The 112,572-nt window shown below is 54.2% G+C and carries 118 protein-coding genes, 3 pseudogenes and 1 riboswitch; of the genes and pseudogenes, 31 read left to right on the forward strand and 90 right to left on the reverse strand.

What is annotated here, in order from left to right:
* Positions 1–212 precede the first annotated feature (212 nt).
* The 7 genes from DI44_RS05260 (at position 213) to DI44_RS05240 (ending at position 7,753) form a co-directional block, all read left to right on the forward strand.
* On the forward strand, positions 213–2,264 hold the full coding sequence (locus DI44_RS05260; protein ID WP_033025824.1) for an ABC transporter permease: 2,052 nt from the start codon (positions 213–215) through the stop codon (positions 2,262–2,264).
* Positions 2,261–3,130 (forward strand): ABC transporter ATP-binding protein, encoded by an 870-nt coding sequence (locus DI44_RS05255; protein ID WP_033025825.1) that lies wholly within the window; start codon positions 2,261–2,263, stop codon positions 3,128–3,130. The genes DI44_RS05260 and DI44_RS05255 overlap by 4 nt, the downstream gene beginning before the upstream one ends.
* Positions 3,127–3,786: a hypothetical protein gene (locus DI44_RS05250; RefSeq protein WP_033009445.1), complete on the forward strand. Its 660-nt coding sequence runs from the start codon at positions 3,127–3,129 to the stop codon at positions 3,784–3,786. Before DI44_RS05255 ends, DI44_RS05250 begins: the two co-directional genes overlap by 4 nt.
* A 353-nt stretch (positions 3,787–4,139) precedes the next feature.
* On the forward strand, positions 4,140–5,840 hold the full coding sequence (locus DI44_RS0117235) for an ABC transporter permease (RefSeq protein WP_241766394.1): 1,701 nt from the start codon (positions 4,140–4,142) through the stop codon (positions 5,838–5,840).
* A 162-nt stretch (positions 5,841–6,002) separates the two neighbouring features.
* Positions 6,003–6,278: a hypothetical protein gene (locus tag DI44_RS18190; RefSeq protein ID WP_235048666.1), complete on the forward strand. Its 276-nt coding sequence runs from the start codon at positions 6,003–6,005 to the stop codon at positions 6,276–6,278.
* Positions 6,262–7,128, forward strand: coding sequence for an ATP-binding cassette domain-containing protein (locus DI44_RS05245; RefSeq protein ID WP_011231846.1), 867 nt, complete (start codon positions 6,262–6,264; stop codon positions 7,126–7,128). Before DI44_RS18190 ends, DI44_RS05245 begins: the two co-directional genes overlap by 17 nt.
* Entirely contained in the window at positions 7,121–7,753 is a 633-nt protein-coding gene (locus DI44_RS05240; RefSeq protein ID WP_011231847.1) for a hypothetical protein, read from the forward strand. The genes DI44_RS05245 and DI44_RS05240 overlap by 8 nt, the downstream gene beginning before the upstream one ends.
* Positions 7,754–7,878: 125 nt before the next feature.
* On the opposite strand, the pseudogene DI44_RS0117245 reads toward DI44_RS05240, so the two are convergent.
* From DI44_RS0117245 to DI44_RS05210, 6 genes and pseudogenes are all read right to left on the reverse strand, one after another.
* Positions 7,879–8,175: pseudogene (locus tag DI44_RS0117245) on the reverse strand (nucleotidyltransferase domain-containing protein).
* A gap of 107 nt (positions 8,176–8,282) precedes the next feature.
* Entirely contained in the window at positions 8,283–9,029 is a 747-nt protein-coding gene (locus DI44_RS05235) for an HIRAN domain-containing protein (protein ID WP_033025828.1), read from the reverse strand.
* Positions 9,030–9,269: 240 nt separating this feature from the next.
* The gene (locus DI44_RS05225; RefSeq protein ID WP_020756259.1) at positions 9,270–9,707 is read right to left on the reverse strand and encodes a BrxA/BrxB family bacilliredoxin; all 438 of its coding nucleotides are present in this window, start codon (positions 9,705–9,707) and stop codon (positions 9,270–9,272) included.
* 32 nt (positions 9,708–9,739) lie between these two features.
* Entirely contained in the window at positions 9,740–10,888 is a 1,149-nt protein-coding gene (meaB, locus tag DI44_RS05220) for a methylmalonyl Co-A mutase-associated GTPase MeaB (RefSeq protein ID WP_033025829.1), read from the reverse strand.
* Positions 10,885–13,080 carry a methylmalonyl-CoA mutase gene (gene scpA / locus DI44_RS05215; protein ID WP_033025830.1) on the reverse strand — a complete coding sequence of 732 codons (2,196 nt, stop codon included), beginning with the start codon at positions 13,078–13,080 and terminating at the stop codon, positions 10,885–10,887. The genes meaB and scpA overlap by 4 nt, the downstream gene beginning before the upstream one ends.
* Positions 13,064–15,112: a methylmalonyl-CoA mutase family protein gene (locus DI44_RS05210; protein WP_033025832.1), complete on the reverse strand. Its 2,049-nt coding sequence runs from the start codon at positions 15,110–15,112 to the stop codon at positions 13,064–13,066. The genes scpA and DI44_RS05210 overlap by 17 nt, the downstream gene beginning before the upstream one ends.
* Before the next feature lie 186 nt (positions 15,113–15,298).
* Here DI44_RS05210 and DI44_RS19485 point away from each other — a divergent pair.
* Positions 15,299–15,433, forward strand: a pseudogene (locus DI44_RS19485) (type II toxin-antitoxin system HicB family antitoxin); the annotation flags it as partial.
* Positions 15,434–15,527: 94 nt separating this feature from the next.
* Here DI44_RS19485 and DI44_RS05205 read toward each other — a convergent pair.
* The 12 genes from DI44_RS05205 to DI44_RS05150 all read right to left on the reverse strand — a co-directional run bounded on the left by DI44_RS05205 (position 15,528) and on the right by DI44_RS05150 (position 29,737).
* Positions 15,528–16,112, reverse strand: a complete 585-nt coding sequence (locus tag DI44_RS05205; RefSeq protein WP_011231854.1) for a Uma2 family endonuclease — start codon at positions 16,110–16,112, stop codon at positions 15,528–15,530.
* Positions 16,113–16,178: 66 nt separating this feature from the next.
* Positions 16,179–17,585 (reverse strand): ATP-binding protein, encoded by a 1,407-nt coding sequence (locus tag DI44_RS05200; RefSeq protein ID WP_031206535.1) that lies wholly within the window; start codon positions 17,583–17,585, stop codon positions 16,179–16,181.
* Between the two features lie 2 nt (positions 17,586–17,587).
* Positions 17,588–18,262, reverse strand: coding sequence for a response regulator transcription factor (locus DI44_RS05195; protein WP_011231856.1), 675 nt, complete (start codon positions 18,260–18,262; stop codon positions 17,588–17,590).
* Positions 18,259–19,236: a hypothetical protein gene (locus tag DI44_RS05190; RefSeq protein WP_021322380.1), complete on the reverse strand. Its 978-nt coding sequence runs from the start codon at positions 19,234–19,236 to the stop codon at positions 18,259–18,261. Before DI44_RS05190 ends, DI44_RS05195 begins: the two co-directional genes overlap by 4 nt.
* A gap of 119 nt (positions 19,237–19,355) precedes the next feature.
* Positions 19,356–20,699 carry a dihydrolipoamide acetyltransferase family protein gene (locus tag DI44_RS05185; protein ID WP_021322379.1) on the reverse strand — a complete coding sequence of 448 codons (1,344 nt, stop codon included), beginning with the start codon at positions 20,697–20,699 and terminating at the stop codon, positions 19,356–19,358.
* 124 nt (positions 20,700–20,823) lie between these two features.
* Positions 20,824–21,807 carry an alpha-ketoacid dehydrogenase subunit beta gene (locus DI44_RS05180; protein ID WP_021322378.1) on the reverse strand — a complete coding sequence of 328 codons (984 nt, stop codon included), beginning with the start codon at positions 21,805–21,807 and terminating at the stop codon, positions 20,824–20,826.
* A gap of 13 nt (positions 21,808–21,820) precedes the next feature.
* Positions 21,821–22,816 (reverse strand): thiamine pyrophosphate-dependent dehydrogenase E1 component subunit alpha, encoded by a 996-nt coding sequence (locus DI44_RS05175; RefSeq protein WP_011231860.1) that lies wholly within the window; start codon positions 22,814–22,816, stop codon positions 21,821–21,823.
* Positions 22,817–22,885: 69 nt separating this feature from the next.
* Positions 22,886–24,307 carry a dihydrolipoyl dehydrogenase gene (gene lpdA, locus DI44_RS05170; protein WP_033025833.1) on the reverse strand — a complete coding sequence of 474 codons (1,422 nt, stop codon included), beginning with the start codon at positions 24,305–24,307 and terminating at the stop codon, positions 22,886–22,888.
* Between the two features lie 30 nt (positions 24,308–24,337).
* Positions 24,338–25,450 carry a butyrate kinase gene (buk, locus tag DI44_RS05165; RefSeq protein ID WP_011231862.1) on the reverse strand — a complete coding sequence of 371 codons (1,113 nt, stop codon included), beginning with the start codon at positions 25,448–25,450 and terminating at the stop codon, positions 24,338–24,340.
* A gap of 55 nt (positions 25,451–25,505) precedes the next feature.
* On the reverse strand, positions 25,506–26,609 hold the full coding sequence (locus DI44_RS05160; protein WP_011231863.1) for a leucine dehydrogenase: 1,104 nt from the start codon (positions 26,607–26,609) through the stop codon (positions 25,506–25,508).
* Between the two features lie 24 nt (positions 26,610–26,633).
* A complete protein-coding gene (gene yqiS, locus DI44_RS05155) occupies positions 26,634–27,536 on the reverse strand; it encodes a phosphate butyryltransferase (RefSeq protein ID WP_023633906.1) in 903 nt (300 codons plus the stop codon).
* 137 nt (positions 27,537–27,673) lie between these two features.
* The gene (locus tag DI44_RS05150; RefSeq protein ID WP_033025864.1) at positions 27,674–29,737 is read right to left on the reverse strand and encodes a sigma-54-dependent Fis family transcriptional regulator; all 2,064 of its coding nucleotides are present in this window, start codon (positions 29,735–29,737) and stop codon (positions 27,674–27,676) included.
* A gap of 139 nt (positions 29,738–29,876) precedes the next feature.
* Here DI44_RS05150 and DI44_RS05145 point away from each other — a divergent pair, with 139 nt between their 5' ends.
* A complete protein-coding gene (locus tag DI44_RS05145) occupies positions 29,877–30,125 on the forward strand; it encodes a DUF2627 domain-containing protein (protein WP_011231866.1) in 249 nt (82 codons plus the stop codon).
* Between the two features lie 75 nt (positions 30,126–30,200).
* Here DI44_RS05145 and DI44_RS05140 read toward each other — a convergent pair whose 3' ends face one another.
* Positions 30,201–30,929, reverse strand: coding sequence for a glycerophosphodiester phosphodiesterase (locus DI44_RS05140; protein ID WP_011231867.1), 729 nt, complete (start codon positions 30,927–30,929; stop codon positions 30,201–30,203).
* A 109-nt stretch (positions 30,930–31,038) separates the two neighbouring features.
* Between DI44_RS05140 and DI44_RS18205 the strand changes: the two genes are divergently transcribed.
* Positions 31,039–31,191 (forward strand): YycC family protein, encoded by a 153-nt coding sequence (locus tag DI44_RS18205; protein ID WP_011231868.1) that lies wholly within the window; start codon positions 31,039–31,041, stop codon positions 31,189–31,191.
* A 151-nt stretch (positions 31,192–31,342) separates the two neighbouring features.
* Here DI44_RS18205 and spo0A read toward each other — a convergent pair whose 3' ends face one another.
* From spo0A to DI44_RS05010, 26 genes are all read right to left on the reverse strand, one after another.
* Positions 31,343–32,161: a sporulation transcription factor Spo0A gene (gene spo0A, locus DI44_RS05135; protein WP_171011203.1), complete on the reverse strand. Its 819-nt coding sequence runs from the start codon at positions 32,159–32,161 to the stop codon at positions 31,343–31,345.
* Positions 32,162–32,545: 384 nt separating this feature from the next.
* Positions 32,546–33,841: a SpoIVB peptidase gene (spoIVB, locus tag DI44_RS05130; protein WP_011231870.1), complete on the reverse strand. Its 1,296-nt coding sequence runs from the start codon at positions 33,839–33,841 to the stop codon at positions 32,546–32,548.
* Positions 33,842–34,114: 273 nt separating this feature from the next.
* Positions 34,115–35,836, reverse strand: a complete 1,722-nt coding sequence (gene recN, locus DI44_RS05125) for a DNA repair protein RecN (protein WP_033025834.1) — start codon at positions 35,834–35,836, stop codon at positions 34,115–34,117.
* A 126-nt stretch (positions 35,837–35,962) separates the two neighbouring features.
* Entirely contained in the window at positions 35,963–36,412 is a 450-nt protein-coding gene (gene argR / locus DI44_RS05120; RefSeq protein ID WP_011231872.1) for a transcriptional regulator ArgR, read from the reverse strand.
* A gap of 56 nt (positions 36,413–36,468) precedes the next feature.
* A complete protein-coding gene (locus DI44_RS05115; protein ID WP_011231873.1) occupies positions 36,469–37,317 on the reverse strand; it encodes a TlyA family RNA methyltransferase in 849 nt (282 codons plus the stop codon).
* A 3-nt stretch (positions 37,318–37,320) separates the two neighbouring features.
* Complete coding sequence (dxs, locus tag DI44_RS05110) at positions 37,321–39,213, reverse strand: 1-deoxy-D-xylulose-5-phosphate synthase (RefSeq protein ID WP_014196321.1); 1,893 nt, start codon at positions 39,211–39,213, stop codon at positions 37,321–37,323.
* Between the two features lie 247 nt (positions 39,214–39,460).
* On the reverse strand, positions 39,461–40,354 hold the full coding sequence (locus DI44_RS05105) for a polyprenyl synthetase family protein (RefSeq protein WP_011231875.1): 894 nt from the start codon (positions 40,352–40,354) through the stop codon (positions 39,461–39,463).
* 3 nt (positions 40,355–40,357) lie between these two features.
* Positions 40,358–40,588: an exodeoxyribonuclease VII small subunit gene (locus DI44_RS05100; protein ID WP_012820585.1), complete on the reverse strand. Its 231-nt coding sequence runs from the start codon at positions 40,586–40,588 to the stop codon at positions 40,358–40,360.
* Entirely contained in the window at positions 40,585–41,931 is a 1,347-nt protein-coding gene (xseA, locus tag DI44_RS05095; protein WP_011231877.1) for an exodeoxyribonuclease VII large subunit, read from the reverse strand. Before xseA ends, DI44_RS05100 begins: the two co-directional genes overlap by 4 nt.
* Before the next feature lie 11 nt (positions 41,932–41,942).
* Positions 41,943–42,797: a bifunctional methylenetetrahydrofolate dehydrogenase/methenyltetrahydrofolate cyclohydrolase FolD gene (gene folD / locus DI44_RS05090; RefSeq protein ID WP_033025835.1), complete on the reverse strand. Its 855-nt coding sequence runs from the start codon at positions 42,795–42,797 to the stop codon at positions 41,943–41,945.
* A gap of 59 nt (positions 42,798–42,856) precedes the next feature.
* A complete protein-coding gene (gene nusB, locus DI44_RS05085; RefSeq protein WP_011231879.1) occupies positions 42,857–43,249 on the reverse strand; it encodes a transcription antitermination factor NusB in 393 nt (130 codons plus the stop codon).
* Positions 43,250–43,441: 192 nt separating this feature from the next.
* Positions 43,442–43,843, reverse strand: a complete 402-nt coding sequence (locus DI44_RS05080; protein ID WP_011231880.1) for an Asp23/Gls24 family envelope stress response protein — start codon at positions 43,841–43,843, stop codon at positions 43,442–43,444.
* Positions 43,844–43,853: 10 nt separating this feature from the next.
* Complete coding sequence (accC, locus tag DI44_RS05075; RefSeq protein ID WP_011231881.1) at positions 43,854–45,209, reverse strand: acetyl-CoA carboxylase biotin carboxylase subunit; 1,356 nt, start codon at positions 45,207–45,209, stop codon at positions 43,854–43,856.
* A gap of 15 nt (positions 45,210–45,224) precedes the next feature.
* Complete coding sequence (gene accB / locus DI44_RS05070; protein ID WP_011231882.1) at positions 45,225–45,758, reverse strand: acetyl-CoA carboxylase biotin carboxyl carrier protein; 534 nt, start codon at positions 45,756–45,758, stop codon at positions 45,225–45,227.
* A 144-nt stretch (positions 45,759–45,902) separates the two neighbouring features.
* A complete protein-coding gene (locus DI44_RS05065; RefSeq protein ID WP_011231883.1) occupies positions 45,903–46,454 on the reverse strand; it encodes a SpoIIIAH-like family protein in 552 nt (183 codons plus the stop codon).
* Positions 46,455–46,477: 23 nt separating this feature from the next.
* Positions 46,478–47,110 (reverse strand): stage III sporulation protein AG, encoded by a 633-nt coding sequence (gene spoIIIAG / locus DI44_RS05060; protein WP_011231884.1) that lies wholly within the window; start codon positions 47,108–47,110, stop codon positions 46,478–46,480.
* Between the two features lie 7 nt (positions 47,111–47,117).
* The gene (spoIIIAF, locus tag DI44_RS05055; protein ID WP_015375379.1) at positions 47,118–47,729 is read right to left on the reverse strand and encodes a stage III sporulation protein AF; all 612 of its coding nucleotides are present in this window, start codon (positions 47,727–47,729) and stop codon (positions 47,118–47,120) included.
* A gap of 10 nt (positions 47,730–47,739) precedes the next feature.
* The gene (gene spoIIIAE, locus DI44_RS05050) at positions 47,740–48,903 is read right to left on the reverse strand and encodes a stage III sporulation protein AE (RefSeq protein ID WP_011231886.1); all 1,164 of its coding nucleotides are present in this window, start codon (positions 48,901–48,903) and stop codon (positions 47,740–47,742) included.
* A gap of 13 nt (positions 48,904–48,916) precedes the next feature.
* Positions 48,917–49,303, reverse strand: a complete 387-nt coding sequence (gene spoIIIAD, locus DI44_RS05045; protein WP_011231887.1) for a stage III sporulation protein AD — start codon at positions 49,301–49,303, stop codon at positions 48,917–48,919.
* Between the two features lie 21 nt (positions 49,304–49,324).
* Positions 49,325–49,531: a stage III sporulation protein AC gene (gene spoIIIAC / locus DI44_RS05040; RefSeq protein WP_011231888.1), complete on the reverse strand. Its 207-nt coding sequence runs from the start codon at positions 49,529–49,531 to the stop codon at positions 49,325–49,327.
* A 15-nt stretch (positions 49,532–49,546) separates the two neighbouring features.
* The gene (spoIIIAB, locus tag DI44_RS05035) at positions 49,547–50,059 is read right to left on the reverse strand and encodes a stage III sporulation protein SpoIIIAB (RefSeq protein ID WP_033025836.1); all 513 of its coding nucleotides are present in this window, start codon (positions 50,057–50,059) and stop codon (positions 49,547–49,549) included.
* Complete coding sequence (gene spoIIIAA, locus DI44_RS05030; protein ID WP_011231890.1) at positions 50,056–50,976, reverse strand: stage III sporulation protein AA; 921 nt, start codon at positions 50,974–50,976, stop codon at positions 50,056–50,058. Before spoIIIAA ends, spoIIIAB begins: the two co-directional genes overlap by 4 nt.
* A gap of 61 nt (positions 50,977–51,037) precedes the next feature.
* On the reverse strand, positions 51,038–51,319 hold the full coding sequence (locus DI44_RS05025; RefSeq protein WP_011231891.1) for a YqhV family protein: 282 nt from the start codon (positions 51,317–51,319) through the stop codon (positions 51,038–51,040).
* 176 nt (positions 51,320–51,495) lie between these two features.
* Positions 51,496–52,053, reverse strand: coding sequence for an elongation factor P (gene efp / locus DI44_RS05020; protein WP_011231892.1), 558 nt, complete (start codon positions 52,051–52,053; stop codon positions 51,496–51,498).
* A 27-nt stretch (positions 52,054–52,080) separates the two neighbouring features.
* On the reverse strand, positions 52,081–53,142 hold the full coding sequence (locus DI44_RS05015) for a Xaa-Pro peptidase family protein (protein WP_031206532.1): 1,062 nt from the start codon (positions 53,140–53,142) through the stop codon (positions 52,081–52,083).
* A 260-nt stretch (positions 53,143–53,402) separates the two neighbouring features.
* Positions 53,403–53,933 (reverse strand): YqhR family membrane protein, encoded by a 531-nt coding sequence (locus DI44_RS05010; protein WP_011231894.1) that lies wholly within the window; start codon positions 53,931–53,933, stop codon positions 53,403–53,405.
* Positions 53,934–54,119: 186 nt separating this feature from the next.
* On the opposite strand from DI44_RS05010, the gene DI44_RS05005 reads away from it, so the two are divergent.
* A complete protein-coding gene (locus DI44_RS05005) occupies positions 54,120–55,055 on the forward strand; it encodes a DUF1385 domain-containing protein (RefSeq protein WP_011231895.1) in 936 nt (311 codons plus the stop codon).
* A gap of 22 nt (positions 55,056–55,077) precedes the next feature.
* The gene (locus tag DI44_RS05000; RefSeq protein WP_021322363.1) at positions 55,078–55,434 is read left to right on the forward strand and encodes an SA1362 family protein; all 357 of its coding nucleotides are present in this window, start codon (positions 55,078–55,080) and stop codon (positions 55,432–55,434) included.
* A 78-nt stretch (positions 55,435–55,512) separates the two neighbouring features.
* Here the strand turns inward: DI44_RS05000 and DI44_RS04995 are convergent, their stop codons facing one another.
* The 3 genes and pseudogenes from DI44_RS04995 to DI44_RS04985 form a co-directional block, all read right to left on the reverse strand.
* On the reverse strand, positions 55,513–56,394 hold the full coding sequence (locus tag DI44_RS04995; RefSeq protein WP_033025837.1) for a patatin-like phospholipase family protein: 882 nt from the start codon (positions 56,392–56,394) through the stop codon (positions 55,513–55,515).
* An 87-nt stretch (positions 56,395–56,481) separates the two neighbouring features.
* Entirely contained in the window at positions 56,482–56,907 is a 426-nt protein-coding gene (gene mntR / locus DI44_RS04990; protein ID WP_011231898.1) for a transcriptional regulator MntR, read from the reverse strand.
* A gap of 383 nt (positions 56,908–57,290) precedes the next feature.
* Positions 57,291–57,473, reverse strand: a pseudogene (locus DI44_RS04985) (DUF2332 family protein); the annotation flags it as partial.
* A 64-nt stretch (positions 57,474–57,537) separates the two neighbouring features.
* On the opposite strand from DI44_RS04985, the gene DI44_RS04980 reads away from it, so the two are divergent.
* Positions 57,538–57,936: a hypothetical protein gene (locus tag DI44_RS04980; RefSeq protein WP_011231899.1), complete on the forward strand. Its 399-nt coding sequence runs from the start codon at positions 57,538–57,540 to the stop codon at positions 57,934–57,936.
* 44 nt (positions 57,937–57,980) lie between these two features.
* Here the strand turns inward: DI44_RS04980 and DI44_RS04975 are convergent, their stop codons facing one another.
* From DI44_RS04975 to DI44_RS04965, 3 genes are all read right to left on the reverse strand, one after another.
* Positions 57,981–59,393, reverse strand: coding sequence for a LysM peptidoglycan-binding domain-containing protein (locus tag DI44_RS04975; protein ID WP_023633914.1), 1,413 nt, complete (start codon positions 59,391–59,393; stop codon positions 57,981–57,983).
* A gap of 125 nt (positions 59,394–59,518) precedes the next feature.
* Positions 59,519–62,092 carry a vitamin B12-dependent ribonucleotide reductase gene (locus DI44_RS04970; RefSeq protein ID WP_011231901.1) on the reverse strand — a complete coding sequence of 858 codons (2,574 nt, stop codon included), beginning with the start codon at positions 62,090–62,092 and terminating at the stop codon, positions 59,519–59,521.
* Between the two features lie 254 nt (positions 62,093–62,346).
* Entirely contained in the window at positions 62,347–63,183 is an 837-nt protein-coding gene (locus DI44_RS04965) for a biotin/lipoate A/B protein ligase family protein (RefSeq protein ID WP_020278531.1), read from the reverse strand.
* A 209-nt stretch (positions 63,184–63,392) separates the two neighbouring features.
* Between DI44_RS04965 and DI44_RS04960 the strand changes: the two genes are divergently transcribed.
* Positions 63,393–63,767 (forward strand): rhodanese-like domain-containing protein, encoded by a 375-nt coding sequence (locus DI44_RS04960; protein ID WP_011231903.1) that lies wholly within the window; start codon positions 63,393–63,395, stop codon positions 63,765–63,767.
* Positions 63,768–63,823: 56 nt separating this feature from the next.
* Here the strand turns inward: DI44_RS04960 and DI44_RS04955 are convergent, their stop codons facing one another.
* The 4 genes from DI44_RS04955 to gcvT all read right to left on the reverse strand — a co-directional run bounded on the left by DI44_RS04955 (position 63,824) and on the right by gcvT (position 69,266).
* Positions 63,824–65,011, reverse strand: a complete 1,188-nt coding sequence (locus tag DI44_RS04955) for an ROK family protein (protein WP_014196334.1) — start codon at positions 65,009–65,011, stop codon at positions 63,824–63,826.
* Positions 65,012–65,324: 313 nt separating this feature from the next.
* A complete protein-coding gene (gene gcvPB, locus DI44_RS04950) occupies positions 65,325–66,797 on the reverse strand; it encodes an aminomethyl-transferring glycine dehydrogenase subunit GcvPB (RefSeq protein ID WP_015375390.1) in 1,473 nt (490 codons plus the stop codon).
* Positions 66,790–68,136 (reverse strand): aminomethyl-transferring glycine dehydrogenase subunit GcvPA, encoded by a 1,347-nt coding sequence (gcvPA, locus tag DI44_RS04945; protein ID WP_011231906.1) that lies wholly within the window; start codon positions 68,134–68,136, stop codon positions 66,790–66,792. Before gcvPA ends, gcvPB begins: the two co-directional genes overlap by 8 nt.
* Positions 68,137–68,171: 35 nt before the next feature.
* Positions 68,172–69,266, reverse strand: coding sequence for a glycine cleavage system aminomethyltransferase GcvT (gcvT, locus tag DI44_RS04940; RefSeq protein ID WP_011231907.1), 1,095 nt, complete (start codon positions 69,264–69,266; stop codon positions 68,172–68,174).
* 186 nt (positions 69,267–69,452) lie between these two features.
* A riboswitch (glycine riboswitch) is annotated at positions 69,453–69,541 on the reverse strand.
* Between the two features lie 219 nt (positions 69,542–69,760).
* Here gcvT and DI44_RS04935 point away from each other — a divergent pair.
* Positions 69,761–71,425, forward strand: coding sequence for an SNF2-related protein (locus DI44_RS04935; protein WP_014196337.1), 1,665 nt, complete (start codon positions 69,761–69,763; stop codon positions 71,423–71,425).
* Complete coding sequence (locus DI44_RS04930) at positions 71,412–72,206, forward strand: YqhG family protein (RefSeq protein ID WP_011231909.1); 795 nt, start codon at positions 71,412–71,414, stop codon at positions 72,204–72,206. Before DI44_RS04935 ends, DI44_RS04930 begins: the two co-directional genes overlap by 14 nt.
* A gap of 115 nt (positions 72,207–72,321) precedes the next feature.
* Here DI44_RS04930 and DI44_RS04925 read toward each other — a convergent pair whose 3' ends face one another.
* From DI44_RS04925 to comGA, 8 genes are all read right to left on the reverse strand, one after another.
* Positions 72,322–72,501 (reverse strand): YqzE family protein, encoded by a 180-nt coding sequence (locus DI44_RS04925; RefSeq protein WP_011231910.1) that lies wholly within the window; start codon positions 72,499–72,501, stop codon positions 72,322–72,324.
* A gap of 45 nt (positions 72,502–72,546) precedes the next feature.
* Positions 72,547–72,936, reverse strand: coding sequence for a competence type IV pilus minor pilin ComGG (gene comGG, locus DI44_RS04920; protein ID WP_011231911.1), 390 nt, complete (start codon positions 72,934–72,936; stop codon positions 72,547–72,549).
* Positions 72,937–73,010: 74 nt separating this feature from the next.
* Positions 73,011–73,457, reverse strand: coding sequence for a competence type IV pilus minor pilin ComGF (gene comGF / locus DI44_RS04915; protein WP_021322351.1), 447 nt, complete (start codon positions 73,455–73,457; stop codon positions 73,011–73,013).
* Positions 73,436–73,762 (reverse strand): type II secretion system protein, encoded by a 327-nt coding sequence (locus DI44_RS04910; RefSeq protein ID WP_011231913.1) that lies wholly within the window; start codon positions 73,760–73,762, stop codon positions 73,436–73,438. The genes comGF and DI44_RS04910 overlap by 22 nt, the downstream gene beginning before the upstream one ends.
* On the reverse strand, positions 73,746–74,183 hold the full coding sequence (gene comGD, locus DI44_RS04905; protein ID WP_011231914.1) for a competence type IV pilus minor pilin ComGD: 438 nt from the start codon (positions 74,181–74,183) through the stop codon (positions 73,746–73,748). Before comGD ends, DI44_RS04910 begins: the two co-directional genes overlap by 17 nt.
* Positions 74,173–74,469 (reverse strand): competence type IV pilus major pilin ComGC, encoded by a 297-nt coding sequence (gene comGC, locus DI44_RS04900; RefSeq protein ID WP_011231915.1) that lies wholly within the window; start codon positions 74,467–74,469, stop codon positions 74,173–74,175. The genes comGD and comGC overlap by 11 nt, the downstream gene beginning before the upstream one ends.
* A gap of 202 nt (positions 74,470–74,671) precedes the next feature.
* On the reverse strand, positions 74,672–75,700 hold the full coding sequence (comGB, locus tag DI44_RS04895; RefSeq protein ID WP_021322349.1) for a competence type IV pilus assembly protein ComGB: 1,029 nt from the start codon (positions 75,698–75,700) through the stop codon (positions 74,672–74,674).
* Positions 75,697–76,770, reverse strand: coding sequence for a competence type IV pilus ATPase ComGA (gene comGA, locus DI44_RS04890; protein WP_021322348.1), 1,074 nt, complete (start codon positions 76,768–76,770; stop codon positions 75,697–75,699). Before comGA ends, comGB begins: the two co-directional genes overlap by 4 nt.
* A gap of 192 nt (positions 76,771–76,962) precedes the next feature.
* Here comGA and DI44_RS04885 point away from each other — a divergent pair, with 192 nt between their 5' ends.
* Entirely contained in the window at positions 76,963–77,661 is a 699-nt protein-coding gene (locus tag DI44_RS04885) for a helix-turn-helix domain-containing protein (protein WP_011231918.1), read from the forward strand.
* A 158-nt stretch (positions 77,662–77,819) separates the two neighbouring features.
* Positions 77,820–78,062, forward strand: coding sequence for a DUF2626 family protein (locus DI44_RS04880; protein ID WP_008879854.1), 243 nt, complete (start codon positions 77,820–77,822; stop codon positions 78,060–78,062).
* 83 nt (positions 78,063–78,145) lie between these two features.
* On the opposite strand, the gene DI44_RS04875 is transcribed toward DI44_RS04880, so the two are convergent.
* Together DI44_RS04875 and DI44_RS04870 are read right to left on the reverse strand one after the other, a co-directional pair.
* On the reverse strand, positions 78,146–79,279 hold the full coding sequence (locus DI44_RS04875; protein ID WP_020278526.1) for an SAM-dependent methyltransferase: 1,134 nt from the start codon (positions 79,277–79,279) through the stop codon (positions 78,146–78,148).
* 321 nt (positions 79,280–79,600) lie between these two features.
* Positions 79,601–80,233: an MBL fold metallo-hydrolase gene (locus tag DI44_RS04870; protein WP_021322347.1), complete on the reverse strand. Its 633-nt coding sequence runs from the start codon at positions 80,231–80,233 to the stop codon at positions 79,601–79,603.
* 169 nt (positions 80,234–80,402) lie between these two features.
* On the opposite strand from DI44_RS04870, the gene DI44_RS18215 reads away from it, so the two are divergent.
* The gene (locus DI44_RS18215; RefSeq protein ID WP_011231921.1) at positions 80,403–80,579 is read left to right on the forward strand and encodes a DUF2759 domain-containing protein; all 177 of its coding nucleotides are present in this window, start codon (positions 80,403–80,405) and stop codon (positions 80,577–80,579) included.
* A 35-nt stretch (positions 80,580–80,614) separates the two neighbouring features.
* Here the strand turns inward: DI44_RS18215 and DI44_RS04860 are convergent, their stop codons facing one another.
* The 4 genes from DI44_RS04860 to DI44_RS04845 form a co-directional block, all read right to left on the reverse strand.
* Complete coding sequence (locus DI44_RS04860) at positions 80,615–81,775, reverse strand: M14 family metallocarboxypeptidase (RefSeq protein WP_011231922.1); 1,161 nt, start codon at positions 81,773–81,775, stop codon at positions 80,615–80,617.
* Positions 81,776–81,958: 183 nt separating this feature from the next.
* On the reverse strand, positions 81,959–82,912 hold the full coding sequence (locus tag DI44_RS04855; RefSeq protein ID WP_011231923.1) for an ROK family glucokinase: 954 nt from the start codon (positions 82,910–82,912) through the stop codon (positions 81,959–81,961).
* Positions 82,913–82,919: 7 nt separating this feature from the next.
* A complete protein-coding gene (locus DI44_RS04850) occupies positions 82,920–83,132 on the reverse strand; it encodes a YqgQ family protein (protein ID WP_011231924.1) in 213 nt (70 codons plus the stop codon).
* Between the two features lie 95 nt (positions 83,133–83,227).
* Positions 83,228–84,691: a spore germination protein gene (locus DI44_RS04845; RefSeq protein ID WP_021322345.1), complete on the reverse strand. Its 1,464-nt coding sequence runs from the start codon at positions 84,689–84,691 to the stop codon at positions 83,228–83,230.
* A gap of 125 nt (positions 84,692–84,816) precedes the next feature.
* Here DI44_RS04845 and DI44_RS04840 point away from each other — a divergent pair, with 125 nt between their 5' ends.
* Positions 84,817–85,680 (forward strand): hypothetical protein, encoded by an 864-nt coding sequence (locus DI44_RS04840; RefSeq protein WP_031206529.1) that lies wholly within the window; start codon positions 84,817–84,819, stop codon positions 85,678–85,680.
* 50 nt (positions 85,681–85,730) lie between these two features.
* On the opposite strand, the gene DI44_RS04835 is transcribed toward DI44_RS04840, so the two are convergent.
* From DI44_RS04835 to rpmG, 5 genes are all read right to left on the reverse strand, one after another.
* On the reverse strand, positions 85,731–86,900 hold the full coding sequence (locus DI44_RS04835) for a rhomboid family intramembrane serine protease (RefSeq protein WP_014196348.1): 1,170 nt from the start codon (positions 86,898–86,900) through the stop codon (positions 85,731–85,733).
* A 165-nt stretch (positions 86,901–87,065) separates the two neighbouring features.
* Positions 87,066–87,245, reverse strand: coding sequence for a hypothetical protein (locus DI44_RS04830; RefSeq protein WP_011231928.1), 180 nt, complete (start codon positions 87,243–87,245; stop codon positions 87,066–87,068).
* A 77-nt stretch (positions 87,246–87,322) separates the two neighbouring features.
* Positions 87,323–88,096 (reverse strand): DUF92 domain-containing protein, encoded by a 774-nt coding sequence (locus DI44_RS04825; RefSeq protein ID WP_033025839.1) that lies wholly within the window; start codon positions 88,094–88,096, stop codon positions 87,323–87,325.
* Positions 88,086–88,658 (reverse strand): 5-formyltetrahydrofolate cyclo-ligase, encoded by a 573-nt coding sequence (locus tag DI44_RS04820; RefSeq protein ID WP_033007314.1) that lies wholly within the window; start codon positions 88,656–88,658, stop codon positions 88,086–88,088. Before DI44_RS04820 ends, DI44_RS04825 begins: the two co-directional genes overlap by 11 nt.
* A 53-nt stretch (positions 88,659–88,711) precedes the next feature.
* Positions 88,712–88,861 carry a 50S ribosomal protein L33 gene (rpmG, locus tag DI44_RS04815; protein ID WP_011231931.1) on the reverse strand — a complete coding sequence of 50 codons (150 nt, stop codon included), beginning with the start codon at positions 88,859–88,861 and terminating at the stop codon, positions 88,712–88,714.
* A gap of 159 nt (positions 88,862–89,020) precedes the next feature.
* Here rpmG and DI44_RS04810 point away from each other — a divergent pair, with 159 nt between their 5' ends.
* Both DI44_RS04810 and DI44_RS04805 read left to right on the forward strand, forming a co-directional pair.
* A complete protein-coding gene (locus DI44_RS04810) occupies positions 89,021–89,371 on the forward strand; it encodes a sigma factor-like helix-turn-helix DNA-binding protein (RefSeq protein ID WP_012820534.1) in 351 nt (116 codons plus the stop codon).
* Entirely contained in the window at positions 89,368–89,817 is a 450-nt protein-coding gene (locus tag DI44_RS04805) for an endolytic transglycosylase MltG (protein WP_015375407.1), read from the forward strand. The genes DI44_RS04810 and DI44_RS04805 overlap by 4 nt, the downstream gene beginning before the upstream one ends.
* A gap of 144 nt (positions 89,818–89,961) precedes the next feature.
* Here DI44_RS04805 and pstB read toward each other — a convergent pair whose 3' ends face one another.
* From pstB to sodA, 4 genes are all read right to left on the reverse strand, one after another.
* The gene (gene pstB, locus DI44_RS04800) at positions 89,962–90,780 is read right to left on the reverse strand and encodes a phosphate ABC transporter ATP-binding protein PstB (protein ID WP_011231934.1); all 819 of its coding nucleotides are present in this window, start codon (positions 90,778–90,780) and stop codon (positions 89,962–89,964) included.
* 321 nt (positions 90,781–91,101) lie between these two features.
* On the reverse strand, positions 91,102–93,216 hold the full coding sequence (locus DI44_RS04795) for a penicillin-binding protein 2 (RefSeq protein ID WP_021322337.1): 2,115 nt from the start codon (positions 93,214–93,216) through the stop codon (positions 91,102–91,104).
* A 72-nt stretch (positions 93,217–93,288) separates the two neighbouring features.
* A complete protein-coding gene (locus DI44_RS04790; RefSeq protein ID WP_011231936.1) occupies positions 93,289–94,581 on the reverse strand; it encodes an MFS transporter in 1,293 nt (430 codons plus the stop codon).
* A gap of 142 nt (positions 94,582–94,723) precedes the next feature.
* Positions 94,724–95,338, reverse strand: coding sequence for a superoxide dismutase SodA (gene sodA / locus DI44_RS04785; RefSeq protein WP_011231937.1), 615 nt, complete (start codon positions 95,336–95,338; stop codon positions 94,724–94,726).
* A gap of 202 nt (positions 95,339–95,540) precedes the next feature.
* Between sodA and DI44_RS19495 the strand changes: the two genes are divergently transcribed.
* From DI44_RS19495 to DI44_RS04770, 3 genes are all read left to right on the forward strand, one after another.
* Complete coding sequence (locus DI44_RS19495) at positions 95,541–96,050, forward strand: hypothetical protein (protein WP_011231938.1); 510 nt, start codon at positions 95,541–95,543, stop codon at positions 96,048–96,050.
* Positions 96,014–96,391, forward strand: coding sequence for a methyl-accepting chemotaxis protein (locus tag DI44_RS19500; protein ID WP_033025841.1), 378 nt, complete (start codon positions 96,014–96,016; stop codon positions 96,389–96,391). Before DI44_RS19495 ends, DI44_RS19500 begins: the two co-directional genes overlap by 37 nt.
* Before the next feature lie 94 nt (positions 96,392–96,485).
* Positions 96,486–97,259, forward strand: a complete 774-nt coding sequence (locus DI44_RS04770; RefSeq protein ID WP_021322335.1) for a DUF1189 domain-containing protein — start codon at positions 96,486–96,488, stop codon at positions 97,257–97,259.
* Positions 97,260–97,297: 38 nt separating this feature from the next.
* Here DI44_RS04770 and pstA read toward each other — a convergent pair whose 3' ends face one another.
* From pstA to DI44_RS04755, 3 genes are all read right to left on the reverse strand, one after another.
* The gene (gene pstA, locus DI44_RS04765) at positions 97,298–98,221 is read right to left on the reverse strand and encodes a phosphate ABC transporter permease PstA (protein WP_011231941.1); all 924 of its coding nucleotides are present in this window, start codon (positions 98,219–98,221) and stop codon (positions 97,298–97,300) included.
* Between the two features lies 1 nt (position 98,222).
* Positions 98,223–99,110 carry a phosphate ABC transporter permease subunit PstC gene (pstC, locus tag DI44_RS04760; RefSeq protein ID WP_020278347.1) on the reverse strand — a complete coding sequence of 296 codons (888 nt, stop codon included), beginning with the start codon at positions 99,108–99,110 and terminating at the stop codon, positions 98,223–98,225.
* A 65-nt stretch (positions 99,111–99,175) separates the two neighbouring features.
* Positions 99,176–100,066 carry a phosphate ABC transporter substrate-binding protein PstS family protein gene (locus DI44_RS04755; protein ID WP_020756545.1) on the reverse strand — a complete coding sequence of 297 codons (891 nt, stop codon included), beginning with the start codon at positions 100,064–100,066 and terminating at the stop codon, positions 99,176–99,178.
* Between the two features lie 299 nt (positions 100,067–100,365).
* Here DI44_RS04755 and DI44_RS04745 point away from each other — a divergent pair, with 299 nt between their 5' ends.
* Both DI44_RS04745 and ispG read left to right on the forward strand, forming a co-directional pair.
* Positions 100,366–100,680, forward strand: a complete 315-nt coding sequence (locus tag DI44_RS04745) for a LysM peptidoglycan-binding domain-containing protein (RefSeq protein ID WP_020756543.1) — start codon at positions 100,366–100,368, stop codon at positions 100,678–100,680.
* Positions 100,681–100,762: 82 nt separating this feature from the next.
* Positions 100,763–101,887, forward strand: coding sequence for a flavodoxin-dependent (E)-4-hydroxy-3-methylbut-2-enyl-diphosphate synthase (ispG, locus tag DI44_RS04740; protein ID WP_021322333.1), 1,125 nt, complete (start codon positions 100,763–100,765; stop codon positions 101,885–101,887).
* A gap of 57 nt (positions 101,888–101,944) precedes the next feature.
* On the opposite strand, the gene DI44_RS04735 is transcribed toward ispG, so the two are convergent.
* Positions 101,945–102,292 carry a hypothetical protein gene (locus DI44_RS04735; protein WP_011231947.1) on the reverse strand — a complete coding sequence of 116 codons (348 nt, stop codon included), beginning with the start codon at positions 102,290–102,292 and terminating at the stop codon, positions 101,945–101,947.
* A gap of 97 nt (positions 102,293–102,389) precedes the next feature.
* Here DI44_RS04735 and DI44_RS04730 point away from each other — a divergent pair, with 97 nt between their 5' ends.
* Entirely contained in the window at positions 102,390–102,956 is a 567-nt protein-coding gene (locus tag DI44_RS04730) for a haloacid dehalogenase (protein WP_020756540.1), read from the forward strand.
* A 37-nt stretch (positions 102,957–102,993) separates the two neighbouring features.
* On the opposite strand, the gene DI44_RS04725 is transcribed toward DI44_RS04730, so the two are convergent.
* The 4 genes from DI44_RS04725 to DI44_RS04710 form a co-directional block, all read right to left on the reverse strand.
* The gene (locus tag DI44_RS04725; RefSeq protein ID WP_021322332.1) at positions 102,994–103,413 is read right to left on the reverse strand and encodes a Fur family transcriptional regulator; all 420 of its coding nucleotides are present in this window, start codon (positions 103,411–103,413) and stop codon (positions 102,994–102,996) included.
* Complete coding sequence (locus tag DI44_RS04720) at positions 103,410–104,243, reverse strand: metal ABC transporter permease (protein ID WP_021322331.1); 834 nt, start codon at positions 104,241–104,243, stop codon at positions 103,410–103,412. The genes DI44_RS04725 and DI44_RS04720 overlap by 4 nt, the downstream gene beginning before the upstream one ends.
* Before the next feature lie 25 nt (positions 104,244–104,268).
* Positions 104,269–105,036: an ABC transporter ATP-binding protein gene (locus tag DI44_RS04715; protein WP_011231951.1), complete on the reverse strand. Its 768-nt coding sequence runs from the start codon at positions 105,034–105,036 to the stop codon at positions 104,269–104,271.
* An 82-nt stretch (positions 105,037–105,118) separates the two neighbouring features.
* Positions 105,119–106,000 (reverse strand): YitT family protein, encoded by an 882-nt coding sequence (locus tag DI44_RS04710; protein WP_021322330.1) that lies wholly within the window; start codon positions 105,998–106,000, stop codon positions 105,119–105,121.
* Positions 106,001–106,095: 95 nt separating this feature from the next.
* On the opposite strand from DI44_RS04710, the gene DI44_RS04705 reads away from it, so the two are divergent.
* Positions 106,096–106,356, forward strand: coding sequence for a DUF2624 domain-containing protein (locus tag DI44_RS04705; RefSeq protein WP_011231953.1), 261 nt, complete (start codon positions 106,096–106,098; stop codon positions 106,354–106,356).
* Positions 106,357–106,376: 20 nt separating this feature from the next.
* Here the strand turns inward: DI44_RS04705 and DI44_RS04700 are convergent, their stop codons facing one another.
* Together DI44_RS04700 and DI44_RS04695 are read right to left on the reverse strand one after the other, a co-directional pair.
* On the reverse strand, positions 106,377–107,276 hold the full coding sequence (locus DI44_RS04700) for a deoxyribonuclease IV (protein ID WP_014196359.1): 900 nt from the start codon (positions 107,274–107,276) through the stop codon (positions 106,377–106,379).
* 41 nt (positions 107,277–107,317) lie between these two features.
* Positions 107,318–108,628 (reverse strand): DEAD/DEAH box helicase, encoded by a 1,311-nt coding sequence (locus DI44_RS04695; RefSeq protein WP_021322329.1) that lies wholly within the window; start codon positions 108,626–108,628, stop codon positions 107,318–107,320.
* Between the two features lie 397 nt (positions 108,629–109,025).
* Here DI44_RS04695 and vrrA point away from each other — a divergent pair, with 397 nt between their 5' ends.
* Together vrrA and DI44_RS04685 are read left to right on the forward strand one after the other, a co-directional pair.
* Entirely contained in the window at positions 109,026–109,556 is a 531-nt protein-coding gene (gene vrrA, locus DI44_RS04690) for a VrrA/YqfQ family protein (RefSeq protein WP_011231956.1), read from the forward strand.
* Between the two features lie 121 nt (positions 109,557–109,677).
* Positions 109,678–110,628, forward strand: coding sequence for a 4-hydroxy-3-methylbut-2-enyl diphosphate reductase (locus DI44_RS04685; protein WP_011231957.1), 951 nt, complete (start codon positions 109,678–109,680; stop codon positions 110,626–110,628).
* An 81-nt stretch (positions 110,629–110,709) separates the two neighbouring features.
* On the opposite strand, the gene DI44_RS04680 is transcribed toward DI44_RS04685, so the two are convergent.
* A complete protein-coding gene (locus DI44_RS04680; protein ID WP_033025843.1) occupies positions 110,710–111,831 on the reverse strand; it encodes a Nif3-like dinuclear metal center hexameric protein in 1,122 nt (373 codons plus the stop codon).
* Positions 111,828–112,532 carry a tRNA (adenine(22)-N(1))-methyltransferase TrmK gene (locus DI44_RS04675; protein WP_033025845.1) on the reverse strand — a complete coding sequence of 235 codons (705 nt, stop codon included), beginning with the start codon at positions 112,530–112,532 and terminating at the stop codon, positions 111,828–111,830. The genes DI44_RS04680 and DI44_RS04675 overlap by 4 nt, the downstream gene beginning before the upstream one ends.
* Positions 112,533–112,572 lie beyond the last annotated feature (40 nt).

Genomic DNA, 112,572 nt, shown 5'->3' on the forward strand with positions numbered 1-112,572 from the left:
GCAGTCAAACTTCTTTGGAAACCCCCACTTCAAATTTTCGCTAGAAAATTAAGTGGGGGTAGTTCACGGCGAAGCAAAAGTGACCGTGAATTAAGTTTGCACGCTTCATTCAACAAGCAAGCGAATGTCAACACGGCTCCATCACACCGGCATTCGCTTGCTTTCCTTTATCGTTGATGGATACGACCATGCTGAAAATGGAGTGACCCCTTATGGCTTTGTTTACTCGCCTATCGTGGTTTTACGCCAAACAGATGGGAAAAAGCATTCTCTATATGGGAACATACACATTTTTGTTAATCATGCTGATGATGCGCTTTCTCATTCGCCAGTACGATTCCTTTGGTAAGACGGATTATGGAAATTTTGTCGGGGAAATGACGTTAATCGTCCAAGCGGCAATGCTGCTGTTTATGGTGTTTTTTTACAAGTTGTTCTCTGATGAATACCGATTTGGCGCCAATCTTTTGTTTGCCGGTTCACTTCGCATCACAGCGTTGAAAATCGCCGCCTTGTTCGCCAATCACCTGTTGTTTCTTGCATTCTTCACCGGTCTGCAAGTTGTGCTCGTATGGCAGTTTTATCGGACATGGAGCCTTCCCTTTTCTTCGTTGTATACCGAAACGGCATCGTATATTGCCGTATATTGGCTATTGCCGTTCGTATTTGCCTTTTTTCTTGGTATTTTCACTGCTCTATTGTTTGGGAAAAACCGATTAAGCTTTGCCTGGATGATGGTCATTTGGCTGGCAATCGGCCCGATGAATACACAATTGTTTTCCCGTTATTTCCATCGCATCCCCTTTTCCGACATCCGTAGTTTGTTCTACATCGGTCCGTTGAATATGGACGATGTATTTCGTGACGTCATTGGATACAGCGTCAGCCTTCCGACGTATATGAAAATATTGTTTTGGATTCTAGCGTCGATGATGGCGGTATGGGCCATTCTTTGGAAAACGGCCCGCACTACAAAGGAGAAAGCGGCCATTATCATGGGCGTTGCTTTGCTTTTGTCGGGTGATGCTTGGTTGTTTCCGCATATTTTCACAGGAAGCAAACTGGTGTTTAGCTACGCTGATTTGGCTCAAGAAAATGTTTACTATCAAACTCATGATCCAACAATCAAACCGAGCACATTGCACTATTCGATTGAACGGTACGACATTCAGCTGGAGGCCAAAAACGGTGTACATGCGAAAGTGAAAGTGACCTTGCGACAAATTCGGGGCGACACGCTGTCGTTCGTGCTTTATCATCATTTTTCTCTGAAGCAAATCACCGATCAAACCGGAAAACAGCTGCCGTTTATTCAACAGGGGGATGTCATCACGGTCAAACGGTCATCCAATCGCTTGACCGACGAATGGACGTTTGAGTATCAAATGAACGATTCCGCGCAAATTCCCATTTCACCGCACTATTTGTTTTTGCCGAGCGATTTCAGCTGGGTGCCGACAAAAGCCGACCATGCGCCGTTTGCCTTTGTGAACGTTCATTCCAGTCCGGTGCCTGTATCGATGCAACCGAGCCATCCGATCCGCTATACGTTGTCGTTTCACGGAACGGCGCCGTTTTATACGAATTTGCCGCGCCGAAGCGACGGAACGTACGAAGGAGTTGTGTCCGGCGGCATTACAGCCGTAGCGGGAATGTTTTTGAAGGAAAAAATCGGGCCGTGGCAGATCGTGTACCCCGCCGATTGGCCGAATCTTAAGCGGAATTGGCCGGTTTTCGAACGTCATGTACGGCGCATCCACCATGACATCGTGCAGATGTTCGATTTAAAAGAGGCAAAGTTGCCGACGAACATCGTGTTGCTCGCTCCCCATGGTGAACAACGGAGCGTATATAGCAGCGATCATTTGCTTCTTCAAATTGATACGCCATATTCCCTTCGCTCCCAAGAAGGAACATTGATGTATTTGCCGGAAATCATAACAGAAGGACTTCTTTGGAGGGGAGCACATTCATCGATGCAAAAAGAAGTGTTTCAAGCGTTGCTGGCAAGATGGTTCCAACAACAATTAGCCCTTCCCTATTCCGGAGGAGATTTGACGTTTGATTTGGCTTTGTCAGTCGACTCTCCTGACGGGAAAACAGAGGAAGTGCTGAGACAGCTGTCTGGGGAGTATGAACGCTTATCCGATGAGAAAAAACAAAAATTTTTGGCTTTATGGTACAAACAAATGAGGGAAGGAGCAGATGGCAGCTGGGAGAAAGCGATACAACTTATCCTCATGGTTCAGGAGGGACAGACATGATCCATGTATCCAGCGTCACGAAACGAATCAAAAAACAACTCATTTTATCGAACGTATCGCTTTGCATGGAAGGGATTTACGGGTTAGTCGGACCGAACGGAGCCGGCAAGACGACATTGATGAAAATATTGGCCGGCTTGACACCCATGGATGAAGGGCAGGTGGCGATCGACGAACGAAGCTGCACCAAAGGAAAATATGTGAAAGCTCATGAACGGATCGGTTATTTGCCGCAAGATTTCATGGTCTATCCGAACATTACGGTCGAAGAAGCGCTTGACCATCTCGCTTTATTGCAAGGAATGATGGACAAACGCGAACGGCACGCGACCGTTGCCGAAGCAATTCAAAAAGTGAACTTGAACGGCCATGAGACGAAAAAGATGTCCGAGCTGTCCGGCGGAATGCGGCGACGGGTGGGAATTGCCCATTTATTGACGCGAAAGCCGTCCATCTTGCTGTTTGACGAGCCGACTGCCGGCTTGGATATTGAAGAGCGAATCCGCTTTCGCCATCTGCTCAAGCAGCTTGGTTCCGAGCATACTATTGTCATTTCTTCGCACATTGTGGAAGACATTGAGTTTTTGTGCACCAAAATTGGGGTTTTAAAACAAGGGCAAGTGTTGTTTGAAGGCACGCCGTCTGAGCTGAAGTCCCGCGCAGAAGGCTGCGTATGGGAATATTGCATACACCCCGAAGAATTGGATGACTTGATCGCAACGAGAGAAGTGGTGCAGCTTCTCGAAGAAGAGGATGGCATTCACGCGCGAGTGTTCTCCAAAAATGGGGGAACAGGGGGGAGACGGGTGGCGCCGCGATTGATCGATGGCTATTTGGCTGTTGTCAGGAGAGGGGAACCAAGATGAAAGCTTACATCGAATGGATGCGAACCGCATTCGTGTTTGACCGCAAGACAATGGGCGGAGCATTTTTTGTTCCACCGGCGATGTTCATCCTATCGCTGTTGCTTATTTTGTTTGTTCCCCGCAAATCGCCAAGTATTTACGACAATGTGATTATCATCCAAGGGCTGTTCATCCCGTTTTCCGGCTGGTGCCTCATCTATCGGTTCGGCGAACTGTATGAAGATGGAGCGCAAGAAACGCTTGTCCCTTACTATAGGCAATGGGTTTGGATCGATATCGTACGTTATTCTTTCATCCATTTGTTTGGGGTTGTCGTGCTAAGCGGGGCATTCATGTGGAAATATGGAGTTTCTTCTTTGTCTTTTTTGAATCTCATTCATTTCATTCTATTGACGTTCTTTTACCTATTTTTCAGCACTGCAGCCCTTGTTCTTACAAAAAACACCAATATCGCACTGACAGTCATTTTTATTTATACGGTGCTTGAAGTGGCCACATTAGGAACGTTCATGCCTTGGCCACATATCTTTTTGTTCGAGCCGCCGGTTTGGGAACCGATGCTCATCAGCAAATTCATCATGTTAACGCTGTCCATCTTTCTAGCAGCATTCATCACCATTGTATGGATGAGCAAAGGAGATCGGAAACCTCAATAAAAGCAGATAGGGGATCATTGACGTTTGGCGGCAAATAACGGCTTACCATCCAAACGAAAGGCTATGCTTACAAATTGATCAATTGGTGGCCCGACAGCGTCGTCGCCTCCACCAACTGGCTCAATCCTGGTCAAGAAGAAACGCGCAGTTTTCCACAAACCAAAGACGATAAGTATTATGGCCAAATTGTTGGCCAAACGGTTGGTTCAAGAGGATACGTGACCATTACGGTCAAATAACGATGCCGAATCCGGATGATGAGGAAGTCAGGGATACGCCTAAAAAAGAATGCGGAGATCCCTGACCGCATTTTTCATTTGTCAACTTCTCAGAAAGAAAGCGGTTGATCGGTGATGAGGTGGAAATGGCTGTTTGTTTTTTATTGGAAACGATTGTTGAAAAGCAAGTTATACGTTGGCGCCAGCATCCTATTTTTTGTTTTGCTGCTTGTCAGGTTCGTTTTATTCTTTTCAGACGATATGAATGCAGGCATGGAATACTCTGGAGATTTGCCTTCTGAAGTGTTCATGCTTGTCCAAATCGTTTCGCTCTTTTACATCGTATGGTTCTACTTTCTCTACTCCAACGAGCTTCGTTACGGCGTTTCGTCATGGTTCGCCGACGGCTACCGGATTTTGCTGGAGAAAATGAGCGCCTTGCTGGCGGTTCATGCGCTGTGCCAAGGGATCATGCTGATGATGAGCTACGGCGTTTTTTCACTCGTGTATCTCTTCGTTGGGGTGGAGCCTTCGGATCTGTATTGGTCGCTGCTTCGGTTTCTCGCCGTCTACCAGTTTGGACCGCTCGTGCTCACCGTTCTGTACGGCGTCATCATCGCGCTGCTGTTGGAAACGAAAAAGGTCAGTTTTTTCGCTATGTTGCTTGTATGGATCCTGACCGGCCCGATGACGACTGAGCTGTTCATCGATTTGTCCCAAACCGTTCATGCCCGCGACTGGACGTCGCTGCTGTTTATCGGAAAACACGCCATTCAACAGGCGTATGATTCCTACATCGGGTTTGAGGTCGACCGCGGCGGGGAATGGAAATGGGCCGCATGGTTTCTTTCCCTTGTCGGATTGGCGTTGTTGTCGTCGATCCGCTTTACGCAGACGAGAAAGGAGCGAAACGCCGTCCTGAAAGCGCTGCTCATCTTCCCGTTTCTGATCGTCCTAACCGCCTGCCACTCCTTGCAAACAAACACCAAGGCGTTCACCCGGGCCGATCAGACGACCGAACTTGAGGAGTACCGTCGAATGCCGCAAACCATCAAGGCCGATTTGCGCTACCGTATCCAGTCGTATGACATTTCTTTGCATGGATCGCGCGCGGTCGTGCGCGTGGCCTTGTCCCAGTTGGACACAAACCGGCCCACGTTTCAACTGTACCATTTGTATCCGCTCCACTCGATTGAAGCGGACCACCAGCCCGTCACGTTTACGAGAAACGGCGATCTCGTGACCGTGCGGCTGCCGAAACGCACCTCGACGCTCACCTTTTCCTATGAGATCGTCGATACGGCGCTCATTCCGTACACGAACGGCCGCATCGTCCTGTTGGCGGATCGGGCGTGGTATCCGAAAAGGAGGGCTTCGCACATGTATCGGGCTTATGAATATCGGGTGGCGGGAACGAGAGCTTGGGATGGGGCGTTCACCGATCAATTCGTTCCGAATGAAACGTACACCTTTACCTTGAACGTGGACGGCGATGTGCTGTTTTGCAATGTGCCAAAGCGGGGGACGGGTTACCGAGGGAAAGCGCAGGCGGTCACCTTGATCAAAGGGCAAGGGCATCAACTCGTCGATCAAGGATATGAGATCACCTACCCGGCTGACTGGCCGCACATGGCGGAACGGGCGCCGACGGTCATCCGCCAGTTGAAAAAAACGTTTCATCATGTACAACAAATCGCATCCACGGCGGTTTCATCGCTGCCGAACAAGATTGTGTTCTCCAGCTCGGGGCTATCCTCGTTTATGGCCCATGACCATCTTGTCTATATAAGTTGCAATAAAGATTTTCCGATTGTTCGATTCTGTTTTCCTTCATAACAAGTCATTTTGATAGAATGCAGCGGGCGCTCTACTGGATGTAAAACAAAGTTTCAACTTATATATAACACGAATTTTTTTTCGATTGGCACCTATCATATGGAACGAGATTATTATGAAAAAATGCTCCGTCTTTCGGTTCCGCCGAAAGGATCGCGGATCATGTACAACGAGTGGATTTCGCTGGCCACCCGCTGGCTGATGCAAAAACAAGGCCTTTCGGTGATCGACTGGAGCTCCAAAAGCGAGTGGTTCGAGTCGCAGCCGTCATCCGTAAAGAAGCAAATTGAAGCCATTTATCAGGCGTTTCAGCCGCTGGATGTCGACCAAAAGCAACAATGTTTGCGGACATGGTATGCGAACATGGACGACGGTTGGACATGGGACCGCATCTTGGAGATGATGCAGGAGGTGAACGGCGTTGGCGGTCGTCATTGAAGGATTGACGAAAATCGTGAAAAAGAAGCCGATTTTATCCGATGTATCCCTCACCCTCTCCGGCGTGTACGGCTTGCTGGGGCCAAACGGCGCCGGCAAGACGACGTTGATGCGCATTGTGGCCGGACTGTTGGAGTTCAATGCCGGACGGGTGTCGCTCGGAGACGAGCCGATCAGCACGGGCGCGAGAGTGAAGCGGGTGAACGAGATCGGCTATTTGCCGCAAGAGTTTATGATGTATCCGGAGCTGACGATGTATGAAGTGCTTGAGCATCTCGCCGTCTTGCAAGGGGAACATCCCGCCGCCTGCCGCTCCAAAATCGAGAAGGTCATCGAACAAGTCAACTTGTCTTCGCACCTCAACAAAAAAATGCGCGAGCTGTCCGGCGGCATGCGGCGGCGGGTGGGCATTGCCATGCTGCTGCTTCGGGAGCCGTCCATCCTCCTGTTTGATGAGCCGACGGCCGGGCTTGACATCCGCGAGCGCGTGCGGTTTCGCAATTTGTTGAAGCGGCTGGGGCACGATCATACGATCGTCATCTCTTCGCACCTTGTCGAGGACATTGAATTTTTGTGCACGAAAATTGGGGTGTTGGACCGCGGCGTGGTGCTGTTTGAAGGCAGTCCCGATGAGCTCAAGCAAAAAGCCGCCCCTTATACGTATGAGTTGGACGTGCCATTGGAGGAGCTTGACTCGGTTATGGCCGCCAACGAAGTCGTTCAAATGAGCGAAGAGCCTTCCCACGTCGTCGTGCGCGTCTTGTCCGAACAACCCATCGGCCGGCCTGTCGCCCCGCGGCTGATGGACGGATATTTGGCGTTGTTGAAAGAGGCGGAAGCGCATGGATAAAAAAACGATCGCCCATCATTTTTCTTTTGACCGCCGCTTGCTCGGCCGATTGTACTGGTTTCCGTTTCTCGTGTATGGGCTGTGCGTCGGGTTGATGGCGGTCTTGTCCGCCCGCTCCGACGAACCGTTTTTGCCGTACACCGTCATCCAAGGCATTGCCGTGCCGATCGCCGGATGGCATCTCGTCTTTTTGTACCGCCATTTGTACGACGAAGGGGCGAAAGACGCGTTGGTATGGCATTACCGGAAAGCGGTCGTCTTCGACTTGGTCCGCTATGCCGTTTTGCATGGGGGATGCATCGCTCTTCTTGTCGCGGCGGTCATAGGGATTCAAGGAACGATGTTTCTCACCGCTCCCGTGTTGGGGCACCTGTTTCTGTTGTTTTTGTTTTACCAGTTGATTGGGCTTGCCTTGTTAGGCGTCTTTGGCAGCCTGGATGTCGCCTTGTCCGTCATCGCGGTCTATACGTTTATGGAAGTCGCGACGCAAGGGACGTTCATGCCGTGGCCGCATCTGTTTTTGTTTCAAGCGCCGGCGGATTCGCTGTCCCTCCTTCTCCCCATGATGTGGCTGGGGGCGGGCATTGTCCTTTCGGTGTGGTGGATTGGACGGGAGTTTTGGTAAACGAGGGCGGAACCCAACAGAGGAATGTGGGGGCTTGCTGGTGTGGTCTCCGTTCGTTGGACACACCCGTACAGCCCCCACCTCATCTCCCCGATACGGGACAGACCATCCTAAACAAAAATAGTTTATGAGCGGGCTTTGTCATCAATCGTCTTCCCGTCGCGCTCGATTTCGCGCCGGATCGCTTCGTTCAGCGCGTCAAAAAAGAGCACATCACATGAGTAAATGCCGACAATCTCGTCAAGATCCTCTTTGATTTTCCACTTCTGTTTTCCGGTCTAGTCAATGCACAAGTCAATGTCCGAGTTGTAGCGGGCCGTGCCGCGCGCCCGCGAGCCGAACAAAACGACTTTTTGTATATCTTCTTCGCCCGCGAAATACGCCATCAGCCGTTCAAACACGGTCGGGCTCATTCCATACATCACGGTCGATCACTTCTTCTTTGATGTTTTGCAGTAGCGTTTCGATTTCGTGGACATATTCATTCATCTGAAATCAAACATGCCTACTTCAGAAAACAGTGAACAGACTAAATCACTTCTAACGATATTTCATGTAGCATATCGAGATCTTGCGTCTGGCAAGATGGAAGGAGCTCACCGTAGACACTTATATTTACTTTCCGCTGTGGAAAAGCCTCAACATGAATTGATTCAATTCTCGCCATATAACGCCCGTTATTTTGAATAAGGTTAAACATAAACTCGCTATAGAAAGCAGGAATATACCCTAGCTTACCCCCTTCATCTGTTAACACTTCTACTGCTTTAGAATCTTGCCTATTCTCCGGCTCTAACCGAAAATGCACCTCATCTCCCACTTTAAGATGTTGAACCACTTGATCTCCCTCATAATACCTCCAACCGGCGACATAAAAATCAAAATCGAAATGATTTCCCGATACATAAATGGGCGCTACAAATTCATAAGAATCTGTCGCAAGTTTACCACCAGTCGCTCGCAGCATATCCATATCTGTACAATCGCGCGGCAAGCCGTATGTCCGCAAAATTTCTAAAAAATCCGGACGGCGCCGGTCAGGCAAACGCCGCTCAAAAGGCCCGAACAATCTGTTAGAAACGTATTTTTTTCCTATATCCGGAAACGACAAATGAGGTTGATAACCGTTTTCTAGTGCTTCGAACAGTCCTCTTCTCTTCCTGCTACGTTCATAATAAAATACATACTTATCCCCATCGTGTAATAAGTTTCCAATATGATATCGCTGCCGAGTACATTCATTTTGCCAAATTAACCAAAGCACAAAAGGGCGCATCGCTTATTTCACCTCCATATACCAATTTACGAGCCATTCTTTTCGATACTGTAATAATTTTAATACCCATTCTTTGTAAATTTTACTCATGACATTTTCTGAAACACCATCTAAAACAGTTGTGACTTGTTGCTCATTTATTTGACTGATACGATCAATTTCCTTCTTCATTTCTATTATCACAAACAATAATGGTCATGCAAAAACCCGAAGTCCCTTTTCGAACTTCGGGTTCTCCTTTCACACTTCCTCGCAATATTCGTCAAACAGCGCCTGCAGCTTTTGCACGACGGCGACCGGTTCGTGCCCTTCGATGTCGTGTCGGTGCAGCATGGCGCACAATTTCCCGTCTTTTAACAAGGCGAACGACGGCGAGGATGGCGGCTCGCCGACAAAATATTCGCGCGCGCGGGCGGTTGCTTCTTTGTCTTGGCCGGCAAAGACGGTCACCAAATGGTCCGGGCGCTTGTCGTAATGAACCGCGTGGGCCGCTGCCGGACGGGCGATGCCGCCGGCGCAGCCGCACACCGAGTTGATGAGGACAAGCGTTGTGCCCGGACGGCGGAATGCCGCATCGACGTCTTCCGGCGTGCGCAGTTCTTCAAATCCGGCTTCGACCGCTTCACGCCGCGCTTGTTCGACGATGTCGTGATAGAGCGGAAATTGAAATTGGAACATCGTGACACCTCCTTCGATTTGCCTTTATCATATCACAGTTCACCGCCTCGCTTCCGTTCATACGCCTCGATCAGCTCGCGGACGGCGGCGGTGACCGGCTTGGCGCCGGAAATGACGCTGTTCTCGAGCATCGGGAGCTTTTCTTTCACGACCGGATCGGCAAAAAAGCGCGTTTCCACATATTCTTTGATCATGGCGTGCATCCAGTCTTTTTGCTGCTGGCGGCGGCGGTCGAAAAAGACGCCGGATTGCTTCGTCGTCTCGACAAACGTTTGAATGACGCGCCACATGTCGGCGATCCCTTCGCCCAACAGCGCCGAGCATGTGTATGCTTTCGTCTCCCAGCCGGGCGTGGCCGGGCGGAGGTAATGGAGAAACTGGTTGTATTCGTTTTGCGCCATCCGCGCTTTTTCTTTATTATCGCCGTCCGCCTTGTTGATGACGATGGCGTCCACCAGCTCCATGATGCCGCGCTTCATGCCTTGCAGCTCATCGCCGGCGCCGGTTAAGGCGAGCAGCAGGAAAAAGTCAACCATCCCGCGGACGACAAACTCGCTTTGCCCGACGCCGACCGTCTCGACGAGGATGATGTCATAGCCGGCCGCTTCGCACAGCATCATCGTCTCGCGCGTTTTTCGGTGTACGCCGCCAAGCGCCCCGCCCGATGGGGACGGACGGATGAAAGCAAGCGGATTGCGGGCAAGCGCCTCCATCCGCGTTTTGTCGCCAAGGATGCTGCCGCCGGTCAATGAGCTTGTCGGGTCGACGGCTAACACCGCGACGCGGTGCCCTTGCTCGCATAAAAACGTGCCAAACGCTTCAATGAACGTGCTTTTTCCCGCCCCCGGCACGCCGGTGACGCCGATGCGAATCGAGCGGCCGACGTGCGGAAGCAGTTCATTGAGCACTTGCTGGGCAAGATCCATATGCCTAGACGCATTGCTTTCGACAAGCGTAATCGCCTGCGCCAAAATGGTGCGGTCGCCGGCGAGCACTCCTTGGACGTATTCTTTAACCGATCGTTCTTTTCGCCGCACGAGCCGCTTCGGCGCAGGTGGGCGCTCGGCTTGCACGTACGACGACAGACCATTGCCGTCCGCCCATTCCGGGCGCCGCGGCTGCCCGTCCGAAGCTGCGCTCTGGCCACTTTCCTGTTCCCGCCGTTTCTCTTCCCCGCTCATGGGTTCACTTCCTCATAGCCAAGCCGGGCATAAATTTCATCCAACACCTTTTCCGCTGACTCCGGAATCACGGTTCCCGGCCCGAAGATGGCGGCGGCGCCGTGCTCATACAAAAACGCGTAGTCTTGCGGCGGGATGACGCCGCCGACAAAAACGAGAATGTCGCCGCGGCCGAGTTTTTCAAGCTCCGCCACAAGCTGCGGCACGAGCGTTTTATGTCCGCCGGCCAGTGAGCTGATGCCGACAGCGTGCACATCGTTTTCGACCGCCTGGCGCGCCGTTTCTTCCGGCGTTTGAAAGAGCGGGCCGATGTCGACGTCAAACCCTAAATCGGCAAACGCTGTGGCGACGACTTTCGCCCCGCGGTCATGCCCATCCTGTCCCATTTTCGCAATCAAGATGCGCGGACGCCGCCCTTCCAGTTCGGCGAACTGCTCCACCCGCCGCTTCACCCGTTCGAGCTGGGTTTCGTTTTTGTATTCCGAGCTGTAAACGCCGCTAATCGAGCGGATCACCGCTTTATGGCGCTTCGCCACTTTTTCAATCGCATACGAAATTTCGCCCAATGTCGCACGGACGCGCGCCGCTTGGACGGCAAGCTCAAGCAAGTTCCCTTCGCCCGTTTCCGCCGCTTTTGTAATGGCGGCAAGCGCCGCTTCGACCTGCTCGCTATCGCGCGTCGCCTTGAGCTCGTTCAGCCGCTCGATTTGCCGCTTTCGCACGGCGGTGTTGTCGACTTCCAAAATGTCGATCGGTTCTTCTTTGTCCGGGCGGTATTTGTTCACGCCGATGATCGTTTCCGCTCCTGAATCGATGCGCGCTTGGCGGCGGGCCGCCGCTTCTTCGATGCGCATTTTCGGGATGCCCGTTTCAATGGCTTTCGCCATCCCGCCCAAGCTTTCGATTTCTTCGATATGCGCCCACGCCCGTTTCATCAATTCGTTCGTCAACGCTTCGACGTAATACGAACCGGCCCACGGGTCGATCGTCCGGCAAATGCCCGTTTCTTCCTGCAAGTACAGCTGTGTATTGCGGGCGATGCGCGCCGAGAAATCCGTCGGCAAGGCGATCGCTTCATCCAAGGCGTTCGTATGGAGCGACTGCGTATGCCCCATCGCCGCCGCGTGCGCCTCGATGAGCGTGCGCACGACGTTGTTGAACGGATCTTGCTCGGTCAAGCTCCAGCCCGACGTTTGCGAATGCGTCCTGAGAGCGAGCGATTTCGGGTTTTTCGGGTTGAACGTTTTCATCATTTTCGCCCACATGAGGCGCGCCGCCCGCAGTTTCGCCACTTCCATAAAGTAGTTCATGCCGATCGCCCAGAAAAACGACAGCCTCGGCGCGAACGAGTCGATGTCAATGCCCGCTTTCAAGCCGGTGCGCACGTACTCAAGCCCGTCGGCGAGCGTGTACGCCAGCTCCAGATCAGCCGGCGCCCCGGCTTCCTGCATATGGTAGCCGGAGATGCTGATGCTGTTGAACTTCGGCATGTATTTGGCCGTATAGGCGAAAATGTCGGCGATGATGCGCATCGACATCTCCGGCGGATAAATGTACGTGTTGCGCACCATATATTCTTTCAAAATATCGTTTTGAATCGTGCCGGACAGTTTGTCTTGCGTCACTCCCTGCTCTTCGGCGGTGACGATGTAAAACGCCATGATCGGGAGCACCGCCCCGTTCATCGTCATCGACACCGACATTTGGTCGAGCGGGATGCCGTCAAACAAAATTTTCATATCGAGCACCGAATCGATGGCCACCCCTGCTTTGCCGACGTCGCCGACGACGCGCGGATGGTCGGAGTCATAGCCGCGATGGGTGGCCAGGTCAAAGGCGACCGACAACCCTTTTTGCCCCATCGCCAAGTTGCGCCGGTAAAAGGCGTTGCTCTCCTCGGCGGTCGAAAAGCCGGCGTATTGGCGGATCGTCCACGGCCGCACGACGTACATCGTCGGGTACGGCCCGCGCAAGTACGGCGGCAAGCCGGGCATATAATCAAGAAAATCAAGCCCATCGATGTCTTCCTTTGTATACAGCGGCTTCACCGCAATGTGCTCATTCGTCTGAACCAACAGCTCATCGATCGACGCTTGCACGCGCCGCTCGATGGCGTCTTTCCACTGTTTCTCCTCCACATCGGCCGCCGCCGTGGAAAGCGGCATGGTGGTAAAATCAACGTACTTCGCCATCCAACGCCACCCCTCTTTCCGTGAAAAACGCCACGATCACCTCGTACGCGTTCGAACCGAGATGAATCGATCCGTCCACGCCCGCGGCCCCGTACGTGTTCTCGAGCTCTTCCGGCGGCTTTCCGGCGACATACAGCTTCGCGTTCGGCTTGGCCTGCTTGAACGCCCGAGCCAACGCCGGAACAAACGCCGGGTAATCGTCGTCGGCGCCGCACACGATATAATGCGTCCCGCTCGTGCTTTGCACCCATTCAACCGCTTCCGCGACCGAGGCAAAGCCGTCGCTCCGCTCAGCCGCCACCCCGCCGGCCGCAAACAGCCCGGCGATGAAATCGGCGCGCGCTTGATGGCGGACAAGCGGCCCGATATTGATCAAGTGAACGGAAAGCCGGCTTCCCGTACGCTCCGCATGCTTCTCGGCCGCCTTGCGCAGCCGCTCAAACGGCTCGGCCAAGCGCCATGCGCGAATCGGCGCAATGCGGATGGACGTGTTTCCGTCAGCGAGAGCCGCCGCGATTTCCCGAGCGGTTGCTCGACGGCGGGCCGCGCCAATTGCGGCTTCCACCCAATTCCCACTGACGAGCGTACTGCGAATGTCGGCCATCCGCTTTTCATCCAGCGGCGGCAACTCGTTCGCCGCGGCTTGCGTCGGCTTTTCGATCGGCGTTTCTTCTAAGTTCGCATACACGTTCGTGCCGACGATTTTTTCCTTCCGCATCTTGACCCGATCAAGCCGCCGCTTGGCGACCGCTTCCACTTCCGCCTGCACGAAGCCGGCTTCGAGCGCCTTCGCCATGCCGCCTTGTTCTTCGACGCGTTGGAACAGCTTCCACGCTTCTTCAGCGAGCTTGGCGGTCAACGTTTCCACATAATACGAGCCGCCCGCCGGGTCGATGACGTTTGCCATATGCGCCTCTTCAAGCAAAATGAGCTGCGTGTTGCGGGCGATGCGCCGTGAAAACTCATCAGCGAGTCCGATCGCTTCGTCAAACGGCGACACGTGCACGCCATCGGCGCCGCCGACAACGGCCGCAAACGCTTCCGCCGCCGCCCGCAGCATGTTCACATACGGGTCGTACACCGTTTTCGTAAACGGCGACGTGCGCACATATAGCTCGATCCGCTTTGCGGATTCACCGCCGCCAAACGCCTCCATCACTTGAGCAAACAAGCGCCGCGCCGCCCGCAGTTTTGCGATTTCCATAAAAAAATCCGCTCCAACCGCAAACGACGCTTGCATCCGCACCGCGATGTCGTCGACCGCCAAGCCTCGATCGAGCCCGGCGCGGATGTACTCGACCGCTGTCGCCATCGCAAACGCCAGCTCCTGTACGGCGTTCGCCCCGCCGTTATGGTACGGCTCGCCGCGCACGAACATCGTGCGGACAGCAGGCATCTCGTCCTTCGCCCACATCGTTGCTTCCGCCATTTCATCATACAGCCGCTCAAGCGAACACGGAAGCGTCCCCTGTTCCGCCCACGCTCCGAGCGGATCCATGCCGATCGCGCCCCGTACGCTCGATAGCGGCACTCCCTGTTCCTTGAAATAAGCGACAAGCAGCGCCAAAAACGAAAGCGACCGCGCCCCGGCGTTCACCCGGAGCGAATAGCGATCGAGCGGCACGCCAGCAAACATCGCCGCCACATCCTCAACCGACTCGACGGCAAACGGCAGCCGGCCGAGAGCGAAATGGATTTCCGTCTGTCCCCGCTCCAAGTCGTGCTTGACCGCTTCGTTCCATTCCGACGGGCTCGCCGCCGAAATCTCCTGGCTCACCTTCCACGGCCCGCCCCGATACCCTTCCGGCCGCGCTCCGCGCACGTACTGGCCAAAGCCCGGGTACTGCTCCAGCGGGCCGAGCGCCTCCACATCGCGGCGCGTATAGAGCGGTTTGACCGCAATGTTTTCGTACGTCATCGATACAAGCCGCTCGAGCGGCTTGCCTTTCAGCGACTTTTCCGCTTCCCGCTCCCACTCCTCCACCGTCGGAGCCGGAAACGCCGCTTCCTTCATCTTTGCGACATCGCTCATTCCGATCCCCCTTTGCCTTCCAGACATAAGAAACCGCTTTCTTTTCAAGCCGCACCTTTCCCTCTCGAACCCGTCTGCTCAGAACGAAGCGCTGATGACGCTTCGTGTGGGAAAAAACGGTTTCTATGTTTATTGTAGTACATCGGCCGCGTTTGGGCAATGAACAAAAAGGCAAACAACTTGCTGATGCCACCATTTCGCCATGAAATGGAAAACAAAGCGGTCAAAAAAACATGAACGATCCCGAAATGGCTCGATGACTTGGCGAAACAACACCATCTCAACGATTCACAAATCCTCCAAGAAGCCCTGAAAAAACATGAAAGGAAGAGGGCGTTGTTGCATGCTCTCTTGGACGATGCTCCCTCGTCCCCCTCCAAATCACCGCTTAGCGAAAATCTCAACTGCCATTTATTCATTGGAAAATGTTTCGCAAATCGATCACGAAATCCTTCAATACATGAACCAAAACGGCGTCATCCCGGTTGTACACTCCATGAAGTTCCAATCTTCCTGTTTTTCCGCGCAAATACACTTCCACCACTTGATTCGCCGGGTCAACGATCCAATATTCCTTCACCCCGGCCCGCTCGTACGCGATCCGTTTGTCCATCCGGTCGATTTTGGCCGTGGCGGGGGACAAGATCTCGACGACCAAATCCGGAGCCCCGACAATGCGGTTTTTTTGAATTTTGTTTTTGTCGCAGATGACGACAAGATCGGGGCATACCCAGTTTCGGACGTTTTCATCCATCCATCCCTTTCGATGATCTTCGAAAAGATACACATCGATCGGGGCGGCCAACACGCGGCAATCCTTCCCACGAAGATGCATCCCGAATTCAATGGAAAGTTGGAGCGAAACTGATTGATGTTCCGGTGTCGGCGACGGCGCCATGCTGATGATGTTCCCATCCAACACCTCGCACCGTTTTCCTTCCGGCCATGTCGCATACTCTTTGTAGGTCATAGGGGCCTGTTCCTTTTCTGGTGAACCCATATCCTCCACCTGCCTCCTAATTTTATATTGATTATACACCATCTATTCCTGTGTCTTGAACGATGTTTATTCCTCTTCCCGAACGAGCGGCAGGCGGACGAATACGGTCATCCCGCGTCCAAGGTCGCTGTCGAACCAAATCGCGCCGTCATGAAGAGAGACGATTTGTTTGACGATGGCAAGCCCCAAGCCGGTGCCGCCTTCTTTGCGGGTGCGGGCGCGGTCGACGCGGAAAAAGCGCTGGCCGAGAAGCGGGAGCTGGTCTTTCGGAATTCCTTTTCCCGTGTCTTGGATGACAAGCTCGCCTTCCGCTTCCGACAAGCGGGAAAGCCGCACCGTCACCGCGCCGCCTTCCGGGGTGTAGCGGATGGCGTTGTCGAGCAAGTTGCGCACGACTTGTTCGAGCCGGTCGGCGTCGCCGTTGACGATGATGTCATAGTCCAACTCGCACGCCAACTCGATCCGCTTTTGCGCGGCGATCGGTTCGTACGTGGCGATGACATCTTCGATCACTTGGGCAAACGCCACCGGCGCGCGCTCGAGCGGCACGCTTTGCCCTTCAAGGCGCGCCAGGTCAAGAAGATCGCGCACCAGCCGCTCCATCCGCTCCGTTTCGCGGTGGATAAGGCGAAGGTACGCCTTTTCTTCTTCCTTCGTTTTCGCGAGGCCAGCAAGGAGTGCTTCGCTGTATCCTTTCATATAGCTGAGCGGCGTGCGCAGCTCATGCGAGACGTTCGCTAAGAACTCGCGTTTCCGCTCGTCTTCTTTAGCAATGGCGTCCGCCATTTGGTTGAACGCCTCCGCCAGGCGGCCGATTTCATCATCGCTCCGCACGGGGATGTCCGCTTCGTAGCGTCCTTCCGCCATGCGTTCTGCCGCTTGTTCCATCGCTTGGAGCGGCTCGGTCATCTGCCGCACCATCCGTCGGCCGACAACTAAAAGCGCGGCGGCGAATATGGCGGCCAACGGCCAAAACGCGGCGGCCGCCCGCTTCGTTGCTTCCTGAACGTCGGCTAACGGCAAATACAAGTAAATCGCTCCTTCAAGCCGCTTGCCGTCCAAAAGCGGAACGACGACCGCCATCACGCGGCGGCCGAACCGCTTTTCGTATCCCGTTTTGACAACAGGCTTCCCGGCTAACAGCGTTTCCCGGTCGCGGCCGCTGACTAACGCGTCATAGTGGACCGGAAACGGAAAGCAGGCGCTCAGTTCGCGCGGGTTGTCAATCAACAAGATCGTGGCCGTTGATTTTTCGTCATACCATTCGATTTGACGGCGATATGCCTCCGTCACCGCCCCGCCGCGATAGTCGCGGGCGAGGCTCGTCCCTTCCGCGATCAACGTTCGCTCAACTTCTTTCATGTACACCGTCCGGTAAAAATAATTCAGAAGGCCAAAGGAAAACGCCAGCGTCGCCACGACCGCGGCCCCGATCGCCAGCCATAGTTTTTGTCCTAACCGAAGCCGTTTCATGTTCATCCCTCAAACTTGTAGCCGATGCCCCATACGGTTTGGATGTGGCGGGCGGCGTCTTTCAGCTTCATGCGCAGCGTTTTCACATGCGTATCGACCGTGCGGGCGTTTCCTGTATAATCATATCCCCACACTTTGACGAGCAAATCGTCGCGGCTGAACACCTGACCGCGGTGTTTTGCCAAAAACAGCAGCAGCTCAAACTCCTTCAACGTCAGCTTCACCGCCTCGCCGCCAACGGTCACGGTTCGTCCTTTTTCGTCGATGGCAAGGTCGCCAAATTGCAGCCGGCCGTCATTCTCGCGGACGCGCTGCACCCGGCGCAACACCGCCTCAAGGCGGGCGATGAGCTCTCCTGGGCTGAACGGTTTGACGATGTAATCGTCGCCGCCAAGCTTCAATCCTTTCACTTTATCCCATTCTTCGCCAAGCGCGGTCAAAAACAAAATCGGCACGTCCGACTGCTCGCGGATGCGGGCGCAGACGGCGAATCCGTCCTGTTTTGGCATCATGACGTCCAACAGCACGGCATCAACCGGATGTTGCGAAAGCAGCACCAGCGCTTCTTCCCCGTCCCCTGCTTCGAGGCAGCGAAAGCCGGCGTTTTCCAAATACATGCCAACGAGCAGGCGCATTTCTTCTTCATCATCGACGATTAAAACGGTTCGTTCGCTCATGTTCGTCCCTCCCGAATGAATAGCTGCAGCGGGCCGTCTCCCGTCTTCCAACGGGCGAGCGGACGCAGCGTCGCCTCATCGACCACGATGATTTCATCGCTGTCATAACTCGCAATATACAAACGGCTTCCTGCCGCTTCCATGGCAAACGGATTGGCGCCGACCAAAACGGAGTTGAGCCGCTTCCCGCTTGGCAAAAACTGATAGACCGTGTTCGAACCGTGGCTTAGCACAAACACGCCGCGGCCTGTTTCGACAAAATCAACCGGCATGACCGGGGCGGCAATCGTCCGGAGCAAGCGGCCGTCTCGAAGCGAATAGACGTGAATATTCTTCTCCACCTTGTTCCCGCTTCCATGTCCGCCGACCCACAGCTCCCCTTGCCGCTCGCGCATCAATCCGCCTAACGCCATCTTCGGCACAGAAAATGAGCGAATGACACGGAGGCGGCTCGTATCAATGACAAAGGCGCGGCCGTCTTGAAAGTCGATGGCATACAGCTCCGTTTCCTGGCGATTGACAAGCAGCGTCATCGGGGAGCGTCCGACCGAAAGGCGGGCGATCTCTTTCCCGTCCCGGCTCACAACGCGCACCGCGTGATGGGTGCTGTCGCCAAAAAACCACGTGCGGCCATCCGGAGATGGAGCAGCGCTCACAATGCCGCTTCCTATTTTCCATTCGCCAAGCAGCTTCCCACCTGCGAGATCGTACCGATACACGCGGTCAAGATCCCGCCCGTACAAAAGAAGCGTCCGGCCGTCTGGGCTCAACGCCCCGCCTTGAAACGGTTCGTTGATGTTCCAGCGGGCGATTTTGCCGCCATTTTCCGCGTTCAAAAAGGTGACCGTTTCCGCTTTGACATCGAGGCTGATGACGACGGAAAGCGAATCGACCACCGGGGGAAACGACGGATTGGCGCAGCCGCTTAGCAGAAAGAAGCAACACAACAGCATCCATACCCTCGCTCGTTTCATCTCGTTTTTCTCCTTCGCACGTTCTTTTCTGCCCTCATTATACCTCACATTTGTGAAAGAAGTTTGAAATCGCGCCACGCAAAAACCCCCACCGCCAACCGATGGCGATGGGGGAATCGTTAATAAATCGGCGTGTTGTCTTTGTTCATGTTTTCCAAAATCGCTTTGACGCGGGCGAGGAAGCGGCCGCAAATGAGGCCGTCCAAGACGCGGTGGTCGAGCGACAAACATAAGTTGACCATGTCGCGGATGGCGATCATGCCGTTTTTGACGACCGGACGTTTGACGATCGTTTCCACTTGCAAAATGGCCGCTTGCGGGTAGTTGATAATGCCCATGGACTGCACCGAGCCGAACGCGCCGGTGTTGTTGACGGTGAACGTGCCGCCCTGCATGTCTTCCGGGCGCAGTTTGCCGGCGCGCGTTTTTGCCGCCAGTTCAGCGATTTCGCGGGCGATGCCTTTGATCGTTTTTTCATCGGCGTGCTTGATGACGGGCACGAACAAGGCGTCATCCGTCGCGACGGCGATCGAGATGTTGATGTCTTTGCGTTGAATGATCTTATCGCCCGCCCACGTCGAGTTCAGCTGCGGGAATTCTTTCAGCGCTTGGGCGACCGCCTTGACGAAGAAGGCGAAATACGTCAAATTGAAGCCTTCACGCCGCTTGAACTCGTCTTTGATCGCATCGCGGTAGGCGACAAGATCGGTGACGTCGACTTCGACCATCGTCCAAGCGTGCGGCGCTTCGTGTTTGCTGCGGAGCATGTTCGCCGCAATCGCCTTGCGCACCGGGGTGACCGGAATTTCGATGTCGCCCGCTCCGGCTTCGACGTTCGGGGCCGCTGGTTTGATCGGCGCTGCCTGCGGCGCGGTTGGCGCGGCAGCGGCAGACGGTTGAGCCGCCGCGGCGGCCGGGGCCGGTTGCTCCGCTCTCGGTTCCGCTTTTGGCGCCGCTTGTTCCGCCGCCGGTGCCGCTCCCGCTTTCGGAATTTGTCCAGACTCAATGAGCTTCAGCAAATCTTTGCGCGTCACCCGCCCGCCAAGGCCGGTGCCTTTCACTTGTTCAAGGTCAATGCCATGTTCTTGGGCAAGGCGGAGCACGGCCGGCGAATAGCGGCCGTTGTTTGCCCGGCCGGCCTGTTTCGGAGCGGCTGGTTCCGCGTTGTCTTCTGCTTTCGGCGCTTCATCCGCCGGCTTCGCTTCCGGAGCCGGTGCAGCGCCTTCGACTTCGATCGTGCAAATCGGCGCGCCGACTGGGAGCGTCTCCCCTTCTTTGGCGATCAGCTCGCGAATGACGCCGGCAAACGACGACGGAATTTCCGCGCTCACTTTATCGGTGATGACTTCAGCGATCGGATCGTATTTGTTCACTTTGTCGCCCGGGGAAACGAGCCATTTGCTGATCGTGCCTTCCGTGACGCTCTCCCCAAGCTGAGGCATCGTCAATTGTTCGATGGCCACATCGATACCCTCCTATCTTCGCTGCAATGTCTTCGCCGCGGCGCCCCGGCCGCCTGCGGTTCGCCTCAAAACTTGAGAAGCTCCGCTGCGGACCGGGGTTCTCCGCTCCTCCACTGCTCCTACATTAAAACGCCGCGAGTTCACGCATCGCTTTTTCGACTTTTTCCGGGTTGACCATAAAGAACTTCTCCATCGTCGGCGCATACGGCATGGCCGGAACGTCTGGACCGGCAAGGCGCATAATCGGCGCGTCGAGATCAAACAAACAATGCTCCGCGATAATGGCGGCGACTTCGCTCATGACGCTGCCTTCTTTATTGTCTTCCGTAATGAGCAGCACTTTCCCCGTTTTGCTCGCCGCTTCGATGATCGCTTCTTTGTCAAGCGGGTAGACGGTGCGCAAATCGAGCAGATGGACGGAAATGCCGTCTTGTGCGACGCGTTCGGCCGCCTGCAAGGCAAAATGGACGCACAGCCCGTACGTGATGACCGTGATGTCCTCTCCTTCACGCTTGACATCAGCTTTGCCGATCGGCAATACGTAGTCGTCTTCCGGCACCTCTCCTTTAATGAGGCGGTAGGCGCGTTTATGCTCGAAAAAGAGCACCGGATCTTCATCGCGAATCGCCGCTTTCAATAATCCTTTTACATCATACGGCGTCGACGGCATGACGATTTTCAGCCCCGGCTGGTTGGCGAAAATCGCTTCCACCGATTGAGAATGGTACAGAGCACCGTGAACACCGCCGCCGTATGGAGCGCGGATGACGATCGGGCAGTTCCAGTCGTTGTTCGAGCGGTAGCGAATGCGCGCCGCCTCCGAAATGATTTGGTTGACCGCCGGCATGATGAAGTCGGCAAACTGAATTTCCGCGATCGGGCGCAGGCCGTACATCGCCGCGCCGATGCCGACGCCGACGATCGCCGATTCGGCAAGCGGCGTATCAATCACGCGCTCTTCGCCAAACTGCTCGTACAATCCTTGCGTCGCTTTGAACACTCCGCCTTTTCGGCCGACGTCTTCTCCTAACACAAACACGCGCGGGTCGCGCTCCATCTCTTCGCGAATTGCCATCGTAACCGCATCAATATAGGAAATAACAGGCATCGTCGATTCCCCCTTACTCCTCGGCATACACGTAGCGAAGCGCATGCTCCGGCTCGGCGTACGGAGCCTTCTCCGCGTAGTCGGTCGCTTCGTTCACTTCTTTCATGACGCGCGCTTGAATGTCCTCGTCAAGCTGGTCGGTCAAAACACCGGTTTCTTTCAAATAGTTGGCAAACGACACGATCGGGTCTTTGGCGCGCGCTTCGGCGAGCTCTTCTTCCGTCCGATAGACGCGGTGGTCATCGTCCGACGAGTGCGACGTCAGCCGGTATGTCACGGCCTCGATGAGCGTCGGCCCTTCGCCGCGGCGGGCGCGGTCGGCCGCTTCTTTCACGACTCGGTACACTTCAAGCGGATCGGTGCCGTCGACCGTATAGCCCGGCATGCCATAGCCGATGGCGCGGTCGGACACCTTTTCGCACGCGAGTTGTTTCGAAATGGGCACGGAAATGGCGTACTTGTTGTTTTCGCACATAAAGATGACTGGGAGTTTATGAACGCCGGCGAAGTTCGCCCCTTCATGGAAGTCGCCTTGGTTCGACGACCCTTCGCCGAACGTGACGAAGGCGACAAAATCTTTCTTTTCCATTTTCGCCGCCAGCGCAAAGCCAACCGCATGCGGCACTTGCGTCGTCACGGGCGATGAACCGGTGACGATCCGGTTTTTCTTTTTCCCGAAATGCCCTGGCATTTGCCGGCCGCCGGAGTTCGGGTCTTCCGCCTTGGCAAACGCCGCCAACATCAATTCTCTCGGCGTCATGCCAAACGTCAGGACAACGCCCACATCGCGGTAATACGGCAAGACATAGTCTTTCGTCCGGTCGAGGGCGAATGCCGCGCCGACTTGCGCCGCCTCCTGCCCTTGGCATGAGATGACGAACGGAATTTTCCCCGCGCGGTTTAACAGCCACATCCGCTCATCGAGCTTGCGGGCCAAGAGCATCGTTTCATACATTTCCAACACCGTGTCATCGCTTAATCCAAGCGCCTGATGACGGTTTTGCGCCATCGCAACAACCTCCCTTAGATTCACATAGTCAACCAATGATCACGCGCCGCGCGCATACGGCGAAATCGGTTAAAAATGAATAGCTTTGCCATCGACCGCCAGCGCCGCTTCCGCCATGGCCTCTGACAGCGTCGGATGCGGGTGGATCGCATGGGCCACTTCCCACGGAGCCGCATCAAGCACGCGGGCGAGCCCGGCTTCGGAAATCAAATCGGTCACGTGCGGCCCGACCATATGGACGCCAAGCAGATCGTCCGTGTTCCGGTCGGCGATGAGTTTCACAAACCCTTCCGCCTCACCGAACACAAGCGCCTTGCCAATGGCTTTAAACGGAAATTTGCCGATCTTGACATCATAGCCTTTCGCTTTCGCCTCTTGTTCGGTTAAGCCGACCGCCGCCGCTTCCGGACGGGTGTAAATGCAGCGGGGCACCATCGTATAGTCAATCGGCGCTGGGTTGTGCCCGGCCAAATGCTCAATGGCGACAATCCCTTCATGGGCAGCGACATGGGCCAGCTGCAGGCCGCCGATGACATCACCGATTGCGTAAATGTGCGATTCTTTCGTTTGGCCGAACTCGTTTGTTTGAATATATCCCTTCTCCACAACAATTTCGGTGTTTTCAAGACCAATTCCTTCAATGTTCGCCTGACGCCCGACGGAAACGAGCATCTTGTCGGCCGCAAACGTTTTCCGCTCGCCTTGATGCTCCGCTTGGATCGTGACGCCGTTTCCTTTCTCGAGCGTTTCCGCGAGCACCCGCGCTCCTGTGACGATGTTGACGCCGCGGCGGCGGAGCAGTTTTTCCATTTCTTTTGAGACATCTTCATCTTCTGTCGGCAAAATGCGATCGGCATACTCAAGCACGGTGACCTCCACACCGAAATCGTTGAGCATCGACGCCCATTCCATGCCGATGACGCCGCCCCCGACGATCAAGATAGACGACGGAAGCACCTCCATTTGCAACGCCTCATCGGACGTCATCACGAATTCGCCGTCCGGCTCGAGCCCCGGCAGCGTGCGCGGGCGCGAACCGGTGGCGATGACGACGAATTTCGGGACGAGCATTTCGTTTTCGCTGCCGTCGTTCATTTCGACCGACACCGTCCCCGGCAGCGGGGAAAAGATCGACGGGCCGAGCAGGCGGCCGGTGCCGGCGTACACATCGATTTTCCCTTTTTTCATCAAATGCTGCACGCCTTTGTGGAGCTGCTCAACAATCGCCGCTTTGCGCGCCTGCACTTTGGCAAAATCAAGGCGCACGCCGTCGGCGATGACGCCAAACGCCTCGCCGTTTTTCGTTTGTGCGTACACTTCGGCACTGCGAAGCAGCGCTTTGGACGGAATGCAGCCAGCGTGCAGGCACGTGCCGCCGAGCTTCCCTTTTTCCACAACGGCCGTTTTCAACCCGAGCTGCGAGGCGCGAATGGCGGCCACATAGCCACCCGTTCCTCCGCCGAGAATGACGACATCGTATTCTTTTGCCATCTTGCCTTCTCCTTTCTGTCCGTTGCCGCATCAGCGCCGGGCTGGAACCGGCGAAACGGCCTTGCCTGGATACACTTTTTCCTCTTCTTCGCCGCGCAGGACGCGAAGCGCGCCTTCCGCGAGCGCCTGCAGTTCGTTTTCGCCCGGATGGACGATGACATCGGCGATCCATTGCACGCGGCGAGTGATCTGTTCGACAAACGATTTGCCATACGCCAGTCCGCCGGTCAAAATGATGGCGTCGACTTTGCCGGAAAGCACGGCGCTTGCCGCACCGATTTCTTTCGCCACTTGGTACGCCATCGCCTCATACACGAGCTTGGCCTTTTCATCGCCGGCTTCGATCATTTTCTCGACTTTCACCGCATCATTCGTGCCAAGATAACCGACAAGGCCGCCGCCGCCGACGAGCATGTTCATGATCTCTTCGCGGTAATATTCACCAGAGAAGCATAAAGCAACCAAATCGCCCGCTGGCACCGTCCCGGCGCGCTCCGGGCTGAACGGGCCTTCGCCATCAAGCCCGTTGTTGACATCGACGACCCTTCCTTGCTTGTGGGCGCCGACCGTAATGCCGCCGCCCATATGGGCGACGATCAAGTTCAGTTCGTCATACCGTTTGCCGAGCTGCTTGGCGACGCGGCGCGCGACCGCTTTTTGGTTTAAGGCGTGGAAAATGCTGCGCCGCTCAATGAGCGGAAATCCGCTGATCCGGGCGATTGGATCAAGTTCATCGACGACGACCGGGTCGACGATAAACGCCGGGATGTTTAAGGCCGAGGCGATCTCATGCGCCAAAATGCCGCCGAGATTGGAGGCGTGCTGTCCCGAATAACCGCGGCGCAAATCTTCAAGCATCGCCTCATTGACGCGGTACGTACCGCCTTCGATCGGACGAAGAAGCCCGCCGCGGCCGCAGACGGCGCTCAACTTCGATAAATTGATCCCTTCTTCATCCAGTGCTTGCAAAATCGTTTGCTTGCGAAACTCATACTGGTCCGCAATCGTTTTATATTGCCGAAGCACGTCCGCCTCGTGGCGGATCGTTTTTTCGAGCAATGGCCGTTCGTTTTCAAAGACGCCGATCTTCGTTGAAGTCGAGCCTGGATTGATCGTTAAAATGCGAAACTTCTGCTCTTCCATCGTTGCTGTCCCTCCATCATCCGCCGGCGGGGCGGAAGGCCGCCCCTCGCCACTATTAGCGGGCGCGGCGGCGGCTTAAAATATGATGGCCGTTTTGCAAAAATTGGCTGCGCGCTTTGCGCATCGTTTCAATTCGTTCTTCGGCCATCCGGTCAGCGGCCACATACGTTGGAATGTTGTCACGCTTGGCGATGGCAAACACTTTTTCGATGTTGTCATAAATTTGCTCGATTTTTTTCATCGCCCGTTCACGGTTGTAGCCGTACAGCTCATCGGCGACGTTGATGACGCCGCCGGCGTTGATCACATAATCTGGTGCATAGACGATGCCCATTTCATGGATCATGTCGCCATGGCGCGGCTCTTTCAGCTGGTTGTTCGCCGAGCCGGCGATCACTTTCGCTTTCAGCTGCGGAATCGTTTGGTCGTTGATGATGCCGCCGAGCGCGCATGGAGCAAAAATGTCGCACTCCACGCCGTAAATGTCGTTCGGGTCGACCGCTTTCGCCCCAAATTCCTCGACCGCGCGCGCCACCGCTTCCTTGTTGATGTCGGTAACGATGAGTTTCGCTCCTTCTTCGTGCAAATGGCGGCATAAATGGTAGGCGACATTGCCAACCCCTTGGACGGCGACAACTTTTCCTTCAAGCGAATCGCTGCCAAACGCTTCCTTCGCCGCCGCTTTCATCCCGCGATATACGCCGTAAGCCGTGGCCGGCGACGGGTTGCCGGATGAGCCGAATTCCGGCGAAATCCCGGTGACATAGTCCGTTTCCTGATAGATGATGTCCATATCGGCAACGGTCGTGCCGACGTCTTCCGCCGTGATGTAGCGGCCGTTCAGCCCTTGAATGAACCGGCCGAACGCGCGGAACATCGCCTCGTTTTTATCTTTGCGCGGATCGCCGATGATGACCGTCTTGCCCCCGCCTAAATTAAGGCCGGCGGCCGCGTTTTTGTACGTCATGCCGCGGGCGAGGCGCAGGGCGTCTTCAAGCGCCTCTTCTTCCGAATTGTACATCCACATGCGCGTCCCGCCGAGCGCCGGGCCGAGCGTCGTGTCATGAATGACAATGATCGCCTTCAATCCGGATTCTTTGTCTTGGCAAAACAACACTTGCTCATAATCATATTTTTCCATATATTGAAACAGTTCCATCACTGATGGCCTCCTTCATCTATTTCATTTTGCTGCCGAACAAATAGCAAGCGCCAACGAATACAGTTTGCTTTCCGCCGAGTCGGCGCGCGACGTCAACACGATCGGCGCCTTCGCCCCAGCGATGACCGCGCCGACGCGTGCGTTCGCAAAATAGACGAGCGACTTATACAGCATGTTGCCGGATTCAATGTCCGGCACAAGCAAAATATCAGCCTGTCCAGCCACTTCGCTTTCAATCCGCTTATGCTTCGCCGCCGCCAGCGACACCGCGTTGTCCAACGCAAGCGGTCCGTCAACGAGGCAATGTTCGATTTGCCCCCGCTTTTGCATCATTGCGAGCGCCGCTGCATCAAGTGTTGCCGGCATGGCCGGATTGACCGTCTCCACCGCCGCCAGCGCCGCGACTTTCGGGCGCTCGATGCCGATGGAGCGCGCGATGCTGACGGCGTTGTTGACAATTTGCACCTTTTGCTCCAAATCCGGAGCGATGTTCATCGCCGCGTCGGTGACGATGACAAATCGTTCAAACTCCGGCACCTCAAAAACAGCGACATGGGACAACACCTTCCCAGCGCGCAACCCATACTCCTTGTTCAAGACCGCTTTCAGCAGCGTTGCCGTCGGCACATGCCCTTTCATCAACGCATCCGCCTCGTTCAAATGGACGGCGCGCACGGCAAGCTCTGCGGCTTGCCCGATCGAATTCGCATGAACGACATCGACGTCGGAAAAGCGGGCGCATCCTTTTTCCTTCAACAGCCGTCCGAGCCGCTCCCGATCGCCATAAAGCACAAAGCGTCCGAGACGGTGTTCGAGCGCCATCGCCACCGCTTCAATCACTTCTTCATCTTCCGCCGCCGCCACGGCCACCGTCCGGTCCTGGCATTGTCTTGCTTCTTGCACTAACGATTCAAGCTTCATCATCTGCACCAACCTTTTCTGCAAATCGTGCGGCACAGTCTTTTTATGCAAAAACTGTGCCAACCAAAAATGACTGAAAGCGCTTTAAAACACACTACCTTCGCAAACAGATATGTGCAATATTCTTCACTCCGCGCAAATTATTGCATGATATTTTTGTCAAGCCCGTATTTCTCCAGCTTGTAATATAAATTGCGCACCGAAATGCCAAGCGCCCGGGCCGCCGCTGTTTTATTGCCGCGATGGCGGCGAAGCGCCTGCTCAATCAAGCTCGCTTCGTATCGGCTCACCATTTCCTCAAGCGGCCGAATCTCCTCTTCCGTTTCCACTCGATGAGCCGGCACTGACGAAGGCGAAGCGAGCGGCGGCAAATGCGTCGCATCGATCATCACTTCATGAAATTTCATGAAAATCATCGCCCGCCCGAGCACATTTTCGAGCTCGCGGACATTTCCCGGCCAATCATAGGCAAGAAGCTTCGCCATCGCTTCATCCGTGACACCTTCGACGTTGCGCCCGTAATCTTGGTTCAGTTTCTGGATCAAACGCCGGCAAAGAGCTGGAATGTCTTCCTTGCGGGCACGCAGCGGTGGAATATAAATCGGCATCCGATTGAGCCGATAGTATAAGTCTTCGCGAAAGGCGCCTTCGGCAATCGCTTTTTCAAGGTTGACGTTCGTGGCGGCGATGACGCGGACGTTGATCGGGATCGGCTTCGTCCCGCCGACGCGGACGATCTCCCGCTCCTGCAAGACGCGGAGCAGCTTCGCCTGCGTGCTGGCCGACAGTTCGCCGATTTCGTCAAGGAAAATGCTTCCGTTGTTTGCTTCTTCAAACAGCCCTCGCTTGCCTCCGCGCCGCGCGCCGGAAAACGCTCCTTCCTCATAGCCAAACAGTTCGCTTTCCAATAATGTTTCCGGAATGGCCGCGCAGTTGACGCGGATAAACTTGTTATACTTTCGGTCGCTCGCGTTGTGAATGGCGTGGGCGAACAGCTCCTTGCCCGTCCCTGATTCCCCCCGCAGCAAAATCGTCGCCGGTGTTTTCGCCGCCAGCTTCGCCTGCTCGATGGCAACCTTCATCTCTTCCGACTCGCCGACGATGTCGGCAAACGAATATTTCGCCTCGAGCGTGCGGATGATTTGCCGCGCCCGATTGAGCTCAGTCGTCAGCCGCTGAATTTCTGACACATCATGAATGACGCCGACGCTCCCTTTCAATACGCCATCAACAATAATCGGCGCAACATTGACGATGACATCCCGGTTTTTCGGGCCGACTTTCATGCGCGCTCCGCGCACCGGGCGGCGCGTTTTCAATACTTGCATATGCATGCTTTCCCCTTCGGCGATGTCGGCGGTCGCCGGTTTGCCGATGACGTCTTCCTCTGTCAAACCGGTGAGCCGTGTATACGCCGGGTTGATCAAAATACCGTTCCCATTTTCATCGACGACGGAAATCGCCTCTTCCGACGAATAGATGATCGCTTCGAGCATCATGCGGACTTCTTTTAAGTCGGTGATTTCTTCCGCCAAAGCGACAAGCTCGGTGATGTCCTTGAATACCGCGAGCGCCCCAAACAGTTTGCCATTGTCATCGATGATCGGGATGCGGGTGGTGATCAATTTTTTTCCATTGGCCAGCTCCACTTCTTGATGAAACTCCGTCTGCCTCGTTTCGAGCACGCGCGGCAAGCCGCTTGACGGCAGAACGGTCAAAATATGCTTGCCGATCACTTTGTCTTTATCGACTTCAAGCAGCTCCGCCGCGCTTTGATTCATATCGGTAATGTAACCATATTCATCAACGACAATCATGCCATCGTGGGACGAATGAAAGATGAGCGCGCGCCGAGCCACTTCGCTTTTCAATTTGGCGATGAGCGCTTCTTTTTCTTCAACGAGCTCGGCCATCATCTGCGCGACTGCACTTGGGACAATATTGGCTCCCTCTGGCGCCAATCGACGGATTTCCTCAAGGACATCCGCCCTGCCCGTCGTTTCAATGATCAAATCAAGCGGCTCGGCCATCCATGGACGCCAGTCGCTCGCAGCAGCGATGCCCCATTTTTGCGCCAGTTGCACCCCCGGAGCTTGTTCATCGACGTCAACAACCGCCACAACGTCAAATCCCGACGCCCCGTGAAGCAGCTTCAAAAGCGACATTCCGCGCGAGTCAGCCCCAATGATCATCACTTTTTTCATGTCCATTCACCACACTTTATAGTATGCCAATTTTTGCAGACACTTTTATCATACTTGATTTGCTCTTTCCTTGACAAACGCCCAATAACCGCTATGATAGTCGATAAGGCTACTCTTTTCGGAAAGGAACGCGATCGCGATGGGGCGAATGATTGCGCTGTTGATTTTAGTCATTCCCGGGCTTGGAGCGGCGCTTGGCATCAAATGGATGCGCGATGCGTTGTTTGGCATCAACGGGCCGCTGTTTTCTGCCTTATGGCTGCAATTTCTCGCCGGGCTCGCGCTGTTTGCCGCTGGGCTGGCGTTTCTCGGCGGTTTTTTGCTGCACCGCGACCGGAAACGCAACAAAGTGCAGGCGCGTTTTCAACGAAAACGAAAAACGCCTTGACCCGGAACGTTGATGCCTATTACACTGGGAAAACATCCATTTCAAGGCAAACAAAAAATGCCTTAACGTCTCTCGTTAAGGCGTTTTCTCTTTCCATTGCTTCGCTTGGCGCGGGTAGTCGGTGAAGACGGCGTCAACGCCATAAGCAAACATCGTTTTCATCACATTTCGCTTATTTACCGTAAACGGGCGGACCGCCACCCCGCGCCGCCGCGCTTCGGCGGCAAATTCCGCCGTCACCGTCCGATAGTGCGGATGCACCCCGTCGGCGTTCATGGCACGCACATACGTCCATGGGGCATACAGCGGCTCAATGTACAAGAGCGCCGTCTCGATTTCCGGTGCAAGCGTTCGGCAAAGGCGCATGCTATGGTGATTGAACGATGACAAAATCGTCCGCTTCTCAAGCCCATAGCGGCGCACGAGGGAGATCGTTTTTTGCTCAAGCGTTTCGTAGGCGATGAGGCTATTTTTCAGCTCGATGTTGACCGCCATCCGTGTTGATGACAGCCAAGCAAGCACTTCCTCAAGATGCGGAATCGGACAATGGCCGTGTTTGCCGTCCCACATGGCCGCCGCGTTCAATCGGCGCAGTTCGCGGTACGTGATGTCTTTCACCCAGCCGCTGCCGTCCGTCGTCCGGTCGACCGTTTCGTCATGAATGACGACCACTTCGCCGTCTTTTGTGAGCTGCACATCCAATTCAATGCCGTCCGCTCCCGCTTTTTCCGCCTCGATAAACGCCGCCATCGTATTTTCCGGGTGCGTCCCCGCCGCCCCGCGGTGGGCAAAAATCAATGTCATTCTGCCTTCTTCCTTTCGCATTTATTCGCCGTTCAGCCAACGAGCTGGCCGAAACCGGCGGTCGTTCGTTATACTAAAAATAATACTATGAACAAACGAGGTGGAGATGATGCAGCCGTTGAAAATTTCGCTGGAAACAGCGCAAAAGCTGGCCAAAGCGCTCGGCGTGCCGATCGAGCAGATCATGCATATGCCGCCGCACATTTTGGTGAACAAGCTGCTGGAATTGGAGAAAAAAGAAAAAGAAAACGACCCATCTTAACCGTCTGGCCCTTGGCGGTAAAGCCGCCTCTGTGCACCACACCGGCGCAAGCCACGTTCCCCCTTTTTTCGTTCCAGCAAGCCGCCAAACGGCAAAAAAGACGCCCCCGATTGCGGAGCGTCTTGCCGCTTTGGCTATCATTCGTTTTCCGTTACGATGCTTTATGCTCAAGCCGGAGCTTATCGGCCACCATGGCGATGAATTCCGAGTTTGTCGGCTTTGCCTTCGAGACGCTCACCGTATAGCCGAACAGCGAGGAAATCGATTCGAGGTTGCCGCGGCTCCAAGCGACTTCGATCGCATGGCGAATGGCGCGCTCGACGCGGCTGGCCGTCGTGTTGTATTTTTTCGCGATGTCCGGATAGAGCACTTTCGTGATGGAGCCGAGCAGTTCGATGTCGTGGTACACCATCGCGATCGCTTCGCGCAAGTACAGATAGCCTTTAATATGCGCCGGGACGCCGATTTCATGGATGATGCTCGTAATGCTCGCATCCAAATTTTTCGGTTTGTTGTCGCGCGCCTGGTAGGCAGAGCCGGTTTTTCTGACCATCGGCGCCGTTTTGCCATGAATCTGCCGAATGTGATGGACCAAATTCTCCATGTCGAACGGTTTTAAAATGAAGTAGGAAGCGCCGAGTTCCACTGCCTTTTTCGTGACATCCTCCTGGCCGAACGCCGTCAGCATAATGACGCTCGGCTGATGCTCACAACCTGCGCGGACTTTCTCAAGCACAGCCAACCCATCCAAGTGCGGCATAATGATGTCCAGAAGCAAAATATCCGGCCGCTTTTCCTCGAGCATATGAAGGCAATCTTGGCCGTTATACGCCGTGCCAATCACTTCCATGTCCGGCTGACTCGAGATATATTCGTCAAGCAATGTCACCAATTCGCGGTTATCATCGGCAATGCACACCTTAATGCTCAAAACGATCGTCCTCCTCCACTTTTTCTTGCTATGTAACATTCCATTAACGTACATTCGACAACAGCGGCAAAAAATCCTTTTATTTTTCAAAAAATAAAAATTATAACAAAAAACGAGCTCATTAGACAATATTCGTTTTCACCAGCGATGCGTTTGTCGAAAAATCTTTACACATTTCATTTTAATGGATGTTTCACCAAATATCTATGCCAAACCGGCAAAATTTTTGCCGCCTTTTTTGAAAAATTTTTAGTGGCAGCCTAACCAATATGGCGGAATCAATCAAGCCGCTCACAGCATTTCGAAACATTGACCTTGGGATGATCAGGAAGAGATGAATGGTGACCAAATCATCACTCGTCATTTCACCAAATATACGCAAGAATCGAATGTTGGCTGCCGGGAAAAAGCGAGCCGACTTTGTCAGCTCGCTTTCTTTTGTTTGCCGTATAGATCGATGCCTGCCTCTTGCAGCATCCACTCAATGTGGACGCCATAGCCGGATGTCGGATCGTTCACGAAAACGTGCGTCACTGCGCCGACAAGTTTTCCATCCTGAATGATCGGACTGCCGCTCATCCCTTGGACGATGCCCCCTGTTTTCTTTAACAAGCGCGGGTCCGTGACGCGAATCACGAGGCCTTTGGTCGCCGGAAATTTCTGCGGAATGGTGCTGACAATTTCCACGTCAAACTGCTCGACTTTGTCGTTTTCCACCACTGTCAATATTTTTGCCGGTCCTTCTTTCACTTGGTTCGCCAAGGCAACCGGGATCGGTTTTGTGAACGGACCGTTCGGCAGTGGTTTGATCAGCTTGCCGAAAATGCCAAACGGGCTGTTGGTGGTGATCGTGCCGATCACTTCTTCGCCGTCGGAAAAGCGGGCTAATTTTTCACCTGGATTGCCGCTCGTCCCTTTTTCGATCGATGTGACGGTCGAGCGCATAATTTGCCCGTTTTGCACGACAATCGGCTTTTTCGTATCCATGTCAGAGATGACATGGCCAAGTGCGCCATATGTTTTTGATTTGGGGTCGTAAAATGTCATCGTCCCGATGCCGGCGGCCGAATCGCGAATGTACAGGCCGATGCGGTACACATCGTCATGCTTGTCTCTCAGCGGAACGAGCTTCACCGTCATGGAGTGCTGATCGCGCAGAATTTTTAGATGAAGCGGTTTTCCCGTTTTGCCGGCCTCCTCGATGAAAGGGGAAAGGTCGCTCATGTTTTCGATTTTTTGGCCGTTAATGCCGATAATGATGTCGCCGACTTGAATGCCGGCTGCCTCTCCCGGCGATTTTTTCCCGTTTTCGGTTTCGACAAGGTGGTAACCGACGACAAGAACGCCGACGGTATTGAGCTTGACGCCGATCGATTGTCCGCCGGGAATGACTTTGAGCGTCGGCAGCACGTTGACATCCACTTGCTTGATCGGCATTCCGGCAACCTGCAACATCATCGTTTCATGTCCGCGGCGTTTCGCCTTTACAGACAGAGAACCGTTTTTTCGCTCAATATTGAGCGTTTCGGGAGCGTTTCGGTCATTGACGGCCGCTTGCACGGGAAGGGAAGCGGCAGGAAATTCAACCGCATCGCCTTCAAACAGGACAAGCTGCTTCGGAATTTGCCAATATTCCTTCATCGGTTTGGAAAAGGCGATGGCCGTCAATATACCAAGGAGAAGCACTCCTGCGATTTTTCGCGCCGTTTCTTTATTCAATGTCGTCCACTCTCCTCGCTCCCGCCTACACCATGCAAAAACGGTTACAGTTTTAATTTTGCCTGAACCGGGGAAAATATAATCGCCCTGTCGATAAAAAAGCTGCCCGGAATTGGATGGACTTGCATCCGGACAGCCGCGCGGCTTTTTGCTTATCTTTATGAAACACCGTAGTTCTCTTAAGGAAAGCGGGCGCCAAGGCAGAACAGGCAGGCGGAATCGGCCCGCTTTGAGAGGGATGCGCCTCCCCTCGACGAACAGGGGAAACAGGAATCAATGTTTCATTTTCGCCGCCAGTTCCAACAGCTCTTTGGCATGCCGTTTCGTCAATTCCGTCATCTCGACGCCGGAAATCATCCGCCCGATTTCTTTCACTTTCTCCTCCTCATTGAGCTTCCTCACGACTGTTTTCGTCCGTTCCCCATCCGTCTCTTTGGCGATCAACAAGTGCGTGTCCGCCATCGCAGCGACTTGCGGCAGATGGGAAATGCAAAGCACTTGCGACTGGCTGGCGATGCGGTAAATTTTTTCCGCCATTGCCTGGGCGACGCGTCCGCTGACACCGGTGTCGACCTCATCAAAAACAATCGACGTCACTCCTTGATGTTTGGAAAAAATCGTTTTCAACGCCAGCATAATGCGCGACAGCTCGCCGCCGGAAGCGACTTTGACGAGCGGTTTTAACGGCTCGCCGACGTTCGTCGAAATGTAAAACTCGACGACATCGATGCCATCTTCTTGGAACCTAACCGGCACGCCGTCGACCAAGGGAGCGTCAAGCGATCCTTCGCGCTTGGCAAATACGATGTCAAATTTCGTTTTGTCCATGTACAAGTCTTTCAGTTCTTGATGAATGCGCTCAATCAGGCGCCGGGCATATGTTTGCCGAACAGCGGTGACGTTTTTCGCCTCCGTGAGCAACTCGTCCGTCACCAGAGCGAGCTGCTGCGTAAGCTCATGCACATGCGTTTCGCGATTTTCGATTGTCTCGATTTCCTCGGCGATCGTCTCGGCATAGTGCAAAATATCGGCGATCGTCGCCCCGTATTTTCGTTTGAGCTGCCCGATTTCCGCGAGACGGCTTTCAATGGCATCGAGCCGCTCTGGGTCGTATTCCATCTCCTCAATTTGATCGCGCAGCTTGTACATGACTTCCTCGAGCAAATAGTAGCAGTTCGCCGTCGTTTCATGCGCATCTTTGAGCGCTGCATCCATGCCTGCGACGTCATCGAGATGGCGCATCGCCTCCCCGATGGAATCAAGCCCGCGTCCCTCTCCGGAGAGGGCCTCATAGCTTTTCTGCAGCGCGGTATAAATTTTTTGAAAATTGACGATGCGAACTTTTTCCTCCATCAGCCGCTCGTCCTCGCCCGGCTCGAGCGCCGCCTGCTCGATTTCACGCAGCTGAAACGTCAGCAAATCAAGCCGGTGCGCCATTTGCTGTTCATTTTCGCTCAGCTTTTTCAATTTGTTTCCGAGCTCCTCATACCGCTCGTAGACGGCGCGGTAGCGAGCAAGCGCCTCTGCCGCCTCTAGGCCGCCGAACTCGTCTAAAAGCGGCAGATGGCGGGACGGATCCATCAGTTCTTGATGTTCATGCTGGCCGTGAATATCAACAAGCGTCGCCCCGATGTCGCGCAGCACCGCCGTCGTGACGAGCTTGCCGTTAATGCGGCAGACGCTTTTGCCGTTGGCGAAAATATCGCGGCGCAACACGATCATGCCGTCGCTGGCGTCGATGCCAACGTCTGCGCATTTTTGCCAGCACGGATGGCGGTCATCATCAAGCAAAAACAGCCCTTCGATTTCCGCCTTTTCCGCTCCAAAGCGGACAAATTCAGCGGAGCCGCGTCCGCCGATCAACAAATGAATCGCGTCGATGATGATCGATTTGCCGGCTCCCGTTTCGCCGGTTAACACCGTCAGCCCTTTGTCAAACGACAACGAGAGCGACTCGATAATGGCGAAATTTTTAATCGACAGCTCGGCGAGCATTTCACCACTCCTTGCCTGTCCGATTAATTCCACTTTTGATTATAGCACGTATGTTCGGATTTGCAAACGAGGACCGCCCTGTCGTTCCGTCCTTGAACGTGGAACGGAAGCTGGGCCGGTCCTCGCCTAGAGCATGGACAACAGCTGGTCGGACACTTTTTCCGCATCTTTCGGAGTACGGCAGATGATCAGGCACGTATCGTCGCCGCAAATCGTACCGACGATTTCGTTCCAATCCAAATTGTCGAGCAAGACGCCGACGGCATGGGCGTTGCCCGGCAGCGTCCGCAACACAAGCAAGTTGCCCGTTCCGTCAAGCTTCACAAACACATCAACAAGCGCCCGCTTCAGCTTTTGCAACGGATTGAAGCGCTGGTCGGACGGAAGGCTGTACTTGTAGCGGCCGTTGGCCATCGGCACTTTGACGAGCTGCATTTCTTTAATGTCGCGCGAGACGGTCGCCTGGGTGACGTTAAAGCCAGCTTCTCTCAGCCGGTCGACAAGCTCGTCTTGCGTTTCAATGTCATGGTTCATAATGATTTCGCGAATTTTAATATGCCTTTGCCCTTTGTTCACATTGCGCCACCTCCCCGCTTTTCAAAGTGCAGAGCAGATTGTCCGTCCCGCCGACGCTATTTGCCGCTTGGCTCCACGCTCCCCGCCCGCAATCGGGCATGCGCCTCGCTCACCACGTCGGCGACGGATGCTGGCAGTCGGTTTTCTCCCTCCCGGTTTCCTCCAGGATAGGCAGCATGAAGCAAAAATTCAATATTGCCGTCGCCGCCGGTAATCGGTGAATACGTTAAATGAAGAACATCGAACCCTTCCGCGCAGGCGAATTGAATGATCGATTCGAGCACTTCCTCGTGAATGTTCGGATCGCGGATGATCCCTTTTTTGCCGACCTTTTCCTTGCCGGCTTCAAACTGCGGCTTGACGAGAGCAATCACATCGCCGCCCGGCACCATGACCGTCTTGACGACCGGCAAAATGAGCCGCAGCGAAATAAACGAGACATCGATGACAGCTACTTCCGGCAGCCCTTTCGTAAACTGATCCGGCGTCACGTAGCGGAAGTTCGTCCGCTCCATTACAACGACGCGCTCGTCTTGACGCAGCTTCCAGGCAAGCTGGTTGTAGCCGACATCGACGGCATACGTCAGCTTCGCCCCATGCTGCAAGGCGCAGTCGGTGAAACCGCCGGTCGACGCGCCGATGTCAAGAACAATTTTATTTTCCACGCGAATATGAAACTCGCGCAACGCTTTTTCCAGTTTCAACCCACCGCGGCTGACGTACGGAAGCGGGTTGCCTTTCACCTCAAGCGGAATGTCAACCGGCACTTTTTCCCCGGGCTTATCGAGTCGAACGTCGTTTGAATAGACAAGCCCGGCCATGATCGCTCGCTTCGCCTTTTCCCGCGTTTCCGCCAGCCCTCGTTCGACAAGCAGCACATCGAGCCGTTCTTTTTTTCCTTTCATGTCTCAAGCCCTTTTCTGTTTTCTTGGCACCATCGTTTTGATGCGGTCGATGATATGGGTCGACGTCAGCCCGATTTCATTGAGCAGCTCGCTGACGCTTCCATGTTCGATAAAGCGGTCCGGGATGCCCATCCGTTCGATGACCGCTCCGTGATAACCATGATCATGAGCAAACTCCAACACAGCACTGCCAAAGCCGCCTTGCAGCACCGCCTCTTCGACCGTTAAGATCGGCAGGCGGCTCTCAAGCAGTTCGTGAAGCATCGCCACGTCCATCGGCTTCAAAAAGCGAGCGTTGACGACTTTCACCGATATGCCGTCTTTCGCCAGCTCGTCGGCCGCCTTAAGCGCCATCGAAATCGTCGTGCCAAACGTCAAAATCGCCGCATCGCAGCCGTCGCGCAACACTTCCCACGTGCCGATTGGGATTTCTTTCAGCTCCTCATCAAGCGGTACGCCAAGCCCGTTGCCGCGCGGGAAACGCATGGCGATTGGCCCGTCGTCGTAGCGGATGGCGGTGTACACCATGTGCTGTCCTTCGTTTTCGTCTTTTGGCATCATCAACACCAAATTCGGCACATGGCGCAAAAAGGCGATGTCAAACACCCCTTGGTGCGTTTCGCCGTCCGCCCCGACCAACCCAGCACGGTCAATGGCGAAAAAGACATTTAAGTTTTGCCGGCATACATCATGGACGACTTGGTCATAGGCGCGCTGCAAAAATGTCGAATAAATGGCCAAAAACGGTTTCATCCCTTGCGTCGCCAATCCAGCCGCGAGCGTTGTCGCGTGCTGCTCGGCGATGCCAACATCAAACATCCGATCTGGAAACTCGCTTGCGAACCCTTCCAGCTTCGAGCCGACCGGCATCGCCGGCGTAATCGCGACGATGCGCGGGTCGGTGCGAGCGAGCCGGCGCACGGTTTCGCTGACAAGCGCGCTCCATGACGGACCGGCCTCTTTCGTTTTGACAAAAGCGCCGGTTTCGATTTTGTACGGCCCTGTGCCGTGCCATGTGCCGACTTTGTCGTTTTCCGCCGGACTGTATCCTTTCCCTTTCTTCGTGATGACATGCACAAGCACCGGACCTTTCATCTTCTTCGCATAGCGCAAGTTCTCAAACAAATCCTCAAAATCGTGGCCGTCGACCGGGCCTAAATACGTAAACCCGAGCTCTTCGAAAAACACGCCGGAGACAAGCAAATATTTCAAGCTGTCTTTCAGCCGCTCGGCCGTCGCCGCCAGCTTGCCGCCGACCGCTGGGATGCGCTTGAGCAGCAGCTCCAGTTCATCTTTCACCCACTGGTATTTGCCGGCGGTGCGCAACCGACCGAGGATGTTGTGCAACGCGCCGACGTTCGGGGCGATCGACATTTCATTGTCGTTTAAGATGACAATCATATCCGTTTTCTCATGCCCGATATGGTTGAGCGCCTCAAGCGCCATGCCGCCGGTGAGCGCCCCGTCGCCGATGATCGGCACGATGTATTCATCCGTCCCTTTCAAATCACGGGCGATCGCCATTCCCATCGCCGCCGACAGCGACGTCGAGCTATGGCCCGTTTCCCACACGTCATGCTCGCTTTCGCTCCGTTTCGGGAACCCGGACAGCCCCTTGTATTGGCGGAGCGTGTCAAACGCGGCGGCGCGTCCGGTCAAAATTTTATGCACGTATGACTGGTGTCCGACATCCCAAATGAGCTTGTCTTTTGGGCTGTCGAATTCGCGGTGGAGGGCGATCGTCAGCTCGACGACCCCTAAGTTCGGGCCGATATGTCCGCCCGTTTTCGACAACTTCTCAATTAAAAACCGCCGAATCTCGGCGCTTAACCGTTTCAGCTCAGGAATGGACATGTTTTTGACAACGCGCGGATGGTCAATTTTTGTCAAGTCCAACAAAGATCACTCGCTTTCATTCTGTCGTTCTCCGAGCCGTTTCTCCTCGTACAGGTAGTATTATTATACATGATCCGGCGCGAAAAATCGACTTTTCCCGCCAACGCAGCCCGTCATCACTAGGACGCGTTTTGTGGTGTATCTATAGAACTTGCGGCGGCCGCCCGGCGGAAAACAACCAAAAAAACAAGGCCGCCTCCGCCCCGAAGGAAAGCGAACAACGGGAACAAGAGGCCGCCGCCCCGCATCAGTGGTCGCGGACCGCGACAAGCTCGCAAATGTAGACCAGCACCGCGTCATCGATTTTGGCTTGTTGCAAATGGCGCTTCGCGGCGTCGATGTGAAACGCCAGTTTCTCTTTGGCACCGCCTAGCGAAAGAAGCGCCGGATATGTCGCCTTCTTGTTGTCGCGGTCGCTGCCGACTCGCTTGCCGATTTTTTCTTCCATTCCTTCAATGTCCAAAATATCGTCGCGAATTTGAAAGGCGAGGCCTAAATGTGCGGCGAACTCGTTGAGTTCGCGCGTCTGCCGACCATCGGCGCCGCCAAGCAGGGCGCCGGCGTGCACGCTGTATTGCAACATTTTCCCCGTCTTATGGCGGTGGATGTATTCCAGTTCCGCAAGCGCCAGCGTTTTTCCTTCCGCCTCCATATCAGCCGCCTGTCCAGCGACCATGCCTTCCGGGCCGGCCGCCTTCGCGAGCTGCTCGATGAGCTGCAGCCGGACGGAAGGCGGAACGCGGTCGTCATCAACCTCGGCGATCAATTGAAACGCATACGTAAGCAAGGCGTCCCCGGCCAAAATGGCCATCGCCTCGCCGAACACTTTATGGTTCGTCGGTTTGCCGCGCCGCAAATCATCGTTGTCCATGCTTGGCAAATCATCATGAATGAGCGAGTACGTATGGATCATTTCAATGGCGCAAGCGACTGGCAGACCGATCGCCGGGTCTTTGCCAAGCGCTTGGATGGTCGCCAGCAACAAAAGCGGGCGGATTCGTTTGCCGCCGGCCTCAAGCGAGTAGGCCATCGCCTTTTTCAGCGTCTCCGGCCCACGAAGCCGCGCCATATAGGAGGAAAGCGCCGCCTCGACGGCCCGTTTTTGTTCGTTGAGAAACTGTTCAACCGAAAGCTGCGCCACCCGTCACTCCTCCTCCGGCGAAAAAGGGACAAGCTCGCCGTCTTCACGCAGCATGTACTCCAACTGTTTCTCCACATGCTGCAATTTATCATGGCAAAGCTTGGACAGTTTCATGCCTTCTTGAAAAAAGGCGATCGCCTCCTCAAGCGGCACGTTCCCTTCCTCGAGCTTTTCGACGATTTCCTCCAGTTTTTTCATCGCTTCTTCAAACGTCATCTCTTTTTCTTCGCTCATACGTGTTTTTCCTCCACTCCCGTCACTTGACAATCGACTCGTCCGTCTTGAACTTGAATGGAAAGATGCTCGCCGATTCGAAGCTGGTTCGTTCGTTTCACGAGCTCGCCCTGCTCATTGTACACCAAGCTGTAGCCGCGCTCCATGATGCGAAGCGGACTGAGCGCCTCAAGCCGGGCGAGGTTGGAGCGAAAGCGGAACCGATGGCGCTCCACCGCGGTGCGCATCGCTTTTTCCAGCGCATTGGCGGCCGCCTTTTGCCGTTCTTTCATCCGCTCAAGCTCTGCAGCTGGATGGTGCCGCCATAGTCTCATGTCAAGCTCATGCAACCGCTGACGATGTTTGTCGACGAGCCGTTCGCGTTGGCGGCTAAGCCGCTCAAGCAACGCATCAAGCTGCTGTTCTTTTTGTTCATAGAGCCGCTTGGGATAGCGGAATGCGTAGGATCCTTGCAGCCGGCGAAGCTGCTCTTTATCAGCGGCAAGCTGCTCTTTCATGGCGCGGATGAGCCGCCATTTCCGCTCGGCGAGCCGCTCAGCGAGCTCCCCAACATGCGGCGCCGCCATCTCAGCTGCTGCCGTCGGCGTCGGCGCCCGCAAATCGGCGACAAAGTCGGCGATCGTAAAATCTGTTTCATGGCCGACAGCGGAAATAATCGGTATTTTTGAGGCGAAGATGGCGCGAGCGACGATTTCTTCATTGAACGCCCACAATTCTTCGATCGAGCCGCCGCCGCGGCCGACAATCAGCACATCAACCCCGCCGAACGAATTCGCCCGCTCGATGGCGCGCACGATGGAGGGCGCCGCCCCGTCCCCTTGAACGAGCGCTGGAAACAAAATGACTTTAGCGAGCGGATAGCGGCGGCGAATCGTCGTCATAATATCGCGCACCGCCGCTCCAGTCGGCGATGTAACGACGCCGATGCAGCGAGGGAAGGCTGGAAGCGGCTTTTTATGGACCGGCGAAAACAACCCTTCCGCCTCGAGCCGCTGCTTCAGCTGTTCGTAGGCTAAATAGAGGCTTCCGACGCCTTCCGGCTGCATTTCTTTGACATAAAGCTGATAGTTGCCGTTCGGTTCATAGACGGAAATTTCCCCGCGCGCGAGCACGTTCATCCCATCTTCAGGGCGGAACGGCAAATGCTGGTTGTAGCCGGCGAACATGACGGCGGCAATGCGTCCTTGGCTGTCTTTCAACGTAAAATACATATGGCCGCGCGAATGCTGCTTAAAATTCGAAATCTCGCCCTTCACCCATAGATCGCGCAAATGCGGGTCGACATCGAACTTGCGTTTGATGTACTTCGTCAACGCCCCGACCGTCACATATTTCACTTCCACTGATCCTGCCCTCACTTTGCGGCCAGCTGCCGTGCCGCTTCAATCGTGTTGTGCAAGAGCATTGTAATCGTCATCGGCCCGACTCCACCCGGCACCGGCGTAATATAGCCAGCCACTTCTTTCACAGCGTCAAAATCGACATCGCCGCACAATTTGCCGTTCTCAAGCCGGTTGACGCCGACGTCGATGACGACCGCCCCGGGCTTGATGTGTTCCGGGCCGATGAGGCGCGCCTTGCCGACAGCGACGATCAAAATGTCCGCCTGCCGAGTGATGGCGGCCAAATCCGGCGTTTTCGAGTGAGTGTAGGTGACGGTGGCATGTTCGCGCAAAAACAGCTGGCCAACCGGTTTGCCGACGATGTTGCTTCGGCCGACGACGACGACGTGCTTGCCGGCGATGTCAATGCCGGCCGATTGCACCATCACTAAAATGCCATGCGGAGTGCAAGGGAGAAACGCCCGTTGGCCGATCATCATTTTTCCGACATTGATCGGGTGAAACCCATCGACATCTTTTTCCGGTGCGATCGTTTCAATGACCGACCATTCGCAAATGTGATCCGGCAGCGGCAGCTGCACTAAAATGCCGTGCACCGCCGGATCGACGTTTAACTCGCGGATTTTCGCAAGCAGCGTCTCTTCGTCGATCGCCGCCGGAAACGTGTAAAGGAACGAGCGAATGCCGACCTCGGCGCACGCTTTTTGTTTTCCTTTTACATACGAATGCGATGCCGGATCGTCGCCGACTAGAATGACGGCCAGCCCCGGCTCAACGCCGTCCGCTTTCAACTGTACGGCTTCATCCGCCAATGCGGTGCGAATCGTCCTCGCCATCTCCGTTCCGCTAATGATTTGTGCTGTCATCGTGTTTCGTTCCCCTCTCCTCGTTCATCGTTCGATATCTGCCCGCGATGCAGCCGGTTTTATTTTTGCAGCGCCGCCTTCACTTTCGAAAGCACGCCGTTGACAAAACTTCCGGATTTCCAATCGCCGAATTTTTTCGCCAGCTCGACCGCCTCATCGAGGCTGACGCTTACCGGCACATCATCGGCGTATTTCATCTCGTACGTCGCCATGCGCAAAATGGCGCGGTCAACGTTGGCGACGCGTTCAAGCGTCCATTTTTCCAAATTGGCGCGCAACAGCTCGTCAATCTCCTCCTGGTGCTCGACGACGCCAAAGACGAGCTGGCGCAAAAACGGGTCGATGTCGCCGCCGCCCGTGACATTGTGGAGCGCCTCGTCTGGTGGAATGCGTCCGACATCGATTTGAAACAGCGCCTGCAACGCCTTTTCCCGTGCTTCATGCCGCTTCATGGCGGTCCCCCTTTCCAAAAAAACGAACATTCACAATGAAATCATATCATATTTTTCGGAAAAAGCCAGCCTTTTCCCACAAATCATTCGCGCTGCCGTTGGTTGCGCCACAACGGCCTCGTTCATTACAATAACAAACTTTGGCCAAAAAAACAAAAAGGCAGCCGCCGAAAAAGCAACTGCCTTGCGAGATCACTGTTCGACCACGCCTTGTTCCTGCTTGCCGCCCTCAAACTGGATGCCGACGATATGAACGTTCACTTCGCTCGCCTCGAGGCCGGTCATGTTCCAAAGCGCCTGGCGCACATTTTCCTGCACCTTTTTCGCCACGTTCGGAATCGATGCGCCAAACTGGACGAGGCAATAAAGATCGATGACGACGCCGTCGTCGCGCAAATCAACCTTGACGCCTTTGCCATGGTGTTTCTTTCCAAACCGCTCGGCGACGCCGGCGGCAAAATTGCCGCGCATTTGCGCGATGCCGTCGACTTCTGACGCCGCGATGCCAGCGATCACCTCAATCACTTCCGGTGCAATTTCCACCTTGCCGAGCGCCGGGTACACTTGCTCTGTTTCAAAGACATGCTCAGACATAAGGCACCTCCTATTCCGCCTTCATAATATCATATAACTCCAAAAACTTCGTATTAAACTCACCGCTTTGAAAATTCTCATGCTCCATTAATTTTATGTGGAACGGAATCGTTGTATGAATGCCTTCGATGATAAACTCCGAAAGCGCCCGTCTCATGCGGGCGATCGCTTCCGCACGCGTCGGCGCATGAACGATCAATTTGGCGATCATCGAATCATAATACGGCGGGATCGTATAGCCTGGATAGACGGCGGAATCGACGCGCACGCCCGGGCCGCCCGGCGGCAGGTACATGGCGATTTTCCCCGGCGACGGCATAAAGTTTTTCGCTGGATTTTCGGCGTTGATCCGGCACTCGATCGCCCAGCCGTTAAACGTGACGTCCTCTTGGGTGATCGACAGCTTTTCACCGGCGGCGATGCGGATTTGCTCCTTGACCAAATCGATGCCGGTGATCAGTTCAGTGACCGGATGCTCGACTTGAATGCGCGTATTCATCTCCATGAAGTAAAATTGTTTGTTCCGGTGGTCATAAATAAATTCAACCGTACCGGCGCCGGTGTAGTTGACCGCTTTCGCCGCCTTGACCGCCGCCTCGCCCATCTTCCGGCGCATCTCGTCGTCAAGCGCCGGCGACGGCGCTTCCTCGACCAGTTTTTGCAACCGGCGCTGGATCGAGCAGTCGCGCTCACCGAGATGAATCGTATTGCCGTACGAATCAGCGAGCACTTGAATTTCGACATGGCGGAAATCTTCGATATATTTTTCAATATAGACGCCTGGGTTGCCAAACGCCGTCGCCGCTTCCTGCTGGGTGATGTTGATGCCTTTGACGAGCTCGCCTTCGTCGCGGGCGACGCGGATTCCTTTCCCGCCGCCGCCGGCCGTCGCTTTAATGATGACCGGATAGCCGATCTCTTCGGCAATCGCCCGCGCCTCATCAAGGCTTTCGATAACCCCGCGCGACCCAGGCACGATCGGCACCCCCGCCTCGCGCATCGTCTCGCGAGCGATGTCTTTAATGCCCATTTTTGCAATCGCTTCCGGACTTGGGCCGATAAATGTCACGTTGCATTCACGGCACAGCTCGGCGAACGCTTCATTTTCCGCCAAAAACCCGTAACCGGGGTGGATGGCGTCACAGCCAGTCAGCGTGGCGACGCTCATAATGTTTGTGAAATTTAAATAGCTGTCTTTCGAAGCGGTCGGCCCGATGCAGTACGCCTCATCAGCCAGCTGCACGTGCAAGGCGTCGCGGTCGGCTTGCGAAAAGACAGCGACCGTCTCAATCCCAAGCTCGCGGCAGGCGCGGATGATGCGGACGGCGATTTCCCCGCGGTTCGCCACCAACACTTTTTTGATCATCGTCCGTTCTCTCCCTTATTCAGGCTTGACTAAAAACAACGGCTGGCCATATTCGACGAGCTGGCCGTTTTGCACCAACACCTCGACAATTTCGCCATCGACTTCCGCTTCAATTTCATTAAACAGCTTCATCGCCTCGATGATGCAGACAACCGTGTCTTTTTTCACCTTGTCGCCCGGCTTCACATACGGCGGCTTGTCCGGCGCCGGCGCTGCGTAGAACGTGCCGACCATCGGCGAAGTAATTTGATGCAAGTTGCCTTCCACAGCCGGCTTTTCTTCTTTGACCACCGGCGTTTCCGCTTTCGGTGCCGGCGCTTCTGAGGCCGCTGCTTGAACGGGAGCAGCTGCCGAAGCCGGTTCGACCGCTGCCGGAGCGGCAGGCGCCGGCGGCGCGACCGCCGTCTGTGCGGCCGCAGCCGACGCAACGGCGACAGCAGCCGTTCCTTTTTTCATATGTACTTTTGTTTCGCCTTGTTCGTATACGAATTCGTCAATTGAGGACTGGTCGACCAAGCGGATCAATTCACGGATTTCTTGAATTTTCATCGATCTCACACCTTTCTCCAAGTATCGTGCAGCCCGTTCCTTTCTGGCGGTGCCTAAACGTGTCCATAACGATTATACACACAACAGTAGGACAAACAAAAGACTTTTCCGCAAAAAAAGAAGCTGCCCTAAAGAGCAGCGCGTTCATCCAGCCGGCTGAAACTCAACCGTCACGTATTCAGCATCGGGTATTTCTTTTTTCACCATATGAATGACTTCATTCGCCGATTTAGCTGAGCTTTGTTTCGCTTTGATCGTCACGCGCACTTGGTTGTCATCGGCGCGCACGAGCACGTCTTCATAACCGCCTTTCGATTTGATGAGCGTCTCCAACGTTGCTTCTTTTTCGGACAATGCTTGCAATTTTTCAATTTTGTCGAGCGCTTCACTTTTTTCTTCCGCCGTCGCGTTCGCTGAAGCGACAATGGCGTTCAGCTCATCGCGCAACCGGCTCCGTTCATCCTCAATTTTCATGCGCAGCGCTGTAAACAAGTCGTCGCCCGTTTCGCCAGACGCGGACGGCTTTTTCGCCTCTTCGACAGCGACGCTCGGCTGATCGGTTGTTTTTTCCGTTTTCTTATTGGCGGTAAATGCCGGACTGTCGTTCATATTTTTTGGAGCTGTCACGTAATAGACCGACAGCACAACGACCAAGCTCAACATCGTCAACAGCCATACGGTTTGTTTTTTCAACATGCCGATCTCCTCCCCTTACCCGGTCATTTTTTCGGCAAGACAGCGACGCGGTAGCTCGGAACGTTTAACACGCGCGTCACCGCCTCGACGATCCATTTTTTGATTTGCAAATTATCCGCCCCTTTGGCGACAACGAGAACGCCACGGATGTCCGGCTTTTTCGTGGCGACGACAAGCGGCGTTTCTTCTTCGCCGTTATGAATAATGATGACTTCTTCATTGGTCGACTCGTTTTCGATCGTCCGCTTCCCGCCTTCCTTGTCGCTCTCTTCCGTTGTCTGCTGCTGAGTCGAACGCTTTTTCTCATACAGTTTCAACTCCGTGGAATCGAGATTGACGACGACCGTGACATCATCCACCCCTTCGATCGCCTCAAGAGCGGCTTTCAGTTCTTTTTCGTACCGCTCCTCATAGGCGGCGATCACTTTCTCTTTCGTCTCCTTGCTTGCCAGGAATGCCGGCTCGGCTGGAGCGGACGGCTGCCCGGCGGAAGGCTTCGCTTCGGCTTCCTCTCCACTGTTTGCCCAATGGCTTGCCGCCATCAAGGCGACACCAGCCAACAGCAGGACGACGACGTACGAAAACGGCCATTTTTTCTGTGCTCCTTCCCCGTCTTTCGGCGCTGAAGAAAAGAGCCGTTTGATGAGCGGCAACATCCCCCCTCTATTCCCTCCCCCTAAATTGCACGTCAATTTTATCTTCATCGATTTCCCATCGGCCGGCGAGAAAAGCGCGCACCTCCTCTGCCAGCGAAGCATCGCCCTCCGGCAAAGCCGGCGGCTTCGTCGTATCGATGACAACCGGTTCCACCGAACCGGCTGACTTCTGTTTCGAAAGGACGACCTCAATCGTCTTGATGTCATCCGGCATGCGCCAGTCGTCGCCTGGCTTGGCGTAAACGTTGACATCCGCTTTCAGCCCATACTTTTCCATCAACTCCTCATTGACATCGTTTTCGAGCTGGACAGCCATTTGTTTTAAAATATATGCGCGTTGCGAGGCTTGTATTTCTTTTTTCTGCTGTTCGATTTGATTTTTTATTGCCTCCTCCCCCGCACGGCCGTTGGAAAAATGGACGAGCGCCGACGCGATGAGCTGCTCGGGATCAACGGAAGCGAGCCTGAGTACCGGAGCGAGCATCACGAGAACGAGCATAAGCCCGACAGCCATTTTCACGTATTTTTGCATCGTCCCCGACGGCAGCAAAAAATCGATGATGATAGCAAACAACAAAAACAAAATGATGTTTGTCACCCACTCAATGACTAGCTGCATAGCGCTCCCCCTAGCGGACCATCATCGTAATGTTCCCGGCCATCACCATGACGGTGAGGCTTAAGAAAAACATGAGCGACACAATGAGCAGCGCCGCCAGCACGTAAGCGATGCTTTTGCCGATGATGTTGAGGCAGGACAATACCGGTCCGCCGCCAAGCGGCTGCAGAAGAGCAGCCGATAGTTTGTAGACGATGACGATGGCGAAAATTTTCACCGCTGGAAAGATGGCGATCATGAGCAAAATCGCCGCCCCGACCAACCCGACCGTATTTTTCAACAGCATGGAAGCGGCGACGACCGTATCGGCGGCATCAGTGAACAGCTTGCCGACGACCGGGATGAAATTGCCGGTGACAAATTTCGCCGCCCGGAGCGCCACGCCGTCAGCCACGGCCGCTGTCGCTCCTCGCACGGACATGACGCCAAGGAACACGGTCAAAATGAGGCCGAGCAAACCGAGGGAGGCTTTGTTGAGCAAATCGGCGAGCTGAGTCGCCTTGTAACGGTCGCTGAGCGTGCTGACGACAGAAAGCAGCGCAGCCAAAAGCAAAAGCGGCAAGGTGACGTATTCAACGACCGTGCCGGTGGTGTTCATCACAAACAAAATGATCGGGTGGAAAAACGCCGCCGACGCGACCCCGCCGGAAGTGGCGAGCAGGGCGAGCAGCAGCGGAACGAGGGCGATGATGAAATGGCTCATCGTCCGCACCGCCTCAAGCGCATAATCCGCCGCGAGGCGAAAGCTGTTTAAGGCGATCAACAAGAGCACCATATAGACGACCGCCTGGGCGATTTTGCTTACTTCCTGCTGAGCGAACGCATTTTGCAGCGATTGCAGCACCGTGCTGAAGACAGCAAGCAAAATGAGCGTGCCGAGCAGTTTGCCGTTCACCTGCAGTTCATAAAACAAATAGCGGGCGAGCGCCTTCAGCCATTCGGCCGGCGACCATTGCTTGTCGCCGCTTAAAAAATCGGTGAGCGGCCCTTTCTCGCTTTCCGGCAAAAACCCTCCATACTCGCTGACGATCGTTTCCCAATAGCGGCGGATATCGCTCACATCGAGCTGAGCGAGCTGCTCGCTGACCGACGGTCCATCGCTTGCGGCTTGTACGACCAACGGACAAAAAAAGAGAGAAAGCAGCCCGACAATAAGGAACGCTGTTCGCTTCAATCCGTTCCCCCCTTTAGCGCGCCGACGGGATGAGGCCGATGACCGCTTCAATGATCGCCGTCAAAATCGGGACCGCCAGCGCCAAAATGATGATTTTTCCGCCGAGCTCAATTTTGGCGGCGATCGCCCCTTGGCCGGCGTCTTTGGAAATTTGGGCAGCGAACTCGGCAATGTAGGCAATGCCGATGATTTTCAGCATCGTCTCTAAATACACCATCTGAATATGGGCGCCTTCGGCCATTTTTCGCAACATCGCCAAAATGCTGCTGATTTGATCGACCAACAACAGAAAAATGGTGCAGCCGACAAACACGGTCAACAAAAAGGCCAGATTCGACTTTTGCTCTTGCAGCAACACGACCAAAAACGTCGCGATCAACCCGAGGCCGACGATTTGCAAAATGTCAATGGCCGATCCCTCCTACCCGCGGAACAAAAAGACATCCTTGATTTTTTGGAACAAATCGCTGACGATGGAAGCGACCATAAACAAAATATAAATAAAGCCGAGCAGCGTCACCCATTGGGCGTATTCTTTCCTCCCCATCTGATCGAGCACCGTATGCAAAAACGCGATGACGATGCCGACGCCGGCGATTTTCAAAATGAGATCGACATCGATGCCCATGATTCTGCCTCCTGTCTACATGAGTAAAATGACGAGCAGCAGGCCGGCCAACACGCCTAAACTTTTCGCCATCTTGGCGTAGCGCGCCTGGTTGTCTAGCGCTTCCGCTTCCTCCCGCTCAAGATGGGCGAGCGCCAGCGCGATTTGCCTTTGCTGGGTGAGCCGGTCGTATTGGCCAAGCGTGGCGCCAAATTGTTTCATCACTTCAAATTCTCCTTGCTTTAGAGCGGTTTTTCCCCATACGGATCGCAAGCTTTTTTCCCATGCCTCGGCGGCGCTCGTTTCTTCTGTGCATAACGCGGCGGCAAACCGCTCGAACAATTCGGACAACGGGGCGGCCGTTTGCCGGGCGAGATGCATAGCGGCGTCGGCAAGCGGCGTATGGCCATACATCACTTCCGCCTCAAGCGCCCTCAGCGCCGCTTTCAGCTGGCGGAGCTGGCGCGGCCGCTCGTGCAACACGCGGGCGGCGGCAAACCCAAGCCATGTTGAGGCGGCGAGAATCAACAGAGCGCCAAACCATTTCATCGATGGACCACCGCCCTTTCATACAGCACCGTTCCGCCAGCGTCGAGAATGCGTCGGATTGAGCCGGGATGGGGAATGTTCGTCAGCTCAATAAACCGTTCAAACACCTTTTGTTCCATCACCGGTCCGAGCGTCGGACGCTGCCAGACGTCTTGGATGTTGCGGCCGTGCACAGTCGTCCATACAGAGACGCCAGCATTGGCCGCTTCAAGCACTGCCTCGCTGTCCTCCTCGCGCCCGATTTCGTCGACAATCATGACATCAGGGCTCATCGAGCGGATCATCATCATCATCCCTTCCGCTTTCGGGCAGGCGTCCAACACGTCAAGGCGCGGGCCGAACGAAAACTGAGGAATCCCTTTCACACAGCCAGCGATTTCCGATCGTTCGTCAACGATCGCCACCTTTTGCGCCGGAATGCGCCTCGTCCCGCTGCTAATCAAGCGCGCCGCATCGCGCAGGAGCGTCGTTTTTCCCGTCTGCGGCGAGCCGATGATCATCGTATGACGCCAGCGGCCGTCGTACACATACGGAATCAGCGGCTCGGCGATGCCGATCTGTTCCTTGGCGATGCGAATGTTAAACGAGGAAACATCGCGGATCGCTTTCACCTTGCCCCCTTCAGTAATGACTTTGCCGGCCAGCCCAACGCGATGCCCCCCCTCAATCGTCATAAATCCGCGCTTCAGCTCTTCTTCGACGGCATAGATCGAATAATGACTCAATTTGTTGAGCAAATGCACGCCGTCTTCTTTCGTCACTTCATACGGCAGCAATCGGGCCGTTCCGTCGACGATCACCTCAAGCGGCCGGGAGACGCGGATGCGGATTTCTTCAATTCCGCGGCGGCATGAAGGAAGATGGTGCTGCAACGCGGCGGCGACCGTTTTCGGCAAAATTCCCCACACCGCTTCCATGGCCCTCCCCCTTTTCTTGTGGACTAGTTCATATGTATGGGCGGAATGCGCCGTTTATGCCTTACTTGTAAATTGCGAACAAAATGAGCGCGATCCCGAGCGCCACAAGCCCAAGCCGTGAAAACGAGAGCTCGTCCGCAAGCGAAAGCAGTCCAATCGCCATGGTCACCATCATGACGGTTGGACCGACGACAGCAAGCGCGGCATTAACGGCAAGCGCTTTTTTCACGTCATTGAACACAAGCATCAACAGCGCCGCGCTCAGTTCAATGAACGCGGACACCATCCGCATGCCAGCCATGGCCATAACGGACGGGTCGATTGATCGCAGCCAATGTTTCATGTTCCCCTCCTGTTTTGCCAAATGGGATCGATTAGTACAAACGTATGCGAAAACAAGCCGTTTCAGAAGAAGTTTTTACTGAGGAAAACGATGGGGGAGAGCAAAACGTCGCCCATTTTGCGCATAAAAAACACCGCCCCGGAAGGTGTCCGAGACGGTGCCTGTCGGGCTTGCGCTTACGCCCGCGAAACGTACGTGCCGTCGGCCGTATTAATGATGAGCGTGTCGCCTTCGTTGACGAAAAACGGCACTTGAACGACAAGGCCGGTTTCGAGCTTCGCCGGCTTCGAACCGCCAGAAGCGGTGTCACCTTTAATGCCCGGCTCTGTTTCGACGACTTTCAGCTCGACGGTGTTCGGCAACTCGACGCCGATCGTTTCGCCTTGGTACATCATAATAAATACTTCCATATTCTCTTTCAAGAACTTCAATTCATGCTCGATTTGTTTCGCCGGCAGCTCGATTTGTTCGTACGTTTCCATATCCATAAAAACGTGTTGGTCGCCGTTGGCGTACAAATATTGCATTTTGCGTGTGTCGATTTGCGCCCGGTTCACTTTTTCGCCGGCGCGGAACGTCCGCTCCTGAATGGCGCCGGTGCGCAAATTGCGCAGCTTCGAACGGACGAACGCCGCCCCCTTGCCCGGCTTGACGTGCTGGAATTCAAGGACGCGCCAAATCTCGCCGTCCACCTCAATCGTAAGTCCTGTGCGAAAATCGTTGACTGAAATCATTAGCCGAAATCCTCCTCACGCAATCCATTATAAAATGATCAGTTCTTTTGGCGAATGGGTGAGCGCTTCGTTCCCGTCAGCAGTGATGACCGTATCGTCCTCGATGCGCACCCCGCCAAGCCCCGGGATGTAAATGCCCGGCTCGACGGTGACAACCATGCCTGGCTCAAGCACGACATCCGAACGGAACGAAAGCGTCGGCCCTTCGTGAATTTCCAATCCAATCCCATGGCCGGTCGAATGGCCGAAATAGTCGCCATACCCTTTTTCGCGGATGTAATCGCGCGTGAGCGCATCAGCCTCTTTGCCGGTCATGCCTGCCCTGAGCCCGTTCATGCCGCGTTGCTGCGCTTCAAGAACGATGTCATAGATCGTCCGCAGCTCCACGCTAATGTCGCCGACGGCGACCGTTCTCGTAATGTCGGAACAATACCCTTTATAGTAAGCCCCGAAATCAAGCGTGACGAGCTCGCCGCGCTCGATCGTTTTCTCTGACGCCACCCCGTGCGGCAGCGCCGAACGGTAGCCGGAGGCAACGATCGTATCAAAGGAGGACGAAGACGCACCTTGTTTGCGCATAAAAAATTCCAGCTCATTCGCCACTTCGATTTCTTTAACGCCTGGACGGATGAACGACAAAATGTGCGAAAACGCCGCATCGGCGATTTCTGCTGCTTCCTTTAATATCTTAATCTCTGCCTCTGACTTAATCAAGCGCAATTTTTCTACGAGCCAAGACGTTGGCACGAGTTCAGCGCGGATGGCTTCTTCATACGACTTGTATGCGGCATAGGTGACATGTTCTTGCTCAAAGCCAAGCCTCTTGATGCCAAGCCGCTTCACCTGATTGGCAATTTCTTCGATGATCGGCCCGCTGTGCTGGACGACTTCAAACCCTTGGGCTTGCCTCGATGCTTGTTCGACGTAGCGGAAGTCCGTAACCAACACCGCCCCTTGACGGCTGACAAGTACAGCGCCGGCCGTGCCAGTAAACCCGGTCAAATAGCGGCGGTTGTAGCCGTTTGTTACTAACAGCCCGTCGATATGCTGCTCGTCAAGAAGCTCCCGAAGCTTTTCCAGCTTTTCCATGTTTCCGTCTCCTCTTCCCTTAGAGTGTGCTCGTCTCCTCCGCTGCCTGCGTCGAGAGCGGAGAAAATCTTCGCGGTCAGGATGACGCGAAAAACCTCGTAGGCGCGCCAGTTTCACGAGCGCCCGCAGCAGCCATGGACTGATGCTGAAACATGCAAAACCTTCTTTATTTTACCATAAAGATGGTCGTTTCCGCTAGACGTCCGCGCGGCGCTTGATGCAGCACTTACTTCAGCGGATGAGAGCGAAAAGAAGCTTCGTCAGTTTCCTTCATTTGCCGCCTCTTTTCCGACATTTAACGCCGTTCGATTCATTTCTTGCGTTTCAAAAGAAATCGAATACCCGACAAATACGCCATATAAAATGTATAAGCAAAGCGTCGTAATAATCGTATTCGTTTCTAAATCTGCAACTGGTTGGACGTTTGGAAACAGTGGATTAAACAAATAAAAGACAATCATCCAAAGCACCACGCCATATACCATTCCCGCCCACATACCGGCGATCTTGCGCAGGAACGCGTAGTACAAAAGCGCCGCCGCAATGGAAATGATGCCGATCAGCACGATGGCCGCATAATTGCCGGCTTTCCCATATTTCCAGTCCCCGGCAACCCACGGGATGAGAATCATATTCGGACTGATTTCACTGAAATGGAAAAAATAAGCCAAATAGCCGATCAAACTCCAAAACACCCCGCCGACAAACCCGATGATGATCGTTTTTTGTATGAGCGTCATCGGCCGCTCCGTCTCCTCCTGCTCAAGCTTCCCTTTTTGTTCCGCCATCATCGTGCACCTCCTTGTCAGTTAGTATGACCGACAGCCGACCGTCCCATGAATCAAACGAAAAAATGACCGCCCTTGTGTAAATCATGGATTTTTTGGAAATCATAATAGTAGCATCAACCTAGAGGTTTCCGGATGTTTCTTGTAGAATAAAATAATAAACATAAAAAATAGGTTGGTGTTGGCCTGATGAAATCATCAATGGAGAAACCGTTATACGGCGGCCAAGCGGTCGTTGAAGGGGTGATGTTTGCCGGCAAGACGCACTCCGTCACCGCTATTCGCCGTCATGACGGGACGATTGACTATTTTACGCTGCCTCGCCGCAGCCATCCGACGCTGGCTGCCCTGAAAAAAATCCCGTTTGTCCGCGGCATTGTCGCCATTATTGAGGCGAGCGCAAACGGGGCCAAGCATTTGCAGTTTGCCAGCGAACAATATGAGGCGTCCTCGGACGAAAAACAGGCCGCCGAAGAAAACCGCTCCAAATTCGGGCTGATTCTCGGCGCCGCCGTCATCGGCGTGCTATCGTTTTTATTCGCCAAAACCATTTTTACGCTCGTTCCGGCGCTCGCCGCCGACGCCTTTAAACCGCTCGTACCGGGGAAAATGGGGCAAATTTTGCTTGAAGGAGCCTTTAAGCTTGCTCTTTTGCTCGGCTACATTTACTTTATTTCGTTGACGCCGCTTGTTAGGCGCGTGTTCCAATACCACGGGGCGGAACATAAAGTCATCAACGCCTTTGAAGCGGGGTGGCCGCTCACTGTTGAGCACGTCCAGCGCGCCTCGCGCCTTCACTACCGATGCGGCAGCAGCTTCATTTTATTTACTGTCATGATCAGCTTGTTCCTTTATTTGTTCGTGCCGACGGATCCGCTTTGGCTGCGAATCGCAAACAGGCTCGCTTTAATTCCTGTCGTGCTTGGCGTTTCGTTTGAAGTCTTGCAGTTTACAAATAAATTGAGGGATATTCCGCTGCTAAGCTGGCTTGGCTATCCCGGGCTATGGCTGCAGCGGTTGACGACAAAAGAACCGGACGATGACCAAGTGGAAGTGGCCATCGCCTCGTTTCAGCGGCTTCTTGATTTGGAAGCGGAAGCCGAAAGGAAACAAGCGGTGCAGTAATCGATCAAAGGGGGTGGACTCATTGCGGCGCCGGGCCATTCATCCGCTTGTCGGGCTTATGATTTTGCTTGGAACGCTTGGCATTGTCTATACCCTTTTTGCCCATCCGACGGTGCTGTTCCGCCAGCTGTTGTTTGTTGCGCTGTTTTTGGCCGCCATTTATCTCTTCTACCGGTTCGTATACCAACGCCGCACCGATCAAGATCGGTTATCGTATTTAAAGGCGGTGCGGCAGTCGAAAAAGCTCCATCCCCGCTCCGGGCGCAAACAAGCAAAGCCGGCGAAACTGAAGCGGCCGCTGAAAAAACGGACGGCCATTCCGCACTTGACCGTGATCGAGGGCAAAAAAGGCAAAAAAAAGAATCGAGCTTCGTTTTAGCTTGATTCTTTTTTGTTTGCCTCTGCCGTTCAGCTAAAAAATCGGCGGCAGAGGTGTGACCTATTGTCGCTTTCCCGTCTAGTACGCCCATTGGCGCAAAAACTGCCGCGTCCGCTCGCGTCCGTAATCGATCAGGCGCCGGCGCGCTTCCAGGTCGATGGAAAATTCCGTGGAAATAACGTTGTCCACCGGCAAAAAGACGATGTTTTTTTCATGGCGGCGCGAAATGTAGCGCGCATCATGCGCCTCTCTCATGGCCGCAAACAGCGCCTCATACAAATCGAGCGCATTGGTGATCGTTCGTTTCGGCCGCTCCCCTGGTTTTGGGCTCAGCTGAACGCCCAGCACCGGCCGTTTTTTCTTCTTTTCTTCATCGAACAAAAACAGCGGAAAGTTGCTCAACACCCCTCCGTCGACAATGAAAGCCACACCGTTTCGCCCGCGAAGGCGGACCGGCTCAAAGAAATAAGGAATGCTGATGCTCATCCGCACTGCCTTGGCGATGGAAAACGACCCAGGGTCAATGCCGTATATGGCTAAATCGTCCGGCAGCACGACGAGGCGTCCGTTCGTCACATCGGAAGCGACGATATACAAACTGCCGGCCGGCACATCTTGAAACGTCCGCACGCCGCGGGCGGCGAGCGCCGCCTCGAGCCACCGCTCAAACGCCTTTCCTTGATACAGCCCAAGATGCCAATACAGGCGCACCCATTTCCAAAGCGAAAACGGAATCCATAGCGGCCGTTCATCCAAAAACTGCTCCAACTCCAACTCCTCAAGCAGTCGGGCGATGTCGCGGGCGCTGTAGCCTGCCGATAGCAGCGCCGAAAGCAACGCTCCCGCACTCGTGCCGGCAAGCCGCTTCCAGCGCAGACCTTTTTCCTCAATCGCTTCATACGCTCCAAGCAACGCAAACCCTTTCACCCCGCCGCCGGAAAAGACAAGATCAATGTCCACCGCCGCCTCCCCCTTTTTGCCGTTTATACATATGTAAGAAAAAAGGAGGACATTTAGTACGGCAAACAAAAAAGAGCAAGCATCGGCTTACTCTCCTTGTTCATTGCGCTTTTGGACATCGCGCAGCGCTTCAAGGCGGCGTTCGTCCTCTTGAAAATACTGCACCAAATCGCCGATCCGGTCGATGGCGTTCCAGCTCAAATGGTGTTCAATCCCTTCCACGTCGCGGTAAATGTTTTCTTCGCTGACACCGATCAAACGGAGAAACTGCTCAAGCAGCTCATGGCGGTAGACGAGCCGCTGGCCGATTTTTCTTCCTTTTGGCGTCAAGACGAGTCCGCGGTATTTCTCATACACTAAATACTCATCTTTATCGAGCTTTTGCACCATTTTCGTCACCGAGGAGGGATGGACGGACAACGCTTCAGCGATGTCAGAGACGCGGGCATAGCCCTTTTCTTCAATCAAAATGTAAATTTGCTCAATATAATCTTCCATGCTTGGTGTCGGCAACGTTTGTCCCCTCCCATTACATTTGTCTGCCGCAGACAAGTGCAGCGGCCGTCAGCATCTCTCATGAACATTGCCGCTTTGCCCGCTTCGGCTAGACGCTGCCGGGCCAGTCGGCCGCCCAGGCAAACAAAAAATAGCAATCAATCCCATTATACCATGAAGGGGACATTACGTAAAATACTGCACTTGGGCCGATGGAAAAAAGCGAGCAATACCTTTCCGAGCGGATGCGGCAACGCCTCCGGTTCGAAATACACAAGTTTGGGCATAAACGGTTTCATTCATTTCCCTCCATGTTCTCCGTATTTGATGTTAGTATGATTCAAGGATGGAGGGAAATCGCGTGCTTCTTTTGCTTGGCATCATTTTTCATGGAAGGCTCATTACCCCCAATTTGATATGTTCATCTCCCAGCGAAACCAACGACCATGCCCATCGGTTTCAGCCACGATTTGCCGATATTCTCGGCCGTCAATCATGCCATCCAGATGCAATTTCCGATCCCACATATTGTTATACACATGGAACAAATCCCGTTGGCGGCCGATTTCACGAAGCTGCTCAAGATTTGCCATGACAGCTCATGAACGCAATGATACAATAAAACTAAACTGAAAGGAGGGATGCAGAATGTCTCACGAGCTTGTCGAATTGCTTCGCTCAGTGCTGAAAGAGGAGTTGCAGCCGATTCATGAACGCCTCGACCGCCTAGAAGCCGGACAGCAACGCCTCGAAGAACGACAACAACGCCTCGAAGAACGACAACAACGCCTCGAAGAACGACAACAACGCCTCGAAGAACAGCAACAACGCCTCGAGGAAAAGTTGGACCATTTCATTATCGAGACGCGCAGCCATTTCAAAAAAATCGAGGACGAGCTGGCCGACCATCGGCGCATGTTCGAGATATTGTCACATGATTGGCGCAACGCGAACATTGCGATTGAATATTTAAACCATAAGATCGGCCAGCACGATCTGGAAATTTATCAGCTAAAAAAGCGGCTCGAACTCCAAGAAACAAAGTAAAAGCGCATGCCCGATGACCGGCGCATACGCTCTAACTGCTTAGCTTACCCACGCTTGCGAATGCGGAAATTGTCTTCTAACAGCACCCAGTTTTCCGGATACGGATACCCGAGCACCCAGTAGCTGATTCCGCGCAATCCGTATTCTTTCACCAATTCAAATTTCGCCAACGCGCTGCGGGCGTCTTCAAACCATACTTCGTGCTGGCGGCCTTGCTCGTCCGTGTACCGGTAAAACGGCGAGGCGGCCGCCGCATCGTATTGGATGGACGCCCCGTAGCGAATGGCGCGCTCCACGGCTTCTTTCGGGCTGAACGTTTCCGCCTCTTGCCCTTGCACGTGCGGCAGCACCCAGTCGCGGGCATAAATTTGAAACCCCATCATGATTTTGCTACGCGGAATGGCGGTCACCGCATAATCGAGCACGCGCCGAATTTGATTCACCGGCGAAATGGCTTGCGGCGGCCCAAATCGGTAGCCCCACTCATAGGTCATAAGGACAACAAAATCAGCGATGCGTCCGTGGGCTGGGTAGTCGTGCGCTTCGTACAGCAGCCCTTTTTGTTCAGCGCTTATTTTGGGCGCCAGCGACGTCGATAAAACATACCCTTCGGCGTGAAGCCGGTTGGCCGCCCGCTGCAAAAACTCGTTATACCGCTTGCGGTCGGACGGATAGACATTTTCAAAATCGACATTCAACGCGCGGTACCCTTTTGCTCGCATCACTTGAATGACGTTGTCAAGCAATCGCGTTTGCAGCGCAACGTCGGCCAGAATCGTCTGCGCCAGCCTCGAGCCCGGGTCTTGGTACGTAAAGTTCGTGATCGTCATCATCGGCACGACACGGGCGGCATAAGCCGCCTGAATGAATGCTGTATCATTGATCGGATTGAGCCCGCCATCGGCGCGGATCGTGTAGGCGAATGGCGCGGCATAGGTCAAATGGCGGCCGACTTCGCGCACTTGCTCCGCTCCTTTCTCCCCTTGGTCCACCGTAAATGCGTTCACCTCGATGAGCGGCTTCGCCGGCGGGATGATGAGCCGCTGTCCGGGGACGATCCGGTTCGGATCGGTAATATCGTTTACTTCGATCAGCTGCTGAACCGTCACTCCGTAGAACGAAGCGATTTGCGCCAGCGTCTCCCCGCTTCGCACCGTATGGATGCGCGCTGGGATGAACAACGTTGTCCCTGGATAAAGGAGCGACGGATTCGTGATCCGGTTCGCCTGTATAATCGCTTCGACCGCCACTCCATACTGGCGCGCAATTTGCCATAACGTTTCCCCTGTGCGGACCGTATGGTAACGATATGGAACCGGGATGACGAGCGCTTGGCCAACGGCTAGCCGGTTCGGGTCGCTCAGTTCATTGGCGGCGACAATCCGCTCGAGTGGAACGCCGTAACGCTGAGCCAACTGCCAAAGCGTCTCCCCGCGCTTTACGACATGAACAATCATGACGCTCCCCCTTTCGTTCCCTCCTTTTACCACTATATTTTGGCTTTTGCCTTTTATGTAAAAAAAAACGCCGGTTCCTCTACGGAAACCAGCGTTTCATCCATTCAAACCCATTCGTATCGCCATTACAGGCCGCACTTCAGCTGCGCGCCGCAGCTTGTGCACGTGTTGCAGCCGCCGATCTCTTCGATCGTCCCTTCGCGGCAAATCGGGCAAATATTGCCGATTTCGGAACCGATTGTCACATCGGTGGCGCGCACATCTTGAATCGTATCAACGAGCACGACGGGGCGTTTCGTCTCTTTTTCCTCGAGCTCCTCTGGAAGCAGTTCAAGTTGCTCTTCAATCTGATTCTCCTCAGCCTTTAACGTCAACACTTGTGCATCGCGGCTGCCGTCGACATAGACGGTTCCGCCTTTCGCACCGCAACGCCATAAACGCTCGTACACTTTTTGCACTTGCTCGACGGTGTAGCCCTTCGGCGCGTTGACCGTTTTCGACAAGCTCGAGTCGACCCAACGTTGAATGATGCACTGCACATCGGCGTGCGCTTCCGGCGGCAAGTCCATCGCCGTCACAAACCAAGGCGGCAAGTGGTTCGGGTCGGCTTCCGGGTGTTTGTCCAAATATTCTTGGACGATGTCCGCTTTCACTTCGATAAATTTGCCCAAGCGCCCGCTCCGGTAGTACGAGAACGAGAAGTACGGCTCAAGCCCGGTTGAGACGCCGACCATCGTTCCCGTCGATCCTGTCGGCGCCACCGTCAGCAAGTGCGAGTTGCGGATGCCGTATTTCAAAATATCTTGACGAATATCTTCCGGCATCCGTTTCATGTAGCCGGTGTTGATGAACGCTTCACGCAGCTTGCGCGTCTCTTCCTCCGTTTCGCCGACAAGAAACGGGAAGCTGCCTTTTTCTTTCGCCAGCTCGATCGATGCCCGGTATGCGGTCGTGGCGATCGTGCGGAACAGCTCATCGACAAGCTGGTTTCCTTCCTCAGAGCCGTACGCTTTTTCGCAGTAAATGAGCAAGTCTGCAAGCCCCATGACGCCAAGGCCGATGCGGCGCTCGCCGAGCGCTTGTTTTTTGTTTTCCTCAAGGAAGTACGGCGTGGCGTCAATGACGTTGTCTTGCATCCGCACCCCGATTTCGACCGTGCGTTTCAGTTTTTCGTAGTCAATGACCTTCCGTTCTTTGTCCACCATGTTCGCCAAGTTAATGGCGGCCAGATTGCACACCGAATACGGTGCCAACGGTTGTTCCCCGCACGGGTTGGTCGCAACGACTTTTTGCCCGTACGCGCGGGCGTTCGTCATTTCGTTGGCGTTGTCGATGAAGAAAATGCCCGGCTCGGCTGAATACGTCGCGCAAATGTTGATCAGCTTCCACAGTTCGCGGGCGCGGATTTTCCGGTAGACGCGGACGCGATAGCCCATTTTCTCCCATTCGCGTACATCGCCGACTTCATGCCATTTTTCGTTGTAAATGCGCATTTCCTCTTCGGAATAGGTTTCCACGTCCGGGAAGCGGAGCGCGTATTCTTCGTCCTTTTCGACCGCTTCCATGAACTCTTTCGTCAGGCAGACGGAAATGTTCGCACCGGTCAAAAAGTCTGGGTTGTGCACCGTATATGTACCGCCGGTGCGCAGTTTTTCTTCGGCGTCTTTGATGATTTCTTCAGTGAAACCGCCGTAGTCAGGCGCGTTCTTGTATCGGACGATCGCTTCATACATCGCCCGCTCCCGCTCGGTGAGCGGCGTAAATTTCAGTTTGTCGCGCGCTGCTTTTTTGATGCCTTCGTCTTCCATATTTTCGAGCAGGTAGCGCAAAATGCGCGGGTTTTGCATTTTCGAGACGATGAATTCGATAATGTCCGGGTGCCAGTCAGCAAGCATAATCATTTGGGCGCCGCGGCGGGAGCCACCTTGCTCGACAAGGTGGGTCAGCTTCGCAATATCGTCAAGCCACGAGACCGACCCGGACGATTTGCCGTTCACCCCGCGCGCAAGCGTATGGCGCGGCCGCAATGTCGAGCCGTTCGTCCCAACGCCGCCGCCGCGGCTCATGATTTCCATCACCTGCTTCCGATGTTCGGAAATTCCTTCGCGCGAGTCTTTCACAAACGGCATCACATAGCAGTTGAAATACGTCACTTCCTTGCCCGAACCCGCCCCGTACAACACGCGGCCGGCCGGAACAAAATTCAAGCTTGCGAGCTCTTGATAAAACTTTTCGAACCACTCTTTCCGCTTTTCTTCTGTCTTTTCCACCGCCGCCAGCCCAGTCGCATTGCGCTTGGCGATTTGCTCATAGAAAATTTCGAGCGGCTTATCAATAATGTCGAGCGACCGAACCACAATGCCGGTCTCCGCCTCTTCCCCTTCGAGCACGTGCCGGTATTCGTCTTCAATCAACACGCGCGCCTTTTTCGCCTCCCAATCGATGTCGACGATAAACCCGAGCCCTCGTGCCGGGAATTTCGGATCCTCCTTGATCGTCAACACGACGAAATCGCCCGGTGTGAGCGTCAGCTTCTCCGTATCTTTGAATGAATACCGGTCAAGCATGACCAAACGGGATACGCCTTTATGGGTGATGTGCATATCCGGCGTAATCGGATGCACTTGCGGAAATAGGCGGATATCCTCGTTCAGCTTGTCAATATTGATCTTCATTTTTTCGGATGACGCCACCGTCATTCTCCTATCTCTCCTCTTTTATATAATCTCTCATGTTTTTGGCAAAGTTGTCCTGTCTTCTCTACCTTACCATATCAAACAGAAAAAAACAATATATAGTATGATTTTTTATGAAAATCATACTATATATTGTTAAAGAGAACAAATGATTTCATTTTGTCAAGCAAAAAAAAACAAAACACGGCGAAAAGCGGAGAAAAACGGGGGAGTGCCGCTGTTTTTGCCGGAAAACGAACGATTTACCGCGTCGCTGCTCAGCGCTTGAAGTTCCATTCGTCGCTTTCGTATTTCGCCCGCGCCAGCTCTTCAACGTACGCCCGCTCTTCGGCGGTGAGCGTGTACGGTTCCAATACGATGTTCAATCCCTTTTCAAATCCTTTGTAAAACGCCTCTTTCGCTTCCTCGATCGTCACCGTGCGGCTCGTCAACTCATTGATCGCGACTGCCTTCTTTTTAAAATCGCGCTGCAGACGCTCTTTCACCCGCTCGTTTGGATATTTAAACAAGCTGAACAGCAGCTCTTCGTCCAGATCAAGCAAAATCGATCCGTGCTGCAAAATGACGCCTTTTTGCCGCGTTTGCGCGCTGCCGGCGATTTTCCGCCCCTCAACGACAAGCTCGTACCATGACGGCGCGTCAAAACAAACGGCCGAGCGCGGGCTGCGCAAATCTGCCTTCTCTTCTTCCGTTTTCGGCACGGCAAAATACGCATCCAACCCAAGATAGCGAAATCCCTCTAAAATTCCTTGCGAAATGACGCGGTATGCTTCCGTCACCGTCTTCGGCATCGCCGGGTGCGACTCGGAGACGATCACGCTGTATGTCAATTCTTTATCGTGCAGGACGCCGCGCCCGCCGGTCGGCCGACGGACAAAGCCGAGGCCGTGCCGTTTGACCGCCTCTAAATCAATTTCTTTCTCCACTTTTTGAAAATAACCAATCGACAACGTCGGCGGATTCCAGCCATAAAAGCGGATCGTCGGCGGAATTTTGCCTTCGCTGTGCCAATCGAGAAGCGCCTCATCGAGCGCCATATTGAACGCCGGCGGGCAATAGCCGGAATCGATAAAGCGCCATACTTCTTTTGCCATCGTTCCACCTTCTCTATTGTTCCATACTCTAAACGCTGCGGCGGCTTGTCGACCACCGCCAAGGGGCGGGACGCTTTTGGCCGCCTTTATTAGTTTAGCAAACAACGCCGGTGAAGGAAAGAAAAATGGCATCGCGAAAACCTCTTTGCTTCCCGGCGGCGACTTTATATAATAGGAAATAGCAGACGAAGCGAAAGGAGGCATGACGGGTGGAAGCATTGCTCATTATTCTCGGCGCAATCATCGTGTATTCCGTCATTACGTACTTCTGGCAGAAGAGAATTGTCAAAGCATTGACAGAGGAAGAGTTCCGCGCCGGTTATCGAAAAGCGCAACTCGTCGACGTCCGCGAACCGGATGAGTTTGCGGCTGGACATATTTTAGGGGCTCGCAACATCCCGCTCACGCAGCTTCGCATGCGCATGAAAGAATTGCGCAAAGACCAGCCGATCTATTTGTACTGCCAAAACGGACTGCGCAGCGGGCGAGCCGCGCAAATGCTCTACCGAAAAGGATACCGCGACTTGTACCATTTAAAAGGCGGATTTAAAACATGGACCGGGAAAGTGAAGAAAAAAGCGTAGCCCGTTAACCAAAAAGGCGCTCTGCCCAAACAGGCAGGCGCCTCTTTTCGCATGCGCTAGACCGCCGCAAATTCCGGCGGCAGGACGACCGCCTCAAGCACCGAAGCAGCCGCGCCGATGGCGCAGCTTTTCTCTTTCAGCTTGGAGGAGATGATGGACGGCTCGCTTTCTTTTTTGACGAGAATCCGCTTTCTCACTTCTTGGCGCGCCGGACCGATCACATACTCGCCCGCTTGGGCAATCGGACCGCCGATGATGACTGCTTCTGGATTGTACGCATAAATCACCTGCAACAATCCAACGCCGAGATAGCGCCCCGTTTCCTCCAAAATGCGCGCCAGCTGTTCATCGCTTTCTGCTGCCAACGCCATCGCAGCGATGGAAAAGCGTTCATCGAGCCATTCGGAACGCCCTTCTTCAGCCAAACGGCGCTCAATGTATTTTTCCGACGCATACATTTCCCAGCAGCCGATGTTGCCGCAGCTGCAGCGAATGCCGTTGACATCGATCGTATGATGGCCGATTTCACCAGCTAGGCCGCTGACACCCCGATAGAGCTGATGGTGAAGAACGACGCCGGCGCCAATGCCGATTCCGGCGCTGATGTAAACAAAGTGGGCGAACTCGTTGCCGGCGCCGAACCACTTTTCTCCAAGCGCCGCCAGTTTCGCCTCATTCTCGACAATGACAGGACGCTCAGGCCACCGTTGCCGCAAAACAGCCGCCAAGGCGACATCGTCCCAGCGCAAGTTCGGAGCAAACACAACGGTCCCGCTTTCGGTATGGACGACGCCCGGCACGCCGATGCCGATTCCCATCACACCGTACGGTGTCGCCGGCGCCCGGCGGATGGCCGCCTCGATGAGCTCCATCATTTCGCCGATGATCGCCTCCTGCCCTTCAGACGGGCGGAACGAACGCCGTTGCTCCCAAAGAATGTCCGCGTTTAAATTGGTCAACACGGCATACAAATAGTTCACCCCCAGCTCAACGCCGATAAGCGAGCCGGCGTCGGCGTTGAAGCGAAGCATGAGCGGCCGGCGCCCGCCGGTTGACTCGCCGATTCCGCTTTCATGGACGAAATGCTCGGCGATCAGTTCGTCAACAAGCGCGGAGACAGTGGCCTTGTTCAATCCGGTTGTCTTGGCGATATCGGCGCGCGAAATCGGATGCTGGTCGCGAATCAATTTTAAGACGAGCTGTTTATTCATTTTTTTTACAAGAGAAATGTTTCCTGTCCGCACGTCTCTGTCATCCTTTTCATTTGATTGATCGAATGTGTCTTGCGAAAGGGCAGGGGCGCCTCGCTATTATGGCGGTTGCTGCATCCGTCGATTCCTGCCGTGCAGGCTTCTTGGCCATCCGCTTTTTCACTCAAGCCGTCGGGCGCCCGTGCACCGACTGTTAAGGCTAACTTCTCCATATGGACACATGCTTTTTCTTTCTTGATCTTAGTTTATATAATAAACTAATTCAACGTTTTTGTCAATGGCTCATCCGGCGTACAAAGAAACGGCCCGCTCCGTTAGGGAGCGAGCGCTCATCAATGCTCAAACGTCAGTTGTCGCTATGTTTTGGTTTTTGATAGCGCAAAATCGGCTTGCGCGCTGCGGTCGTTTCATCAAGTCGCTTCACAACGGTCGTATGCGGCGCTTCTTGAACGATTTCCGGATTTTCCTCCGCCTCTTTGGCAATTTGGATCATGGCGTCAATAAACGCGTCAAGCGTCTCTTTCGACTCCGTCTCCGTCGGCTCAATCATCATGCACTCTTCGACGATGAGCGGGAAGTAAATCGTCGGCGGATGGAAGCCGAAATCAAGCAGCCGTTTGGCGATGTCGAGCGTTCTGACGCCGAGTTTCTTTTGCCGGCGTCCCGACAGGACGAACTCGTGCTTGCAATGGCGGTCGTACGGCAAATCGTAATAGTCGGCAAGCCTCCGCATCATATAGTTGGCGTTTAACACGGCGTACTCGCTCACCGCTTTTAAGCCGTCCGGCCCCATCGAGCGGATGTACGTGTACGCCCGGACGTTGATGCCGAAATTGCCGTAAAACGGCTTGACGCGGCCGATCGACTGCGGGCGGTCGTCATCGAGATAATAGCCGTTTTCTCCTTTTTCGATGACCGGCTTCGGCAAAAACGGAACGAGGTCGGCTTTCACCCCGACCGGGCCTGAGCCTGGGCCTCCGCCGCCGTGCGGGCCGGTGAACGTTTTATGCAAGTTCAAATGAACGACGTCAAAGCCCATGTCCCCCGGGCGCGCCTTGCCAAGAATGGCGTTTAAATTCGCCCCGTCATAATACAGCTTGCCGCCGGCTGCGTGGACGATTTCAGCCACTTCGACGATCTGCTCTTCAAACAGCCCGAGCGTATTCGGATTCGTGAGCATAAGCGCCGCTGTATCCGGACCGACGACGCGCTTTAAGTCCTCTAAATCAACAAGTCCATCGGCGGTCGATTTGACCGTCACCGTCTCAAAACCGGCGACCGTTGCCGACGCCGGGTTCGTCCCGTGCGCTGAATCCGGGACGATCACTTTCGTCCGGTTGAAGTCGCCGTTTGCTTCATGGTAAGCGCGGATCATCATCAGCCCGGTCCACTCGCCGTGGGCGCCGGCCGCCGGCTGCAAGGTGACCGCATCCATGCCCGTGATTTCTTTTAAATGCTCTTGCAAGTCGTACATCAACTCAAGAGCCCCTTGCACCGTTTTCTCTGGCTGAAGCGGATGAATGTGGGCAAACCCGGCGAGGCGGGCGACGTTTTCATTGATTTTCGGATTGTATTTCATCGTGCACGACCCGAGCGGGTAAAAACCGGAATCGACGCCGTGGTTTCGTTTCGAGAGCGCCGTATAATGGCGCATTAAGTCAAGCTCCGACACTTCCGGGAGCTCCGGCTCTTCAGTGCGAAGATAATCGGCCGGCACGAGCTCGCTGACATCGACAGCCGGCACGTCAAGCGCTGGCAGGCTGTAGGCGATGCGCCCCGGCTTGCTTCGTTCGAAAATAAGCGGTTGATCGTTACGCATGGCCATCCCCCAATTCATTGACAAACCGATCGATTTCTTCTTTTGTCCGCAGTTCGGTGACAGCAACAAGCATATGACCGGCAAGCTCCGGATAGTCAGCCCCAAGGTCATAGCCGCCGATGATTCCTTTTTCGAGCAGGCGATCGTTCACATCAGAAACCGGCCGTCCAAGCCGGATGACGAACTCGTTGAAAAACGGGCCGGCAAACGGCGACGACAGTCCGCGCTTTTCAAGTTCCACCTTCGCATAATGCGCTTTTTGAATATTCATCGCCGCCATTTCTTTCACGCCCCGCTTGCCAAGCGCCGACAGCGCAACGGAAGCGGCCAAGGCGTTTAACGCTTGATTGGAGCAAATGTTGGATGTCGCCTTATCGCGGCGGATGTGCTGTTCGCGCGCTTGAAGCGTCAAGACAAACCCGCGGCGCCCGTCCTCATCGGTCGTCTGCCCGACAAGACGGCCTGGAATTTTGCGCATGAGCGGCGCTTTGACAGCGAAATAGCCGCAATGCGGGCCGCCAAATTGCGTCGGGATGCCAAATGGCTGCATGTCGCCGACCACAATGTCGGCGCCAAACGCTCCGGGTGGAGTCAACACACCAAGCGCCAATGGGTTGCTGGCGACGACAAACAAACTTTTCTTTTCATGCGCAAGCGGCGCGATCGCTTTCAGCGGCTCGATTTGACCAAAAAAGTTCGGGTATTGGACGACAACGCACGCCACATCATCCCCCATTTCCGCTTCAAGCGCCTTAAGATCGGTGATGCCGCCGTCATACGGAATTTCTTTCACTTCGAGCTTCTGTCCTTTGGCGTACGTGCGCACGACTTCCCGATATTGCGGATGAACGGCGGTCGAGATGAGCACTTTCTTCCGCTTCGTATGCGCGGCGCTAAGAAGCACCGCTTCGGCAAGCGCCGTGCCGCCGTCGTACATCGACGAGTTGGCGACATCCATGCCGGTCAACTCGCACACCATTGTTTGAAACTCAAAAATCGCCTGCAGCTCGCCTTGGGAAATTTCCGGTTGATACGGCGTATAGGCCGTATAAAATTCAGAGCGCGACAGGACATGGTCGACGACAGCCGGAATATAATGGTCGTACACCCCGGCTCCTAAAAAGGAAACGTATTGTTTTACGCTGGCGTTTTTTTCCGCTAAGGCCGCAAGCTCTTTCCACAGCTCTGGCTCGGATTTGGCCGGTTTCACCTTCAGCTCGCCGCGGAAGCGGACTTGTTCTGGAATATCGGCAAACAAGTCGTCAATCGAGGCGACGCCGATCGTCTTCAGCATCTCCTGTTTGTCTTCTTCCGTCATCGGCAAATAACGATGGAGCACTGCGTTTTTCCCCTTTCCTTGTCGCTTTGGAATCGTCACTTGGCCCGCCTGTAAAACGGAATCGGCACGATGTTCGCTTTCAGCCGCTTGCCGCGGATGTCCACCTCCACCTCCCGGCCGATGGCAGCCACATCCGCTTTCACCAAGGCCAAGCCGATGTTTTTCTTCAGCGTCGGCGACTGCGTGCCGGTCGTGACGAACCCGACCTCTTCGCCGTCGGCAAATACAAGGTATCCGTGGCGCGGAATGCCTCTGTCGATCATTTCAATGCCGACGAGCCGGCGCGGCGGCCCTTCCTCTTTTTGCCGTTTCAATACAGCTTGGCCGATAAACGGCGTCTCTTTTTCCGTTTTGACGGCAAAACCAAGCCCGGCTTCAACTGGTGAAATCGAGTCGGACAGCTCTTGACCGTAAAGCGGCAGGCATGCTTCAAAGCGGAGCGTATCGCGCGCCCCCAGTCCGCATGGGAGAACGCTGTCACGAGCTCCGGCCGCTAGGATCGCCTCCCATAGCGCGGCGGCGTCTTCCGCTTTACAATATAGCTCAAACCCGTCTTCCCCCGTATAGCCGGTGCGCGAAACGAGCGCCTTCACGCCCGAGACTTCGACGCCGTCGGCGAATGAAAACGGGCGCAGCGCCGCCAAATCAAAATCCGTCAATCGCTGCAAGACGCGCTCCGCTGCCGGCCCTTGCAAGGCAAGCTGAGCCGTTTCGGACGATACATCTTGAAGCTCGACGTCGCCCTCAACATGCCCGCTTAGCCAAGCGAAGTCTTTTTCCGTATTCGCTGCGTTGACGACCAGCAAGTAGTCATTCTCTCCTTTTTGATAGATGAGCAAATCATCGACTGTGCCGCCGTCCTCATAGCACATGAGCGTATATTGCGCCCGGCCGGGCCGCAGTTTGGCGACGTCATTGGTCATGAGCTTTTGCAAAAACGCGAGGCTCCCACGGCCGCGGACGACAATTTCCCCCATATGGGAGACGTCAAACAGCCCGGCGCGCGTTCTTACAGCCTCATGTTCTTCCTTGATGCTGGAAAACTGCACCGGCATTTCCCAGCCGCCAAATTCAATCGTTTTGGCGCCGCAACGGGCGTACACCGAGAATAGGGGCGTGCGCTTTAGCATCTGATTCCCTCCTTTGATCCACGTCACACAAAAAAGGACAGACTTCCCCTATCAACAAGTAAGGGGGCTCTGTCCTGGCACCTGAAAGTTTCCCGCCGGCCCGTTTGGCGCGTCCGTTCGCGGTCCATGGGGCCGATCGGTTTCCTCTTGGGTGGCCTGCGTGAACGCAGGCGCTCTCCAGAGCTGCGTCAAGCAAGAGTCTTTTTGCCTGAGAGATTCGCGTTTCCGCTTGCTCCTTCGGCGCTACATTCCGTAGTCTCTCCCCTTGCCGTCATCCGCCCATCAATAAATTGTTTCCATATCGGGCATACTAACAAACACCCTGATCAACGAGTCATGAGAATGTTCTAAATTTATACTACCATCAATCACAGTCAAAGGGCAATAGGAAATAATCGAACTTTCATGGCAATTAGTCATAATAATGTTCTTGTTTTCATCAACATACCACATGCAATCTATATAAACATTCGCAACAAGGGAAGGGGATCGCCATGAACATTGACCTTGAAATGGATGAAACATGGAAGGAGGAATTTTTGGCACGCATCGAAAAAGACGGTCCGTGGGCGAGCTGGGAAATGTACGAACTGGCTCTTGAGGCCGCCCATCATTTAAGCGTCCCAGAATTTAATGGCTTGCAGGCGCCCAAACACCTGCCCCACTTGACGATCCTTCCGCACCAGCTTGAAGTGGCGCGCCGCGTCGTCGAGGAGATGAACGGCAAAGCCATTTTGGCGGATGAAGTCGGGCTTGGAAAAACGATCGAGGCCGGGCTCGTCTTAAAAGAATATATGATTCGCGGCCTTGTGAAAAAAGCGCTGATTCTCGTTCCCGCCTCCCTTGTTTCGCAATGGGTGAGAGAGTTGAACGAAAAATTTTTCATCCCGGCCGTCCAGCAGAAAAAGAGCTACGTCTGGGAGCAGTGCGATATCGTCGTTTCCTCGATCGACACGGCGAAAAAACCGCCGCACCGTGACATCATCTACGGGCAGTCGTACGACATGATCATCATCGACGAGGCGCACAAACTGAAAAATAACAAAACGAAAAACTACGAGTTTGTGCAAAATTTAAAAAAGAAGTTTTGTTTGCTCCTGACAGCGACGCCGATCCAAAACCGGATCGAAGAAATTTTCAACCTCGTCTCGCTGTTGAAACCCGGCCATTTAGGCAGCTCGGAACAGTTTGCCAAAACGTACGGAAAAACGCGGGCCGTACAGACGAACGACCATTTAAAAGCGCTCGTCAACAAAGTGATGATCCGCAACCGCCGCGCCGATACGCCGATCGAATGGGCGAAGCGCCACGTTGAACCGGTGCTGATCGAGTTTACGAATGAGGAGCGGGAACTGTATGAAGCGGTCAAGGCGCTCCGCCGCGAATCGTTCGCCGGCTCGTTTTCGCTCATCACGCTTCTTCGTGAGGCGTGCAGCAGCCGCGAGGCGCTGTTTCTCACGATCAAAAACATGATCGATAAATGCAGCGGAGCGGTTCCGGAGCCGCTTGAACGCGTATTGGAAAAAATCAACGCCGTCACGACGAACTCAAAGGCGGAAAAAGCGCTCGAGCTTATCCGTTCCATTCATGACAAAGTCATTATTTTCACGGAATACCGGGCGACGCAGCTTTACTTGCAATGGTTTTTAAAGCAGCACGGCATCTCGTCCGTTCCGTTTCGCGGCGGCTTCCGGCGCGGCAAAAAAGACTGGATGCAGGAACTGTTTAAACACCACGCCCAAGTGTTCATCGCCACCGAGGCGGGCGGCGAGGGCATCAACTTGCAGTTTTGCCGCTATGTCATCAACTACGACTTGCCGTGGAACCCGATGCGCCTTGAGCAGCGAATCGGCCGCGTCCACCGGCTCGGGCAGACGGATGACGTCTACATTTATAACTTCGCTGTCAAACAGACGGTCGAAGAACATATTTTAACGCTTCTGTACGAAAAAATCCGCCTGTTCGAACGAGTCGTCGGCGAGCTGGACGACATTTTGGCGAAAATGAACCTCGCCAACCTGGAGCGCTACTTCGAAGACGCCTTCGTTCATTCACGAAGCGAAGGGGAGATGAAAATCAAAATGGAAAACATCGTCGCGATGATCGAGCTGGCGGAGCAGCTTGGAAAGGAAGGAGGAGAGCGGCATGCAGCAACATGAAATCCGCCGCTTTGTCGAACGCTATTTTGCGGCCAACGGCTGCACGTTTGTGGAAGCAAGCGACGACTACCTCACCGTGCAGCTGACGGCAGAAATGGACAAAGAACTGATGAATCGGCCGTTTTACTGGCATTATATTGAACGGACAGGCGGCGTGCCGCAGCCGATGCGACTGACGCTCATCACCCGCGCGAGCGAGCGGACGGACAAACTCAAAGGCGAGCGCCTCCATTTCGGCGCTCCCCGGCTGCACCAGCTGTTCCGCTCAGCGCAAAAACGCGGCAGCTTCATCCGCCTGTATGAGGAGCCAAGCGCGCCTTTGGACGGCAACGCCGCCCTCCATCCATGGCTCGGCATGAACGTCACGATTTCGTACGAATGCGACCGAAAAAAAGATGAAATCGTCTCCCTTGGCCTTCATCTCATTAGCGGAACGATCGTCGAGTCGTTTCATGAGCGGATGCGCGAGCGACGGCTGACGCCGAAAATCCCTGATTACTGTTTCACCATCTCCCCGCTCATTAAACCGAGAAGCGGCATCGGCCGTCTCGAGCAATACATACGCAGCCGCATCGCCGCCGACAACCATGCGTGGGCGGATGAGGCGCGCCGACGCTGGGCCGACGATTTGGCGTTGCTTGATGAATTTTACAAAGACTGCGAAGAAAAGCCGGAGTGCTATTATATTGAGAAGGAAGCGTTGGAAAAGCAGTACAAGCCGCGCATCACCGTTTCCGTCATCAACGGCGGACTGTTTTATTTGCTGCCCCGCTCATCGTGAATCAACCCCGGGATGGGTCCATCCGGCTCACAGCGCTCAAACCGACGAACTCCCTTCCGTCGGCACGAAAACCGCCCGCCGGCCTAGGCCAGCGGGCGGCTGCTACGGGCGGCTGCTACGGGCGGCGCCGAAACAGCAAGCGAAGCGAAAGCGGCACCATGCCAAACAAGCGGTATGAAAGCGGAAGCTGCTCTTGTTTCCGCACCTGACGCCGCTGCCTCCGCTCCTCTTTCGGCAAGTCCATGTAGGCGACAAATTGTTGGGTGACAAACTTGACATAATCGTTGACCGCCATCAAATCCCCCCTTTTTTCTTTTAGTTTTTCCGCTTCTTTCCTCTTTTAACCGTTTTGCTCGCTCCATTCGACAATATGAAGCGCCGGAAGCGTGACAGTAAACATGACAGCGCGCCTCAGCCCAGAGGCTGAACGGATGGACAAAGAAACCCGAACGTGCGCTGCATCTTCCCGCACCCACCGGTAGACGGCCCTTCCGCGCGGATAGGTCCATTCCCCAGCCTCTCCCGCGGTCGACGGATCGGCTGATGCGATGCGTTCTTTTACGTCAAACACGGCCATCTGCACAAGCTCGTCCGCCTCGGCTGCCTGCCGGGCCGCATAAGCCGCCTGTCGTTCCGCTTCATAGAGGAGCAAGACATGCGTGACAGAAAAGACAAGCAACAAAGAAACGACAGCCACAATCGGAAAAATGACACCATCTTGTCGACCCATTTCCCCTTCCCTCGTTTTTCCAGTCTAAAAGGGGGAAGCGGCGGTCAAGGGGGTCTCACCGTACAAGCCGCCCGCTAAAACGCCCGCGCCACAAACGCCTCGCAAACGGTGCCGTCATCAGCCGTCACTTGCAAAAATATCCCGCGGGTGCCGGCGCGGTACGAAACAGCGCGCACATGACGGAGCGCCGTTTCATTGCCAGCGCCGTCCACCTGGCGGATCAGTTGGGCTCTTGACGCAACAACAGAAAAACTGACCGTCTCACCGCTCCATTTTTGCAAATAGAGGACATGGCCCCCAGTCGACCACTGCCTCGTTTCATTCAGCTCGATTTGCAGCTGTTGCAAAAACAGCCGCCATTCCAATCGGGAAAACGCGTCCGTCGGCTCCGGAGCCAGCAAGCGGACGGACAACAACGCCGGAACGACCGCCGCCACCGCCATCGCAGCCGCCAGCGCCAACAGCGCTTCGATCATCGTAAACCCGTTTTCTTTTGCCGCTACCGCTTGCCATACCCGCACCGCTCCATCTCGCGGCCGACGTAATCGTTCCAACGCACGCATACTTTCCACATTCGTCCCCCTTCATCGCTCGCTTGCAGCCGAAATACTGTACGCCCGTCGGCGATCATGGTTTCTCCGGCAAGCGGCTCCTCATACAACGCGATGGCCAACAGCCGGCGCGCTTTCTCCTCGAGAATGAAGCTGTTGCGCTCATGCGCCATTTGCATCAACAGTGGAAGAAGAACGGCCGCTGTCGTCCATAGCAGCGCCAAAGCGAACAATGCTTCAACAAGCAAAAATCCGCCGCTACATTTTTTGCACATAAAATCGCCCTTTCCCCAGCAAAAAGGTGACTTTATAAGTTATTTGGCCACCCCCTATCCAAATAGTTCCAGCCCGTTCAATGTTGCCGTTGTCAGTAAAGATGAGCGGATTGCGCAGCGTGCCGAGCCGAAACCGCCACGGAGAAGGGAGCGAACGAGCGACAATCTGCCGGCCGCTCGTTGCATCAATCGCCTTGTACCCAGCGCCGCCGTCTGTAAAAAAAACCGCTACATTCACCCGCCGGGCGATGGCATGCTGCTGCGCGCCATACAAATCCGCGCGCAGCACAGCCAGCATATACATCTCCTCTTGATGGCGCACAGCGCCGCCAAGCGTCGGAACAGCCAGCGCGGCAAGCACCAGCACCACCGAGAAAACGATCAGCATCTCAAGCAGCGTAAACCCGCCGTTACGAGCCACTTTCACTCACATCGCCGTTCGCGCTGATTTGGATCGCATGACCGTTCGGACATTTGTCCGACTTGATATAGCGGCCAGCGAGCAATTCCTGCACCGTCGGAATTTTGTTATGCTCCATCTCATACGCTTTCACCTGCGCTTGCACGGTGTTCAAAAACGCCTCGCATCCTTTCGAATTGATCATGCTGTTGTGCTTTGTCATATTCGGAATGGCAATCAGCAGCAGGACAGAAATCACCATCATAACGATCAACATTTCGATCAATGTGAATCCCTTTTGATTCATTGTCATTCCTCCTCGCATACGAAATTTCAGAAAGAGCGCTTAGCGAATGGCCGGTTCAGTTCGATCCGTTCCTTGACCATCGAGTCTGTTCATTGATTGGGCCTTGGGAGGAGGGGCGCGTCCCTCTCTCAAGGAACCAACATATCAAGATTGAGCATCTTGTTCCTACAGAGCCGTCCCATCCTTGTTAAACGGAAGTTATTTACAGTTCATTCAACATAGAAAACATCGGCAACAAAATCGCCAAATACATGCCGACGACAAACGAGCCAACCACCGCCAACAAAAGCGGCTGCATGCATTTTAAGACCGACTCGATTCGTTGTTCCATCACCTGCAGCAAAAACTCGCTGTAATGTTCAAGTTCTTTGCCAAGCTCGCCGTTCGACTGGCCGTGGCGGATGACAAGCGCCAGCTCTTGTTCGTAATAGCGGGCGGCGCCGATTAATCTGTCAAGCGCCATCCCTTTCATCAACCCGTGGCGAAGGCGCCGGCCTTCCATTTGCAAAAATGGCCAGGACGACGGCTCGCTGAACACGCCGAGCGCATCATAAACCGACAACCCGGCCTGCAGCAAGCGCCCGAGCTGTCGGGCAGTCAGGCAGGTGAGGAACAGTCTCAGAAACGAAGCAAGCCCTGGAATTCGCAAGGCGAATTGAAGTTTTCGGGAGACCGGCCAGCGGCGGAAATAAGCGGTGTAAAACAGCCCGGAGAACACCGCCAAGACGGCGATGGCCGCCATCGCCATAGGGGCATGGGCGACCACCGCAAGCAGCCAAGCGGTGTGCCCGCGTTGTGGAGAAAACGCCGCCGCCGCCCGTTCAAACTGCGGCAGCAGCCACCATTCCATCAAGACGAGCATGATGATGAGCAAAGAAAGAAGGAACAGCGGATAGCGGCTGAAGCGGTGAAGCTGCTCGTAGAAGCGCGCTTTTTGCGCCAGCGCTTCCCCTGTCTCTGCCATGCCGCGCGGTAAATCGCCATGCCGTTCGGCAAAAAAGAGAAGGTTAACCGCCATGCGGTCGACCGACAGCGCTTCGACAGCCGCAAACAGCGGCAGCCCGGCGCGCAGCTGCTGCAGACAGCGTTCCACTTCCATCCGGTGGTGTGTGGGAGCCTGAATGGCCAAAAACTCAAGCGCTTGCCCAAGGGGGTAACCGCGCTCGAGCAACCGGCCGAGCCGAGTGAAAAACAACGCCTGTTCAGCGAGCGGCCACATTTTGCGTTTCATCTTTCTCCCCCTCCGACGAGCTCAAGCATGCGAACGGGCAGGTAGCCGAGCGCAATCCCCTTGCGGATCAAGCGCGCCAGCGTCATATAAGAGCGCTTTGGCTTCCCTCTCCCATTGGAGAGGGAACGAATCACGTCCTCCAGCGCTGAACCGCAAAGCAACTCATAAACAGCCGTGCGCCGGCGTCGTCCAAGACGGCCGCACGATGGATGGCAATCGTCGCCGCACAGCGGGCAGCAAAGCTCGACAAGCCGCTGGGCAGAGACGGCAAGCAGCGTCTCGGCCAAATCGCCGAGCGGAATGCCGAATTCATGCAGCCGGTAGACGGCGCCGACTGCATCGGCGGCGTGCATCGTCGAGACGACCAAATGGCCGCTCAACGCTGAACGGATGGCAATGGCCGCCGTATCATGATCGCGGATCTCGCCGACCATCAACACATCCGGGTCATGGCGCAGCGCCGCTTTTAACCCGGCGGCGTATGTGATGCCTGCTTTTTCATTGATTTGCACTTGCAACAATCGTTCGTTCTGTTTTTCGATCGGATCTTCAAGCGTGATGATGTTGCGTTGCCTTTCAGCTTGGCAAAGATCAAGAAGGGTGTAGAGGGTCGTCGTTTTTCCCGACCCCGTCGGGCCGGTCAACAGCACAAGCCCTTGCGGATGCTGCATGAAGGAAAATAATCGTGCGGTGGAGCGGAAGAATAAAGATAGTTCGCGAAGCGGCAGCGAGAGGCGCTGCGGCAGAAGCCGAATGACGAGGCTTTCATCGTAGAGCGTCGGCAATGTCGATAAACGCAAATACACCGTTTCCCCAAACTCAGCCACTTCCATGGCGCCGCTTTGCGGACGGCGTCGTTCCCCGATGTCCATGCCGGCTAAAAATTTAAAGTGGGCGATGAGACGTTCCGCCGTTTCCTTCGAAAGCACGCCAACGTCGACAAGCATGCCATCAAGCCGAAGACGAACAGCGGCATCGCGGCGGCGCGGAACGAGGTGAAGATCCGAGGCGCGGCGCTGCACCGCTTCGGCGAGAAGGCGGTTTGCCGTTTGTTCGATCTCGTTCAGCACATATTCCCTCCTTTCGACAGACTGCTTTGTATTTCGACGAGCATGAGTCGTTATCCTGCTTTTGGCGCAGCTTTTTTGTGAAATTTTTTTGAATGTCAGTCCACTCACTGCCAATAGTGACAAAAATCATTCCTCGCTTTGGACGATTTCATTATAATAACCATATCAATGATTCATTTAGGAGGGAAACCAATGGAACAAACGCTGAAAATCACAAGCGTATTGTCTGACCCGACAAGATTTCATATTTATGAATATATGGCAAAAGTGCATCGCGAAGTTTCTGTTCAAGAAATCGCAGAAAAATTTCATATCCATCCAAACGTTGCCCGCTTGCATTTAACGAAGCTTGAAGACGTTCGCATGGTCGTATCGGATACGCAAAAAACGGGAAAAGGCGGGCGGCCGAGCCGGCTGTACCGCCTGTCCGACGAAGTGATCGGGCTGTATTTTCCGTTCCGCGATTATCAACTCCTCGCCCGCATCGCCATTCAAACGATGGCCAAACTCGGTCCCATTGGAAGCGAGGCGTTGCGTGAAACAGGAAAGCGGTTCGGCCGTGAGCTCATCGCCAGCCGTTTGCCGCATAACGGCACAGCGAGCGCGCTCACCATGGCGGACAAAATCGCCATAATGGAAGAGGCGGCCGAAGCGGCTGGATTTTTGCCGCAATTGCACTATGATGAAGAAAAAGGAGTGCTATACCTCGATATTTTCAACTGCCCGTTCAAAGAAATCGCCGCGCAAGCACCTGATACCGTCTGCGGCATGCACCACGCTTTTTTGGAGGGAATGGTCGAGACGCTGTTTGCCGGTGCTGAAGTAACGGAAACGGAAAATATGATGGAAGGCAGCCACCGCTGCGCCTACCGCACCATCATCCGTCCGTGACAGCGTCCCTCCTTCCTTCTTTTTTGTCTGAAGCAAGCAACGGCCGGCATTGGCATCATTTCTTACCACTTGTCCGAAAGCGTTATTTACATTCCCAATCATTGTACATTATAATAAGTAAGGACCAATGGTTTGCACAAACAAAGGAGGGATACATAATGGACCGCATGTTCCGCGTGCTCGCCTTTTGGACCGGCATTTTTGCTGTCATGTTTTACCTTGGCCATATGCATACGACGTCGCTCATCTTCTTTGGCCAAACCGTATTTTTCCTGTTCCTCGGCTTTTTAAAGCTGACCGAGAGAATGTACATTTACATTTTCGGGGCATATTTGACGATTTTCTTCGCGGCATTTACGTATTGGACGACTTTTATGATGGTGCCCGGCATGGGTGAATAAAAAACAGGCAGAACCTCCTGCCTGTTTTTTTGCCGCTTTGACCGGAACCCCTTTTCTCCATTGCAGATAGGCGAAGGAAGCCGTTAATCGGCCGGCAAAAACTCGGGCGCTGGCCAAAAGTCTCGCGCGGGGAGACTCATTCCTTTCTGCAAAATAAGCACGTCAAAAAAGCGGCTGACGCCATCGTCGGCGATCAGCGCGCGGATCATTCGATTTTGGCGGCTTGCCGGCGAAAAGAAATCGCCGCCTTCTGAAACGTTCCATTCATGCAAAAGGCCGGCCGCGAGCAAAAACCGATCTTGGCGAACGAACGCCACTTCCTCCCACCCAGCCTGACGGGCGTACAAGCGAAGCGCATCCCATTGTACATGGCTCGTCAAGTCCATCTCCCCCGGATGGCGAAGCGGGTCGGCAACAAGCTGATGGCGGAAATATCCGCGCAAGCTTCCATGCCGCCGTGCCGGGGCGCGCAACTGTTCGTCCGTATAGCCATAGTCGACCGTCACCATCACCGCCTGATGAAACAGCGGCCCAACCTCGAGCCAAAACGCCTTCATCGCGAGAGGCACCTCAAGCCTTTGCCCTTCAGCAAGATCCAATCCGCGCTCATGTAAATAGCGGACAATAGCGGGACGGCAAAGCGGCGCCTTTTCTTCAACGAGCCGGCCATCGCGGGCGGCGACAAAACATTCGTGCAAAACGCCGCCTTCCTTTACAATGACGTGAACGGGAAACGCATCAAAAAATTCGTTGCTAAACACAATGCCGGAAAACGGCCCACGCTCGGCCAGCCAGCGAGAGACATCGTCATATTGCTCCACCTTCTCGGCTGCGGGTTGAAGCGTTTCGCGCTGGCGCCGGCGGTGGAACGGGCTTTGGTCGATGATCGTATACGACAAGCGGTCGTATGTATGTGGACTTTTTTTCTTCCATTCTTCCAATACCGAAAGCGCCAATCTTCCGTCTCCGCCCCCCCACTCGCAAACAGCGGGCGGCAGGCCGCTCTGTTCCACCATCCGAACCCAAAGCGAAGCAAGCGCTTTGCCAAACACCGGCGCGAATGAGCTGTTCGTAAAAAAATCGCCTTCCTTGCCGATTTTCGCCCGCTCTCGCATATAGTAGCCGAATCGTTCGTCGTAAAGAACCATCTGCATGTAATCGGCGTACGACACCCGCCCACCCGGCGCTGCGGCAATCTGTTCATACAATCGACCCATCACCATTTCTCTACCCCGTCTTCATCATCATTCCGAAAGAAGCTCCCGCCTCAAGCAAAGTGAAGTGGGAGTCGTTCACTTTTTTACTGTTGACATAGTGAAAATAATCATATATTGTTATAGTAGCAGCTTAACTATATCCCCTCCCATTATTGTGGATAGAACATCCCCCAAAAACCCTTCTTGGCGCGGCTAAGAAGGGTTTTTTTGTGTGTTCCGGCGCCAGGAGGCCTTCCGTTGCGCTTTTCCTTGCCCAAAGGAGCCGCCTGCGTTTGCCCGAGGGAATTGCTTGTGTGAAGCCGACGTAGACGGCTTTTTTTCTTACGAAAACCCATGCAAAAACGGATTTGTATCCATCTCCGCGGCGATCGTCGTCTCTGGCCCATGGCCTGAAAGAACGATCGTTTCCTCCGGCAGCGTAAGCAGTTCGTCATGAATGCTTTTCAACAGCTGCTGATGGTTGCCGCCTGGCAAATCCGTGCGTCCGATGCTGCCGGCAAACAGCGCATCGCCGGAAAACACAATATTGGCTTGTTTGCAATAATACGAGACGCTGCCCGGGGAATGACCCGGCGTTTCGCGGACATCCAACGCAAACGGACCAATGTTCATCATCGTCGGCCCTTTCAGGCATGTCGGTTCGCAGCGGACAGCGACCGGACCGCCGAAATAAAGCGAGCCATTCAATGCCGGATCTTGCAGCCATTGTTTTTCCTTTTCGTGCACATACACTGGAATGTCCCAGCGGGCAAGCACGTCCGGGATGCCGCCAATATGGTCAAAATGCGCATGCGTCAGCAAAATCGCCAACGGGGTCAGCCCTTTTTCCTCGATCCGGCGGACGAGCGCCGCGCCTTCCGCGCCGGGGTCAACGATCAGGCATTGTCGATCTGCAGACGACAACAAGTAAGCGTTGGCCTGAATCGGGCCGACAGGGATGCGCGTCCATTCCATGGCCATCTCCTCCTTTCCTTGACATGTCCAATATTTAACTTTATTTTACTGCTTTTTTTCAAGCGATGGAAGAGAAAAGAGAAAGGGACCTCGACAAATGGAGGAAAAAAGATTACAATGAAAAAGAATGGACACGTTTGTACATACTGTTTCATGAGGGGGTAAAACGATGGGTACGGTCATTATTTTTGCACTTGTGACGTTGCTTGCCCTTTATGGAATGCTCCGTACATTGCGCGAGAAAAACGTGCTCGGATTTTTGTTTGGACTTGCCACTACCGCCGTATTCGGCTGGTTTACCATCATGACCATTTTACATCATGGCATTCCAACCGGCACGCACTGAAAACGCAAGAGGCGAATCATGCCTCTTGCGTTTTTTTATGCCATTTTGAGCGCTGCTAAAAACAGGCCGAGGCTGTCGCGGTATATTCGCGCAAACTGCGAGAGCGGCAATGGATTGACACCCTCGCCGAGCTCCACCGTGTAACCGCGCCGTCTCCACGTTTGAATGAACCAATCGCGGTAGCCGGCATGGCTGTCAATGTAGCGAACAGCCTGGTAGCCGCTTGCTTCAGCCATCGCCTGAACCGTTGCCTTCGCCTCCGGCGGCTCGAACCCTTCATATCCCCAATAAATTTCCTTGCCTTGTGTATGAAACGCGACGACCATCGCAAAATCGCCCGACTCGGCGAGCTCCGCCATCGCTTTCGCCTCCGGCTCCGTAAGTGGGGCGAATCCTGGAAAATCACGCGGTGCCGGCGCTTTCGGCGGTTTGCGGGCCTGTTCTATTTCCCAGTTAGCTGGGAATTGATTGTTTAAATCAACGCCGCGGATGTTCGCTTTCCATTGCGAAAAGTCGAGCGATCCACCGTTGATGCAGACGACTTCGCTCCGATGCGGCTCTTCTTCCGGCGGGCCGTTCAGCACAAGGTTGACGCCGTCGGGATTGACCATCGGCACAACGGAAAGAGTCACTTTACGGTAATAATCAAGCACCCGATGGCCAGCAAGCTCGTCATCGTTAACCAACGCCCTCGCGTACTCGTCGATGAGCGCCATGATTACGGCCGTCGTGATCCACTCATTCGCGTGGAATGATCCGTTCATATGCACGCGCACCGGCCCGCGGCCGATTTGCAGTTCAACGAGCGGCAAGCCGAGAACGCTATGGCCGATCGTCCGCTGGCGCACAAACGGATAGCGACAGACGAGGGCGGTGATATCCTCCATCAAAGCGGCAAAATCGTACGGACGGACGCTGCGGACGACCGGGGACGAAATCCGCTTCGGCAGCGGCGCTGTTCCGTTGATGACCGCCATCGCCCCCGGCAGCCGCCGCAGCACCTCCGTCGGCAGCGATAGGCGGTCAGCGAGCGCTTCCCACGTATCGATCGGCGCGTATCCCGGGATGGCAACGGTCTGCCCAGGGCGCAATCCCTCTTCCACATGCGGATTCGAATCGATGATCAGTTCAGTCGGCACCGAAAACCATCGTCCATATGTTTCAAACGTATCGCCGGGCCATGCTTGAAGGTGCATGCGCCGTCTCCCCTTCCCATTTCTTTACCTTAACATATGTCGGCAGACGGCAAAAAATGAGCGCCTGGCAGGCGGCAGTGCACGAATGTTCGCAAACATCTCCTTCTTTAAAGTTCGTTCCAATCTCATATCATCCAACAATAAGAAAAGGCGCCCCAACCTTTTTGGGACACCTTCCGTTGTTTACGCGCCGACAAGCTCTTTCGCCAGCCAGGCGGCGCCGATGACGCCGGCATCGTTGCCAAGCGTCGCTAAAACAAGCTTCGCCCCAGCGGCGACGCGCGGGAACGCGAAGCGGCGGAAATGGGCGGCCACGCGCTCGACAAGCATGTCACCCGCCTTGGACACGCCGCCGCCGATCACGATTTTCTCCGGGTTCGTCACATTGGCGGCATTCGCCAACGCCCAACCAAGATAGTACGTTGCTTCATCGACCACTTCCAATGCCAGCGCATCGCCCGCTTTGGCGGCGTCAAACACCGCTTTGGCCGTCACATCCCCGTTGCGAAGCTCACTCGGACGCTCATCTGCGGTCAATTTCTCCTTGGCGATCCGCACGATGCCGGTGGCGGACGCAATCGTTTCCAAACATCCGGTTTTGCCGCAGTTGCAACGGGCGCCGCCATCAGGGATCATCGTCATATGTCCGATCTCTCCGCCGGCGCCGTTTATGCCGCGCACAATGGCTCCGTTGGCAATCACACCGCCGCCAACGCCGGTGCCAAGCGTCACAAACAACAAATGGCGCGCTCCTCCCCCTGCTCCTTTCCACATTTCGCCAAGCGCGGCGAGATTGGCGTCATTATCGACCGAAACGGGCAGCCCCGTCGCCTCTTCCAGCCGTTGCTTCAATGGATAATTCGTCCACCCTATATTGACCGTCTCATACAACATGCCGGTTTCCTCTTCGACCGGTCCGGGGGCGCCGATGCCGGCGGCAAGCAGCCTCTCTTTCGCTCCGCCGAGCTGGGCGAGCGTCTTTTCAAGCGATCGGGCAATGTCAGCGACGATATGCTCACCGCGATTGGCGGTGTTCGTCGGAATTTCCCATTTGTGCACGATGTCACCCTCGGTGGTGACAAACGCCATTTTGATTGTCGTGCCCCCGAGGTCAATGCCTACCAACCATGGTTCCATTGCATCCTCATCCTTTTTTCATCCGTTTTTCCCGCTCCATTTGCGCTTCCTGCCGCAAAATAAACAAAGCGGCTTGCAGCTGTTTCGCATCGATCAGCTGGGACTGGTACAGCTCTTTCACTTCCTCTTCCATCAGCTCCAGATCAGCGAGCCGGTCGCCCACGTAAATGATCGTGCCAAACCGTTTCAACAGCTGCTGAACATCGTATACCGTCTTCATCATCATTCATGCTCCTTTTTTCCTCTTTTAATGTAGCGGCAAACGGCCGCGGCCGTCAAGACAAAAAACGCAGGCGCTAAAAATCAGCACCTGCGTCAGCGGTCAGGGTCGCGCGGGTGAAGAATCGCCGGTCGCCGGTTTTTGAGCGGCATCGGCGACCGGATGAGCACGTCGCGCATCGCTCGGTAGGAGAACGGGATGAACGGCCATAAGTACGGAACGCCAAATGACGTCATCCGCGCCAAGGCAAGAATCCAAACGGTGATGCCGATGACATAACCGTACAGGCCGAACAGGCCCGACAAAATGAGCAAGGCAATGCGGACGAGCCGGTTCGCCAAACTCATTTCATAGCTGGGCGTCGCAAACGTACCGATGGCCGTAACGGAAAAATACAAAATCACTTCATTGGAAAAGAGTCCAACTTCCACCGCGATGCCGCCGATCATAAGCGCGGCGACGAGGCCGAGCGCGGTCGCCAGCGAAGACGGTGTATGAATGGCGGCCATTCGCAGCATATCCATCCCGATTTCAATCATCAAAATTTGTGCAAACAGCGGAATGTCTCCCAATTTGGCCTTTCCCAAAAACTGGAGTGGATCCGGCAGCAGTTCCGGCTCGATCATGAGCAAATACCAAAGCGGCAGCAAAAACACCGACGCCCAAACGGCCAGAAAGCGGACGAGCCGCAAATACGCCCCGACGATCGGCTTATTCCGGTACTCTTCAGCGTGCTGCAAATGATGCCAAAACGTTGCCGGGGTAATAATGACACTTGGCGATCCATCGACGATCACAAGCACATGGCCTTCATACAAATGGGCCGCTGCCGTATCAGGGCGTTCCGTATAGCGGACAACCGGGTACGGATTCCAATGCCGTCCGGAAATAAACTCTTCCACCGTTTTCTCAGCCATAACCAGCCCGTCTGTGTCAATGGCGGTAATCGATTCCCGAACGCGGCGAACGAGTTCTGGGTCGGCTATTTCCTCGATATAGCAAATGCAAATATCGGTCTTCGAGCGCCGCGCCACCTGCACGTACTCCATGCGCAAGGAAGGGTCGCGGACGCGGCGGCGGATGAGCGCGGTGTTAAAGACGATCGTCTCGACAAAACCGTCGCGCGCCCCGCGTACGACCCGTTCCGTATCCGGCTCTTGCGGCCCGCGCACCGGATACGTGCGGGCGTCAATCAAAATGATCCGCTCAACGCCGTCAACGACTAATGCCGTCGGCCCAGCAAGCACCATCGCGACCGCTTCTTCCAAGTCGTCTGTCTGTCCGATCTCGACGTACGGAAGATATTTTTTCAGGAGCTTCTCAAGCGGGTGAACGTCCAGTTCGTGTTCCTCAAGCCGGGACAAATATCTCATCAAATAATGCAAAATATCGTCTTTGACAAATCCGTCAATCATAAACAACGCCATCGCCCGGCCGCCATATTCGACGTCAAGGCGAATGACATCGAAGCTCTTCCCGACTCCAAGCCGTTCGGCTAAATAGGATGCATTGTCATGAAGGCGACGGGACGCCAGGCGTTTGGGCATCTGTTTCTCCATCGTCATCCCCCTGCATCGTTTGCACTGTATACTCCCCATCATAGACAAGCATGAGGAAATTCATACATAAATGTTCCTTGCAATGCATATATTGGTGAAAACCTTGTCCAATCCGGGAGGATGTCATGAAACGATGGATGATCCCCTTCATGGCGCTTGCTTTTTTCCTTGCCGCCGCGCTCGCCTCGCTGTGGGAGCACGATCAGACCGCTGAAACGATCAAGTTTTTCCTGCTTGATCGCGAAGCGGCGTTCATCGAAGCGAAAACATCGCTTGCGCTTGAGGGCGGCAATGAACCCGGACGCTACGCGCTCCGCTGGTCAGCCGCCTCCATTTTAAACCGCCGCGCCTATTTGCGTCAGGACGTCTCGTTGTTGTTTGCCGATGGCCGCTTGGCCGATGTGCTGTCGAAATGGAAAACGAACACGGATGCCATCGACATGGAAAAGAAGGTCCGGATGCGGGACAGCCGCTTTTTTCAAGCCGTCTCGTTCCATCACGGCGAGCTGCATACAGGAGAGAACATCACAAGCAGCCAAACGATGTCAAGCAGCTATTTGTACGTCATTGACTCACCGTACCATCCGCGCGCATCGTTCCGGCGGCCAAGAACAGATGACGAGCGCGAATGGCAGCGCGTCTTGAACAAAGCCACGAATGAATTTCTTCGTCATAAAGCGGACGAGCTGCTCACCCACTTTTCTTTGTCAAAGAAAGATTATTACGCCCTTTATTTGCCGGAGCTCGTCGCCTACACGGAACAACCGTTGCCGGGGTTGTCAACGGCAAAAACGCAAACCGTCATCGGCCGTCTTTGGGAAGGATTGTACAAGTCGTACATCCTTGGCATAAAAAAAGAGGATGGATCCATCCTCTCGCCAATCGGCAGCACGATGCCGCTCATTCTCATTCGCAAAGATTACAGTAGGCTCTTCGTTCTCATTGAAGCGAAAACCGGGGAAAAAGTGATGCTCGTGCAACTTCTTTAACACATTTCGAAAAGAGGCCTCCCACTTCAAACAAAGCGAAGTGGGGGCGTTTACCGAAATCCGATCCATAAGCCAGCGGCGACAAGCAACGCCGCCACCGCCAACGCTCCCGCCTGCCGCCCTAAAGCGGTGTGTTTTGGCAAATGAACGACGCCAGCCGCCAAAAAACCGCCAACCAGTCCGCCGATATGGCCGGCGTTGTCGATGCCGGGAACAAGCAGGCCAAACAACAGGTTGACGATGATTAAACTGATGACGTTCATCCCCATCGTTCGAAAAAATAAATGCCGGTAGACAGTGCCGAAGTAAAGAAGAGCCCCGAACAGCCCGAAAATGGCTCCCGACGCCCCGGCCGATAATGATGGTGTAAACAAAAAACTCGCCAGCGCTCCGAAAAATCCAGCCGTTACGTAAATGAACAAAAAGCGAAGCGAGCCGTACAGCCGCTCAACCGTGATCCCTAAATAATACAAGGCGAGCGTGTTGGTCAGCAGATGCAAAAAACCAATATGCAAAAACATTGGCGTCAACAGCCGCCACCATTCTCCCGCCTCAATGAGCGGATTGAATTTGGCGCCGTAGTGGATCAACACATCCGGATTCGTGCTCCCGCCGCTCCATTCGAGAACCAAAAACATCGCAACCTGCACGACGATGAACAGCCGGGTGAACATCGGCTTGCCATACTCAAAAATGCGCCGTTCCTCCTCACGGCGGCGCCGCCATTCGCGGACCACCTCGCGCTTTAAGCGCTCGGCGGCAGCAAACGGATCGGACGTTTCCACAGGCGGCTCAAAACGGAGCGCAACACCCGTCATCTCCGCAAGCCGCGGCAGCACGTCCCCCATATTGCCGCTGTGAAGGAGGAGCGTATGAAGCACGCCATCGGACACTCCAGAGAGCGGCAACGGCTCGGCGACAAGAAATTCCCAATCGTCAACCGGCGGATACACCATCACATAAACATTGATGACCCGGCCCGCTTTGCTGAAATTCCATCCCCTCATTTGCTGAACGAATTGCCATGTATATTCCATATCAAGGCGCAACGATCGGCTCCAATCAAAATCAGCGCGCACGAGGCGGATGAGTGTTGGGCGACGCCAATGGTTTGATTCCAGCCATACTTCATCGGCCTGCTCAGACATCCGTACGATGCGGTAGCCGCCGCGAGACAAACGCTGAACAAGCTGCCAAAACAGTACATCCATCGTTCCCATCACGTTCTCCTCTCCCTTTCCCTGGCGAGGCCAAGTCCGACAAACAGCAACAAAGCCAACTCATCGACCGTCCGGCAAACCGGAGCGAATGGGCCGGCGGGCGCCGGCCGCGGCGGCCGGTTTTTTCATAACCGACTTCTTCAAAAATGATTCACCGCTATTGCATCATGGACGCAACATTTGCGAAACAAGAGCGTTGCGCACAGGAGGAATGTGGAGCGCAAATCGGACAAGTTGCTTTCGCAACGACGGAACGCGCAATGCGAAGGCGGCCATTCGGTAGCGATAGCGGTAAGCAAGACATCCAGCGGCAACGACAAGCAGCGGGTACGACCATTTATTCATCGTTGTTCCTCCTTCATCATATGACATGCTCGTTATTCTTTTTCCCTTTTTCTCTCCAAATATGAAGCGGGGCGCGTCTAACGCGCCAGCACGAAGGCGGCCAGCACCGCAAAGATGACCGAAAGAACGTTCACCGCATCATTGTCAAGCCACCGCCAGCCTTTCATATGAATGGTCGCCTGCCCGCAATGCCATTTCCGCTCAGTCGTCGCCCCGCATGCCGGACAGCGGTAAGCCGCTTGCCAAGCCGCGCCAAGCCACGTATCGAACCAGCTGCCGAGCCAACCGAAAAAGGCAAGAGTAAAAACGGGTCGGACGTCGAGAAAAAACACGCCAACAGCCGCAATAAACAGTGCGCCGGCAAACGAAGCAGCCGTGCCAAGGAGCGTCACAGCTCCTGAGGTGCCGGCTTCCACCGGCCGAAAGCTCGGCCAAACCCGAGGCGGCCACGGGCTTAAAGAACCGATTTCAGATGCCCACGTATCAGCGTTCGCTGCAGCGACGGCGACAACAAACAGATCATCCCAAATCGGGTCGGGACGGACAACGGCCAATAGCGCCAACACGGCCGGCACCCCGCCATTGGCCAGCACTTGGATGGCATCGCGCCGCCCGCCTTTCGCCAATTTTTCAGACAGTTTTGCCTTGCGTTGCCTTCCGATGTGGCTAAAGAAGCTGGAGCTGACAAAAAAGCAGCCTAACACCCATATTCCGCCCCATGAAAAGCCGCATCCAACCGCTGCGCCGATGACAACGGTTGCCGCCGCTCCTGATATGGACAACAAGCGCAACAACCACCCGCCGCCGGCGGCGAGGGCAGAGACCGCGATATACCACCATTCATCGCTCACAGTGAAGAACTCCTTGATCAGTAATAATGAATTTCACCGGCACATCATGCTCCTCGGCCGGAATGTCGTCCATCACTTGAAAGGAGTAAGCCAGCGCTGCCGTCACCGCCGAAGCTCCCGGCAAATATCGGTCGTAATACCCGCCGCCATAGCCGATCCGGTAGCCGGTTTTGGCAAAACAGACCCCCGGGACAATGATGAGATCAAACTCATCGCGGTCGATCGGCGTTGTTTGTTTTTCAATCGGCTCAAACAATCCGGCGTACGCTTTTTCGAGCTGGGCAAACGACTCAAGCCGCCGAAAGGACATCGTTTTCGCCCTTGGATCGCATTTCGGGACGCCGATCGTTTTTCCTTCCCGCCACGCCTGTTCAATGATCGGCAAGGTGTTGACTTCCGTCTCTCTCGACACCGTCATGGCGATCGTCCGCGCCGTTTGCCATAATGGCCACCGATATAAATGAGCGGCGATTTGCCGATCGTACATCTCTTTTTCTGCCGCTTTAAGCTGCCGAAGCTGATTCAACATGCGCTGGCGCCATTCCTGTTTGCCGTCCATCATCTTCCCCTTCCTCCCATAAAGATAAAAAGCAGCAGGAATCATCTTCCCACTGCTTACTTCGTTTCGCGGTGCAACGTGACTTTGCGATCGCGCGGGCAATATTTTTTCAATTCCAAACGCTCTGGGTTGTTGCGTTTATTTTTCGATGTAATATAGTTGCGTTCGCCGCATTCTGTGCATGCCAATGTAATGTTCACGCGCATCTTTTTTCCCTCCAAACGAGCTTTATACTTTATATATAATCAGACCTTTCTATGATACCATTTTTCTTCGGCGATTTCCACCTCTAAATTTCATCTTTGTTCAATAAGAGCGCCACAAGCAGAGAATGGTATGGTATAGTGAAAAGGGGAGGGATGCATGTGGTGGAATACGCAATCATCGCTTTGGCAGCTCTAGCCATTATTCTCCTTGTTCTTTCCTTTTTTGCGAAAGATGAACTGAAACCGCTCGAAGAACAAATCGATCATTTGACCGTTTCCCTGGCGCAAGAAACGTACCAGATCAAAAAGCGGCTGCAAGTCATCGAGGAGGAGCTCCTCATTCCGGAGCGGCAACGGTCCGCTTCGCCGCGGCTTGGCGGATCATTGTCGCCGGCCGATCGGCGCATCTTGTTTTTGCATAAACAAGGATTCCCGCTCGAAGACATCGCCCGTGAGACGGGGCTGACCGTTGCGGAAGTCGAGCGGGCGGTAAGGAGGTTGCGCCGATGAACAAGCGATCCATGCGTTCGTTTGCCCTCGGGCTGCTTGCATCGACAGCACTGATCGGCGCCTCGTATTACGCTTCACCCCCGGCTGCACCGACGGAAGCGGAAATCAAGACGTTCCTCAAACAGCATGGGCTTGTCGCCGTGGCGAAAGAGGAATACGACAGGCTCCGCAGCGCTCAGCCGAACGCCGCTCCGAAAGCGGCGTCCAAGCAGATGTCCGAACCATCAGGGCAAACCGTTTACGTCTATCGACTCGTTATTCAAAAAGGAGATACGCCAGAGACATTTGCCCGCGAACTTGAAGAGGCTGGCATCGTTCAAAGCGCCCGCGCCTTCAACGACTACTTGGAACAACATGGGCTGACGCGCTCCATCCGCCCCGGCGTCTACAACGTGCGGAGCGATATGGACTACGCAGCCATCGGCCGTTTGATTGCCGAACCATAACGAAAGAAGGTGTCCCTCCCAAAGGACCGGGACACCTTTTCTTAAGGCTGTGTCTGCGCATCAAACAGCGTTTTTTGAAAGAAACACATCTTTTTTGAAACGAACTTTTTGTCCGTCATGCCTGACGCCCTCCGGCCGCTTTTATCATCCGAACCGCCCGGCGATATAATCCGCCGTCCGCTGATCAGCTGGACGAGAAAACAACGTTTTTGTCTCTCCGTACTCAATCACTTCTCCGTTTAAGAAAAACGCTGTCCGATCGGAAATGCGAGCCGCCTGCTGCATATTATGCGTGACAATGATGATGCTGTATTTTGTTTTCAGCTCGCCCATCAACTCCTCGACCTTCGCTGTCGAAATGGGATCGAGCGCTGATGTCGGTTCATCCATTAAAATGACATCCGGCTCGACGGCCAAACAGCGGGCGATGCACAGCCGCTGCTGTTGGCCGCCCGATAAACCGAGGGCATTTTCATGAAGCCGATCTTTGACTTCCTCCCAGAGCGCCGCTTGGCGCAAGCTTTTTTCGACGATCTCATCGAGCCGCCGCCGGTCGCGGATCCCATGAATGCGCGGCCCATAGGCGACGTTGTCATAAATCGACTTTGGAAACGGGTTGGGCTTTTGAAATACCATGCCCACTTGCGTCCGCAGCTGTTCAACAGGGTATGACGTGTCAAAAATGCGGCGGCCGCGATACAAAATCTCCCCTTCGAGCCGGACGTTTGGAATGAGCTCGATCATTCGATTGAGCGTTTTGATATAGGTTGACTTGCCGCATCCTGACGGGCCGATAATCGCTGTAATCTCGCGTTCATAAAAAGACAGGTGAATATGTTTTAACGCATGATGCTCGCCATACCATACGTTCAGTCCATTCGTTTCGTAAACAACCTCTTTTTTCACCAACTGGGCCGAAGGAATGTCCTCTTTTCGGCGCTCCACCACCGCCATCGTACTCATCGGCGTGACTCCTTTCATTTCCTTCCGCCCTCACTGGCAGCGGAAGATCGAGTTTTTCCTATCATGAGCATACAAAACGATCGTTAACGCTGTGTGGACGGTATGTAAAGTTTTTGTAAACGAACATCATTTTTTGGCTCTTCACCACAACATGTACTTGACAAGCAATACGGTTTCCTGCACAAAGATATGCAAAAAGTGCTGATTTTCCCTCACAAGCGTAAATAGGGTATGTTCAGAAAAAATCAAGTACAACTTTTAGTGAAGAGCCATTTTTTTGCAAGCGCAAAAAAAGAGGCGCCTGGCTAGGCGCCTTTCATGTCAGCGCGCATCGGCGGCCTCCGCGCCGCCTTGCGCATCGAAGCTGCTCCCGCCTCCGGCCGCCCGCTTCGCTTTCAATTCAAAATAGGCGTCCAAAATGCGGCGGCCGATCCGGTCATTAATCCCGTCGCTCTCCCCTTGCGTCGCCCACGGGACGACAACGGCGAACGACACTTCTGGATCGTTGTACGGCGCATAGCCAACAAGCGTCAAGTTGTACGTTGGATCATTCCGTCGGCTTTGGATCGGTCCATCGTAAAACGCCTCTGCCGTCCCCGTTTTGCCGGCCGGCTTGTACGAAGCACTCGCAAAGTACGAATACGCCGTTCCGCCCGGCTCTTGCATCACACGGCGGAATCCTTCTTGCACCCGCTTGATGTATTCCGTCTTCATATCAATCCGGTTTAGCACAACCGGTTCGAACCGTTTCATGATCCGGCCAAGTTTTTTTCCGTCAGCCGACGGCTCACGAATTTCTTTGACAAGCTGCGGCTTCATCCGATAGCCGCCGTTGGCGATCGTCGAGACGTATTGCGCCAGCTGCATCGGCGTATACATGTCGTACTGGCCGATCGCCAAGTCAAGCAAAAGACCAGGAATTGTACTTTGTCCTTGGAAGCCGCCGAGTTCATTCGGCAAGTCAATGCCTGTTTTGACGCCCAAGCCAAATTGGCTGAAATAGTGGCGAATCGTCGTAAATGCCTCTGGATTGATGCGAAGCGGCGCGTGCGGACGATACACACCGCCCCCGATGGCGATCGCTGTTTTGAACATATAGACGTTCGATGACTGCTTGAGCGCCGTCAGCTCGTTGATCGTCCCCATCGTTTTCCACGATTTTTTCACCGGAGTCTTTTTAATATACAGCGGCTCGTCCTTGATATACGTATTCGGATGGAGCACTCCCGTTTGAAAACCAGTAAGGACAGTCGCCCCTTTCACCGCCGATCCCATCGCATAGGCGGACGTGATGTTGCCGATGGCAAAGTCGACAAATTTGCCGTCTTGAAGAAGCTTGCCGGCCATCGCCAACACTTCGCCCGTCTTCGGGTTCATCATGACGACAAACGCCCGGTCCAAGAGCGGCGATCGGCCTTTGCGCTTCGTCGCCAGAATCTCTTGTTGAATGATTTGCTCAACCTTTTGCTGGAGCTCGGCATCAATGGTTAACACGAGGTCTTTGCCGCGCTCGCCTGGATACACTTGCTCAACCGAGATGACATTGCCCGATTTGTCAACAACGTTTTTCACTTTTGCCTTTTTGCCGTGCAGCACTTCTTCATACTGCATCTCCAAATAGCTTTTGCCGACGCGGTCATTGCGGCTGTAGTCGCGGGCTAAAAAGTAATCGAGCCGTTCGCGCGGGACGCCTTCGTCTTCTTCCGTCACACTGCCGAGCACAGAGCGGAATGTATTGTCATACACGTATTTCCGGTCCCAATCCACCGTCGTATTGACGCCGGGCAGCTTGCTCAAATGCTCGCTGACGACCGCATATTCGCGGTCGGTCACTCCTTTGCTTTTGACCGTCTGTGGCGTCAAGGCGTAGCCGCTCTCCATCTCATGTTTAATGGCGATCACTTCAAGCTCTGCTTTCGAAATTTGCGCCAAATCTTGCTTGGTGATGCGATCGAGCGTCCACTCGTACACTTTTTTGTCGATCTCTTTTTGCGTCAATCCTTGATCAGCGAGCTTTTTCCGTTCTTGTTCGCTCACCTTCCGTTTCGCTTCTTTCGGATGCGTTAAAATCCAATAATCTTTCATATCGCGCTCAGTTACTTTTTTCTCAGCATCGGGAATGTCGATGTATTGGGCAAGTTTCCTTGCTATGTCCAATATTTCTTCCGGCTGTGTCGTTTTGGAGCGCGTGTACGTAATCGCCTTTTGCGGTGTGTTGTCGACGATCACGCGGCCGAATCGATCGTAAATTTTGCCGCGCGGCACCGGCGTGCTGACGATTTCATCCTGCGTTCGCTCCACTTCGCGCCGATAATCTTCACCGTAGACGATTTGTACGACGCCAAGGCGTAAAATCAGTGCTGAAAACAACAAAAAAACAAAGAAAAACAAAATGTTTAACCGAATCGGCACTTGTGCTCGCTTTTTCCGTTTCATCCCCCGGTCCTCCTTCTCCTCCCCCTATTGTAAAAGAAAAAGTCGGTCATGGCTAGGGAAAAACTTGGCCCCTCACACCGGCGAACGGCCTCGTTCGCCGGCCAGCTTCGGCCGAAGCAAAAGCCTCTCGCGCTGATCGCGCTCCGGACGGCCATCGGTGAAGCGAATGCGGCGGACAAACCAATAAATCACCAAATGCCCGGCCCCGCACACAAACATAAGCACCCGAATGCCAGCCTCTTCACCAAAGAGCGCCATAGCCGTCAAAAAGGCTAAAATCGATGCCACCCGTCCGGCGTTTAAAAACAATTCCCGGACAACAATGTATTCGACGCGCGCCTCGGCCGATTTCCAGCTCTTTCCGATGACGTCAAACGTCAAGGAGGAATACGGAACAAGCAGCAATGGATACGCAATGGCGATCGTGATGGCATAAAGAATGAGGCGCGGATAGGTTGGATGGAAGACGATCAAAAAAATCGCTCCGTATAGCAACGCTCCTCCCAGCAAAATCGCTTTCATCCGATATTCATGCTTGATCAGCCGGGAGACGGCATAATAGGCGACAAACGATGTAAACGAGTTGACAAGCCCGAATTTGCCGAGCGCCCATTCACTTCCAGAAGTGACATACACAAGCACGGAAATGATAAACACAAACGTGCCTTCGCGCAATCCTTGAAAAAAGTGGGCATTCGTAATGAGCCGCCAGTTCCGGTTTTCATTCCGCTCCTTTAAAATGCGGACGAACAAATATTTCCCCGCGGCCGCGCGGCGCTTCAAGAAAAAGCTGAGCAGCACAGCGACAAGAAACAAGCCGAGCGACAGCGAGAAAACGAACGTATACCCTTTCGCTCCATGAAGCGATGAGATGATATAACCGGCGGCAATCGGCCCGATCATGCCGGCTGATGAGGTCAACACCCCGAAAAAACCGTTAAAAAAGTCGCGCGTCTCCGGTTCGGTAATTTCAAATGTCAACACGTTAAATGCCAGCCAATAAAAACCATAGCCGACGCCGAGCAGCGCGCCGAGAAAAAGCAAATATTGATGAGCGCGAGAGCCGACCAATAAAACGGTGACAAAAAAAACGGCTAAACACGACACGCCAAGCCGCAAAACGAGGATGCGGTCAATTTGTTTCGCCAGCCGTCCGGCGAAAATAAACGTCAGCGGCTGCATCGTGACGACCGCCAAATTGTATAGCGCCAAGTCGCGGAAATCGCCGGTCTGTTTCCATAAATAAATGTTGACAAACGTGTTTGAGAGGGAAACACCGAGCGTGTAAAACCCGCCGATGCAAAGCAAAAGCAACAGGTCACGGTTCACTTGTTCTTGGCCGGTTAGTTTTTGGAAAAATGCCATTGCAAACTCCCCTTTTCATCTATCCGGTAGTGTGGCCATTTCCGCTATGGCTATGCACCCGGCGCGAAGAAAACCGCTTCCTTTGCCTACACCCTCCGTCGCTAAAAAAAGCGGGGCGTTTTGTTTCGCCCCGCTTTGTTGATTACTTCGCTTTCGCTTCGCTGTACCGTTTCGCCACTTCGTCCCAGTTGACAATGTTCCAGAATGCGGCAATGTATTCCGGACGGCGGTTTTGGTATTTCAAGTAGTACGCATGCTCCCAAACGTCCAAGCCGAGAATCGGCGTTTTGCCTTCCATGATCGGCGAGTCTTGGTTCGGCGTGCTCGTAATTTCCAGCTCGCCGTTGTTCACGACAAGCCATGCCCAGCCAGAACCGAAACGGCCGGCCGCTGCTTTCGAAAACTCGTCTTTAAACGCGGTGAAGCTGCCGAATTTTTTGTTGATCGCCTCAGCCAGCTCACCCGTCGGCTCACCGCCGCCATTTGGCGACAAAATCGTCCAGAAAAGCGAGTGGTTTGCATGACCGCCGCCGTTGTTGCGCACCGCCGTGCGAATGCTTTCCGGAAGGGCTTCCAAATTGCTGAGCAATTCTTCGAGCGATTTGTTTTGCAAATCCGGATGCCCTTCAAGCGCCGCATTCAAATTTGTAACGTATGTGTTATGGTGCTTCGTGTGGTGAATGTTCATCGTTTCTTTGTCGATGTGCGGCTCAAGCGCATCATACGGATACGGCAATGCTGGCAATTCAAATGGCATACCGATCTCCTCCTTTTTGATTTATGTACACGAACGCCAAAGCGTTCGCTTGAGATTAGCTTACCAAAGTTGGCACAATGTTTCAATCGATTTGCTTGTCCTCGCTTTTTGTTTACATATTTTCAACACACCGTTGACCGTTTCTTCATAATGACAAGCTATAGTATAAGGTAGCTTCCAGTTAAGGGGGAACTCAGCGAAAATGGAAACAAAGCGATCACGTTCTTTATGGAACGCCTTTCGACTTGAGACAATTGTCATGATGGCCATGGTGCTCACAACGACGTTGTCGGCCCTTGTCATCACCTCAATCGGCTATATTCAAGGGCGCCATTCAGCGATTCAGTCGATCCAACAACAGTTGCAGCTATCAAGCGAAACGATGGTTGAAAAAATTTCTATTTTAAAAGCGACAACGACCAATGAAGCATTTTCTCAAAAACTGAATTATTCATTGACGCTAAATGAACGGAAATTCCACGCCTTACACCTTCATCCGGTGCAATTGATTGTAACGAAAACGGGAAAGGCGGTGGCAAAACGGCCATCCTCGCCCAATCAAACGCTGCCCGAACAGGTCGTGCGCGATATATTGAAAAAGAAGCAAGGTGTTTTGCATACAGACCAATGGCTGGCTGCATTTTCTAGTTCAAGTGATTTGCAAGGAGCCAAGATGTGCAAAGCCAAATCGAGGCCGCGGTTCAATCGATGAAAGAAAGCGCAAAACAACTCGATGAAACGAAAAAAACATTCACGGAAAGCCAACAAGCCTTTGAAGAAATCACCACAATGGTGTCGCATTCATCCGCACATACGCTGCAAATTTCAGAACAATTCGCCGCCATCGAGCGGCAAATCAGCGAAATGCGTGAACATATCGCAGAGATTGCCACCGTCGCCCAACAGATTGCTTCGTCGATGGAGCAAATTTCGCATTTTACCGACGGCCAGCACAATGCCATGGCTGCCATTCGTTCCGAAGCCGATGCACTAAATGAACGGGTGTTGCAATGGCGCGCCTTGCTTGAAACCTTTCATTTGCCTTCTGACTAAAGCGGGAAGATGCCCGCTTTTTCTTTGTCTCAAGTTGAATTCTTCCTCTTTCCCGGCTACAATGGAAAAGGAGATAAAGAAAGGTGTGTCTGCGATGAACGTATTCGTCCAGCTGTGGAAAAGCTTATATTCTCCGAAAGACATCGCCCGCTTTCGATTTCAGGGAATTGGGAAAACGATCGGTTATTTGTTTTTGCTGACTTTGCTGTCCATTCTTCCGACGTTTTACTATGTCTCCTCGTCGCTCACTGAAGGCATCCGCACAACGAGCGCCTTATTGAATAACGAGTTGCCGCCGTTTTCGATTGAAAACGGCGAACTTCACTCGGAGGCGGCCACGCCGATTCATATTGATCAAGGCGGATTTACGATCATTTTTGACAGCACCGGCAAAGTGACGAGTGAGAACGTCGAGCAGTTTCCGAACGCCATCGCGCTCTTGAAGCATGAAGCCGTGCTCGTCGCCGGCCATCAGGCGCAGCATTACAGCTATGCCACGTTTCCGGATGTGACCATTACCGACGAAGACGTTCGCGCGTTCATCGCCGGTCTTCAGTCGCTTCTCCCTGTCCTCATCCCGCTTTTTGGGTTCGTTTTATACGTGCTCGCCTGCGCCGGGAAATTCATCAGCGTGTGCATCTTTGCCTTTTTCGGCCTGATTCTTGCCGGCGTGCTCGACAAAACGCTGCGCTACCGCCATACATGGGTGATGTCGGCTTACGCCATTACGCTGTCGACCGTCTTTTTCACCGTGATGGAAACGGTGCAAGCGGTCGTGCCCTACGGCGCGTTGATCCATTGGTTCGTTTCGCTTGTCGTTCTCTTTTTGGCAGTCAAGGAAGTGCCATCAGCCAACCGGGAAATATAAAAAAGCTGCCTGTCGATGCAGGACAGCTTTTTTTGTGCTTACGCTGCTTTGCTTCTTTCTCCTCGTCCTCGACGCGCGCGCCGCCCCCCGGAGAAATGCCGCGCAAGCAAGGAAGAAGCGAGCCGTGCAGCCAAATTGAATAAAAGAACGGCCACCATCAACACAGCCGCCGATTTGGCCGCGATCAGCTTTGCGTCTGGGACAATGCCTTCCGAATTCAATTTCCAAATATGCACGGTCAGCGTTTCGGCCGGCCGGAACACGTTCAGCGGGTTGGCCTGGCTGCCCCAATCCGCATCCCAACGAAGCATCGGAGTCGTCAGCCCAGCGGTATAAATGAAAACAGCCGCTTCGCCGAAAATGCGCCCAGCCGATAAAATGACGCCGGTGACAATTTGCGGGATGGCGGCCGGAAGCACCGCTTTGACCAACGTCTGCCAGCGCGTCGCTCCAAGGGCAAGACTCCCCTCTTTAATGTTGGCTGGAACATCCAAAATCGCCGTTTCGCAAATGCGCGTCAATCCAGGCAAATTGATGATCGTGACGGCTAACGCTCCGCCGAGCAGCGTATAGCCCCAACCCGTCAAGGTGACAAACGCCAACAATCCAAACAACCCGACGACAATCGACGGCAATGATGCCATCGTTTCCAGGCAAAGGCGAATGAACCCGACGATCCGCCCTTGTTTGGCGTATTCGGCCAAATAAATTCCAGCTCCCAACGAAAGCGGAACCGACAAAAGCAATGTCACAACCAACATATAAAATGAATTGATGAGCTGCGGACCAATGCCGCCGCCCGCTTGCGTATTGCTCGGCCGTCCGAACAGAAACTCAGGTTGCCAAAACCCCGCTCCTTTCGACAACACAACGGCAAAAAAGAACATGAGCAACCCGATGACTGCAGCAGCCACCGCATAGAAAATGCCTGTCCAAACTTTATCGATCATTCGCGCTGTCATCTTATCGCTCCTTTCTCGGGCCGACCAAACGGATCACGGCAATGAAGAAAAACGAGATCAAGAGCAAAATGAGCGCCAATGTCCATAACGCGTTGTTCCATGGTGTTCCGTTGATCGTATTCGCCATATCCATCGTCAATACACTTGTTAACGTCGCCGTCGGGCTGTCAAGGCCTGAAGGCAGCTTAATCGTATTGCCGATCACCATCTGCACGGCAAGCGCCTCGCCAAACGCCCGCGCCAAGCCGAGAACGACGCCGGTGGCAATCCCGGCTTTCGCCGCCGGAACGATGACGCGGGAAATGGCCTGCCAACGCGTAGAGCCAAGCCCGTATGATGCTTCCATATACGTCATCGGGACATTGGCCAAGGCGTCGGCCGCAATGCTGGTGATAGTCGGCAAAATCATCATACTAAGGACGATGATCCCCGCCAACAGACTAAAGCCGGAGCCTCCGAACCATTCGCGCAAGAGCGGAACGAGAATCGTCACCCCAAGCCAGCCATACACCACCGACGGAATGCCGACAAGCAGCTCCAGCACCGGCTTGAGCAACGAAACGAACCATTTGGGAGCGATAAAGTTCATGAAAATCGCCAACGCCAACGCGATCGGCGCACTGATCAACAAAGCGCCAAGCGAGACGAGCATCGAGCCAACAATAAAAATGAGCGCCCCATACTTCGGCGGCGTGCCGTTTGGATCCCATTGCATCGAAAGCAACATGTCGGAAAGCGAAAGACCGCTGTCCGTAAAGGACTGAATTCCCTTTACCGCCAAAAAGATGATCATCGTCACCGTAATCAGAACGATCAGCCAGCCGCAGATGACCGCAAACGTGCGGCCGATGTACTCTTCAAGCCAGCGATTCCGCCGTTTCGTATGCATTTGTTGCATGGCTTCATCCCTCCATTGTCAAAGGCCGGCCTAACGAGCCGGCCTTCCGCCCTTCTCTACTCCAATTCCGTCATCGGGATATACCCCATCTTTTTAACGGTCGGCGCAAATTCTTCGCTCTTGACAAAGTCGATAAACGCTCGCACTTCTTCCTTCGCTTCCCCTTTGGTAATCATGTATTCATACGACCAAAACGGGTACTTTTCCGTGCGGATGTTTTCCACCGTCGGTTCCGCGCCGTCAATTTTGACCGTTTTCAAGTTTTTCTTTTCCCCGATTAAATACGACATCGCTACATAGCTGACAGCGCCCGGCGTCGAGCTGATCGCCTGTTCGACCGCTCCGTTCGAATCTTGCACCGTACCGATGGAATCATCGACTTTTACGCCTTTCATGATCGTTTTCTCAAATGTCGCCCGCGTACCCGATGACGCCGGACGGTTGATCACGTGAATGGCTTCATCTGGTCCGCCGACTTCTTTCCAGTTTTTAATCTTTCCGCTGAAAATATCTTGAATTTGCTTCGTCGTTAAATTATCGACCTTCACATCGTCGTTAACCACAATCGCAAAGGCGATGCCGGCCACTTTATGGTCAACAAGCTCTGACGCTTTCGATTTGTCGTCCAGCTTCTCCGCCGCCGGCACATCCGAGTTGCCGATTTGCACGGCGCCGGCTGCCACTTGGTTGACGCCCGTACCGCTGCCGCCGCCTTGAACGGTGATCGATACGTCCGGATACTTTTCCATAAACGCGTTTGCCGCTTCCTCTGCCAGCGGCTGAAGCGCTGTAGATCCTGCTAGTGCAATGGTGCCGGAGTAGGTTTCTTCTTTCTTTGCCGTTCCTTCATTGCCGCCCGCGTTGTTCTTTTCAGTCTGCCCGCAGCCGGCCAAAACGCCGGTCATCAACAAGGCGGCCAATCCCAATTTGACTCGTTTGCTCCACATTCAGAAATCCCCCCGTTTTGTTTTCGTACTTTCAACGTACAAGACCATTGTAGCGAGACATTGTTAGGCCCTTATAAAGCAGTTGTTAAGTTTCTGTAAAGACAAAAAACAGGAATATTTTCAAAAAGCCGTCAAGCGAGCCTTGAAGGCAAAGAAGAACGGTGATGCCGTTTTTCAAATTGGAGACATTCTTTTGTTGAAGTGTTTTCCTCATGAACTCAACGACCTTGCTAAGGAAGACATATTTTCGCTGGACAAGCATACATATGAAATAGATATACCCATGCGGAGGAAGCGTCATGAAAAAATTCATGTTTCTCCTGCTTCTCGTTCTTTCCAGTTATATCGTTTACCGCGACCTTGTCATCGGAACGCTTCACCCTTCATCTGAAACAGCGGCAGCCGTTGTCCAGTCGAAACAGGCGGCCATCCCGTACCGGACGGTGACCATTCGCCCTGGCGATACGTTGTTGTCCATCATCGAGAAAGAACTCAACGGCCCATTGCCCGTTCCGCTCGAGCAGCTGATCCGTGATTTTGAACGGTTAAATCCAGGCGAACATGCGCAAACATTAAAAATCGGGAAAACTTATAAAGTGCCGATCTATCGCTAACCGGCGAATCGCTTGTCAAACGGCGGATGGCACTGTTACAATAATGCAGAAAGCGACTTGAATGCAAAAGGAGCGAATTCCCGTGGGTGAAATCATCCATCGTTCAAAGACTCGGCCGGTCCGCGTCGGTCCGCTGACAATCGGCGGCAACAACGAAGTCATCATTCAAAGCATGACGACGACAAAAACGCACGATGTCGAAGCGACGGTGGCGCAAATCCACCGTCTCGAGGAAGCGGGGTGCCAAATCGTCCGCGTCGCCTGCCCGGACGAGCGGGCGGCTGAGGCCATACCGGAAATCAAAAAGCGAATCAACATCCCGCTTGTCGCCGACATCCACTTTGACTATAAATTGGCGCTGAAAGCGATCGAAGGCGGCGTCGATAAAATCCGCATCAATCCAGGCAACATCGGGCGCCGCGAAAAAGTCGAAGCGGTCGTGAAAGCGGCGAAAGAGCGCGGCGTACCGATTCGCATCGGCGTCAACGCTGGATCGCTGGAAAAACGCATTTTAGAAAAATATGGATATCCAACAGCCGACGGCATGGTTGAGAGCGCCTTATATCATATCCGCATTTTAGAAGAACTTGATTTTCACGATATTATCGTTTCGTTAAAGGCGTCCGACGTACGCCTCGCCATTGAAGCGTACGAAAAAGCGGCGCGCACGTTCGACTACCCGCTCCATGTCGGCATCACCGAAGCGGGCACGCTTTTCTCCGGCACGATCAAAAGCGCGGTTGGACTCGGCGCCATTTTAAGCAAAGGCATCGGCAATACGATCCGCGTTTCGTTAAGCGCCGACCCGGTTGAAGAAGTGAAAGTAGCGCGCGAAATTTTAAAAACGTTCGGACTCGCTTCCAATGCGGCGACGCTCATTTCCTGCCCGACGTGCGGGCGGATTGAGATCGATTTGATCAGCATCGCCAATGAAATCGAGGACTATATCGCCAAAATTAAGGCGCCAATCAAAGTCGCCGTGCTCGGTTGCGCCGTCAACGGACCAGGGGAAGCACGGGAAGCCGACATCGGCATTGCCGGCGCCCGTGGCGAAGGCTTGTTGTTCCGCCACGGCAAAATCGTCCGAAAAGTACCGGAAGAGCAAATGGTGGAAGAACTGAAAAAAGAAATCGACAAGCTGGCGGAAGAATATTTTGCAAAGCAAAAGGAAAACAAAGCCGCTCTGAAAGGCAGCGCCGCCCAATGAGCGGAAGGTTCCTGCACAACGAGAAAGGGCGTCCCCGCTTGGGGACACCCTCGCTTTTTACGTATAAAACGGCATAATAAACAGGCGGACGAGAATAGCGATGACGCCGATGCCGATGGCCCACGCACCGAGCGTCTCTGCGCCGCGCCGGCGCGCGATAAACCCGACAATAATGCCGGCCGCCCCTAACAAAATCGGCCAAATAAACAAGGCGATGATGGACAGGGCCAAAGCGAGCCAGCCGAGCCCGGCGCCGTCCGCGCGTTCTTCGTCCCGTTCGTCGCCGCGGCGAATCGGTTCAGCGACTTCCGCCGCTGTTTCTTCCATAAAATTGCGTTCTGGTTCCTCTTTTCCGATCGATTGCACGTAACTTCCGTTATACGTGCGCTCGCGGTCGTCTGCCATATGCTTCCCTCGCTTTCCTAAAGTAAGAAGCATTATTAGTATGAGAAACCGGCGTTATTTTATCAGTGTGAATATTTTCTAACAGGAGGATGAAGCGGTGAAAAAACGGCTTGGCATCGACATTGACGGCACGGTGACATGTCCGAGCACGTTCATTCCGTATTTAAACGAAGCATTCGGCAAAGAGCTCGCATTACACGACATTACGCAATACAATTTGGCGCCGTTATACGGCGTGGCGGAGGAAGAAATGGACCGCTGGCTTGAGGAAAACGAAGCGGATATTTATGAGAGGGCTCCGCTTGCCCGCTATGCGCTTGAGGTGATTGACAGCTGGAAAGACAAATACGAGCTGTATTACATCAGCGCCCGCGGCCGCCATTTGTATGATCTCACCGAGCGCTGGTTCCGGCGGCACGGCGTCCATTACCACCATATTGATCTGATTGGGTCGCACGACAAAATCGCCGCCGTCCGCCAATATAAGCTGTCGGCCTTCTTTGAAGACAAGTACGATAATGCCTGCGAAATCGCCAAAACATGCGGCATTCCCGTCATTTTGTTCGACACCCCGTACAACCAAGGCCCGCTCCCCGAAAACGTCATCCGCGTCAATAACTGGCTTGAAGCAAAGCGAGAAATCGAACAGCGCCTCCAGCCATAAACAAAGGGCTGATCCAAAACGCGAATGCGTTTTGGGATCAGCCCCTCTGTTGACATTGCGGACATGTGCCGTAAATTTCAAACTTATGGTCCGTGATCTCATACCCATCGAGCTGCGCCGCAAACCCGTCCATCGGACAAGCGTCAATCTTCTTCGTTTTTCCGCACTGGATGCAAATGAAATGATGGTGGTGGCGGCGGGCGCCGCAGGCAAAACGGAAATGTTTCTCCCCGGAAAGCTCGGTCATTTCCAAAATGCCAAGCAGCGTAAAGAGCGACAAATTGCGGTACACAGTATCAACGCTCAAGCCCGGATAGAGGGGACGGAGCGCTTCAAGCACGTCTTTGGCCGTCAAGTATTTGTCGCTTTCGGCAAACAACTCAAGCATTTGTCTCCGTTTTTCCGTATATTTAAATCCTTTCTCTTTCATCAACTGCAACGCTTCGTCGATATTCATCGCTGCCGCCCCCTTTTCCATCCGAGTGCGAAAAGCAAAATGACAACCGCTGCGATGACGATCGTTCCACCCGGCGCCCAGTCTAGCTCATACGCCGCCCAGAGCCCGGCGATGACGGCCAGCTCCCCGAACAAAATCGAAAGCCCGATCACCTGTTTAAAACTTTTGGCGATGCGGATGCTCGCCGCCACCGGCAGCGTCATGAGCGACGAGATGAGGAGCACGCCGACGATGCGCATCGATGCAGCAATGACGAGCGCAACAAGCACAATAAACAAAAAATGGATCCATGTGGTGCGAACGCCGGAGACTCGGGCGTATTCCTCGTCAAAGGAAAGAAGAAACAGCTCTTTGTAAAACGTCAAAATCACGATCGCGGCAGCTGCGGCGACAGCAAACGCTGTCCAAACATCAGCACGGCTGACGGCGCTGACGCTGCCGAATAAATACGAAAACAAATCGGTCGTAAACCCGTTGGCCATCGAAATGAAAATGACGCTCAAGCCAAGACCGGACGACAACACGATTGGAATCGCAAGCTCTTCATAATGCCGATACACAGCGCGCAGCTTTTCGATAAACAGCGACCCGACGACGGAAAACCCCATTCCGATGTAAAGCGGGTTCCAGCTCGCGGCTGCCGGCGCCGCTTTTCCAAGCAAGAGCCCGGCGGCAATGCCGGCGAGCGTCACATGACTCAATGCATCAGCGATGAGCGACAGCCGCCGAACGACAATAAAAACGCCGAGCAATGGCGCCGTAAAACCGGTCAAAACGCCGGCAACAAACGCATTGCGCAAAAATTCGTATTGCCAAATGGCTTCCCACACGTGTCATTCCTCCACCGTCACCGTTTCATTCCGCCCGTTCATGCTCGTGAGAGAGAACATGGAGCGGATGGCCATAAAACTGCGAAATCGCCTCGTTGCCAAGATGTTCGAACTCTTCCGCCTTTCCATGGAAATAGAGGCGCTTGTTCAAACAGGCGATATCGGTCACCCGGTCCGTGATCGTCCCGATGTCATGCGTCACTAAGATAAGCGTTAAGCCGCGGCGGTTCAAGTCGCCGAGCAGTTCGTAAAATTCATGCACATGGCGCGCATCCACGCCGACCGTCGGCTCGTCTAAAATGAGCAAATCCGGCTTGCTCGCCAGTGCGCGGGCGATAAATACCCGTTGTTGCTGGCCGCCGGACAGCTCCGCGATATTGCGCTTTGCCAGGCCGCTCAACCCAACGGCCGCGAGCGCCGCTTCGACCGCACGGCGGTCTTCGTGTGTCAGCGGCCGAAATAAGCCGCGTTTGGCCGCCAACCCACTCGCCGCCACTTCCTCAACCGTCGCCGGAAAGCTGCGGTTGAAGCTGTTCGCTTTTTGCGACACGAAACCGATTCGATGCCATTCGCGAAACGATTCAATCGGCTCGCCGAACAAAAAAATGCGGCCGCTGTTCGGTTTTAACAAGCCGAGCACACATTTGAGCAGCGTCGATTTTCCCGAGCCGTTCGGGCCGACCAATCCTAAAAATGCCCCTTTCGGCACCGTTAAACTAACATGCTCAAGCACGTTCTCGTTTTCATAGCGGAACGACACATCCTCAATTTGCACAACAAGCCCATTTTCCATGGCGGTTCTCCCTTGCTAATTCAGAATCATTCCGATTTGCTTCACTATGCAAGTATACCCCACCATCCGCGTTTTGTAAACCTCAATGAATCGCTGATTTAAAGCGGGCGCCGCGCACTTCATGCGTCGGCATAATGGTGATGAACGCATCCGGGTCGATTTCATTGACGATCGATTTTAGTTTTGTCACTTCCAAGCGCGTGACGACTGCATAAATGATTTCCTTTTGCTCGTCCGTATATCCGCCTTTGCCGAGCAATTTCGTCGTCCCGCGGCCGAGCCGGTGCAAAATGGCGTCGGAAATTTCCTCATAATGATCGGTCACAATAAAGGCCGCCCGCGTCTCGTCAAGCCCTTCAATGACCGCATCGATCGTTTTTGAGGCGATGTAGTACGTCATCACCGAATACATGGCTGGCTCGAGGCCAAACACAAACGCCGCCCAGCCAAAAATAAAAACGTTGACAAACATGACAAACTCGCCGACCGAAAACGGGATTCTTTTCGTCATCAAAATCCCCAAAATTTCCGTCCCATCGAGCGATCCGCCATGACGGATGACCAATCCGACGCCAAGACCGAGCGACAACCCGCCAAAAACGGTGGCTAAAATCGGCTCGGTCGTCAGCGGGGAAAGATGGTGAAACAGCCGTTCGGTGACGCCGAGGATCACGACGCCTAAAATCGTTGACAGCATGAACGTTTTTCCGATTTGCTTGTAGCCGAAATACATGAACGGGGCGTTTAAGAGGATGACGAGCGTGGCGAAATTGAGCAGCCGCCATTCGTCCGGAGTCAAGTAGTCCAGAATCAGCGATATGCCAATGATGCCGCCGTCGATCATTTTGTTCGGAACGAGCAGCCGCTCGATGGCAAACGCCGCCAAAGAGGCGCCGATGGCGATCATCAACACCCGATACAACACATGGCCTAGCGGTTCTTTTTTATGCTGTTTTGACACCAAACTACCACCCTTTCCCTTTTTGTTTTTTCTATTATACCATACACGCCTTTTCCATTCACGTCATATGATGGAACAGAAGCAAGGAGGCGGCTGCGATGAACATTTACCAACAGCTTGTCAAGCAAAAATTAAAAACGATCACCCCGGAAGAACTCGTTGCGTACAGCCGAGAGTACGGCTTGCCCATCACGACAAGCCAAGCGAAACAAATTCTTCATCTCGCCCGGACGAACGACATTAACGTCTTTGACCCCGAGGAGCGGAAAAAATGGGTGCGAGAGTTAGCGAAAATCACCTCGCCGGACATCGCTCGAAAAGCGAACGAGCTATTTTTGAAATTCGTGCAAAAAAAATAAAAGGGCGCATAGCCCTTTTCTCATTCCGCCCCAGCGTTGATTTTTTCAAGCAACTGGTCATCGAACGACTGCGCCCGCAGCATGGCGATTTCGTGCTTGTACGGTGGTTTTTTGTTGTGTTTGTCCTCGCCCACGTATGGGGTTTCTAAAATTTTCGGAATATCCTCAAGCTGCGGGTGATGGACGATATAGTTGAGCGCAGCAAACCCGATATGGCCGAAACCGATGTTTTCATGGCGGTCTTTCCGGCTGCCGCGCGGGTTTTTGCTGTCGTTGATGTGCAGTACTTTCAGCCGCCCGAGACCGATGATCCGGTCAAACTCCTCAAGGACGCCGTCAAAATCGTTGACGATGTCATAGCCGGCGTCATGCGTATGGCATGTATCAAAGCAAACGGACAGCTTATCATTATAGGCGACGCCGTCGATAATGTACGCGAGCTCCTCAAACGTCCGCCCGCATTCCGACCCTTTGCCGGCCATCGTTTCTAGGGCGATTTGCACGTTCTGTTCGCGCGTCAACACTTCATTCAGTCCACGAATAATTTGGCGAAGTCCGGCTTCCACCCCTGCGCCGACGTGAGCGCCTGGATGGAGCACAAGCTGTTTGGCTCCAATGGCTTCCGTCCGCTCGATTTCCGCGCGCAAAAAGTCGACGCCCAGCGAAAACGTATCGAGATTGGTCGTATTGCCGATATTGATGATATACGGGGCGTGGACGACAATCTCTTCGATGCCGTGCGCTTGCATATGCTGGCGCCCGGCTTCGATGTTGAGCTCTTCAATCGACTTGCGCTTTGTGTTTTGCGGCGCCCCGGTGTAAATCATAAACGTGTTCGCTCCGTAGGAGGCCGCTTCCTCGCTGGCGGCCAGCAGCATTTTCTTTCCGCTCATGGAAACATGTGAACCGATTTTTAACATGTTCTTCTCTCCCTTTTCTTTGCGTTAAAGGCGGACGGCGATTATGATTTTTTGAAGCGGCCAAGCCGCTTTTTCTTCTTCTCCAGCTCCGCGCGCAACTTTTTTTTGTAGCCCGGCTTCACCTGCTTCGTTTTTTTCAGTTTGGCGAAAAGCAGCGCCAGTTCGTCATCTTTTTCGCCCGCCCGCTTGCTCCGCCGGTTCCACGGCGGCAGCTCCTTCCATTCGCCGCGCACGAGATCACGGTGGACAAACGAAATTCCCATTTTTTCCAACCAGGCAATCGCATCTTGGTCAGACGGCTCGTAAATCGTCGCCGCAATGCCGCTATAGCCAGCGCGCGCCGTCCGTCCGGCCCGGTGAATATAAAACTGCAGATCATCAGGCAACTCGTAGTTGATGACATGACTGACGCCTTCAATATCGATGCCGCGCGCCGCCAAATCGGTCGCGACGACATATTGAAACTCCAAATCGCGGATAAGATTCATCATCTTTCTCCGCTCGCGCGGCGTCAAATCGCCGTGCAGCACGCCGACTTTCAACCCTTGCTCAGCGAGACGGTCGGCGACCTCGTCAGCCATTTTCCTTGTGTTGACAAATACGATGGCCAAATACGGGTTGTAGCTGAGGAGCACATCACGGAGCAGTTTTGTTTTCTCGCGTCCACGCAGCGGGATGAGCACATGTTCGATGTTTTGGTTCGCCGTCCGCTTCGGGTCGACGTGGACAAAGGTCGGGTTTTCCATATATTTTTTCAAAAACGGCTTCAGCTTTTCCGGAATCGTCGCTGAAAAGACGAGCATTTGCAAGTCTTTCGGCATCCGGGCGGCGATTTGGTCGACATCAGTGATAAAGCCCATATCGAGCATCAAGTCAGCTTCATCGACGACAAGGATGTGGGCCGTATGCACATCAAGCGCCTGCTCGCGAATGAAATCGTTGATGCGCCCCGGCGTGCCGATGACAATATGCGGCTGCACGTTGAGCTTTTCGAGCGCTTTTTGCTTATCCGTCCCGCCGATCAAGCAACGGGCGACGATCATCCGATCTTTCGGGCAAAACTTCGTAATTTTCAGCGTTTCGTGATAAATTTGCGTCGCTAACTCGCGCGTCGGCGCCGTGATGACGGCTTGCACTTCGGCGCGTTCCGGCTTGATTTTTTCAATGATCGGCAATAAGTACGCATGTGTTTTTCCCGTTCCGGTTTGCGATTGGCCGACCATGCTTTCGCCGCGCAGCGCCCCCGGAATGATGCGCTCTTGAATTTCCGTCGGTTTATAAAAACGAAGCGTCTCGATCGCTTCGATGATAAACGGCTGAAATGAAAAACGAGTGAACTGCGTTTCTGTCATCAAGCACCACTCCCTTCTATGAAATAAATGCAACTGGAAGGTTTCCCATCTCGTTGGCCCAAAAGCGTGCCGTCTATTTTTCCGACTGTCGGCGGCAAGCTTTGACGCGACGGAAGACGGAACAACCAACCGTTTCACAAATCCATGCATCGGTCTGGAAGCGGTATGGTTCGATCACCCGACAGTCGATCAAATACTGGCTGGCTCCATAAAAAAGCGTAAACGTGAACATTTTAAATGGCATATGGGCACCGCTTCGTCCGCTTCATCATTATAGCGAATCGCTGCCCCCTGCCGCAACTAAAGACGATCCTGCAACAAACCTTTCCCGCCTTGCCCGCATATTGTAGAAAGGAGGACATTCGTTCATCCGCACGACCGAAAGGAGGAAGCTGCTATGAGATACAGTCGGCCCCCGATGATGCCTTCTCCGTTTGCCGGAAGGCCGCCATCCCCGTTCGCCCGCATGCCGGCGCCGCCTTTTGGCCCCAGCGGCCCCGGCGGCTTCTTGGCCCGCTTGTTTTCGCGCGGGCAGCCGCCGGCTGCTGCATCGTCTCCGTGGGGGCTGCCGTTGCTGTCCAACGCCGCTAACACCGCCGCATCCAACACGGGCGGCGGCTTGGTTGGCATGTTAAACAACGTGCAAAAAATGCTTGGCATCGCACAAAACGTCATGCCGATGGTGCAACAGTATGGACCGCTCATCCGCAATCTTCCGGCGATGATCCGCATTTTCCGCGAGTTGAAACCGGCCGATGAAGGGGAAGGCGAAACAACGTCGGAAAGCGCACCGGCCAACGAAACGAAACAAAAGCCGGCCGCCAAGGCGCCAAAAAAACGCTCCGTTCCGCAGGCAAAGCGCGAAGAGCCGCAAGAAAAAGAAGCACCGGCCGCCCCGAAGCCTTCCAAGCCGAAACTGTATATCTAGTTTCTTTCCCCGCCCTAGCGCACCCGCTGTTTAGGGCGGTTATTCTTTGTCTTCTCCCCGGTGCTCCGATATAATGGAAGGTGAACAACCGCCGCACAACCGGCGGCAGGGAGGGAATATGATGGAAGTGATTAAAATTACCCCGCGCGGGTATTGCTACGGGGTGGTCGATGCAATGGTCATCGCCCGCAACGCGGCGTTGGACCCATCTTTGCCGCGTCCGATTTACATTCTCGGCATGATCGTCCATAATAAGCACGTCACGGACGCGTTTGCCGAAGAAGGCATCATCACGCTCGATGGAGAAAATCGTTTGGAAATTTTGGAAAAAATCGACCAGGGCACCGTCATTTTCACCGCCCACGGCGTCTCACCGGAAGTAAAAAAACGAGCGCTCGAAAAGGGACTTGTCACGATTGATGCGACATGCCCCGATGTGACAAAAACGCATCGGCTCATCGAACAAAAGCTCGCCGATGGCTACGATATCATCTATATCGGCAAAAAAGGACATCCGGAACCGGAAGGAGCGGTCGGCATCAATCCGGAAAGAATCCATCTTGTGGAAACCATTGATGATGTCGAACGGCTGTCCATTCACAATGAGCGCATCATGGTGACGAACCAAACGACGATGAGCCAATGGGACGTCGCCGACATCATGGCGAAAGTGAAAGAAAAATACCCGCACGTGGAAATGCATAAAGAAATTTGCCTGGCCACCCAGCTTCGACAAGAGGCGGTCGCTGAGCAGGCGAAGGAAGCCGATGTGACGATCGTCGTCGGCGACCCGCGCAGCAACAACTCGAACCGCCTCGCCCAAGTATCGGAAGAGATCGCCGGCACGAAGGCGTATCGCGTCGCTGATGTGACGGAAATCGACATCAACTGGATTAAAGATGCGAAAAAAGTCGCTGTCACCGCCGGCGCTTCCACCCCGACGCCGATTACGAAAGAAGTGATCGACTTTTTGGAGCAGTTTGACCCGAACGACCCATCGACATGGAAGAGGGAACGGAAAGTGCCGCTGCAAAAAATCTTGCCGAAAGTGAAAACAAAGAAAGAAGAGTGACGGTTGTTTCATCCATAAAGAGAGGCTGTCTTGGACAAACGGTTGAACCGCTCATCCAGGACAGCCTTTTTCGTTGGCCGTTCATACGAACTGAAACGGATCAGTATGGACGCTGGAAGCAACCACTTCTGCCTCCCATTGACGTTTCGAGAGCTCAGTGATTAAGTATCGGGCTACGCCTTCTTTCATGATTTTTTCTACATTATGTCCCGGATCAATGATGTGAAGGCCGAGCGCTTGGGCGTCATGGGCGGTGTGGTAATACACATCCCCTGTCACGTATACGTCCGCCCCGGCCGATGCGGCGGCAGCGACAAACTTATTCCCATCCCCGCCAATCACCGCGACCGTTTGCACGAGATCATCCAGCCGGCCAACGACGCGCACCGCCGGAACGGAAAACGCCGTTTTCACCTGCTCGGCAAAAGCGCCAAGCGTCACCGGCTGCGGCAGCCGGCCAATGCGCCCGAGCCCGAAGCGGCGGCCTTCATTGTCAAGCGGATAGATATCATAGGCCACTTCCTCATACGGATGAACAGCCAGCATCGCCTGAATCGCTTCCCGTTCAAGAGAGGCCGGCACGATCGTTTCGATGCGCACTTCCTCAACTTCCTCGAGCCGCCCTTGCTCGCCGATGAACGGCCGCGCCCCTTCGTGCGGCAAAAACGTGCCGACGCCGCGGCTGTTGAACGTGCAATGGCTGTAGCGGCCGATATGCCCGGCGCCGGCATCGCCTAAGGCCTTCCGCACCACCTCAGCATGCGTCACCGGCACATAAACAACGAGCTTTTTCAACGGTTCGGTATACGTCGGCACAAGCACAGCCGTATCGTTTAAGCCGAGCGCCTCGGCAAGCCAATCGTTCAGACCGCCATCGGCCACATCCAAATTCGTATGGGCGGCGTACACCGCAATGTCATGCTTGATGCACGCGGCGATCATCCGCCCGTGCCCATCATCAGTCAGCAATTGCTTCAGCGGGCGGTACAGCGGCGGGTGGTGGGCGATGATTAAATCCACTTGCTGATCGATCGCTTCGACAACGACATCTTCGAGCACATCAAGAGCGATCATCACTTTTTTGACCGGCTTGTTTAGCGTCCCGATTTGCAGACCGATCCGATCCCCTTCCATCGCCAACTGTTTCGGAGCAAGCTGCTCAAGAAGCTGAATGATTTCATAGCCGTACGGAACGCGGCTCATAACAACGCCTCCTCCACCAATTGAACTTTTCTCTCCAGTTCACGCTTTTTCCGCTCAGCCGCTTCACTTTGCCCTTTGGCCGTCAAATCAGCGATGATCCGTTTCCAATTTTCAATCTCGCGCTTCCACTTTTCGCGGAACACCTCGCTGTTTTCCCGGCGCAAAAACGGTCCAAGGAGCAGCTCCGCCTCAAGATGTCGGTAAGGCCGTCGGGGGGCGCCAGGCTCGGCGACGAGTACTTCATAAATTTGCCCATCTTCTTTCAAAATGCGCTCAGCCACGAGCTCCCACCCATGATCAAGAAGCCAACGGCGAACAAGTTCCGCACCGATGTTCGGTTGCAAAATGAGCCGTTTGACACCGGCAAGCTTTTCCTTTCCGTCGCCCAAAATGCGGGCGATAAGCGCCCCACCCATGCCGGCGATCGTGATGCAGTCCGCCTCCCCCGAGGCAAGGACCGAAAGCCCATCCCCTTTGCGCACGGAAATGAGATGAGAAAGCCCGGACTTCTCGACTTGCTGCTGCGCTAGGCGGAACGGTCCGTCCGCCACCTCGCCGGCAATGGCTTTTGATGCGCAGCCGTGCAAGCAGGCATAGCAAGGCAAATACGCATGATCCGACCCGATGTCAGCAAGCACCGCCCCTTTTGGAATGAATGAGGCGACCGTTTCCAGCCGTTTCGACAGGCGAAATTCGTTCATAGCACCGCAATGGCAACCAACCTTCCGCCACCTGCAGCGC

The sequence above is a fragment of the Geobacillus sp. CAMR5420 genome, assembly GCF_000691465.1.
GTDB classification, from domain to species: Bacteria; Bacillota; Bacilli; order Bacillales; family Anoxybacillaceae; genus Geobacillus; species Geobacillus thermoleovorans.

Bases quoted from the DNA above. Each gene is read 5' to 3' on its own strand.
- vrrA (WP_011231956.1), top strand. From the start codon at position 109,026: ATGAGATACAGTCGGCCCCCGATGATGCCTTCTCCGTTTGCCGGAAGG.
- DI44_RS04695 (WP_021322329.1), bottom strand. From the start codon at position 108,628: ATGACAGAAACGCAGTTCACTCGTTTTTCATTTCAGCCGTTTATCATC.
- DI44_RS05080 (WP_011231880.1), bottom strand. From the start codon at position 43,843: ATGTCTGAGCATGTCTTTGAAACAGAGCAAGTGTACCCGGCGCTCGGC.
- DI44_RS05010 (WP_011231894.1), bottom strand. From the start codon at position 53,933: ATGATGGCGGAACAAAAAGGGAAGCTTGAGCAGGAGGAGACGGAGCGG.
- DI44_RS05180 (WP_021322378.1), bottom strand. From the start codon at position 21,807: ATGCCTGTTATTTCCTATATTGATGCGGTTACGATGGCAATTCGCGAA.
- DI44_RS05210 (WP_033025832.1), bottom strand. From the start codon at position 15,112: ATGAGCGATGTCGCAAAGATGAAGGAAGCGGCGTTTCCGGCTCCGACG.
- DI44_RS05015 (WP_031206532.1), bottom strand. From the start codon at position 53,142: ATGGAAAAGCTGGAAAAGCTTCGGGAGCTTCTTGACGAGCAGCATATC.
- DI44_RS04875 (WP_020278526.1), bottom strand. From the start codon at position 79,279: ATGGGTCGATTGTATGAACAGATTGCCGCAGCGCCGGGTGGGCGGGTG.
- DI44_RS04910 (WP_011231913.1), bottom strand. From the start codon at position 73,762: ATGTGCAAAAAATGTAGCGGCGGATTTTTGCTTGTTGAAGCATTGTTC.
- DI44_RS05205 (WP_011231854.1), bottom strand. From the start codon at position 16,112: ATGGGTTCACCAGAAAAGGAACAGGCCCCTATGACCTACAAAGAGTAT.
- DI44_RS04880 (WP_008879854.1), top strand. From the start codon at position 77,820: ATGGACCGCATGTTCCGCGTGCTCGCCTTTTGGACCGGCATTTTTGCT.
- DI44_RS05195 (WP_011231856.1), bottom strand. From the start codon at position 18,262: ATGAGCGAACGAACCGTTTTAATCGTCGATGATGAAGAAGAAATGCGC.
- gcvT (WP_011231907.1), bottom strand. From the start codon at position 69,266: ATGCTAAAGCGCACGCCCCTATTCTCGGTGTACGCCCGTTGCGGCGCC.
- DI44_RS04855 (WP_011231923.1), bottom strand. From the start codon at position 82,912: ATGGAACCATGGTTGGTAGGCATTGACCTCGGGGGCACGACAATCAAA.
- DI44_RS04930 (WP_011231909.1), top strand. From the start codon at position 71,412: ATGCAGCAACATGAAATCCGCCGCTTTGTCGAACGCTATTTTGCGGCC.
- DI44_RS05250 (WP_033009445.1), top strand. From the start codon at position 3,127: ATGAAAGCTTACATCGAATGGATGCGAACCGCATTCGTGTTTGACCGC.
- DI44_RS04820 (WP_033007314.1), bottom strand. From the start codon at position 88,658: ATGATGGACGGCAAACAGGAATGGCGCCAGCGCATGTTGAATCAGCTT.
- comGG (WP_011231911.1), bottom strand. From the start codon at position 72,936: ATGGGTCGACAAGATGGTGTCATTTTTCCGATTGTGGCTGTCGTTTCT.
- DI44_RS04835 (WP_014196348.1), bottom strand. From the start codon at position 86,900: ATGGGAACGATGGATGTACTGTTTTGGCAGCTTGTTCAGCGTTTGTCT.
- DI44_RS0117235 (WP_241766394.1), top strand. From the start codon at position 4,140: ATGAGGTGGAAATGGCTGTTTGTTTTTTATTGGAAACGATTGTTGAAA.
- buk (WP_011231862.1), bottom strand. From the start codon at position 25,450: ATGGAAGAGCAGAAGTTTCGCATTTTAACGATCAATCCAGGCTCGACT.
- DI44_RS04870 (WP_021322347.1), bottom strand. From the start codon at position 80,233: ATGGAATGGACGCGCATCCCTGTCGGCCCGATTCAGGCCAACGCTTAC.
- nusB (WP_011231879.1), bottom strand. From the start codon at position 43,249: ATGAAGCGGCATGAAGCACGGGAAAAGGCGTTGCAGGCGCTGTTTCAA.
- DI44_RS04705 (WP_011231953.1), top strand. From the start codon at position 106,096: ATGAACATTTACCAACAGCTTGTCAAGCAAAAATTAAAAACGATCACC.
- spoIIIAG (WP_011231884.1), bottom strand. From the start codon at position 47,110: ATGTTGCCGCTCATCAAACGGCTCTTTTCTTCAGCGCCGAAAGACGGG.
- accB (WP_011231882.1), bottom strand. From the start codon at position 45,758: ATGAAAATTCAAGAAATCCGTGAATTGATCCGCTTGGTCGACCAGTCC.
- DI44_RS04980 (WP_011231899.1), top strand. From the start codon at position 57,538: ATGTCTCACGAGCTTGTCGAATTGCTTCGCTCAGTGCTGAAAGAGGAG.
- DI44_RS05100 (WP_012820585.1), bottom strand. From the start codon at position 40,588: ATGAGCGAAGAAAAAGAGATGACGTTTGAAGAAGCGATGAAAAAACTG.
- sodA (WP_011231937.1), bottom strand. From the start codon at position 95,338: ATGCCATTTGAATTGCCAGCATTGCCGTATCCGTATGATGCGCTTGAG.
- comGB (WP_021322349.1), bottom strand. From the start codon at position 75,700: ATGAAACGCAAAATGTGGCCGCTCGCTGAACAGGCGTTGTTTTTCACT.
- gcvPB (WP_015375390.1), bottom strand. From the start codon at position 66,797: ATGCGTAACGATCAACCGCTTATTTTCGAACGAAGCAAGCCGGGGCGC.
- folD (WP_033025835.1), bottom strand. From the start codon at position 42,797: ATGACAGCACAAATCATTAGCGGAACGGAGATGGCGAGGACGATTCGC.
- DI44_RS04850 (WP_011231924.1), bottom strand. From the start codon at position 83,132: ATGAAGACGGTATACGATGTTCAGCAGCTGTTGAAACGGTTTGGCACG.
- spoIIIAA (WP_011231890.1), bottom strand. From the start codon at position 50,976: ATGGAAGCGGTGTGGGGAATTTTGCCGAAAACGGTCGCCGCCGCGTTG.
- DI44_RS04845 (WP_021322345.1), bottom strand. From the start codon at position 84,691: ATGGAGAAACAGATGCCCAAACGCCTGGCGTCCCGTCGCCTTCATGAC.
- DI44_RS04755 (WP_020756545.1), bottom strand. From the start codon at position 100,066: ATGTGGAGCAAACGAGTCAAATTGGGATTGGCCGCCTTGTTGATGACC.
- DI44_RS04965 (WP_020278531.1), bottom strand. From the start codon at position 63,183: ATGGCAAAAGAAGTATGGCGCTTTATCGATTCCGGCTATTGCCCGCCG.
- DI44_RS04680 (WP_033025843.1), bottom strand. From the start codon at position 111,831: ATGAGCCGCGTTCCGTACGGCTATGAAATCATTCAGCTTCTTGAGCAG.
- DI44_RS04840 (WP_031206529.1), top strand. From the start codon at position 84,817: ATGAAACGATGGATGATCCCCTTCATGGCGCTTGCTTTTTTCCTTGCC.
- DI44_RS04795 (WP_021322337.1), bottom strand. From the start codon at position 93,216: ATGAAACGGAAAAAGCGAGCACAAGTGCCGATTCGGTTAAACATTTTG.
- DI44_RS05225 (WP_020756259.1), bottom strand. From the start codon at position 9,707: ATGTTCCAATTTCAATTTCCGCTCTATCACGACATCGTCGAACAAGCG.
- DI44_RS04685 (WP_011231957.1), top strand. From the start codon at position 109,678: ATGGAAGTGATTAAAATTACCCCGCGCGGGTATTGCTACGGGGTGGTC.
- DI44_RS05115 (WP_011231873.1), bottom strand. From the start codon at position 37,317: ATGAAAGGAAAAAAAGAACGGCTCGATGTGCTGCTTGTCGAACGAGGG.
- rpmG (WP_011231931.1), bottom strand. From the start codon at position 88,861: ATGCGCGTGAACATTACATTGGCATGCACAGAATGCGGCGAACGCAAC.
- comGC (WP_011231915.1), bottom strand. From the start codon at position 74,469: ATGAATCAAAAGGGATTCACATTGATCGAAATGTTGATCGTTATGATG.
- DI44_RS05005 (WP_011231895.1), top strand. From the start codon at position 54,120: ATGAAATCATCAATGGAGAAACCGTTATACGGCGGCCAAGCGGTCGTT.
- meaB (WP_033025829.1), bottom strand. From the start codon at position 10,888: ATGAGCGGGGAAGAGAAACGGCGGGAACAGGAAAGTGGCCAGAGCGCA.
- spo0A (WP_171011203.1), bottom strand. From the start codon at position 32,161: ATGTTACATAGCAAGAAAAAGTGGAGGAGGACGATCGTTTTGAGCATT.
- spoIIIAB (WP_033025836.1), bottom strand. From the start codon at position 50,059: ATGAAATGGTTTGGCGCTCTGTTGATTCTCGCCGCCTCAACATGGCTT.
- DI44_RS05065 (WP_011231883.1), bottom strand. From the start codon at position 46,454: ATGTTGAAAAAACAAACCGTATGGCTGTTGACGATGTTGAGCTTGGTC.
- DI44_RS04735 (WP_011231947.1), bottom strand. From the start codon at position 102,292: ATGGCAGACGACCGCGAGCGCACGTATAACGGAAGTTACGTGCAATCG.
- pstB (WP_011231934.1), bottom strand. From the start codon at position 90,780: ATGAGTACGATGGCGGTGGTGGAGCGCCGAAAAGAGGACATTCCTTCG.
- DI44_RS05255 (WP_033025825.1), top strand. From the start codon at position 2,261: ATGATCCATGTATCCAGCGTCACGAAACGAATCAAAAAACAACTCATT.
- spoIIIAC (WP_011231888.1), bottom strand. From the start codon at position 49,531: ATGGGCATCGATGTCGATCTCATTTTGAAAATCGCCGGCGTCGGCATC.
- pstA (WP_011231941.1), bottom strand. From the start codon at position 98,221: ATGACAGCGCGAATGATCGATAAAGTTTGGACAGGCATTTTCTATGCG.
- DI44_RS04925 (WP_011231910.1), bottom strand. From the start codon at position 72,501: ATGGCGGTCAACGATTATGTCAAGTTTGTCACCCAACAATTTGTCGCC.
- DI44_RS05140 (WP_011231867.1), bottom strand. From the start codon at position 30,929: ATGACATTGATTTTTGCCCACCGCGGGGCGGCGGGGACGCACCCGGAA.
- spoIIIAF (WP_015375379.1), bottom strand. From the start codon at position 47,729: ATGCAGCTAGTCATTGAGTGGGTGACAAACATCATTTTGTTTTTGTTG.
- DI44_RS04770 (WP_021322335.1), top strand. From the start codon at position 96,486: ATGAACGTATTCGTCCAGCTGTGGAAAAGCTTATATTCTCCGAAAGAC.
- DI44_RS04935 (WP_014196337.1), top strand. From the start codon at position 69,761: ATGAACATTGACCTTGAAATGGATGAAACATGGAAGGAGGAATTTTTG.
- accC (WP_011231881.1), bottom strand. From the start codon at position 45,209: ATGATCAAAAAAGTGTTGGTGGCGAACCGCGGGGAAATCGCCGTCCGC.
- DI44_RS05175 (WP_011231860.1), bottom strand. From the start codon at position 22,816: ATGGCGCAAAACCGTCATCAGGCGCTTGGATTAAGCGATGACACGGTG.
- lpdA (WP_033025833.1), bottom strand. From the start codon at position 24,307: ATGGCAAAAGAATACGATGTCGTCATTCTCGGCGGAGGAACGGGTGGC.
- efp (WP_011231892.1), bottom strand. From the start codon at position 52,053: ATGATTTCAGTCAACGATTTTCGCACAGGACTTACGATTGAGGTGGAC.
- DI44_RS04675 (WP_033025845.1), bottom strand. From the start codon at position 112,532: ATGAACGAATTTCGCCTGTCGAAACGGCTGGAAACGGTCGCCTCATTC.
- pstC (WP_020278347.1), bottom strand. From the start codon at position 99,110: ATGCATACGAAACGGCGGAATCGCTGGCTTGAAGAGTACATCGGCCGC.
- DI44_RS04715 (WP_011231951.1), bottom strand. From the start codon at position 105,036: ATGGAAAATGGGCTTGTTGTGCAAATTGAGGATGTGTCGTTCCGCTAT.
- DI44_RS05150 (WP_033025864.1), bottom strand. From the start codon at position 29,737: ATGAAAAAAGTGATGATCATTGGGGCTGACTCGCGCGGAATGTCGCTT.
- DI44_RS04725 (WP_021322332.1), bottom strand. From the start codon at position 103,413: ATGAATATCGACGAAGCGTTGCAGTTGATGAAAGAGAAAGGATTTAAA.
- DI44_RS04975 (WP_023633914.1), bottom strand. From the start codon at position 59,393: ATGATTGTTCATGTCGTAAAGCGCGGGGAGACGCTTTGGCAGTTGGCT.
- DI44_RS04860 (WP_011231922.1), bottom strand. From the start codon at position 81,775: ATGCACCTTCAAGCATGGCCCGGCGATACGTTTGAAACATATGGACGA.
- DI44_RS04970 (WP_011231901.1), bottom strand. From the start codon at position 62,092: ATGACGGTGGCGTCATCCGAAAAAATGAAGATCAATATTGACAAGCTG.
- yqiS (WP_023633906.1), bottom strand. From the start codon at position 27,536: ATGATGAAGCTTGAATCGTTAGTGCAAGAAGCAAGACAATGCCAGGAC.
- DI44_RS18190 (WP_235048666.1), top strand. From the start codon at position 6,003: ATGTACAACGAGTGGATTTCGCTGGCCACCCGCTGGCTGATGCAAAAA.
- DI44_RS19495 (WP_011231938.1), top strand. From the start codon at position 95,541: ATGGAAACAAAGCGATCACGTTCTTTATGGAACGCCTTTCGACTTGAG.
- DI44_RS05145 (WP_011231866.1), top strand. From the start codon at position 29,877: ATGGGGCGAATGATTGCGCTGTTGATTTTAGTCATTCCCGGGCTTGGA.
- recN (WP_033025834.1), bottom strand. From the start codon at position 35,836: ATGCTCGCCGAGCTGTCGATTAAAAATTTCGCCATTATCGAGTCGCTC.
- DI44_RS05240 (WP_011231847.1), top strand. From the start codon at position 7,121: ATGGATAAAAAAACGATCGCCCATCATTTTTCTTTTGACCGCCGCTTG.
- DI44_RS05235 (WP_033025828.1), bottom strand. From the start codon at position 9,029: ATGCGCCCTTTTGTGCTTTGGTTAATTTGGCAAAATGAATGTACTCGG.
- DI44_RS05160 (WP_011231863.1), bottom strand. From the start codon at position 26,609: ATGGAACTGTTTCAATATATGGAAAAATATGATTATGAGCAAGTGTTG.
- DI44_RS04885 (WP_011231918.1), top strand. From the start codon at position 76,963: ATGGAACAAACGCTGAAAATCACAAGCGTATTGTCTGACCCGACAAGA.
- DI44_RS05190 (WP_021322380.1), bottom strand. From the start codon at position 19,236: ATGAAACGAGCGAGGGTATGGATGCTGTTGTGTTGCTTCTTTCTGCTA.
- DI44_RS04745 (WP_020756543.1), top strand. From the start codon at position 100,366: ATGAAAAAATTCATGTTTCTCCTGCTTCTCGTTCTTTCCAGTTATATC.
- DI44_RS04790 (WP_011231936.1), bottom strand. From the start codon at position 94,581: ATGGCATTTTTCCAAAAACTAACCGGCCAAGAACAAGTGAACCGTGAC.
- DI44_RS05260 (WP_033025824.1), top strand. From the start codon at position 213: ATGGCTTTGTTTACTCGCCTATCGTGGTTTTACGCCAAACAGATGGGA.
- DI44_RS04700 (WP_014196359.1), bottom strand. From the start codon at position 107,276: ATGTTAAAAATCGGTTCACATGTTTCCATGAGCGGAAAGAAAATGCTG.
- DI44_RS04830 (WP_011231928.1), bottom strand. From the start codon at position 87,245: ATGAATAAATGGTCGTACCCGCTGCTTGTCGTTGCCGCTGGATGTCTT.
- DI44_RS04805 (WP_015375407.1), top strand. From the start codon at position 89,368: ATGAACAAGCGATCCATGCGTTCGTTTGCCCTCGGGCTGCTTGCATCG.
- DI44_RS05200 (WP_031206535.1), bottom strand. From the start codon at position 17,585: ATGAAACGGCTTCGGTTAGGACAAAAACTATGGCTGGCGATCGGGGCC.
- DI44_RS05025 (WP_011231891.1), bottom strand. From the start codon at position 51,319: ATGAAACATTGGCTGCGATCAATCGACCCGTCCGTTATGGCCATGGCT.
- DI44_RS18205 (WP_011231868.1), top strand. From the start codon at position 31,039: ATGCAGCCGTTGAAAATTTCGCTGGAAACAGCGCAAAAGCTGGCCAAA.
- scpA (WP_033025830.1), bottom strand. From the start codon at position 13,080: ATGGCGAAGTACGTTGATTTTACCACCATGCCGCTTTCCACGGCGGCG.
- DI44_RS18215 (WP_011231921.1), top strand. From the start codon at position 80,403: ATGGGTACGGTCATTATTTTTGCACTTGTGACGTTGCTTGCCCTTTAT.